The organism is Pseudomonas sp. S2_A10 (assembly GCF_054668465.1).
The window spans coordinates 4613458-4728468 of the sequence record NZ_CP162773.1; the positions used below are offsets into that span (position 1 = coordinate 4613458).

General features: G+C 57.9%; 109 protein-coding genes, 1 tRNA gene and 1 pseudogene (2 of these 111 cut by a window edge). 53 read left to right on the forward strand and 58 right to left on the reverse strand.

The window, feature by feature from the left end:
• The 3 genes in view from AB4N41_RS20775 to AB4N41_RS20785 are tightly spaced (each overlapping or abutting the next) and all read right to left on the reverse strand, a layout consistent with a single transcriptional unit that may run on beyond the window.
• Positions 1-288, reverse strand: the start of a protein-coding gene (locus AB4N41_RS20775; protein ID WP_460137945.1) for a TenA family transcriptional regulator. The gene continues 387 nt to the left of window position 1, outside the view; only the first 288 of its 675 coding nucleotides appear in the window; it begins with the start codon at positions 286-288; its stop codon lies beyond the left edge, outside the window.
• A complete protein-coding gene (locus tag AB4N41_RS20780) occupies positions 288-1766 on the reverse strand; it encodes an AMP-binding protein (protein ID WP_460137947.1) in 1479 nt (492 codons plus the stop codon). The genes AB4N41_RS20775 and AB4N41_RS20780 overlap by 1 nt, the downstream gene beginning before the upstream one ends.
• Positions 1756-2433, reverse strand: coding sequence for a thermostable hemolysin (locus tag AB4N41_RS20785; protein WP_460137949.1), 678 nt, complete (start codon positions 2431-2433; stop codon positions 1756-1758). The genes AB4N41_RS20780 and AB4N41_RS20785 overlap by 11 nt, the downstream gene beginning before the upstream one ends.
• Before the next feature lie 206 nt (positions 2434-2639).
• Between AB4N41_RS20785 and AB4N41_RS20790 the strand changes: the two genes are divergently transcribed.
• Both AB4N41_RS20790 and AB4N41_RS20795 read left to right on the forward strand, forming a co-directional pair.
• Complete coding sequence (locus AB4N41_RS20790; RefSeq protein WP_095179831.1) at positions 2640-3191, forward strand: cytochrome b; 552 nt, start codon at positions 2640-2642, stop codon at positions 3189-3191.
• Positions 3192-3323: 132 nt separating this feature from the next.
• Positions 3324-3452 (forward strand): hypothetical protein, encoded by a 129-nt coding sequence (locus tag AB4N41_RS20795; protein WP_290127647.1) that lies wholly within the window; start codon positions 3324-3326, stop codon positions 3450-3452.
• A gap of 7 nt (positions 3453-3459) precedes the next feature.
• Here the strand turns inward: AB4N41_RS20795 and AB4N41_RS20800 are convergent, their stop codons facing one another.
• From AB4N41_RS20800 to AB4N41_RS20820, 5 genes are all read right to left on the reverse strand, one after another.
• Positions 3460-4752, reverse strand: a complete 1293-nt coding sequence (locus AB4N41_RS20800; protein ID WP_024012798.1) for an MFS transporter — start codon at positions 4750-4752, stop codon at positions 3460-3462.
• A 253-nt stretch (positions 4753-5005) separates the two neighbouring features.
• The gene (locus tag AB4N41_RS20805; protein ID WP_252887857.1) at positions 5006-6157 is read right to left on the reverse strand and encodes an MFS transporter; all 1152 of its coding nucleotides are present in this window, start codon (positions 6155-6157) and stop codon (positions 5006-5008) included.
• A 16-nt stretch (positions 6158-6173) separates the two neighbouring features.
• Positions 6174-7409: an aromatic ring-hydroxylating oxygenase subunit alpha gene (locus AB4N41_RS20810; protein WP_305382992.1), complete on the reverse strand. Its 1236-nt coding sequence runs from the start codon at positions 7407-7409 to the stop codon at positions 6174-6176.
• Positions 7410-7564: 155 nt separating this feature from the next.
• Positions 7565-8911, reverse strand: a complete 1347-nt coding sequence (locus tag AB4N41_RS20815; protein WP_460137953.1) for an MmgE/PrpD family protein — start codon at positions 8909-8911, stop codon at positions 7565-7567.
• Positions 8912-9052: 141 nt separating this feature from the next.
• Complete coding sequence (locus tag AB4N41_RS20820) at positions 9053-10012, reverse strand: LysR family transcriptional regulator (RefSeq protein ID WP_122610472.1); 960 nt, start codon at positions 10010-10012, stop codon at positions 9053-9055.
• 368 nt (positions 10013-10380) lie between these two features.
• Here AB4N41_RS20820 and AB4N41_RS20825 point away from each other — a divergent pair, with 368 nt between their 5' ends.
• The 7 genes from AB4N41_RS20825 (at position 10381) to AB4N41_RS20855 (ending at position 18504) form a co-directional block, all read left to right on the forward strand.
• Positions 10381-11415, forward strand: a complete 1035-nt coding sequence (locus tag AB4N41_RS20825; RefSeq protein WP_252878082.1) for a quaternary amine ABC transporter ATP-binding protein — start codon at positions 10381-10383, stop codon at positions 11413-11415.
• A gap of 51 nt (positions 11416-11466) precedes the next feature.
• Positions 11467-12438: a glycine betaine/L-proline ABC transporter permease ProW gene (proW, locus tag AB4N41_RS20830; RefSeq protein ID WP_460137956.1), complete on the forward strand. Its 972-nt coding sequence runs from the start codon at positions 11467-11469 to the stop codon at positions 12436-12438.
• Between the two features lie 22 nt (positions 12439-12460).
• Positions 12461-13471: a glycine betaine/L-proline ABC transporter substrate-binding protein ProX gene (proX, locus tag AB4N41_RS20835; RefSeq protein ID WP_252878084.1), complete on the forward strand. Its 1011-nt coding sequence runs from the start codon at positions 12461-12463 to the stop codon at positions 13469-13471.
• A gap of 87 nt (positions 13472-13558) precedes the next feature.
• Positions 13559-14620 carry a GlxA family transcriptional regulator gene (locus AB4N41_RS20840; protein ID WP_252878085.1) on the forward strand — a complete coding sequence of 354 codons (1062 nt, stop codon included), beginning with the start codon at positions 13559-13561 and terminating at the stop codon, positions 14618-14620.
• Between the two features lie 124 nt (positions 14621-14744).
• The gene (locus AB4N41_RS20845; protein ID WP_252878086.1) at positions 14745-16061 is read left to right on the forward strand and encodes an NAD(P)/FAD-dependent oxidoreductase; all 1317 of its coding nucleotides are present in this window, start codon (positions 14745-14747) and stop codon (positions 16059-16061) included.
• Between the two features lie 48 nt (positions 16062-16109).
• Positions 16110-17012: a dihydrodipicolinate synthase family protein gene (locus AB4N41_RS20850; protein ID WP_252878087.1), complete on the forward strand. Its 903-nt coding sequence runs from the start codon at positions 16110-16112 to the stop codon at positions 17010-17012.
• Position 17013: 1 nt separating this feature from the next.
• Positions 17014-18504 (forward strand): aldehyde dehydrogenase, encoded by a 1491-nt coding sequence (locus AB4N41_RS20855; RefSeq protein ID WP_252878088.1) that lies wholly within the window; start codon positions 17014-17016, stop codon positions 18502-18504.
• A 66-nt stretch (positions 18505-18570) separates the two neighbouring features.
• Here AB4N41_RS20855 and AB4N41_RS20860 read toward each other — a convergent pair whose 3' ends face one another.
• The 16 genes from AB4N41_RS20860 to rfaH form a co-directional block, all read right to left on the reverse strand.
• A complete protein-coding gene (locus tag AB4N41_RS20860; RefSeq protein WP_252878089.1) occupies positions 18571-19245 on the reverse strand; it encodes a polysaccharide lyase family 7 protein in 675 nt (224 codons plus the stop codon).
• 27 nt (positions 19246-19272) lie between these two features.
• Positions 19273-20457 (reverse strand): MFS transporter, encoded by a 1185-nt coding sequence (locus AB4N41_RS20865; protein ID WP_252878090.1) that lies wholly within the window; start codon positions 20455-20457, stop codon positions 19273-19275.
• 409 nt (positions 20458-20866) lie between these two features.
• Positions 20867-22345 (reverse strand): family 16 glycosylhydrolase, encoded by a 1479-nt coding sequence (locus AB4N41_RS20870; protein ID WP_252878091.1) that lies wholly within the window; start codon positions 22343-22345, stop codon positions 20867-20869.
• Between the two features lie 30 nt (positions 22346-22375).
• The gene (galE, locus tag AB4N41_RS20875; RefSeq protein ID WP_252878092.1) at positions 22376-23431 is read right to left on the reverse strand and encodes a UDP-glucose 4-epimerase GalE; all 1056 of its coding nucleotides are present in this window, start codon (positions 23429-23431) and stop codon (positions 22376-22378) included.
• A gap of 31 nt (positions 23432-23462) precedes the next feature.
• A complete protein-coding gene (locus tag AB4N41_RS20880; RefSeq protein ID WP_252878093.1) occupies positions 23463-24881 on the reverse strand; it encodes an oligosaccharide flippase family protein in 1419 nt (472 codons plus the stop codon).
• A 17-nt stretch (positions 24882-24898) separates the two neighbouring features.
• Positions 24899-25828: a glycosyltransferase family 2 protein gene (locus tag AB4N41_RS20885; protein WP_150635433.1), complete on the reverse strand. Its 930-nt coding sequence runs from the start codon at positions 25826-25828 to the stop codon at positions 24899-24901.
• Positions 25822-27129, reverse strand: a complete 1308-nt coding sequence (locus AB4N41_RS20890; protein ID WP_095179847.1) for an O-antigen ligase family protein — start codon at positions 27127-27129, stop codon at positions 25822-25824. Before AB4N41_RS20890 ends, AB4N41_RS20885 begins: the two co-directional genes overlap by 7 nt.
• Position 27130: 1 nt before the next feature.
• Entirely contained in the window at positions 27131-28237 is a 1107-nt protein-coding gene (locus AB4N41_RS20895) for a glycosyltransferase (RefSeq protein WP_252878094.1), read from the reverse strand.
• The gene (locus AB4N41_RS20900) at positions 28234-29313 is read right to left on the reverse strand and encodes a glycosyltransferase (RefSeq protein ID WP_252878095.1); all 1080 of its coding nucleotides are present in this window, start codon (positions 29311-29313) and stop codon (positions 28234-28236) included. Before AB4N41_RS20900 ends, AB4N41_RS20895 begins: the two co-directional genes overlap by 4 nt.
• Before the next feature lie 11 nt (positions 29314-29324).
• The gene (locus AB4N41_RS20905; RefSeq protein ID WP_252878096.1) at positions 29325-30032 is read right to left on the reverse strand and encodes a WecB/TagA/CpsF family glycosyltransferase; all 708 of its coding nucleotides are present in this window, start codon (positions 30030-30032) and stop codon (positions 29325-29327) included.
• The gene (locus AB4N41_RS20910; RefSeq protein WP_252878097.1) at positions 30029-31387 is read right to left on the reverse strand and encodes a UDP-glucose dehydrogenase family protein; all 1359 of its coding nucleotides are present in this window, start codon (positions 31385-31387) and stop codon (positions 30029-30031) included. Before AB4N41_RS20910 ends, AB4N41_RS20905 begins: the two co-directional genes overlap by 4 nt.
• Before the next feature lie 46 nt (positions 31388-31433).
• Positions 31434-32825 (reverse strand): undecaprenyl-phosphate glucose phosphotransferase, encoded by a 1392-nt coding sequence (locus AB4N41_RS20915; RefSeq protein WP_252878098.1) that lies wholly within the window; start codon positions 32823-32825, stop codon positions 31434-31436.
• A 66-nt stretch (positions 32826-32891) separates the two neighbouring features.
• Complete coding sequence (locus AB4N41_RS20920; protein WP_252878099.1) at positions 32892-35201, reverse strand: GumC family protein; 2310 nt, start codon at positions 35199-35201, stop codon at positions 32892-32894.
• Between the two features lie 2 nt (positions 35202-35203).
• Positions 35204-35737, reverse strand: a complete 534-nt coding sequence (locus AB4N41_RS20925; RefSeq protein ID WP_236168959.1) for a polysaccharide biosynthesis/export family protein — start codon at positions 35735-35737, stop codon at positions 35204-35206.
• A gap of 12 nt (positions 35738-35749) precedes the next feature.
• Positions 35750-36910, reverse strand: coding sequence for an outer membrane beta-barrel protein (locus tag AB4N41_RS20930; RefSeq protein ID WP_252878100.1), 1161 nt, complete (start codon positions 36908-36910; stop codon positions 35750-35752).
• 51 nt (positions 36911-36961) lie between these two features.
• Entirely contained in the window at positions 36962-37546 is a 585-nt protein-coding gene (gene rfaH, locus AB4N41_RS20935) for a transcription/translation regulatory transformer protein RfaH (RefSeq protein WP_353956568.1), read from the reverse strand.
• A 619-nt stretch (positions 37547-38165) separates the two neighbouring features.
• On the opposite strand from rfaH, the gene AB4N41_RS20940 reads away from it, so the two are divergent.
• Positions 38166-39140 carry an NAD-dependent epimerase gene (locus AB4N41_RS20940; protein ID WP_095179861.1) on the forward strand — a complete coding sequence of 325 codons (975 nt, stop codon included), beginning with the start codon at positions 38166-38168 and terminating at the stop codon, positions 39138-39140.
• 1 nt (position 39141) lies between these two features.
• On the opposite strand, the gene AB4N41_RS20945 is transcribed toward AB4N41_RS20940, so the two are convergent.
• Together AB4N41_RS20945 and AB4N41_RS20950 are read right to left on the reverse strand one after the other, a co-directional pair.
• Entirely contained in the window at positions 39142-39351 is a 210-nt protein-coding gene (locus AB4N41_RS20945) for a hypothetical protein (RefSeq protein WP_150635422.1), read from the reverse strand.
• 94 nt (positions 39352-39445) lie between these two features.
• The gene (locus tag AB4N41_RS20950; protein WP_236168956.1) at positions 39446-40372 is read right to left on the reverse strand and encodes an alpha/beta hydrolase; all 927 of its coding nucleotides are present in this window, start codon (positions 40370-40372) and stop codon (positions 39446-39448) included.
• A gap of 118 nt (positions 40373-40490) precedes the next feature.
• Here AB4N41_RS20950 and AB4N41_RS20955 point away from each other — a divergent pair, with 118 nt between their 5' ends.
• From AB4N41_RS20955 to AB4N41_RS20995, 9 genes are all read left to right on the forward strand, one after another.
• Positions 40491-41396, forward strand: a complete 906-nt coding sequence (locus tag AB4N41_RS20955; RefSeq protein WP_236168955.1) for a LysR family transcriptional regulator — start codon at positions 40491-40493, stop codon at positions 41394-41396.
• Positions 41397-41598: 202 nt separating this feature from the next.
• Positions 41599-42846 (forward strand): ABC transporter substrate-binding protein, encoded by a 1248-nt coding sequence (locus tag AB4N41_RS20960; RefSeq protein WP_016774568.1) that lies wholly within the window; start codon positions 41599-41601, stop codon positions 42844-42846.
• A 77-nt stretch (positions 42847-42923) separates the two neighbouring features.
• Positions 42924-43799 (forward strand): branched-chain amino acid ABC transporter permease, encoded by an 876-nt coding sequence (locus AB4N41_RS20965; RefSeq protein WP_252878102.1) that lies wholly within the window; start codon positions 42924-42926, stop codon positions 43797-43799.
• An 11-nt stretch (positions 43800-43810) separates the two neighbouring features.
• Entirely contained in the window at positions 43811-45592 is a 1782-nt protein-coding gene (locus tag AB4N41_RS20970; RefSeq protein WP_252878103.1) for a branched-chain amino acid ABC transporter ATP-binding protein/permease, read from the forward strand.
• A complete protein-coding gene (locus AB4N41_RS20975) occupies positions 45585-46289 on the forward strand; it encodes an ABC transporter ATP-binding protein (RefSeq protein WP_073474647.1) in 705 nt (234 codons plus the stop codon). Before AB4N41_RS20970 ends, AB4N41_RS20975 begins: the two co-directional genes overlap by 8 nt.
• Before the next feature lie 33 nt (positions 46290-46322).
• Complete coding sequence (locus tag AB4N41_RS20980) at positions 46323-47093, forward strand: SDR family oxidoreductase (RefSeq protein WP_252878104.1); 771 nt, start codon at positions 46323-46325, stop codon at positions 47091-47093.
• Between the two features lie 24 nt (positions 47094-47117).
• The gene (locus AB4N41_RS20985; RefSeq protein WP_095179870.1) at positions 47118-48263 is read left to right on the forward strand and encodes a glycerol dehydrogenase; all 1146 of its coding nucleotides are present in this window, start codon (positions 47118-47120) and stop codon (positions 48261-48263) included.
• A gap of 108 nt (positions 48264-48371) precedes the next feature.
• Entirely contained in the window at positions 48372-48908 is a 537-nt protein-coding gene (locus tag AB4N41_RS20990; RefSeq protein WP_024012829.1) for a 2,4'-dihydroxyacetophenone dioxygenase family protein, read from the forward strand.
• 87 nt (positions 48909-48995) lie between these two features.
• Complete coding sequence (locus tag AB4N41_RS20995; protein WP_016774575.1) at positions 48996-49901, forward strand: LysR family transcriptional regulator; 906 nt, start codon at positions 48996-48998, stop codon at positions 49899-49901.
• A gap of 121 nt (positions 49902-50022) precedes the next feature.
• On the opposite strand, the gene AB4N41_RS21000 is transcribed toward AB4N41_RS20995, so the two are convergent.
• The 3 genes from AB4N41_RS21000 to AB4N41_RS21010 all read right to left on the reverse strand — a co-directional run bounded on the left by AB4N41_RS21000 (position 50023) and on the right by AB4N41_RS21010 (position 54103).
• Positions 50023-52482, reverse strand: a complete 2460-nt coding sequence (locus AB4N41_RS21000; protein ID WP_252878105.1) for a fimbria/pilus outer membrane usher protein — start codon at positions 52480-52482, stop codon at positions 50023-50025.
• Positions 52483-52679: 197 nt separating this feature from the next.
• On the reverse strand, positions 52680-53429 hold the full coding sequence (locus tag AB4N41_RS21005) for a fimbrial biogenesis chaperone (RefSeq protein WP_041478776.1): 750 nt from the start codon (positions 53427-53429) through the stop codon (positions 52680-52682).
• 68 nt (positions 53430-53497) lie between these two features.
• Positions 53498-54103: a fimbrial protein gene (locus AB4N41_RS21010; protein WP_056785673.1), complete on the reverse strand. Its 606-nt coding sequence runs from the start codon at positions 54101-54103 to the stop codon at positions 53498-53500.
• A 320-nt stretch (positions 54104-54423) separates the two neighbouring features.
• Here AB4N41_RS21010 and AB4N41_RS21015 point away from each other — a divergent pair, with 320 nt between their 5' ends.
• The 6 genes from AB4N41_RS21015 to AB4N41_RS21040 all read left to right on the forward strand — a co-directional run bounded on the left by AB4N41_RS21015 (position 54424) and on the right by AB4N41_RS21040 (position 63158).
• Entirely contained in the window at positions 54424-55644 is a 1221-nt protein-coding gene (locus AB4N41_RS21015; RefSeq protein WP_056785675.1) for an EAL domain-containing response regulator, read from the forward strand.
• 173 nt (positions 55645-55817) lie between these two features.
• Entirely contained in the window at positions 55818-56525 is a 708-nt protein-coding gene (locus tag AB4N41_RS21020; RefSeq protein WP_041478777.1) for a response regulator transcription factor, read from the forward strand.
• A 7-nt stretch (positions 56526-56532) separates the two neighbouring features.
• Positions 56533-60165, forward strand: a complete 3633-nt coding sequence (locus AB4N41_RS21025; protein ID WP_252878106.1) for a transporter substrate-binding domain-containing protein — start codon at positions 56533-56535, stop codon at positions 60163-60165.
• Positions 60166-60266: 101 nt separating this feature from the next.
• Positions 60267-60644, forward strand: a complete 378-nt coding sequence (locus AB4N41_RS21030) for a type 1 fimbrial protein (protein ID WP_016774580.1) — start codon at positions 60267-60269, stop codon at positions 60642-60644.
• 308 nt (positions 60645-60952) lie between these two features.
• Positions 60953-61414 (forward strand): hypothetical protein, encoded by a 462-nt coding sequence (locus AB4N41_RS21035; protein ID WP_056785680.1) that lies wholly within the window; start codon positions 60953-60955, stop codon positions 61412-61414.
• A 115-nt stretch (positions 61415-61529) separates the two neighbouring features.
• On the forward strand, positions 61530-63158 hold the full coding sequence (locus AB4N41_RS21040) for a methyl-accepting chemotaxis protein (RefSeq protein ID WP_056785681.1): 1629 nt from the start codon (positions 61530-61532) through the stop codon (positions 63156-63158).
• 74 nt (positions 63159-63232) lie between these two features.
• Here AB4N41_RS21040 and AB4N41_RS21045 read toward each other — a convergent pair whose 3' ends face one another.
• Entirely contained in the window at positions 63233-63772 is a 540-nt protein-coding gene (locus AB4N41_RS21045; RefSeq protein ID WP_095179878.1) for a hypothetical protein, read from the reverse strand.
• Positions 63773-64096: 324 nt separating this feature from the next.
• On the opposite strand from AB4N41_RS21045, the gene AB4N41_RS21050 reads away from it, so the two are divergent.
• A complete protein-coding gene (locus tag AB4N41_RS21050; protein ID WP_150635413.1) occupies positions 64097-65053 on the forward strand; it encodes a fimbrial protein in 957 nt (318 codons plus the stop codon).
• Here the strand turns inward: AB4N41_RS21050 and AB4N41_RS21055 are convergent.
• Positions 65048-65407, reverse strand: a complete 360-nt coding sequence (locus AB4N41_RS21055; RefSeq protein WP_016774585.1) for a response regulator — start codon at positions 65405-65407, stop codon at positions 65048-65050. The two genes, AB4N41_RS21050 and AB4N41_RS21055, sit on opposite strands and share 6 nt — an antisense overlap.
• A 23-nt stretch (positions 65408-65430) precedes the next feature.
• Entirely contained in the window at positions 65431-66870 is a 1440-nt protein-coding gene (locus tag AB4N41_RS21060) for an ATPase domain-containing protein (RefSeq protein ID WP_130899380.1), read from the reverse strand.
• Positions 66871-67183: 313 nt separating this feature from the next.
• Between AB4N41_RS21060 and pstS the strand changes: the two genes are divergently transcribed.
• The 6 genes from pstS (at position 67184) to AB4N41_RS21090 (ending at position 72436) form a co-directional block, all read left to right on the forward strand.
• Positions 67184-68215 (forward strand): phosphate ABC transporter substrate-binding protein PstS, encoded by a 1032-nt coding sequence (gene pstS, locus AB4N41_RS21065; protein ID WP_051600442.1) that lies wholly within the window; start codon positions 67184-67186, stop codon positions 68213-68215.
• 74 nt (positions 68216-68289) lie between these two features.
• Entirely contained in the window at positions 68290-69255 is a 966-nt protein-coding gene (gene pstC / locus AB4N41_RS21070) for a phosphate ABC transporter permease subunit PstC (RefSeq protein ID WP_024012838.1), read from the forward strand.
• Complete coding sequence (gene pstA / locus AB4N41_RS21075; RefSeq protein ID WP_016774590.1) at positions 69255-70166, forward strand: phosphate ABC transporter permease PstA; 912 nt, start codon at positions 69255-69257, stop codon at positions 70164-70166. Before pstC ends, pstA begins: the two co-directional genes overlap by 1 nt.
• A gap of 75 nt (positions 70167-70241) precedes the next feature.
• Positions 70242-71003, forward strand: a complete 762-nt coding sequence (gene pstB, locus AB4N41_RS21080; RefSeq protein ID WP_016774591.1) for a phosphate ABC transporter ATP-binding protein PstB — start codon at positions 70242-70244, stop codon at positions 71001-71003.
• A gap of 93 nt (positions 71004-71096) precedes the next feature.
• Positions 71097-71795: a hypothetical protein gene (locus AB4N41_RS21085; protein WP_252878108.1), complete on the forward strand. Its 699-nt coding sequence runs from the start codon at positions 71097-71099 to the stop codon at positions 71793-71795.
• The gene (locus AB4N41_RS21090) at positions 71795-72436 is read left to right on the forward strand and encodes a hypothetical protein (RefSeq protein WP_252878109.1); all 642 of its coding nucleotides are present in this window, start codon (positions 71795-71797) and stop codon (positions 72434-72436) included. The genes AB4N41_RS21085 and AB4N41_RS21090 overlap by 1 nt, the downstream gene beginning before the upstream one ends.
• A gap of 544 nt (positions 72437-72980) precedes the next feature.
• Here the strand turns inward: AB4N41_RS21090 and AB4N41_RS21095 are convergent.
• Entirely contained in the window at positions 72981-75833 is a 2853-nt protein-coding gene (locus AB4N41_RS21095) for an AAA family ATPase (RefSeq protein WP_460137967.1), read from the reverse strand.
• Positions 75834-76381: 548 nt separating this feature from the next.
• On the opposite strand from AB4N41_RS21095, the gene AB4N41_RS21100 reads away from it, so the two are divergent.
• Entirely contained in the window at positions 76382-80395 is a 4014-nt protein-coding gene (locus tag AB4N41_RS21100) for an NACHT domain-containing protein (RefSeq protein ID WP_460137969.1), read from the forward strand.
• A 236-nt stretch (positions 80396-80631) separates the two neighbouring features.
• Here the strand turns inward: AB4N41_RS21100 and AB4N41_RS21105 are convergent, their stop codons facing one another.
• From AB4N41_RS21105 to AB4N41_RS21135, 7 genes are all read right to left on the reverse strand, one after another.
• On the reverse strand, positions 80632-81699 hold the full coding sequence (locus AB4N41_RS21105; protein WP_460137971.1) for a tyrosine-type recombinase/integrase: 1068 nt from the start codon (positions 81697-81699) through the stop codon (positions 80632-80634).
• A gap of 2 nt (positions 81700-81701) precedes the next feature.
• Positions 81702-81938, reverse strand: a complete 237-nt coding sequence (locus tag AB4N41_RS21110) for a DUF4224 domain-containing protein (RefSeq protein WP_460137973.1) — start codon at positions 81936-81938, stop codon at positions 81702-81704.
• Positions 81928-82281, reverse strand: a complete 354-nt coding sequence (locus AB4N41_RS21115; RefSeq protein ID WP_460137975.1) for a pyocin activator PrtN family protein — start codon at positions 82279-82281, stop codon at positions 81928-81930. Before AB4N41_RS21115 ends, AB4N41_RS21110 begins: the two co-directional genes overlap by 11 nt.
• Positions 82282-82439: 158 nt before the next feature.
• Positions 82440-82721 carry a phage antirepressor KilAC domain-containing protein gene (locus AB4N41_RS21120; protein WP_460137977.1) on the reverse strand — a complete coding sequence of 94 codons (282 nt, stop codon included), beginning with the start codon at positions 82719-82721 and terminating at the stop codon, positions 82440-82442.
• 10 nt (positions 82722-82731) lie between these two features.
• Complete coding sequence (locus tag AB4N41_RS21125; RefSeq protein ID WP_460137979.1) at positions 82732-83322, reverse strand: hypothetical protein; 591 nt, start codon at positions 83320-83322, stop codon at positions 82732-82734.
• Positions 83319-83498, reverse strand: coding sequence for a hypothetical protein (locus AB4N41_RS21130; protein ID WP_460137981.1), 180 nt, complete (start codon positions 83496-83498; stop codon positions 83319-83321). Before AB4N41_RS21130 ends, AB4N41_RS21125 begins: the two co-directional genes overlap by 4 nt.
• 96 nt (positions 83499-83594) lie before the next feature.
• The gene (locus AB4N41_RS21135; RefSeq protein WP_258717592.1) at positions 83595-84317 is read right to left on the reverse strand and encodes a LexA family protein; all 723 of its coding nucleotides are present in this window, start codon (positions 84315-84317) and stop codon (positions 83595-83597) included.
• A gap of 76 nt (positions 84318-84393) precedes the next feature.
• Between AB4N41_RS21135 and AB4N41_RS21140 the strand changes: the two genes are divergently transcribed.
• From AB4N41_RS21140 to AB4N41_RS21165, 6 genes are all read left to right on the forward strand, one after another.
• Positions 84394-84651 (forward strand): hypothetical protein, encoded by a 258-nt coding sequence (locus AB4N41_RS21140; RefSeq protein ID WP_460137982.1) that lies wholly within the window; start codon positions 84394-84396, stop codon positions 84649-84651.
• A 319-nt stretch (positions 84652-84970) separates the two neighbouring features.
• Entirely contained in the window at positions 84971-85489 is a 519-nt protein-coding gene (locus AB4N41_RS21145; protein WP_009049401.1) for a phage regulatory CII family protein, read from the forward strand.
• A complete protein-coding gene (locus AB4N41_RS21150) occupies positions 85482-85706 on the forward strand; it encodes a TraR/DksA family transcriptional regulator (RefSeq protein WP_122707912.1) in 225 nt (74 codons plus the stop codon). The genes AB4N41_RS21145 and AB4N41_RS21150 overlap by 8 nt, the downstream gene beginning before the upstream one ends.
• On the forward strand, positions 85696-87921 hold the full coding sequence (locus AB4N41_RS21155) for a VapE domain-containing protein (protein WP_460137985.1): 2226 nt from the start codon (positions 85696-85698) through the stop codon (positions 87919-87921). The genes AB4N41_RS21150 and AB4N41_RS21155 overlap by 11 nt, the downstream gene beginning before the upstream one ends.
• Positions 87914-88273: a PA0613 family protein gene (locus tag AB4N41_RS21160; RefSeq protein WP_460137986.1), complete on the forward strand. Its 360-nt coding sequence runs from the start codon at positions 87914-87916 to the stop codon at positions 88271-88273. The genes AB4N41_RS21155 and AB4N41_RS21160 overlap by 8 nt, the downstream gene beginning before the upstream one ends.
• Positions 88274-88802: 529 nt before the next feature.
• Positions 88803-89135, forward strand: coding sequence for a phage holin family protein (locus AB4N41_RS21165; protein WP_460137987.1), 333 nt, complete (start codon positions 88803-88805; stop codon positions 89133-89135).
• A gap of 137 nt (positions 89136-89272) precedes the next feature.
• On the opposite strand, the gene AB4N41_RS21170 is transcribed toward AB4N41_RS21165, so the two are convergent.
• Entirely contained in the window at positions 89273-89473 is a 201-nt protein-coding gene (locus AB4N41_RS21170) for a KTSC domain-containing protein (RefSeq protein WP_460137988.1), read from the reverse strand.
• Between the two features lie 222 nt (positions 89474-89695).
• On the opposite strand from AB4N41_RS21170, the gene AB4N41_RS21175 reads away from it, so the two are divergent.
• Positions 89696-90298: a terminase small subunit gene (locus tag AB4N41_RS21175; RefSeq protein WP_460137990.1), complete on the forward strand. Its 603-nt coding sequence runs from the start codon at positions 89696-89698 to the stop codon at positions 90296-90298.
• Between the two features lie 191 nt (positions 90299-90489).
• Here AB4N41_RS21175 and AB4N41_RS21180 read toward each other — a convergent pair whose 3' ends face one another.
• The 4 genes from AB4N41_RS21180 to AB4N41_RS21195 form a co-directional block, all read right to left on the reverse strand.
• Positions 90490-90882 (reverse strand): RidA family protein, encoded by a 393-nt coding sequence (locus AB4N41_RS21180; RefSeq protein ID WP_460137991.1) that lies wholly within the window; start codon positions 90880-90882, stop codon positions 90490-90492.
• A gap of 232 nt (positions 90883-91114) precedes the next feature.
• Positions 91115-91768: a hypothetical protein gene (locus tag AB4N41_RS21185; RefSeq protein WP_110599395.1), complete on the reverse strand. Its 654-nt coding sequence runs from the start codon at positions 91766-91768 to the stop codon at positions 91115-91117.
• Positions 91769-91814: 46 nt separating this feature from the next.
• The gene (locus AB4N41_RS21190) at positions 91815-92147 is read right to left on the reverse strand and encodes a chorismate mutase (RefSeq protein ID WP_042609810.1); all 333 of its coding nucleotides are present in this window, start codon (positions 92145-92147) and stop codon (positions 91815-91817) included.
• Between the two features lie 34 nt (positions 92148-92181).
• Entirely contained in the window at positions 92182-93033 is an 852-nt protein-coding gene (locus tag AB4N41_RS21195; protein WP_042609811.1) for an NAD(P)-dependent oxidoreductase, read from the reverse strand.
• Positions 93034-93151: 118 nt separating this feature from the next.
• Between AB4N41_RS21195 and AB4N41_RS21200 the strand changes: the two genes are divergently transcribed.
• Positions 93152-94012, forward strand: a complete 861-nt coding sequence (locus AB4N41_RS21200; RefSeq protein ID WP_122704478.1) for a LysR family transcriptional regulator — start codon at positions 93152-93154, stop codon at positions 94010-94012.
• 1 nt (position 94013) lies between these two features.
• Here AB4N41_RS21200 and AB4N41_RS21205 read toward each other — a convergent pair whose 3' ends face one another.
• Positions 94014-95525 carry an MFS transporter gene (locus tag AB4N41_RS21205; protein WP_223631549.1) on the reverse strand — a complete coding sequence of 504 codons (1512 nt, stop codon included), beginning with the start codon at positions 95523-95525 and terminating at the stop codon, positions 94014-94016.
• A gap of 168 nt (positions 95526-95693) precedes the next feature.
• Here AB4N41_RS21205 and AB4N41_RS21210 point away from each other — a divergent pair, with 168 nt between their 5' ends.
• Positions 95694-96452, forward strand: a complete 759-nt coding sequence (locus tag AB4N41_RS21210) for an SDR family oxidoreductase (protein WP_039760604.1) — start codon at positions 95694-95696, stop codon at positions 96450-96452.
• 78 nt (positions 96453-96530) lie between these two features.
• Entirely contained in the window at positions 96531-97037 is a 507-nt protein-coding gene (locus tag AB4N41_RS21215; RefSeq protein ID WP_042609814.1) for a nuclear transport factor 2 family protein, read from the forward strand.
• On the opposite strand, the gene AB4N41_RS21220 is transcribed toward AB4N41_RS21215, so the two are convergent.
• Both AB4N41_RS21220 and AB4N41_RS21225 read right to left on the reverse strand, forming a co-directional pair.
• On the reverse strand, positions 97009-98397 hold the full coding sequence (locus AB4N41_RS21220; RefSeq protein ID WP_039760264.1) for a heavy metal sensor histidine kinase: 1389 nt from the start codon (positions 98395-98397) through the stop codon (positions 97009-97011). The two genes, AB4N41_RS21215 and AB4N41_RS21220, sit on opposite strands and share 29 nt — an antisense overlap.
• A complete protein-coding gene (locus AB4N41_RS21225) occupies positions 98370-99065 on the reverse strand; it encodes a heavy metal response regulator transcription factor (RefSeq protein ID WP_039760267.1) in 696 nt (231 codons plus the stop codon). Before AB4N41_RS21225 ends, AB4N41_RS21220 begins: the two co-directional genes overlap by 28 nt.
• Positions 99066-99280: 215 nt before the next feature.
• Between AB4N41_RS21225 and AB4N41_RS21230 the strand changes: the two genes are divergently transcribed.
• The 4 genes from AB4N41_RS21230 (at position 99281) to AB4N41_RS21245 (ending at position 102998) form a co-directional block, all read left to right on the forward strand.
• On the forward strand, positions 99281-99889 hold the full coding sequence (locus tag AB4N41_RS21230; protein ID WP_042609816.1) for a hypothetical protein: 609 nt from the start codon (positions 99281-99283) through the stop codon (positions 99887-99889).
• 134 nt (positions 99890-100023) lie between these two features.
• Entirely contained in the window at positions 100024-100581 is a 558-nt protein-coding gene (locus tag AB4N41_RS21235; protein WP_431078550.1) for a cytochrome b/b6 domain-containing protein, read from the forward strand.
• A complete protein-coding gene (locus AB4N41_RS21240; protein WP_039760272.1) occupies positions 100578-101348 on the forward strand; it encodes a molybdopterin-dependent oxidoreductase in 771 nt (256 codons plus the stop codon). Before AB4N41_RS21235 ends, AB4N41_RS21240 begins: the two co-directional genes overlap by 4 nt.
• Positions 101349-102404: 1056 nt before the next feature.
• Positions 102405-102998 carry a DinB family protein gene (locus tag AB4N41_RS21245; protein ID WP_064361695.1) on the forward strand — a complete coding sequence of 198 codons (594 nt, stop codon included), beginning with the start codon at positions 102405-102407 and terminating at the stop codon, positions 102996-102998.
• Here AB4N41_RS21245 and AB4N41_RS21250 read toward each other — a convergent pair.
• The 5 genes and pseudogenes from AB4N41_RS21250 to AB4N41_RS21270 all read right to left on the reverse strand — a co-directional run bounded on the left by AB4N41_RS21250 (position 102919) and on the right by AB4N41_RS21270 (position 106668).
• Positions 102919-103839 (reverse strand): LysR substrate-binding domain-containing protein, encoded by a 921-nt coding sequence (locus AB4N41_RS21250; protein ID WP_042609825.1) that lies wholly within the window; start codon positions 103837-103839, stop codon positions 102919-102921. The genes AB4N41_RS21245 and AB4N41_RS21250 overlap by 80 nt on opposite strands.
• 1138 nt (positions 103840-104977) lie before the next feature.
• Positions 104978-105151: pseudogene (locus tag AB4N41_RS21255) on the reverse strand (DUF2625 family protein); the annotation flags it as partial.
• 11 nt (positions 105152-105162) lie between these two features.
• A complete protein-coding gene (locus tag AB4N41_RS21260) occupies positions 105163-105330 on the reverse strand; it encodes a hypothetical protein (protein WP_460137996.1) in 168 nt (55 codons plus the stop codon).
• A 152-nt stretch (positions 105331-105482) separates the two neighbouring features.
• Positions 105483-106157, reverse strand: a complete 675-nt coding sequence (locus AB4N41_RS21265; RefSeq protein WP_042609824.1) for an FMN-dependent NADH-azoreductase — start codon at positions 106155-106157, stop codon at positions 105483-105485.
• A 28-nt stretch (positions 106158-106185) separates the two neighbouring features.
• Complete coding sequence (locus AB4N41_RS21270; protein ID WP_042609823.1) at positions 106186-106668, reverse strand: GNAT family N-acetyltransferase; 483 nt, start codon at positions 106666-106668, stop codon at positions 106186-106188.
• Positions 106669-106757: 89 nt separating this feature from the next.
• Between AB4N41_RS21270 and pdxR the strand changes: the two genes are divergently transcribed.
• On the forward strand, positions 106758-108194 hold the full coding sequence (gene pdxR / locus AB4N41_RS21275; protein ID WP_122704474.1) for a MocR-like pyridoxine biosynthesis transcription factor PdxR: 1437 nt from the start codon (positions 106758-106760) through the stop codon (positions 108192-108194).
• Here the strand turns inward: pdxR and AB4N41_RS21280 are convergent.
• Positions 108187-108666 (reverse strand): carboxymuconolactone decarboxylase family protein, encoded by a 480-nt coding sequence (locus tag AB4N41_RS21280; protein WP_064361697.1) that lies wholly within the window; start codon positions 108664-108666, stop codon positions 108187-108189. The genes pdxR and AB4N41_RS21280 overlap by 8 nt on opposite strands.
• Before the next feature lie 612 nt (positions 108667-109278).
• Here AB4N41_RS21280 and AB4N41_RS21285 point away from each other — a divergent pair.
• Complete coding sequence (locus tag AB4N41_RS21285) at positions 109279-110022, forward strand: SDR family NAD(P)-dependent oxidoreductase (RefSeq protein WP_064361698.1); 744 nt, start codon at positions 109279-109281, stop codon at positions 110020-110022.
• A gap of 529 nt (positions 110023-110551) precedes the next feature.
• A complete protein-coding gene (locus AB4N41_RS21290) occupies positions 110552-111559 on the forward strand; it encodes a LysR family transcriptional regulator (RefSeq protein WP_080902523.1) in 1008 nt (335 codons plus the stop codon).
• Here AB4N41_RS21290 and AB4N41_RS21295 read toward each other — a convergent pair.
• On the reverse strand, positions 111556-112017 hold the full coding sequence (locus AB4N41_RS21295) for a Rid family hydrolase (protein WP_042609819.1): 462 nt from the start codon (positions 112015-112017) through the stop codon (positions 111556-111558). The genes AB4N41_RS21290 and AB4N41_RS21295 overlap by 4 nt on opposite strands.
• A 215-nt stretch (positions 112018-112232) precedes the next feature.
• Between AB4N41_RS21295 and AB4N41_RS21300 the strand changes: the two genes are divergently transcribed.
• Positions 112233-112625: a helix-turn-helix domain-containing protein gene (locus AB4N41_RS21300; protein ID WP_042609818.1), complete on the forward strand. Its 393-nt coding sequence runs from the start codon at positions 112233-112235 to the stop codon at positions 112623-112625.
• Between the two features lie 260 nt (positions 112626-112885).
• On the opposite strand, the gene AB4N41_RS21305 is transcribed toward AB4N41_RS21300, so the two are convergent.
• A tRNA-Ser gene (locus tag AB4N41_RS21305) sits at positions 112886-112973 on the reverse strand.
• 123 nt (positions 112974-113096) lie between these two features.
• On the opposite strand from AB4N41_RS21305, the gene AB4N41_RS21310 reads away from it, so the two are divergent.
• The gene (locus AB4N41_RS21310; RefSeq protein WP_008006561.1) at positions 113097-113768 is read left to right on the forward strand and encodes a Bax inhibitor-1/YccA family protein; all 672 of its coding nucleotides are present in this window, start codon (positions 113097-113099) and stop codon (positions 113766-113768) included.
• A 65-nt stretch (positions 113769-113833) separates the two neighbouring features.
• On the opposite strand, the gene AB4N41_RS21315 is transcribed toward AB4N41_RS21310, so the two are convergent.
• Together AB4N41_RS21315 and AB4N41_RS21320 are read right to left on the reverse strand one after the other, a co-directional pair.
• A complete protein-coding gene (locus tag AB4N41_RS21315) occupies positions 113834-114163 on the reverse strand; it encodes a YceK/YidQ family lipoprotein (protein WP_130910296.1) in 330 nt (109 codons plus the stop codon).
• Positions 114164-114221: 58 nt separating this feature from the next.
• Positions 114222-114659 carry an Lrp/AsnC family transcriptional regulator gene (locus AB4N41_RS21320; RefSeq protein ID WP_056785725.1) on the reverse strand — a complete coding sequence of 146 codons (438 nt, stop codon included), beginning with the start codon at positions 114657-114659 and terminating at the stop codon, positions 114222-114224.
• Positions 114660-114806: 147 nt separating this feature from the next.
• Between AB4N41_RS21320 and AB4N41_RS21325 the strand changes: the two genes are divergently transcribed.
• Positions 114807-115011 carry the 5' portion of a DMT family transporter gene (locus AB4N41_RS21325; RefSeq protein ID WP_460138000.1) on the forward strand. The gene runs 689 nt beyond the window's last position, so only the first 205 of its 894 coding nucleotides appear in the window; the start codon lies at positions 114807-114809; its stop codon lies beyond the right edge, outside the window.

A 115011-nucleotide genomic window follows, 5' to 3' on the forward strand; every position in this document is an offset into this window, starting at 1 on the left:
ACCGCCACAGGCGGCAATGTCGTTGAGCACCCATTGTTCGTGGCCGTATTCATCTTCAATGTATTCGCACACCGCTTTGCGCAGCCATTCCAGGCGCGTCGGCAGGCGTGCACCGCAAGCCATCATCAGCGGCACGGTGTGGCGCACGTGGTAGTAAGCCTGGGCAAGAAAGGCCCGATAGCTGTCGAGGCTGACCTTGCCTTGCAATGCATCGACGATGATCGGCAGGTTGAACAGTTCGTGGCGTTCGCGTTGCGTGGCTTCTTGCAGGGTGTCGAAAAAACTCATTATGCGGATTCCTCGGAAGTGGCGGATTCGGTCAGTTGCGTGCGGTACTGCGCGATGATGGCGTCGCGGCGCGGCCGGCCATTGGCGGTGAGCAGGCCGTTGGCGGCGGTGAAGGGCTGCGCCAGGCGCGTCCACTGATGCACCTGGGCGTAATCGGGCAACGCCTCGTTCGCTTCGGCGACGGCAGCGGCCAGCTCGGCATCGGTGCAGTCCGGACGATGCGGCCAGAGCAGGGCGTGGTTGTGCGGCATCGCCTCGCCATAGACGAACGCTTGAGCGATGTGGCGGCGCTGGGTCAGTTCCGACTCGACCCATTCCGGGTTGACGTTTCGCCCGTAGCTGGTGACGAATTGGTGTTTTTTGCGGCCCTTGAGATAGAGAAAACCTTCCGGATCGAACTCACCGAGATCGCCACTCGGCCACCATTGATCGGTATACGCCGGCTCCCCCAGATAACCGAGCAACACCGAACCCTTGATCAGCACTTCACCGTCCTCGGCCAACCGCACCTCGAGGTGGGGCAGAGGGCGCCCGACGCTGCCCGGACGGCGCGCGCCGGGGCGATTGAGGCATACGACCGAGGCGCACTCGGACAAGCCGTATCCCTCGTAAACCGCTAACCCGACCCGTTGCGCGCGGTGCAGCAGATCCGCTGACACCCGCGCGCCACCGACCGCGGCGAAGAGCAGGGTTTGCGGATCGAAAGCCTTCTGTTCAGCGGCGCTGACCAGAACTTGCAGCAGCTGTGGCACGAGTATCAGACTCTCCGGCGCACGCTTGCCCAGATAACCGAGCAGGCGCGCAACATCGATGCCGCTGGCACCTTGAATGCCGAGGGTTGTCTGGCTTGGCAGGCTCAACACCGCACCGGCGTACAGCGCGGCATAACATCCCAGGTTCTCCAGCAGGATCGCCAAAGGCAACAGCGCCAGATGGTGCTCCGGTCCAGTGGCTGCGCTTGCCTGATCAAGCTCCCGGGCAACTCGCAGGAAGCTGTCGGCGCTCAGGCACACCCCTTTCGGCGTGCCGGTGGTCCCGGAGGTAAACGTGAGTTTCGCGGTGCCCGCCGGCATGCGACTCGGGCCATTGAACGAGCGACACCAGAATTCACCTCGTAATTCATAGCCCGCCGCCAGCAGCTCGGCTTGCAGTTCCGGCTCGGCGATCACCCGTTCGGCCTGGCTCTGCTCCAGACAATGGGCGCGCTGCGCGGCACTGAAAAACGGTGGCAGCGTTACGCAGGTCAAGCCTTCGAACAACACAGCCAGATCCCAAAGCATCGCGTCGACGCCGTTGTCCAGCGCCAGCGCAATCACCTGCACCTGCTCATCGCGCAGGCGCTCCTGGCGATACAACACCTCGGCATACAGCGTGGCGTAATCTATTCTCAGCGTGTCGCCCCACAGGGCTGAGGCGTTGTCATTGCGTCGGGCATGGTCGCGCAGGGTTTCCTGGAAGCGCTGCAATTCAAGCGACATGGCAGGCTCCTTCAACGGAAGTCGGCAAACCCAGGCGAGTGAACAGGCCAATATTGCGCAGGTGAACAAATCCCGCGCGAATGTTGCCGACGTGCACCCAGGGTTTGCTTTCGTAATAACTGCCCCAGTGTTGACGCTCGTCACCCAGTCGCTGTGGATCAGCGGCGCACAATGTCACGGGCTTCAGACCCAGGCGATGGAAGCTGTTGACCAGCCCGATGTTGCCGGTGAAGGTCACCCATTCCAGGCCACCCATGGCCAGCAGATAGGTGATGGCGATGATGCTCAGGCGCGCACTGCCGGTGTCGCTGGCGGCGAGGTTGCCGACTTCGACAATGACCTTGCGATCCACTGCACGACCGGCGGCGGCGCTGATCAACGGCTCGATTGGGTCATCCAGATAGCGCTCGAGAAACAGTGCCTGCAGATGCGCTCGACGGACCCCGGCCACAGCACACAACTGGCCATCGCTGTTGTGCATGCCGAACAGCTCGGGCATGAAATGGCGGATTTCGGCACCGTGAGCCGTGCGGAAACGCTGCTGGATAAAGGCTTCAAACGGCGTGCGCAGCTCGTCCTCCGGCAACGCGTTTCTCAGCGTCATCGGGAGGGACTCGGCCTGGCCGAAGTGCAGGGGCAGCGGGATGTTCCAGTCGAATTCGGGCATGGGCAGAGCGCCTCCCTCAATGGGTTTGGGCGCAGTATCCAAGCCATTTCTTAACGAAGTCTGAAGATGAAAAAACGTTAACCGCAGCGCCGATCTTCAGACTCCCTTAAGGCTGGGTAAGCATGGTTAGCCTTGATTCAGGGCAACCGGATCGATAATTTCGAGCGAGATGATCGTCGCTCCACAACAATCACGAGGCGTTTCCTATGATTCGCGACACCGCTGTAACCCGTTATGGAAAACTCTCAATCATCCTGCATTGGCTGATGCTGGCGTTGTTCGTCGGTGTGTATGCGTGCGTCGAAATCAAAGGCTATATGCCCAAAGGCAGCGAAGCACGCGGCCTGCTGATGGGTATGCATGGCCTGTTCGGCGCAAGCATCTTCGCGTTGGTGTGGATTCGCCTGATCGGCCGCCTGACCCCGCGTCCACCGATCACCCCCAAACCACCGGCGTGGCAGACCGCAGTTGCGCACCTGACGCACCTGGCGCTGTATGGATTGATGATTGTCACACCGCTACTCGCCTGGCTGATGCTCGCGGCGGGCGATAAACCGTTTCCGTACTTTGGTTTCCATGTGCCGGCGCCGGTGGCTATTGATCCGGACCTGGCCAAACAACTCAAGTACTGGCACGAATGGATTGGCAGTGCCGGCTACTGGCTGATCGGCCTGCACGCGCTGGCGGGGCTGTTCCATCATTACTGGGTGAAAGACAACACGTTGCAGAGAATGCTGATTGAGCGTACCCGCTCTTGAGGCAAGCATCTGGCGCTGTTCGCTGAAGGTAATGTTCGCCGCAATTTAAGCGCATGGCTGCGGTGGAGTTGAAAATCCGGAACTGCCAGCCCTCGCCGATGCCGAAACAGCATCGACAACGAGGGCAAAGCCATGACTGAAGAAAAACCCGAAGTGCCGCAAGAAGTACCGGATCAAACCACCCCGGCGCATTCCACCGAAGAAGAGCGCGAGCGCTTGAAGGACTTCAACAAGGACGGCATCCCGCCGGGCAGTTGCTGATCAGCGGTCACCTTGGCTGCGTCACCAGTTCCCCGCTGATCGCATCCATCATCGCCGGGTGCTCCTCAGCGGCCACGCGCAAATCCTCGGTGACCCGCAACTCCGCACCCGTCGGCGAATAGGTGGCTGCCGCCGTGAACGGTGCGGGGTTGGCCGGCACCGGGCGTTTGCCGCGGCGCCAGAAGAAAAAGCTGACCATGCTCAGATTGACCACAGCGAAGACCCAGAATAGACCGTTGGCGCCGAACGAGTTCATCACCGGCGAGATCATCATCGGGCTGATGGCCGAGCCCAGCGAGTTGATCAGCAGCAAACCCTGAATCATCGGCACCAGCGCTTCGGCCGGGGCGCGGTCGGCCGCGTGGCTGACGGCAACCGGGTACAGCGCGAAGACGCCGCCACCGAGCAGAAACAGCATCGCCGCGAGCATTGTCGAAGACAGCGGCAGCAGCACAATCACCAGTGATAACGCGGTGCACGCCACCGTTAACAGGGTCAGCACCTGCAAGCGATCGGTGCGGTCGGACCAGCGTCCGACCGGATACTGCAGCAACATCGCGCCGAGAATCGTCCAGGCCATCATGCTGCCGACTTCACCGACGTCCAGACCTCTGCGTTGCAGATACAGCGGCAACAAGGTGTAGATCGCCGCGATGGTCACCCCCGAACCGAAACAGCCGACCAGCCCGGTCGGCGTCACGCCCAGCAGTTGCCGGGGCTTGAGCGGCTCGACCTGATCGAGCAGCGGCGACACGCGCGGCAGGATCACGATCGGCAGCACCGACAACGCAGCAAGCATGCCGGCGACCATGAACGGCGCGCTGTCACTCATGCCAGTGATGGTTCCCAGCGTCGCCTGGCCCAGAACGCCGGCGCCATAAAGGACGATCATGTACAGCGCGAGCAAGCGCCCGCGAATCTTCTCGTCACCGGCCAGCAGCAGCCAGCTCTCGATCACCAGAAACACACCGACCGTGGCCCAGCCATTGATCAGCCGCAGGACGAGCCAGCCCCAGGTGTCATAGAACAGCCCCTGCAACAGGATCGTCACGGCAATCAGCGAGGCGAAGCTGCCGTAGGCACGAATATGGCCGATGCGCAGAATCAGCCGGTCGTTGAACACCGCGCCCAGCGTCAGGCCGATGAAGTAGGCCGACGAAACAATTCCGATCATCGTCGCCGAGGCGCCGGCGGCGTCCAGGCGAAGGGTGGTCAGGGAAGACAGAAATCCGTTGCCCAGAGCAATAATGAACAGCCCGAGCAGGGGCGCCAGCGCCATGGCCAGCAAACGCGGAGACATAAAAACCTCAAGAAAATCGAACAGCGCAACGTGCGCCTCTGCGCATGCGGTTGCCAGGCTGGAACAGGTGTTGTGCAAATGTCTGCCGATCGGGCAGGGCGGTGGCGTCGGACGACATGGCCAGCCCTGCAAGTTCGCGTCTGTGACCAGACGCGCGCTTGCAAGAGCGCGCGGGATTCTACGGCTTGCGCAGGATTTGCCAATAGCTGACGGCTGCGACGTTAGGACGCAGGCCCGTCAGAGTTCGCCGCGTTCAGGCCTTGAGCAACCTCGCGGCACAGCTGACAAACAACAACAGCACGGCCACGCCACCCAAGGCGATCGTCAACGAGCTGAAATGGGCGATCAGGCCAATGAACGCCGGCCCCATCAGAATCCCCGCATAACCCATGGAAATGATTGCCGGAATAGCGGTGCGCTGCGGCATGCGCTGTTGTCGACCTGCGGCGCTGAACAACACCGGAACGATGTTCGAGCATCCGGCGCCGACCAGCGCATAGCCCAGCAATGACGCCGGCCAGCCATCGAACACCAGCGAAATCAGCATGCCGACTGCCGCGCAGATACCGCCGAGCGTCACTACACGAATGCCGCCCAGTCGGCTGACAATCGCGTCGCCGGTCAGCCGTCCTAGCGTCATGGTTGCGGCGAAACAGGCGTAGCCCAATCCTGCGTAGCTCGATGGCATATCGCGTTGCGAGGCAAGAAACACCGCGCTCCAGTCGAGCATTGCGCCTTCGGTCAGGAACACGATGAAGCAGAGGACACCCAGCAACAGGACGATTGCGCGCGGAACCGCGAAGATCGGGCCGTCGCGCTCGGTACCGTAAGGCAGCAGGTTTGGTGCAGCCTTATATAGCGAGGCGAGAATGATCGCCACCAGGCACAGCACCGATGGCAGCGGATCCAGGCCAATACTGAGCATCGCCGTCATCGCCACGGCACCGGCGATTCCGCCCACGCTATAGAGCCCGTGAAAACCCGATTGCAGGGTTTCGCCGCTGTTCTTTTCGACGATGATCGACTGGATATTGATCGCACAGTCGAGCATGCCCATGCTCGCGCCGAACAACAGCACCGTGAGCGCCAGCCCCGGTAGCCACGTCAACTGGCTCAGCATCGGCAGCACCGCACACAGAGCCAGAGTTGAGGCGATGATCACCGGCCGACAGCCAAAACGCGCGGTCAGGTATCCGGCGAACGGCATGGCCACGATCGAGCCGATGCCAAAGCCCAGCAACAACAGGCCCAGGCCACCTTCGTCCAGCCCGGTGCGCGCTTTTACCAAAGGAACCAGCGGCGCCCAGGCCGACATGACAATGCCGGTGATCAGGAAAACGATCCGCGTGGACGCGCGCTCGCCGTAGTTTTCGCGTATTGCCAGGGATGATGTGCAACCGCTCATGGACGATAAGCGCCGATCAACCAACCGACTTCAACGGAATCGGTCCTTTGAGCCGATCCATCATCGTCACGCAGTACCAGTCATCGAACTGACAAACGCCAGTCTCGGCGGTTTCCGAATACGGGCCGGGTTCGTAGGAGGGCGAGGTCACCCCGCGTTGGGTGCCTTCAACCAGCGTGCGATCCTGATCGTTGGTGGCAATCCACACTTTGGTCAGGCGCTCGATATCGTAGTCAACGCCTTCCACCGCCGTGTCGGGCACCAGCCATTTGGTGGTGACCAATGTTTCAGTGGCGCTGATCGGCAGCACGCGGAAACTCAGCGCATGGTCGCCGAGGAAGTGGTTCCAGGTGGACGGGTAGTGGAAGTACAGCAGCGCGCCGATGTCGGCTTCGGAGGTCTTGTCGAGGCGGCCGTTGACGGCGGGCTTGCCATCCATGGTGTAGCTGACGGCGCCTGATGAAAGCGGGATACGCGTCATGCGGAACTGGCCATTGATGTCCATGACCAGACGGCTTGGCAATCCGGCCTTTTCGCACTTGGCCCAATATGCCGACAGCTCGGGATCGTCTTCGCCGCTGATGCCTCCGACTGAAAGGTTATCGACAAACGAATGCAGCAGTTCTGGGTGTGAGCCGTCGCAGTGGTAGCACTCGCGATTGTTTTCGAAGACCAGTTTCCAGTTGCCTTTCTCGACGATGTTCGACTCGAACGCGACTTTGCAGTTTTCAAGGAAATGCGGCGCGATGAAAGGGCTGACGGCTTTGCGGAAACCTTCAAAGTCGGGTGCCTTGGCGGCAACGCAGACGTAGATGTAGGTGTCGACGATTTCGCAGTGCACGCTTTTCAGGTTGTACTGCGCTTTGTCGAAGTCCTGGCCCATGTTGCCGGCGAACAACAGGTTGCCGTCCAGCTCGTAAGTCCACTTGTGATACGGGCAGACCATCTTCGCCACTTTGCCATGGTCAGCCTCGCAGATTTTCGCGCCACGGTGCCGGCACGCATTGTGGAAGGCCCGAACCTCACCATCCTTGCCGCGAACGACGGCCACCGGATAGTCGCCAATCTGCAACGTGAAATACTGCCCCGGTTTGGTGATTTCAAAGGTGTGGCCGGCGAAGATCCAGTCTCGGTGCCAGATCTGCTCAAGATCCTGACGGTATACGTCCTCACTGCGGTAAAGCGCGCCCGGCAGCGAATGCCACGGTTTGCGTTGTGCGATCAGGTCATAAACGCTTTGCTTGTTGTTCATTGTTATCCTCCCAGGACTTCGATCTTGAGCGGTCACCTTTAACCGTGACTTTCCAAATAAGCGAACGATAAGCCTCAGCCTATCCGGCACAGAACAAACGTCACAACCGACATTTGCTGCGGGCAATTAATGATTCGCGGTTATGAGTGACAGAGTCAGGGTGAAGTCGGCACCGCTTGAAAAACCGCTTGCAGTGCAGTGACGGCGCAGTCGGCTTTAGCGATGTTTCTGATTGCCATCTTCACAGCGGTACTGCGTTCAAGGCCGAGCCACTGAGCGAACAGATCAAACTTTTGCTCCAGCTCTTCAACGCTCAAAGGCGTCTGCGGATCGCCGCGCGCAGCGGTGATCGGGCTCACCAGCACCTCGCCATTCTTCAGAGTAATGCTCAACCGGGAGAGGATTTCCTCGGGGAATCTGGCCGAGATATCGGCGGCTTCGACGATTTCGATGCGGGCGCTGAGGGCCAGAATATCCGGCGCAGTAATCGCCAGACCGGTGACTTCCTCAGGCCCGACCTTGCCCCTGACAACCAGCGCTGCGAGTGGAAACGCCAAGGCGTATTGCGCTTGATCGGCGTTCTTCGGTGAATGTCCCTGCAGGCACATCGATTCATAGAACGTTTCCACACGTATGGTTTCGATCGAATCGGCAGCGAGCAAAGGATGTTGTCGTTGCAGCTCAAGCATTGCGGTCAGCGCTGGTTGCGCCCAGCGGCAGACGGGCCAGGGTTTGAAGTACTGACTGTCGATTTCCCAACGCTGACCGAGGTCGCGCCAATGCTCTGAAACGGCGATGTCTTCGACTGTTTCCGCTGGCGCACCGGTAATGCCTTCCAAGGCCATGAACAAAGCGTTCAGACCGGTGAATGCGCCCGCACCATGAGCATCACGCAGCATCGTCGGCGCTTGCACCACGCGCATCATCGGGCAGCGTGCGCTGAAGTATTCGGCAATGCCCAAGGCGTGGCGGAACGTTGTCTCATCCAGACGCAACAATCGCGCGCCAGCGCAGACCACGCCCAGGGCTGAAAAGCCACCGGAAGCGTGATACGTAGGTGAGGTCGCCATCAATGCCGAACCTGCGCGCAACGCGGTTTCGTAACCAATGCATAAAGCGCTCAGCAGCTCATGCCCGCTGATGGACTGGCCCTGCTGATGCAGTGCATCGGCGAGGGCGAGCAGAACGGGTACCAAGGTCGCCCCTGCGTGGCCCTTGGATTTGAAATGGCCCTCATGGGCGTCGAGGCTGTCGGCGCTGAAGCCGCCGGCCCACGCTGCGCCGAGCACGTTGACGCGCTGCCCGGAGAAAATCAGGCGACTGCTGTAGAGACCGGCCGGATAGTGCCGTTCGGCAAACCGGCGCATCGCGACACTGGTGTCGTTGCTCGCCGCGCCGGCCATGACTCCGATAATGTCGAGCAGACTGTTTTGTACGATCGCGCGGGTTTTCTGCGGAGCGTCGAGAAAATCAAAATCGCGAGTGAATTCGAAGAGTGACATGCAACAAGCCCTTCCTGTGTGTTGAGCGCGACCGTGCTTGGTCGGCGTCGCTCAACAATGGGTCAGGGACGGCAGGCTGCTCCAGCGACATTTTCGTCGCGCTATTGATAACCAAAACGACCGACGCTGGCGCAGAGCAGATCAACGGCGGGGAAACTTCCCCAGAATCCATTCACGGAAGCGCTGCAATTCGTCTTCATTGTCCGAATTTTCGCGGCAGCTCAAATAGTGCCAACTGTTGCGCAGCTGTACCTGCTGCTCAATCGGTCGCACCAGTAAGCCTCGCTGCACCAGCGACGTGACCAGGTGATTCCAGCCCAGAGCGATGCCTTGATGAGTCAGCACCATGCTGATCAGCAGGTTGTAGTCGTTGGCGTTGAAAATCTGTGGACTGTTGGCCGGGCGGTCGTCGATATCGATTGCCTGAAACGCCAGCCACACGCCCCAGTCGACGTGTTCGGCGACTTGCGAACGGCCGTAAGGGCTGAGGTTGAGCAGGGCCGAATCGCGCACGCCCTCGATGGTGGAAATCTCCGGATGCTGCTCCAGATACTGCGGCGTGCACACCGGGTAGATCACGTCGTGGCAAAGCGGATAGCTTCTATAGCCTTCGCGGATGCGCGAAATCTTGGTGATGAAGATGTCCGGCTGCACGCCGGGTTCCATCGTCAGAAAGTTCTGCGTGGTGATCAGGTTCAGTTCAATGTCAGGACACTGAGCGAAGAACTCCTGCAGGTGATCTGATAACCACAGCGCGGAAAAGGCCGGGGAGCAGCAGACGGTCAGCACTTTCTTGCTCGACTGGCTGTTGCGAATCCGTTCGGCGGCCTGGGCGATGTTGACGAACGACAGTTGCGCGGCATCAAAGAACACCGCACCGGCAGCGGTCAGTTCTACCGCACGACCCACCCGGGTAAACAGTTGCGCGCCCAGGTAGCTTTCCAGCTCGCGGATCTGCCGGCTGATCGCCGCTTGCGAAACGCACAACGCCTCGGCGGCACGGGTGAAGCTTTCGTATTTGGCGGCGGCGACAAATGCCTTCACAGCCCTCAAGGACGGCATTTTCAGCAGGATGGTGTCAGGGTCGACATGCTTGGTCATTCGTACACTCTCCTAACGATAAAGCTCCCCAACGAAGCGCGTGGAGGGTAACGGAACGCTCCTCGCAGGGCCACGCCAGCGTCGCTTTGGGAATAGACCCGGTCGCTCATGGTGCGGAGCCGAACGGACAGCCATGCCCGAGCCCGCAACCGATAACCCGACGTTATCAAATTGTCCCTGTAAATGTAGTTGGATTAAGCGCGGTGATGCTAATAGATTTGCAACATCCCTTCTTTCCTGGGCACCCAAAAATAATAAAAGGAAACCGTCGTGAAGACATTTATTCATTACCTCTGCCGTTTAAACACAGTTTCGCTTGATTACTTGCCGTTTAAAGTGATCGAAGTGCGACGCGAAGGAGGCATGGTATGACAAGTTCCGACGAGATCATCTGCGTAAAGAATGTTTTCAAAGTCTTCGGCAGCCAGCCAGTGCTGGCCATGAAGATGATTGAAGAGGGCGCCTCGAAAGCTGAAGTATTCAAAAAGACCGGTCAGGCCATTGGTGTATTCGATGCCAACTTTTCCGTTCGCCGAGGCGAAATCTTTGTGATCATGGGTTTGTCCGGCTCCGGCAAATCGACCATGGTCCGCTTGTTCAACCGGTTGATCGAACCGACCTCCGGCAAGATCTTTCTCAACGGCAAGGAAATTACCGGCCTGGGCGACAAGGATCTGCTGCAAGTGCGGCGCAAGGACATGGGCATGGTCTTCCAGTCGTTCGCCCTGATGCCGCACATGAGCGTCATTGATAACGTCAGTTTCGGTCTGGAAATCAGCGGTGTCAGCGAGAAAGAACGCTACTGCCGGGCCATGGGCGCCCTCGAGCAGGTCGGGCTGTCCGGCCAGGAATTCAGCTTTCCCCATCAACTCTCCGGCGGCATGCAGCAGCGTGTAGGCCTGGCCCGCGCCTTGGCCAACGACCCCGCCATTCTGCTGATGGACGAAGCTTTCTCCGCGCTCGACCCGATGATCCGCAGCGAGATGCAGGGCGAGCTGATCAAACTTCAGGCCGAGCAGGATCGCACGATCATTTTCATCTCCCACGACATTGAAGAAGCGGTGCGCATCGGCCATCGCATCGCGATCATGGAAGGCGGACGCGTGGTGCAGATCGGCACTCCGCGTGAACTGCTGTGCAACCCGGTGAATAAATATGTGCGCGACTTCTTCAATGGTTTCGACACCAGTCGAATATTGAAGGCCGGGGATATCGCCCAGCAGGATTCGAATGTTGTTTATCTGCCGGGCAGTCAAGTAACGATCAAGGCTGAGGCCTCGTTGCGAGACATCTTTCATATTGTTGCCGCGTCGGCAACTCCAATGCCGGTGGTCGATGAAGTTGGACTTTATAAAGGTTCGATTTCCCAAGGACACTTACTGAGCTGCCTAAGTAACAGCTGAACTCCGAACAGTCAGAATTGATAAAGCAGTTTCTGCGGGCGAGGTAGCACCATGTCAGATTTCAATATTCTGGATCCTTTCCAGAGCATCAACATTCCTTTGGGTTCGTGGGTCGAAACCGCGCTTAAATATCTGGTCAGCAACTTTCGTGAAGTGTTCCGCTCGATTCGCTGGCCGGTCGACCAGGTCCTGGACGGCGTGCAGTGGAGCCTGCTGTCGGTACCTCCCACCGTCTTCATCATCATTGCCGGACTGATCAGTTGGCAGATCGGCGGCAAACGAATCGCCATTTTCAGTGTCGCCACGCTCACCGGCCTCGGCCTGATCGGCGTGTGGAACGACGCGATGGTCACCCTGGCTCTGGTGCTGACATCGCTATTGTTCTGCGCGGTCATCGGCATCCCGCTGGGCATCTTATGTGCGCGCAGTGATCGCACCGAAATGATCATCCGCCCGGTTCTCGACGCCATGCAGACGCTGCCGGCATTCGTGTACCTGGTGCCGGTGGTCATGCTGTTCGGCATTGGCAACGTACCCGGGGTGATCGTCACCATCATCTTTTCCGTCGCGCCGCTGGTGCGGCTGACCAACCTCGGCATCCGGCAGGTGCCCGCCGACAAGGTCGAGGCGGCGCGGGCGTTCGGCTGCACGGCCACGCAGATGCTGCTGAAGGTGCAATTGCCGCTGGCGGCGCCAACGATGATGGCCGGGCTCAACCAGACTTTGATGTTGTCGCTGTCGATGGTGGTGGTTGCCTCGATGATCTCGGTGGGTGGTCTCGGTCTGATGGTGTTGAGCGGCATCGGCCGCCTCGACATGGGCCTGGCCAGTGTCGGCGGCGCCGGTCTGGTGTTGCTGGCGGTGTTTCTCGACCGATTGACCCAAGCCATGGGCGAACGCAGCAGCGATCTGGCTACCGGTCAGCGCTGGTACGACACCGGCCCGGTAGGGCTGCTGATGAAACTGAAAAAAGAAAACCGTTGCACTTCCCGTGACCAACTGAATTTGCCTGCTCACCCATAAACACTTTCAAGCGTGGTGAAACATGAAACTGACAACTTTCAAGAAAGGCCTGATGGCTTCGTTGTTCGGCACTCTGTTGTGCTCGGCAGTCTACGCAGCCGATGCCAACAAACCGGGCGCCGGTGTGTCGATCACGCCGATTTTCCCGAGCATCGCCGAAGAGCGTTTTCGCGGTGAAGTGGTGATCGCCGGCCTCAAGGAATTGGGCTACGAAGTGAAAGCGCCCAAAGAGGTCGACTACCCGGCGATGTTTCTCGCGCTGTCCTACGGCGATGCGGATTTCACCGTGCATGAATGGGAAATCCTGCACCAGGCATTTTATGAAAAGGCGGGCGGCGATGACGTGATGGTCAAGGTCGGGCAGGTCATGAAAGGCGTGCTGCAGGGCTACATGATCGACAAGAAAACCGCCGAGGCTTACCAGATCAAGGACCTGTCCGATCTGAAAAAGCCGGAGATCGCCAAACTGTTCGACAGCAACGGCGATGGCAAGGCCGACCTGACCGGCTGCAACCCGGGCTGGGGCTGCGAAATCATGATCGAACATCACATGAAGGCCTATGGTCTCGGTCCGACCGTGGTGGATAACCGCGGCTCGTATTTCGCCTTGATGGCCGACACCATCGCGCGCTTTCAACAGGGTAAACCAGTGCTGTTCTTCACTTGGGTACCCCAGTGGATTGCCGGCGTGCTGGTGGAAGGACGCGATGTGGTCTGGTTGCCAGTGCCGTTCACCTCGCTGCCAGACGGCAAGGAAAGCAAAGACACCTTCCATGACGGCAAGAACCTCGGTTTCCCGGTAGACACAGTCAATGCCGTGATGAACAAGGAATTCGCCGAGAAGAACCCGGTGGCGCGCAAATTCCTCTCCGAGGTCAGCATTCCGCCCAGCGCGGAAAGCGAACAGAACCTGCGCATGCAAAAGGGTGAAAAATCCCTCGCCGACATCAAGCGTCACGCCGCTGAATGGATCAAGGCCAATCAGCAGGCTTATGACGGTTGGTTGAGTGACGCACGCGCGGCGGCGAACTAATCGGTTCGACCGCGCTTGGCGGCGGCTCAGCCCGTCGCCAACGTTGCGATCGCAGGTGTCAGTGAACGGCGAGTGAGTGAGGCGAAGATGGAAACCTTTCAGAGTCCGTTGAAGCAGCAGAACATCGGCTTTCGCCAGTCCGCGTCGGTGGCCGGACAGGCCCGAGTGGTGCGAGTGGCCTTCGTATTACTTGAGAATTTCTCCCTGACGACCCTGTCCACGGCGATGGACGCGCTGGTTACCGGCAACCTCATCAATGGCGAAACGCTGTACACCGTCTCGACCTGGTCGCTCAAGGGCGGACGTGTCGAAAGCGATATTGGCGTGCCGGTCGATTCGCAACGACTGGTCGCAGAGGGCTTCAACCATGACGCGCTGATTGTGATCGGCGGTCAGCGCGTCCGCTTGGCGCCGCAACCGCTGCTGCGCCGAGTGCTGAAGAAAACCGCTGGCAAGGGCATTGTTGCCGGGTGCTGGAATGCAGCGTTCTACCTGGCTGATGCGGGATTGCTCGGCGCTGAGGAATTCGCCTGTCACCGCGACAGCTGCGGTTTGCTCAGCGAGTACTTCCCACAGTTGAAAGCCTCCAGCCGTGAATTCATCGTCGCTCAGCGCCGAGCCACTTGTGCCAACGCTCATGCGGCACTGGATATGACCCTGGCGATCATGCAAGGACTGGGTTCGCACAACGATGTGGCGCTGCTCGATGAAATCAGACGGGTCCATCAGCCGGCACAGGGCAAACCTGCGGGAGCTGCCGACGGTGTTCGGCCTGCAGCGATTCCCAAGCCGCTGAACATCGCCATCGACCTGATGGAAAACAACATCGAGGAACCGATGGAAATCGATGCCATCGCCAGTCACGTCGGAGTGTCGCGCCGACAATTGGAACGCCGGTTCGCGCGCTATTTGAACGCTGCGCCCAATCGCTATTACCTGGAGTTGCGCCTGACCCGCGCACGGCAATTGATCGTGCAAAGTGATCGCTCGATGACAGACGTGGCACTGGCGACCGGATTTGTCAGTTATCCGCACTTCTACAAGCGCTTCAAGGATCTGTTCGGCTTACCGCCGATGACGTTCAGGGATTACCACTACGCTAGCGACTCTGCCAGCCACGGGCGCTATGCCTTAGCCGCCAGCTACTGAATCAGCCGCGCGAACTGACGGTTTGCGCCAGTCACGGTTTTACCAGTTTCCGATCAACGCCACTGCGTGCGTTCGCTTTGTGCCGCGTGCGTTTTGCAACTTCAACGATTAACGGTTCAACACTATGAAAGTCAGTTCATTACCCGCCGATGATGACAGTTGTGGCTGGTTTCATCTGAGCAAACCGCGTAGCCCCGAGCCTGCGCACCGTGGGCAGCGCTCGGCGCGGTGGGTGATCATCGGCGCCGGTTTCACCGGACTCGCCTGTGCGCGGCAACTGGCGTTGAATTTTCCCGATGACGAAGTAGTACTGGTCGAAGCACAGGAAGTTGGATTAGGGCCATCGGGGCGCAATGCCGGTTTTGCCATTGACCTGCCGCACGATATCGGCGCCGATGATTACATCGGTGACATTGCACTGGCGCGCACCAGTCTGAAACTCAATCTGGCCGGGCAGTCGATCCTGCGTGATCTGGTCGATCAGTACCGCATCGACTGTCAGATGAAGGCGTGCGGCAAATATCAGGCTGCCGTGGAGAATCGCGGTATCGCCGTGCTCGATGCCTATCGTCGCGGTCTGGAGAAACTCGATCAGCCGTTTCAAATGATCGACGCCGATGAGTTGCCTGAACATCTGGGCACGCATTTCTACCGCAAGGCATTGTTCACGCCGGGCGCGGTGTTGCTGCAGCCATCCGGGCTGGTCAAGGGCCTGGCCGACAATCTGCCTGCCAACGTCACGCTGTATGAGCGCACGCCGATTCTCGAAGTCGAGTACGGCGCCAGGACGGTTCTTAAACATGCCCACGGCAGCATCACGGCCGACAAACTGATTCTGGCGAACAATTCCTTCGGAATGCGTTTCGGTTTCCTCCAAGGGCGCATGTTGCCGATCTACACCTACGCCAGCATCACCCGGCCGCTGACCGAGGAAGAGCAGACGCGCTTGGGTGGCAAACCGTTCTGGGGCGCCATTCCCGCTGATCCGTTCGGCACCACGGTGCGCCGCACGCCGGACAACCGCTTGCTGATCCGCAACAGCTTCACCTTTAACCCCGATGGCCGCAGCAACCGCAAATACAACGAGCGTTTCGTGCGCCGGCACAAGGCGTCGTTCGACCAGCGTTTCCCGATGCTGCCCAACGTCACGTTCGACTACACCTGGGGCGGCGCGCTGGCGATGTCGCGCAATCACAACGGCTTTTTCGGTGAGCTGGCGCCCAACGTCTACGGCGCGCTGGGCTGCAACGGCCTCGGTGTCACTCGCGGCACTGTCACTGGAAAGTTGCTGGCCGACTGGCTGGCAGGCCAACGCGACGGGCTGATCGATTTCCTCCTGCAAACCCCCGGTCCCAACAGCAACCCGCCAGAACCGTTCCTATCGCTGGGGGTGAACATGAACCTCAAGTGGGGGCAGTACCGCGCCGGCAGAGAAAGCTGAATTACCTGAAGCCCGAAATCCTGAATATTGAACCCTGGAGAAAACGCGATGAACTTTGATGGAATCTTTACCCCGGCCATTACCCCGTTGTCCGCCGATGGCCAGATCGACTATGCGGCGTTCTCCGAAGTAATCGAATACCTGATCGAGTCCGGGGTGCACGGCATCGTGATCGGCGGTTCGACCGGCGAGTATTACGCGCACACCGCGGAGGAGCGGGTCGCCGTGGCCCAGCGCGCGAAAGAGGTGATTCGCGGGCGCTTGCCACTGGTGGTTGGCACTGGCGGCATTCGTACCGAAGATTCGGTGTACTTCGCCGAGAAGGCCAAGGCACTGCAAGCAGACGCGATTCTGGTCGGCTCGCCGCCGTATGCCTTGCCGACGCAGAAAGAGATTGCCGCCCATGTGCTCGCAGTGGACAAGGCCGCCGGTCTGCCGATCATGCTTTACAACTATCCGTCGCGGATGGGCGTAGCGATGGGCGATGAATTCTTCGCTGCCATTGCCGATTGCAAGAACATCGCCGCGATCAAGGAAAGTTCGGGCGAGACCGCACGGCTGCATCGTCTGGCTCACTCGCACCCGCAGATCCAGTTGTCCTGCGGCTGGGATGATCAGGCGCTGGAGTTCTTTGCCTGGGGCGCACGCAGCTGGGTCTGCGCTGGTTCCAACTTCATCCCGCGTGAACACATTGCGCTGTACGAAGCCTGCGTACTGGAAAAGAACTTCGACAAGGGCCGGCGGATCATGTCGGCGATGTTGCCGCTCATGGACGTCCTCGAGAGCGGCAAGTTCGTGCAGTCGATCAAGCATGGCAGCGAACTCAGCGGCCTGCGTGCCGGCGGTGTACGCGCACCTTTGCAAGCGCTGGAGCCCGCCGAGAGAGAGCAACTGAAAAACGTCATCGAAACCCTGCAGAAGAACGTCGCGCGCATTGTCGAGGAGGCTTGAAATGGCAGATCTGCTGAGTAAAGAGCAATACCGTGAACTGGCGGGGCAGCTGGAATTTCGCCATCAGGCTTTTATCAATGGGCGTTTTTGTCCGGCAAAGTCCGGCAAGACGTTCACCACGACCAATCCCGCCACCGAGCAGGTGCTGACCGAGATTGCCGCGTGTGATGCCGACGATATCGACCAGGCCGTTGCAGCAGCGAAAGCAGCGTTTGATGACGGCCGCTGGCAGTCACTCGCACCGTCGGCGCGCAAGTCGCTGTTGCTGCGCTTTGCCCAATTGCTGGAAGACAACGCTCATGAACTGGCGGTGCTGGAAAGCCTGGACAGTGGCAAGCCAATTCGTGAGTGCCAGACCATCGACGTGCCGGAAACCATCCATACCCTGCGCTGGCACGCCGAGCTGATCGACAAGATTTACGACGCCACGGCGCCGGTCGGTTCCGGCGCGGTGACCATGGTCGTGCGCGAGCCGATCGGCGTGGTCGGGCTGGTGTTGCCATGGAATTTCCCGCTGCTGATGCTCGCCTGGAAGATCGGCCCGTCACTGGCCGCAGGCTGTTCGATCGTGGTCAAACCGGCCAAGGAAACCACCCTGAGCACCTTGCGTGTCGCCGAACTGGCGCATCAGGCGGGTATTCCTGCCGGTGTGTTCAACGTCGTGCCCGGCGGCGGCAAGGAGGCGGGCGAGCCGCTGGGGCGTCATCCCGATGTGGCAATGGTCAGCTTCACCGGCTCGACCGACACCGGCCGGCTGTTCCTCAAATACTCCAGCGAATCCAACCTGAAACACATCGTGCTCGAGTGCGGCGGCAAGAATCCGGCGGTGGTCATGAACGATGTCGAAGACATCGATGTGGTCGCGCAGCATGTGGTCAATGGCGCGTTCTGGAACATGGGCGAGAACTGCTCAGCCTCATCGCGCCTGATCGTCCACGCCGACATCAAGGACGAACTCTTGCAGCGCGTTCAGGCGCAGCTCGGCGACTGGAAAATGGGTGACCCGCTGGACCCGGAGAACCGTTTGGGCTCGATGATCAGCAAGGCGCATTTCGACAAGGTGCGTTTGTATCTCGATATCGCCCGCGACGAGCATCTCAGCTTTTTGGTGGGCGGCCAGACTCGCCACGATATCTTCGTCGAGCCGACCATCGTCGATGGCGTAAACCCCGACAGTCGCCTGTTCCAAGAGGAGATCTTCGGCCCGGTGCTGAGCGTCACCACCTTTCACACGGTCGATGAAGCCATCGCTCTGGCCAACGACACTGCCTATGGACTGGCCGCTTCGGCGTACACCGGCAACCTGCGCAATGCGCTGAAACTGTCACGCGGCATTCGCGCGGGGATCGTCACGGTCAACTGCTTCGGCGAGGGCGATGCCTCGACGCCATTCGGCGGTTACAAGGAGTCGGGATTCGGCGGGCGCGACAAGTCGATTTGGGCGCACGACCAATACACTGAACTGAAAACCATCTGGATCGACGCGTCGTAATTGGCGTCTGGACCTACACAAGGGCCAGCCAGCGAAAGCTACGCAGGCCCTTGTGCGTATGCGCCCCTAAGTATGCGAAATCAACAAGTCACTGATGATGCAGATCGAGCCATCCTCAGGCGGCGTGGCGTCGGTGTAGTCGATCTGGTTGTAGACCCCGCCGTGGAAATTGAACACCTGCGAATTCCAGGTTGAGTCGAGCTGCAAATCACCTGATGTTCCGACAACGCCGTTGTAGTCGACGGTGACGCGGGCCACGCCGGCAGAGTTGGCGCGAATGGTCACCTTGAATTTCGCGCCCAGCGGTACGCCCTTGAGCACCGTGGTGTTGACCGGGGTGGGCTGGTTGAAACTCTGGCGGAAGCCCATGGTGATGTTGCCTTTCTGCCAGAACACCTTGATGGCGGGGCTGTCGTCGTTTTTCACATGCATCTGCGAAATAACGACTTTCTGCGCCGAGTTGACCTTGGTCACGGCCATTTCTTGATAGTTGAGGTGGTCAGCGGCACTGGCCAGCGACCAGTAGAACGATTCCTTCCATTCACAGCGGGTGCGGTGCGTGCTCTTGCTTGAGGCGCCTTTGGTTGGCGCGGACAGCTGCAGCGATCCGTCCGGCAGCACGGTGACGATGCTGGGAAATTGCGCAATGGCTTCGGCGCCGTTGAGCTCCAGTGCGACCGGATTGGTCGCCGAGACGGGTACCGGGGTGGAGAGGGTGAGATTGCTGATGTTTACGGCCATGGTTTGTACTCCTGACGATAAAAATCATTAGCGACCCAAGCCTTCGGTGGATTGGCACATCTGTCTGCGCGGACTTTCACCATCTCTTGGGCACAACACCATGGCGGCGCAAGCGGCCGCCGCGAAAACACACAGGGCAAAGGTCACGCCCGTTGCCTCCAGCACTGCGCCGAAAACCGGCGTGCCAGCGGTCTGACCGAGCGCCAGAAGCAGAAACGGAATGCCCAGTCCCAGGTCCGGGCGGTCCGGCAACAAACGAATGCCTTGCAGCAGATAAACGCCTGAAGAAACGATGTAGGCCGCGCCAAACAGGCACATCGCGGCGAGGCCCGATCCGGCTGAAACTGATGCGCCAGTGAGGCCCAACGTCCCGAGGGCGATCCCGGCAAGCGCCAGATGCTGCATGCGTGCGACACCGAAGCGGCCGGTGAGCACACCGGTCATGCAGCCGCTGATTCCCGCAGCGCCCAATACGATCCACGCCCACGCAATGCCCTGATCGGAGAAACCAGCCTCACTGCGCAAAATATCGGCGCCGAATGTCCAGATCGCCGTGCTCGCCAGGCCCATCAGGAAAGCACTGGCGCACAAAGGCAGTACGCCGGGTCGACGCAGCATTGCCAGCGAGAAGCTCTGCGCGACGTCACGCTCGACCCGGCGCGGTACCGCAAACCAGAGCCAGATCGTGACGCCGATGCCGGTCAAGGCAAACAGGGCATACAGCTGGCGCCATTGCCCGGCCGCCAATATCGCCGCAAAACCGGAAAAAACGATTCCCGCCGCTGTCCCGGCATTGATAAAACCATTGGCCCGCGGGCGATCCGCATCATCAAGACGCGCTGCCACCGCGCTGGCCAATGGCGGCGAAGTCAGACCCGTGCTCAATCCCGCCAGCGCCACACCACAGCCCAACGTCAGCCCCGACGAGGCCACAACCACCAGGCCCATCCCCAGCGTGGCCGCTGCACCGGCCATCACCGTCAACCCGCGCGGACTGATTTTGCCATTGCAGACAAACGTCGCAACGATGCCCACACAGTAAGCGGCGAACGCACTGCCACCAATCCATCCCGCAGCGGTCACGCTGAGCGTCAGATCCTGACGAATCTGCGGCAGCAGCAATCCGTAAGCGAAGCGCGCGAGGCCATAGGACAACGCCGTCAGCGCGAACGCTGCCGTGACAAGATTGAGGCTGCGCCGGTCAAGGCTCACGGTGAAATCGGATCGCTGGCAGGACAGGTTGTCTCGACCGCATGCTCCGGCCTGGAACAGATGCGATCGGAGTTGGAGGGATCATTAGCCATGAGTGTCCTCGAGGATGTCTGTTGCTGGAGTGGTTATCGATTCTGATAACGGACTTGCACTTGGGTTTGATGATTTTCCAACACAGCCGATGGATGGTAGAGCAAAGGGCGAGGGCAGCCGCTCGGTTGGCTTGGCGCACGTCAACCTTTGCGAGCAGGATCGAGGGTTTTTTGCGGGTATCGAGGGGCGGCGGATGGCGCTTGGAGGGAGGCGAGATCGTGCAGAACGGCACGCCGGAAGAATTGCGCGTGGGTCAGGGAGTTTTCCGCACGCGGTGGCGGATGTAAGCGAGGGTACAAAACCGTTGAACACAGCACTACTGCGGCGAGCGGGTCCAGACCCTGACGTAATCGATGCGAAACACCGACGGCAGGTCAGCATCGTCGACCACCCCGAACCAGTCCCACATCGCTTCGCTGTCGAAAACGATTTGCATGGGGAAGTGCCAGTAGGTGTTCTTCGCCTCCCGGACCAATACGCCGTCGACGTACCAGCGCAAGGTCTCGGGTTGCCAGTCGAAACCGTAGACATGAAAGGTACTGGCCAGCCGCCAAGGGGCATTCCACGTGCTGCCGGAACTCAGGTGTTGATCATTCTGCGGTCTGGCCCAGACATGGGCGTTCATGTTGTACCGGCGGTCGAACGCTTCGTTGGGGGTTTTGCCGCCGATTTCGAAGATGTCGATTTCCGTGGCGTTTTCCGGCAGCCCGGTCCACGCCAGCCAGAACGCACTGGAGCCGGCAGAGTTCATCGGCTTCGCCCGGGCTTCGTAATAGCCGTACATCCCCCGTTCATGGGTACGCACCATCGCCGAACTGTAGTCCTTGTAGCCCAAGGCGACGTATTTCTCGGGGAGGGTCTGTTTGCGGAAGGTGATGTTCAGATTGCCGTTGCCGACCTTGGCGTTCTCCGGCAAAAACAGCGCCGGTTTGCGCCCGAGGGAATCGGTACCGGTGGCGTTGTTGACGTGCCAGCGTTCGGCATCGAGGGCGCTGCCGTTGAATTCGTCTGACAGCCGCGTATCGCGTGTCCAACCGCCGGCATTGGCCTGGTCCGATAACGGCAGATCGGGCGTAACGTGCGTCGGCGTCGGTCCTAGCGGACCGACGCGGGTCCAGGCATCGGCCTGCTGCGGAATGGCGACCGCCCACTTTTGCGCCAGATACTCGAACACATTGCGGCGTTCGTCCTGGCTGTTGAATGGGCGGTCATAAACCAACACCTCGGCGATGTCGCCTCGCAGAATCTCCGAGGTGCCCACCACATTGCGCGCCACCGCGAACGGGCCGATCGGCACGTCACTGGTTTCCAGCAAGGCCAGGGCTGGCTCGTAGGCGCTGGTCTGCTGCACACTGATGCCGAAATTCGGTGCGACGTTGTCGTTGTCCGCCAGTTGCGGCCGCGAGCTGAACAGGCGCTGCCAGGCCTTGCCGCCGGCCTGCTCGGGCAAGCGCCGCGAGACGACGAACACCGTCACCGGGCCTTTGCTCGTGCGAATCGCCTGGCCCATGAATGCCGCCGTGCCGCTGAAGCGCACCACGCCGTGGCCGTTGAGGGCGTTGTCGACGCGCGTAGGCAATGTCGTCGCCGCGCGATTGTCGACGGTGACGTCATTGCCCTTGCCGGATTTATCCAGCCAGCGCACGACCTGGTTTTGCCCCTCCAGAGTCATCGAGGCGGGATCATTGCCGTCCAGCCACAGCACCAGTCCGTCAGCCACCGGTTGGGGAATATTGGCGCGGGCGCCAGCGCTCAGCAGCAGCAAGACAAACAGCAAGCATCGTGATCTGTTCATGAGTCGTCCCTAACATGGATGTGCGCCGGTTCAGCTACCCACCGCCAGCAGCGGCGCCGGTTGCGGGCGGTAGCCCCACGGGTTGCTGGTCTGCCAGCGCCAGCTGTCGATGAGCATTTGCGTCAGCTCGCGTTGCGCCCGCCAGCCCAGCTCGCGCCCGGCCTTGCTCGCGTCGGCGCGGCACTCGGCGATATCTCCGGCGCGGCGTGGGGCGAAGCGGTAGGGAATGCGCAGGCCGGTGACGTCTTCGAAGGCGCTGATGATCTGCAATACGCTGTAGCCGGTGCCGCTGCCGAGATTCCATACGTGCAGGCCATGCTCGTCGCCCTGCAAAACCTGTAGCGCCTTGAGATGACCTTCAGCCAGGTCCAGCACATGGATGTAATCGCGAATACAGGTGCCGTCGACGGTCGGATAGTCGTTGCCATACACGGTCAACGCAGTGCGCTGGCCGCTGGCAACCTCGGTCAGGCACGGCAGCAGATTGTTCGGTCGACCGCTGGGTGCTTCGCCGATCAGCCCGCTCTGGTGCGCGCCGATCGGGTTGAAGTATCGCAGCACAGCGATGTTCCAGCGTGAATCGGCGAGGGCAAGGTCGCTGAGCAATTCTTCGATCATCAACTTCGAGCGCCCGTAGGGATTAACCGGTTTGCCGGTGCCGTGCTCTTCCACGATGGGCATGCGGGCCGGCTCGCCGTACACCGTCGCCGAGGAACTGAACACCAGATTGAACACGTGGGCGCGGGCCATCGCCTGACACAGGTTCAGTGTGCCGAACACATTGTTGGCGTAGTAATCCATCGGCCGGCGCACGCTCTGCGCAACGGCTTTGAGGCCGGCGAAATGCAGCACGGCGTCGATCGCGTAGGTGCTGAAAATCTCGTCCAGCAGTGCGGCGTCGCGGATATCGCCCTCGATGAAATCGACGTGCGAATGACTCAACAGCTCCAGCCGTGCGACTGCTTCGCGGCTGCTGTTGCACAGATTGTCGAGGATCAGCACCGAGTGTCCGGCTTCGATCAGTTGCAATGCCGTGTGCGAACCGAGGTAGCCGGCACCGCCCGTGATCAACGTGGTTTTGCGCATGACGACGTGCTCCATTGCGAGGAAATCCGGCTCAGCGGGCGGTGAACACCAACTTGAATTCTTGCGGCCAGCGCGGGTGCAGCAGGCTGTAGGCCAAGGCATAGGTCAGCGTGCCGATGGCAATGTCGCCGGCCAAGTGCGCGTAGCCGGACAGGCCGGTTTGCCGCGACGCCCACATCACCACGACGACCATCAGCAGCGAGGCGAACAGGCTGCGGTAACTGGACTGAAAGAAGCAGCGCCAGTCATAACCGATGGCGGCGTGCAGGCCGCGTACCTGCAGCGGCGTGATCAGCAGCATGCGCAGCAGCAATGCCAGCGCCGCCGCCATGCCGCCGTAGGTCGCTCCGAGCAGATACACCAGCGCCAGCGCGAGCAAGGTGGTGGCGACTTCCGCCTTGAGGGTCAAGTGCGTGCGATTGACCGCCACCAGCGCAGTGGTCGCATACAGCGCCAGATTGCCCAGCGCTGCCGTGCAGGCGAGCACTTGCAGCAAGGGAACCGCGTCGGCCCATTTCGCGCCGAAGATCAGCAGGATGATGTCTTTGGCGGTCAGGGCGATGCCGAAGAACAGCGGTGTCAGTACGAAACCGCTGATCGCCGTGGAATCGCCGATCACCCCGATCAGCCGCGCCGGTTCGGCACTGCGCCGGGCGAACACCGGCAGGGCGTAACTCATCAAGCCGTTGTAGATCGCCGAGCGCGGCAGGTCGATGATGCGCATGGCCAGATTGAACATGCCCACCGCGTGCGCCCCGGCAGTCAGGCCGAGAATCAGATTGACGCCGCGTTGCAGGGTTTGCGAACTCATGACATTGACGCAGACCGGCAGACCGGCGCGCAGCAGTTCGCTCAGCACCTGGCGGTCGATCAGCAAGGGAATGCGCCGACGTTCGCTGCGCATCAGTACCAGTGTGGAAACGCCGTCCATGATCAGCGCTTGGGCAACCACCGCCCACGGGCCGAAACCCAGCAGCGCAACAGCCACGCCGCCAACCCCGCCAGCCACTTTGCCGAGCAAGGTGCGCGAGGCCAGCAGCTTGAAATTGCCGCTGCGGCGCATCTGTGCCACATACACCCGCGCCATCAGGGTGAAAAGGATTTTCACCGAGGCCACAGCGGTCATCCAGCGCAGCGCGGTGGACGGCGTATAGAGCACCATCGCCAGCGAAATCAACGCGATCGATAGCAGGCTGACCAGCACCGCAAACCAGAACACGCTGCTGATGTGTTTGTCTTCCATCCGCTGCAGGCGCACCAGCGGGTCTTCTAGCATCGACGAGAACAGAATGCCGACCATTTCGACCACGGCGATGATCAGCGTGCCGATGCCCAGCTCCGTCGGCGTCAGCAAATGCGCGTAGACGACAAAGGTAATCATCGACAGGAAAATCAGGCCGAACTTCTCGGTGAAAATCCATGCGAGGGTCATCAGGCGACGGTTGGCCATGGCGCGATCCCTGAAATTCAGCGGCTGTTGCCCAGACTTTTCAAGCAGGCGTAGAGGTAGCGCAGGGTCGGTTTGCCCCGGGAGAACAACAGCGTCTGCCACGAATGCCCGAGCATCTGTCGGAACACCTCGATGACCCGGCGATGATCGCCGCGCCGGGAAAAGGCATTGAGAAATTCCGCGTGATTGGCGAGAACGAAATAGATCCGCTGCTGCTGGTTCAGCCGGGTGCCGTAACGCGCCAGGTACAGCTGGATGAAGCGCAGCTTGTGCGGGTAATACTTGTGCGGTTGCGCGGTGATGTTGGCGGCATTGACGGCGCGCCAGTGGAGGATCTGCGGCACGCTGTGGATCTCGCTGATTTCCGCGATGCGCGTCCACAACAGGCGATCTTCAGCGAAGCGCAGGCTTTGATCGAAGCCGCCAATGGCGACGATGATCTCGCGCAGGGCGAGTACGCCGGAGGTGCCGTTGATGATGTTCTCGCGCATGAAGTCGGCAAAGTGCTCGCCGTGTTTACAGCGATCCTCCAATTGGCGTTTGCCATCACTGAATTCGCTCATCTGAAAGCAATCGATCAAACCGACGTTGCGTCCCTGTCGGGTCAATTCCGCGTGCAGTGCCAGTTGTTTTTGCAGTTTTTCCGGATGCCAGCGGTCGTCGGCATCAAGGAAAGCGATAAAGGTTTCTTCGGCGCTGAACACGCCGCGATTGCGTGCACTGGCCGGGCCTTGGTTGGGCTGCTGCAACAGCACGATGGGCAAGGGCGCGGCGTACTGCCTGACGATCTCTGGCCCGGCATCGCTGGAACCGTCATCGACGACAATGACTTTGTCCGGCAGGCGGGTCTGAGCGCTCACCGAGTCCAGTGTGCGTTGAATGCTGGCGGCGGCGTTGTACAGCGGAATCACCACGCACACGGTGACTGCCGAGGGATCATTCAGCATGGGCGTTGCTCCCGAAAAGTGCCGCGCATTGGCCGAGCATTCGCCGCTGGCAGCGGCTGCGGACGGGCGACGAGGTGATGGCGGAAGGTCAGGCTGAGCACGCAGAAAATCAGGAACTCACCCGAGCGGTAGTTGGGAATCACATAGGCGACGTAATTGGTAACGACGAACAGGCCGATGATCACCAGCGCACAGGCCTGATAGCGCGCCGACTGATCCGCCGTGATTGCCCGATAGCGCTTGCTCAGGGTCTGGGCAAACATCAGCAGCAGGGCGATCAACTGGATCAAACCGCCGTTGAGCAGGGTTTCAACGTAGCCGCTGTGCGCATTGCCGATATAGCCCCAGCGCGTGATAAACGCATCGGCATCGGCACTGGCCCAGAACGCGCCGAAGCCATAGCCCTTGAGAAATTGCGCATCGATCAGCGGCTGCAACAGCTCCCAGATCAACGTGCGGTCAGTGAGTGACGGGTCGCGGCCGACCAGTTCCAGCAGCATGGCGTAATTGGCGTAAAGCACCCCACACAAGAGGAAGAACACCAGCGTGGCGGCGGTGAAGGCCAGCAGTGAGCGGTTGATGCGCAGCCGGATCAGCGTGATGAAGTAGGCGTAACTGGCGGTGCCGGCGACGATCAGCGCAATCGCCGTGGCTGACTGCGCCAGACCGATGGCGATCAGCGCGAACAGCCCATACAGCATGGCCAGCGGGTTGCGCTGGCGGATCATCGGCAGCAGCAACAGGATCGCAATCGCGTTCAGGCGTGCGCCAGCGTTCTTTTCCGCGAACACCCCGCGAAAGGCCCCGTCACGGATGCCGCCGGAAATAAAGGCGATGTCCGGGCGAATCACGGCGAAGATCAAGCCGACTAGCGCCGCTGCACCGATCACGCAGCCGAACAGAAAAGCGATCCGCTCGATGCTGTAGCGCCAAGCGATAAAACCGGCAAAAAACACCACGCTGAGCAGCGCAACGAAACGCTTGAAACTGAGCATCGGCTCGCTCGACCAACTGATCGACGCCGCCACGCAGCCGAGAAACAACAGCAAAAACAGGTTCTGCCGGTAGAAACTCTTGCTGAGGAACACTTTGTGGCGAATGAAGAAGAACAGCGGCACCAGCAACGTCAGCAAGCCGCAGACCTGATTGGCCAGATTGCCTTCCAGATCCTGCTGGGCATCGTCCAGCGTGCTCACATTCCCCAGGCGCAGAAAGAAGCCGATCACTTGCGTATAGAACAGCACGCCAAACAAGGTGAAGGCGTCGGCCAGTGTCGAATAACGCACTTGCAGGCGGTTCATCTCAGCGCCTCCCGAGTAACGCCTTGAGGTAGGTCTGCACCGCGCGGCCGCTGACGAAGCGCGCGGCGGCATCAATCCGCCGCTGGCGATGCAGGGCTCGCGGCGTGGCCAATTGTTGGCTGATCGCGACGGCGAGCGAGGCGGGGTCGTCGACCTCGACCAAGGGCGCGACGGCGCCATCGGCGAGAATTTCCTGCGGGCCATACGGGCAGCGTGTCGCCACTACCGGCGTGCCGGTCGACAGGGCTTCGACCAGGGCGTTGGGGCTGCCTTCGAAGCGTGACGACAAGACGAAGCAATCGGCCCGAGCGATTTCGGCGATGGGGTCGCTGGCGTAACCCGGCAGATCACAACGCTCCGCGACGCCGAGCGCTGTCGCTCGGGCCAGCAGTTCGCCGCGCAAGGCGCCTTCGCCGAAGATGATCAGCCGCGCATCGCGTTGCGGCAGACGGGAGAAGGCGTCGATCAGAGTGTCGAAGCCCTTTTGCTGCGCCAGTCGACCCACGGCGACGATCACCGGGGTGGTTTTGTCCTTCAACCAGGTATGGCTGGGCGCGGCGGCGGGTTTGTCACGAAAATCGTTGTCGAGCACCGGGTTGTCAGCGGTGGTCACATCGCGAGGGCGGGCGATGGTGGTGTCGACCAGATCCTCGGCGACGCCTTGTGACACGCAGATCACCGGGTTGGGAATCAGCCGGTACAGCCACGGCGCCAGCCAGTAGGCAAGCTTGACCGACAGCGCCGGGTTGACGTGTTTGTCCCGCGAAAAGGCATTGCGCTCGCTGACATGCAGCCGCGCCAGCGTCCCGGACAGCGCGGCGGCGGCAATCGCCACGACGTTGACGTGGGTGAGGGCGGCCAGTTGCGCGTCGTACTGATTGCTGCGTAAAAACCTTGTCAGTGCCGGCACAGCCGCCGCGCTGCGCGGACTGTCGAGCAGCACTTGCCTGACCCGCGGATCGAGCGCCGGCTGATTGATGCCGGCACCGGTGAGCATCAGCAGCGTGACTTCATTGCCGGCCTCAACCAAGGCGCCGGCGAGGCGCACCATCATTTTCTCCGCGCCGCCGGCGCCGAGGTCCTGGAGGATGATCAGCAGCTTTTTCATCGGTTCCACACCTGGTAATAAGCCTGCGCGGCGTACTGGCTGGTATAGGGCAGGATCGCGTCGCTGACTGAATGTCGGGGCGGCGGCTCGGGTTCGCGGCTGGCCAGACTGTCGAGCAGCGCCTCGGCCAGGGCTGGCACATCGTTGACCTTGACCAAACGCCCGAGGCGTCCATCGTCGAGCAACTCGCGCGGACCGCTGCCGCAATCGGTGGAGATCACCGGCGTACCCAGCGCCAGCGCCTCGACCAGTACCGTCGGCAAACCTTCGTGCAATGAGCTGAGCACCAACAACTGCGCATGGCGGATCAGCGGATAGGGATTGCGCAGATGCCCGGTGAAATGCACCAGACGTTCGATGCCCAGCCGTTGTGTCTGCGCTTCAAGCGCTGCGCGTAACGGCCCGTCGCCGGCAATTACCAGATAGGGCAGCGGGCGTTGTTGCGCCGCCAGCGCGTAGGCGTCGAGCAGCAGCGCGAAGCCCTTGGTTTCCACTAGCCGGCCGACACCCAGCCAATAATAATGGGGCACGCCACCGGGCAACGGCGCCTGAGCCGCACGCAACAGTTGCTCGCTGATCACCGCGTTCGGGCAATAACGGATGCGCGGCTGGCCCCACGGCATCAACCCGGCAAGCGACTGGCGCAGACCGTGGGACACCGCGACTACCTTGCCGCTGCCGCACAGGTACAGCGCGTACAACAGGCGCAGGCTGGCGCGCCCGGTGTTCTGCTCGGCGCAATCCAGCGCGGCGTGGCGGGTGTAGATGACTTTGCAGGCACTGCCCAGGGTGGCGAACCAGGTGCAGAGGTTGGCCTGCTCCTTGGCGCCAATCAGATGCGTCACGCCCTCACGGCGGATCAGCCGGCGCAGCAGCACGATCGATTTCAGCCAGCCCGCGAGCCCACTGCCGCCACCGGCCATGCTCGGCGCGCCGTCGACGTTGGGCGAGTCGCCGTTCATGACGAAAAAACTCACCCGCCGGCCGTCCGCCAGAAACTGCTCGGCGAGGCGTTGCTGCACGCACTCGACGCCGCCGCCAGTCTGGTAATCCTTGAGCGTGAACAGAATATGCATCGGCACAATCCTCATGGGGCAGTGACATTGATTGCCACTTGCTGGCGCAGAATCAGTTCGGTCAGGCGCAGGGCATTGCTCGGGTAGTCGAGCAGGTAGCGCTTGATCGTGTGCGGCTCGCGGTACATGCGGTAGAAGGCGCGCAGGTGCAGGCGGTTGATGGCGTCGGGGTAGTAACGCTCGCCGGCATCGGCTTCCTGACGAATGAAACCGCCGCAGGTGAACGCCACGCCGCTGAAACCGCCGCGCAGCGCTTCGAGGACAAAGCGCTCCTGCAGACCGGCACCGAGCCCGACCAGCAGCAGGTTGGCCCGCCGTCGACGGATATCAGCCTGAAGCGCGGCGCCTTGCTCGGCATCGAAGAAACCGTTGTGCGCGCCGACCAGTTGCAGGCGCGGGTACTGCGTGCCGAGCTTTTCCACGAAACGATCAAGCTCCGCCTGCCGCGCACCGACCACGTAGACGCGTTTGCCGCGCTGCTCGGATTGACGCAACACAGGATCGGCAATCGAGGTGAAATCGAAACTGACCCGCTGCACCGCGCGCCCGGTGATGCGCGACATGAACCCGGACATCAGCATGCCGTCGCAAAAATACGCCAGCGACGACGGCGGCTGGCGGATGAAACTGCCGATCGAGGCGAAGTTGAGAAAGGAGAAGGCCCGGTTGGATTCCAGCAGGGCCGGCGAATAACGGTCGAGCAATTCCAGGCGGATCATGACGCGAGATCCTGTGCTTCAGCGGCGCAGGTTGGCCGGCCGACGCTGATGTAGGTGAAACCGCGTGCGCTGAGGCGTTGCGGATCGAACAAATTGCGGCCATCGAAGATCAGCGGATTTTTAAGCTGGCGGGCGAGCAGTTCGAAGTCCGGCGCGCGAAACGCTTGCCACTCGGTGACGATCACCAGCGCGTCGGCATTTTTCAGCGCCGCCTCTTTGGTGCCGGCCAGCGTCAGGTCATCGCGCGGGCCGTAAAGCTGCTGCGCCTGTTCCATGGCTTTCGGGTCGAACGCCTGCACGCTGGCGCCGGCTCGCCACAACGCTTCCATCAACACGCGGCTGGGGGCCTCGCGCATGTCGTCGGTATTGGGCTTGAAGCTCAGGCCCCACAGCGCGAAGGTTTTGCCTTCCAGCGCGCCGTTGAAGTGCTCGGTGATCTTGTGGAACAGCGTGCTTTTCTGCTCGTTGTTGCGCGACTCCACCGCCCGAAGCAGGCGTGCATCGACATCGACGCCGTGGGCAGCATGGATCAGTGCACGCACATCCTTGGGGAAACACGAACCGCCATAACCGATGCCGGGGTAGATGAACTGGTAGCCGATGCGCGGATCCGAGCCGATGCCATGGCGAACCATTTCGATGTCGGCGCCAAGCTTTTCGGCAAGCCCGGCCATCTCGTTCATGAAACTGATCTTCGTCGCTAGCATGCAGTTGGCGGCGTACTTGGTCAGCTCGGCGCTGCGCACATCCATGACGATGATTTTTTCGCGGTTGCGATTGAACGGTTCGTAGAGCTCGCGCATCAGCGCTTCGGCGCGCGGGCTGTCGGTGCCGATGATGATCCGGTCGGGGCGCATGCAGTCGTCGACCGCGCAACCTTCCTTGAGAAATTCCGGGTTGGAAACCACATCGAAGGTCAGTGCACCACGCCCGCTTTCGCCGAGGATGGCGCTGATGCATTCGCGCACCCGGTCCGCCGTGCCCACCGGCACCGTGGATTTGTCGACGATGATCTGCTCGCCGCGCAGGTGTTCGCCGATGGTACGGGCGACGCTGAGGACATGTTTGAGATCCGCCGAGCCGTCCTCGTCCGGCGGCGTGCCGACCGCGATCAGCAACACATCGCCGTGCTTTACCGCAGCGGCCAGATCACTGCCGAATTGCAGACGGCCGCTGTGATGATTGTCCCGCACCAGGCTTTTCAGACCCGGCTCGTAGATGGGCAGAGTGCCGTCGTTCAAGGCCTGCACCTTGGCCGCGTCGACATCCACACACAGCACGTTGTGGCCGACCTCGGCCAGCGCGGCGCCCTGGACCAGTCCGACATAACCGATACCGAATACACTCACATTCATGGGAAAACCTCATGCGTGGCGGGGTGGGCCAGAGCGCTGGCCGCTGTCAGTAGATGTTTTTCGAGAACAGGGTGAAGGGCGTCTTCAGGAGGATCTTGATGTCCAGCCACAGCGACCATTGATTGATGTAATTGAGGTCTTGAGCGACCCGGCGCTGCATCTTTTCCACGGTCTCGGTTTCGCCGCGGTGCCCGGTGATCTGCGCCAGACCGGTGATGCCAGGCTTGAGCCGATGCCGTGCCATGTAGGCGCGCACCTTGCCGGTGTAATAGATGTTGTGGGTGACCGCGTGCGGACGCGGCCCGACCAGCGCCATGTGGCCGAACAGCACGTTGAACAGTTGCGGCAGCTCATCGATGGAGCTGCGCCGCAGAAAGCGTCCCAGCGGTGTGACGCGGTCGTCGTCGCGGGTGGCCTGACGCACTTGCTGATCGTTGTGCACGCGCATCGAACGAAACTTCCACACGCGGATCACTTCGCCGTCGCAGCCATGGCGGTTCTGCTTGAACAGCACCGGCCCCGGCGAGCTCAGCTTGACCGCGATGGCGACGCCGAGCAGCAGCGGGCTGAGCAGAATCAGCGCCACCGCAGCGACGCTGCGTTCAAACAGGTCCTTGCAGAACAGGCTGCCGGGGTGCGAGGTGAGCAGGCTTTCGTTGAGATAGATCGCCGGCATCCGCTCGATCTCGGAGATCGAATGATTGAGCAAGACCATGCTGCCCAGATCCGGAATCCACACCACGTCGACGTTCATGTCGAGCAGATTGATGTACAACGCTTCGATCGTCGCCGCCTCGGCCATCGGCAGCACGATGTACACCCGCCGCGCCTGCAAGCGCGTGATGATTTCGCGGATGTCCTCGACTTCACCGAGCAGCGGCAGAATGCTCGGCGCCGGGCCGCTGTCGGCTTTCGCCGCGACAAACCCGAGCAGTAACGCGCGATCCGGGTCGAGGAGTTTGCGCGCCAGTTCATGGGCGGTCGGGCAGGTGCCGATGATTACCGCGCGGCGCTCGTTGCAAATCATTTTGGTGTACATGCGCACGAACAGATGCAGCGGCAGAAACGTCGCCGCCTGGGCGAGAAACCCGACCACCGCCCAGACAATCACCACCTGCCGGGAGAACAACGCGCTGGTCTGGGTGACGAAGGCGATGCTCATCAGCAGTCCGAGCAGAATCAGCCAGCCGGCCAGCAAACGGCCGAGCCCGACCAGCAGGCCATGACGTTTGTGGTAGACCTGAACGAGGCTGTAGACCGGCATCGAGCCGAGCACCGTGAGGATGATCAGTAGCCGGTATTCACTGGGCAAGGCGCCGATGCGCCAGTGGACCAGAACAATCAGCAACAGATTGACCAGGGTCATTGCGCACAACCATTGCCCCCAGAAGGTGAGGCCGCGACGGTGTGCCATTTGCGCGGAATATTGCGAGGTCATCGGCGCGATCTCCGATTCATCGAACAGGGAAGGACAGGCTGCGGCCGGGCGGCACGGCCCGAAGGATCAGCGCGGGGCGAAGTCGTAGTCGTAGAAGGAACGGGAATGGCCATGGCCGTACTTGCGCGCCTTGCGCAGATCGACCTGATTGAGCACCACGCCGAACACCGGCGCCTGGCTCTGCTGCAACACGGCAATGCTCTTGCGCACCTGGCCGACCGGCGTGCTCTGCGCCTTGACCACGTAGATCACCGCATCGGAATGCTGCGCCAGCAACAGCGCGTCACTGACGATTTCCGCTGGCGGCGAATCGATGATGATGTGCCGGTAGCGCGACTTGAGAATCTGCAACAGCCGACCGAGGCGCGGTGAACTGAGCAAGTCCTGCGCGGGGGCCACGGCGTTGCTCGAACTGCTCGAGGCTTTCAAGCGTGGTGCCTCGAACGGGTCCAGCGCTGCGGGCGTCAGGCAGCCGGCCGGGAGCATGTCCAGATTACCGACACTGCGAATGCAGTCTTCCAGCCGTGCGCTGCCGGCCATGAGGTTGGCGAGGCCGGGGCTCTGCGGCGGGAAATCGAAGTTCAGCGACAGTGTCGGCTGACGCATGTCGGCATCGATCAGCAGCACCCGTTCCAGTGGCGCGAGTGACGAGGCAAGGTTGTTGGCGATGGTACTTTTGCCTTCGCCGGACACCGAGGAAGTGACGAGCACCACCTGCGCCGGGCGTTCGTTGTTCTGCAGCATCAGCCAGGTGCGCAGATTACGGATGGTTTCACAGAAGCGCGGGTGGTCGTTGTCTTCGAACAGCCGCGCCAACTGTCGCCGGCTCTTCTTCATCACCAGCGGCACGACGCTGAGCAACGGCACATTGAGCAGACTCTCGACGGTGTCGTCGGTCTTGAAGGTGTTGCTCAGCGTATCGAAGAGGAAGGCGAGGGCGACGCCAACCACCGCAGCGACCAGCGCAACAATCGCGAGAATCAGGTTCTTGCGCGGTTTGCTCGCTTCCAGCGGTGCGATCGCCGGGTCGACGATGCGCGCCTTGGCCGAATCCATGTCCGAAGTGGCGGCGGTTTCCTTGAGGCGGGTGACGAAGGTTTCATACAGCGCGCGGGTGCTGTCGACTTCACGCTGGAATTCGCGCAGCTGGAATTCCTTGCGCGAAATGTCCTGAATCTGCGCTTTGTTGCTGTTGAAGGATTTGCGCAGGGCGTCTTCGCTGGCCACTGCCAATTGGTATTGACGCTCGATGCCGGCGACCACTTGCTGCACTTGCAGGCGCAGACTGTTGGCGGCGGTGCGCTGTTCGGAACGGGCGGATATCAGCGCCGGGTGTTTCGGCCCGTAGCGGCCCGACAACTCTTCGACTTTGGCCTGAGCCTTGGCCAGGTCGGCCTGGAACTGCTGAATCAGCGGATTGCTCAGCACTGCCGGCACGCTGGACAAACGGCTGATGTCGCCGTTGCTCAAGGCTTGCGCCTGACGGAACTGGCTCTCCGCTTCGGCACGGTCGCGGCGCGCGTCGATCATGCGATTGCCGGTCATTTGCAGCTCGTTGGCACTGATGGTGGCGACGCCGTCGACATCGACCAGACCCTGTTCCTCGCGATAGGCCTGCAACTTGTTTTCGGCCACGCGCAGGTTGTCACGCAGTTCGACCAGGCGGGTGTTCATCCAGCTGGTGTTGTTTTGCGAAGACTTCAGGCTGGTGTCCTGCTGGCTGTCGATGAAGCCTTGGGCGAGGGCGTTGGCCACCGCCGCAGCGAGTGCCGGGTCGGGCAGTTCGACGTCGATCTCCAGCAATTGACTCTTGCCGACAAACTTGACGCTGGTGTGCAGCATCAGGTTTTGCGTGACGTCATTGAACACTTGCTCTTCGGTCGCTGGCGGCTTCGGCGGCGGCAGCAGATCCAGCCATGGCAGCCATTGGTCGCGATTTAGCTCCGCCAGCCATTGGCGCGGGGTGAACCAACTCTGCGCCTGCTGGCGTGGATCGGTGACCGGGTGGGTGGTGAGGCCCAGTTTGCGTACGGCGCGCTCGGCCAGCTCCCGCGATTGCAGCAGCGCTTGCTGGGTCTGCAAGTAATCGGTGGTGGTCGCGCCACCGGCTTCGGCGGCTTGCTGAAAACTCATCACGGGCGGCGTCTTGTCCTTGATCAGCAACGTCGCACTGCCGACGTATTGCGGCGTGATGAACGACAGCGCCACCACGGCCAGCGCGCAACTGAGCAGCACAAGCCAGGCGATGTTCCACTTCGCCGACCAGATCACCCGCCACAGATGCAGCAGATCAAGGGTGTCCGACTCGTCGGCGGCTTGCGTTGGCAAGTGGCCCTGGAGCGGACGTTCGAGGTAGGTGCTTGGGCTGTTGTCCATGATCAGAAAAAGCCTTGTGCAATGGAAATGGTGTCGCCGGGGGCGATGACAGTGGTGCGCGAGACGTTTTCAGTGACCGGCGGGCCGCCACTGCCGCGCAGGATCGTCACGCGTTTCATCGAGGCGCGTTCGGTCAGGCCGCCACCCAGGGCGATGGCTTTCTCCAGGGTCAGGCCGGGCTGAAACGGATAGCTGCCGGGCTTTTGCACCTCGCCGTTGATGTAGAACGGGCGGTACTCGATCTGGCTGAGGCTGACTTTCGGATCGACCAGATAGCCTTGCTTGAGGCCATCGACAATTTTCTGTTCGACCTGATTGGGCGTCAGGCCCTTGGCGACGATTTCGCCGAGAAACGGGTAGGAGAACGTGCCGGCATCATTGAGGCGAATCTTCTTGAAGCTCAGTTCCGGCTCGCCGAACACGATGATGCGCAAGACATCGCCAGCGGCCAGGCGGTAATGGGTGTCGGTGTCCGCCGCCTCGACCGTGGGCACTGTCCAGAGCAGCAACAACAGTAAAATCAGGCGCGTGTGCATGGCCCAACCCTCCTAAAGACTGACGTCGAACGTGATCTGGAAAACATTGCGGGTGAAGCTTTCGTTGTCGGCATCGGAGTCGTTGTCGCGGTGGCGGTAGGCGACTTCGACGTCCAGCCAGCGGCGCATTGCGTAATTCACGCCGAGTTTGTAGTCCTGCAAATCGTCGCTGCGGTCCTGGCCTTCGTAGACGTAATGACCCATGCCGGCTTCAGCAATCGTGGTGATGCGCTCGGTCCAGCCGTGGCGCCAACCGATCTGGGTGAAGGTGGCTTTCACCGCGTCGGAGCCGTCATCGCCTTCGGCCATGGCCTGGCGCGCGAGAAAGGTGAAGGTCGAGTAGGTGCGCGGTTTCCACGCCAGATCCACTTGCCAGGTGGGGTTGCTCAGGTCGTCGGAACCGCTCTGGTCGAAATTCTTTCGCTCGTAACCGACGCGCAGCTTGCCGGTGGTTTTCGCTGTCATGTCCCACTCGGCCCCAGCCAGCACCGCGTCGGAGCGACTGCTGCGCGGGCTGTTCGATTGCAGGTAATCGAAGCGGGTGTGGTCGTATTCGAGCAGGCCACGGGTCTTGCTGCCGAGGCGGTGATACCAAGTGCTGGTCAGGTTGCTGGTGTCGCGTTCCTTGTCATCGTTGATGCCGTCGGAGTTGTCGTAGCGCAGCCTTGCGTAACTGGCGCCGAGGTCGATCTGGTTCAGCGCACTGCGCGCGCCGAAGGTGTAGACGCCGCCGACGCGCTGGCTCTCGATCTTGTCGTTGATGCCGTCGACGGCGGTCGAAGTGGTGCGCTCGTATTTGCGCGCCTCGGCTTCGAGTTTCAGCCGATGCCGATCGGTGAATTCCATGATGCTGTCGGCGCGCAGACGCTGGGCGGTGTTCGAAGCGTCCGAGGCGCTGTGATAGATGTAGCGGGTCGGCTCCCAGATCACCCGCGTGGCACTGTTGCGGTCCTCGGCTTTGAGCTCGAAGGCCGGCGCCAGGCGGGTGACCATGGTCGATTCGACATCGTGTTCGACTTCACGAAAGTTGTCGTCGTAGCTTTCCGACAAGGCAAAGGTCGGGGTGAAATCGAAGCCGTACACATTGATCGCTTGCGGCTCAACGCTCCAGGCAGCTTCGGGGGCACAGCAGGCGACGACTAAAACCAGGGAACAGCGAGGCTTCAGAGCCATGGATCACGCTCCTGATTAAGGGGGTCGGGGTCAGGGCGAAGCGGATCCGGACTATTGTCGCTGGCGTTCGAGGTAACTCAGCGGGACGCTGACGTGCTGTTGGCGGTTGAGGAAATTGAGCAGGATCATCACCCGTTCATCACCCTGCATGGAGAGGAACACGCCTTCGAGCGGGGACAGTGGACCTTGGACGATTTGCAGAGGTTCGCCGGGCTTGAGTGTCGGTTCCGCAGGAAAGCCGATCGACTCCTGACTGCGCTCACGCAATTGCGCGATCACGTCTTCATCGACCCGGGCGGGGACATGGTTGAATTCGACGATGCGGCTGACACCACGGGTCGAGCGAATCGGTGCCCAGTTGTCGTCGCGGCTCAGTTGAATGAACACGTAGCCGGGAAACAGCGATTCCAGTGTTCGTTGGCGTTTGCCACGAACACTTCGCTCGCTCATCAGCTGCGGCCGGAAGGTTGAATAGTTCTGTTGCTGCAGATTGAGTTGTGCCCGTTCATCCTGGCGGGGCTTGCACTGCAATAAATACCAGTTAGAGCCGTTGCGGCAAACCGTTAGCATGCTGGAGTACTCCATACATAGCGATCGTGTAAGCAGGGCGGCCGACAACGTGGGACGAGCCGTCATGCTTGCTAGTAGGTAGTAGGCTGATCAAGGCAAAGTGCCGAGCCAGATGCATCAATGTTTATTGGCAGAAGAAGTGTTTCAAAAATGAATCAACTTGGTTGGTTATTGTTATATCCGTGGCCGTCTTGGCTATAACGAATCGGCGCGCTTTCATTCAGGCAAAGCTACCGCACGGTTCGCAGTTGCGACCTTCAGGATCCAATTACATAAGTAGCCGGAGAGCAGAAAAGTGCGCGGCGGCGCGAGCTCTTCGGGCAGTGCTAAGTTATCGGCCAGTCTTTGCAAGCTGTCAATTAATAACAGTCAAAAAGACTGCCTTTCATCCGCTGATAATGGCCGTGTTTCGTAAGTCATTGTTTGTGAACGGTGAAATTTATTCGTCGGATTTTTTAAACTTTTCGAAGTTATTGAAGTCGCGGGTGTTAGATGGCGTCCGTGATAGCAAATTAGTTTCAATCTTACATCTTTCGATTCATCGGCAGTTCGACTTTTAAATACCTCGCGTCGGATGCTGCTGGCCAGGGTAACTAGGGTCGTCTATCAATAGTTGCCGTTGTTGGCCGGTAAATGTTCGGTGCTGTGTATCTCCTTAAAGTCCAACCGGTGAGCCGAGGTGATCATGAGTGTTCTGGTGACAGGTGCCGCAGGTTTTATCGGTTATCACACGGTCATGCGTTTGTGTCGCGAGGGGCTCGAGGTTGTGGGTATCGACAATCTCAATCCTTATTACGATGTCAAACTCAAACAGGCGCGTTTGCACAGATTGCAGACGCTGGCCAATTTCACTTTCCATCGACTGGACATTGTTGATCAGGCGGCGTTGAACGCGCTGTTACAGCACGGACACTTCAAACAGGTCATTCACTTGGCCGCCCAGGCCGGTGTGCGCTACTCGCTGGACAATCCTGATGCATATGCGCAATCGAATCTGGTCGGGTTTCTCAACGTTCTGCAGGCATGCCGTCGTCATCCGCCGGAGCACTTTATCTACGCCTCGAGCAGCTCGGTGTATGGCGCCAATACCAAGATGCCGTTTGCAGAAGACGACCCGGTCGACCAACCGGTTTCGTTGTACGCCGCGACCAAGCGTGCCAACGAATTGCTCGCGCACAGTTACTGCCATCTCTACGGCTTGCAAGCCACCGGCCTGCGTTTTTTTACCGTCTACGGTCCCTGGGGTCGACCGGACATGGCGCTGTTCAAGTTCACCGAAGCGATGCTGCAGGGGCGCGCCATCGACCTTTACAACCAAGGCGAAATGGCGCGGGATTTCACCTACATCGATGACATCGTCGAAGGGATTTTGCGACTGCTCGACAAACCGCCCGCACTCAGCGCCGAGCGTGGTACTAACCGGCTGTTCAATATCGGTCGCGGCAGTCCAGTAGCGCTATTGAGCTTCGTCGAATGCCTGGAGCAGGCATTGGGCATGAAGGCCCAGCGCCGTTATCTGCCAATGCAGGAGGGCGATGTATTGAAGACCTGGGCCGACGTGTCGGCGCTGGCGCGCTGCATCGACTTCAGCCCGCACGTGCCGATCGAGCAGGGCGTGCAAGCATTCGTGCAGTGGTATCGCGAGTTCTATCAGGTCTGATTCAGTGCAGGGTGACGGCCCTGCGACTTTCCCCGATGCGGATCCGGTCGAGGGCGCGATTCAGCGCATCCAGTGCATCGAGCAACGCTTTGGCCTCGGCTTCACGCCCGTCACCCCACAGACGCTCGGCCATTTTGTTCAAGGCCAGAATGGCGCGTTCGATGTCGGCTGCACTGGCGCTGTTCTCAGGGGCTGGTGGTTTTTTCGGCATTCAGGGTTCCTCGGCGGTCGGCAAATCACCATACCGCCAAGGCGCCGAGCAATACAGCCAGAAGTGTCCCCGATCAGCAGCGGACGCAGTTTGGTCAGCGATTAGCCTCAGTCAATCCCGCCTCGATAAACCGCACCGAGCTCTCCAGCGCCTGCTGCCCCTCGGCCAGCATGCCCGCGTAGAAATGCCAGGCGTGAAACATGCCGGGCCACACTTCAAGATTGACCCGGACGCGGTTGTCCGCCAGGTGATTGGCCAGACGCATCGCGTCACTGAGCATCAGTTCGTTTTCGCCGATCTGCACCAGAATCGGTGGCAGTCCGGTGACGTCGGCGAACACCGGCGACGCCAGCGGATGGTTGGCCAAGGTGTCGCCGAGAAAGGCTCGCGCGAGGATGTCCAGCACGGGCTTGGAGTTCAGCGGATCAAGGCCTTCACGATTGCTCATGGAGGCGCCGGTGTGTTCGAGGTTGGCCCATGGCGAAATTGACGAGCCCACCGCAGGCAATGGCAAACCTTTGGATTTTGCCGCGACCATCACGCTGACCACCATCGCGCCACCCGCCGACTCGCCTGCGAAGGCAATCTTGCTGGCGACGATGCTCTGCTCAAGCAACCACTCATAGGCGCGCAAAGTGTCATTGATAGGGGTGGGGAACTGATGCTCGGGTGCGAGGCGGTAATCCGGCATGTACACCCGCGCGCCAAGCATTTTTGCGTAGTTGCCGCCGATGCCGTGGTAGCCGTCAGGTCGACCGACGATGTAGGCGCCACCGTGGATGTACATCAGCACCGCGTCGGTCTTGAGCTCATCCGGAGTCACCAGCGTAGCGGGCACGCCGCCCATGTCGACTGTTTCAAACCTCACGCCAGCCGGCGGCTGATTCTGCCCGAGCATTTTTGCGTAGGCATCGCGGATGTCGCTCATCTTTGTGGTGGTATCGGTGCCCTTGAGCACGGGTACCAGATCGCTGAGGCTGTTGGCCCAGGTTTGCACGGCTGCTTTTACTTCAGTGTTCATATGACCTCAATCAGGCGTTGGTGATGGATTAACTAATCGAGATGTTATGCTCATGATTGGGGAATAGGGTTCCCCATAACCGGTGCCAAGCCGCTTGAATGCCAAATCCGGAGGCCACATGGAACTGCATAACCTGAACGACATCGCCGCCTTCGTCGCCTCGGTGGATGCCGGAAGTTTTACGGCGGCGGCCAGGCAACTCGGGCTGACTCGCTCGGCCGTCGGTAAATCGATCGTGCGGCTCGAATCGCGTCTGCAGGTCCGTCTGCTCAACCGCACCACCCGCAGCCTGAGCCTGACCGACGATGGTCGGGTGCTGTATGAGCGATGCGTGGGCATCCTGCAGGATCTGGACGAGGTCGAAGAAGCTTTGGCGTTCCGCCGTTCGACGCCCAGCGGCCGCTTGCGCATGAGCCTGCCGGTAGCACTGGGCCGGCTGCACGTTGTGCAGCACATCGAGCGCTGCCTGAGAGACTGGCCGTCGCTCGCCATCGACGCGACGTTTTCCGATCGGCTGGTCGACCTGATCGACGAGGGTTTCGATCTGGCGATTCGCATCGGTCCGCCCAAGGAAGACTCCGGGCTACTCACGCGCACGGTGGCTTACCAGCAAATGATCACCTGTGCCTCGCCCAATTACCTGAATGAACATCCGGCACCGCAGAGACCTGATGATCTCGCCGGGCATGCGTGCCTGCACTTCGTCAGCGGTGGCCGATTGCTGCCGTGGAATTTTCGCGTCAATGGTCAGCCTGTGTCGGTCATTCATGCCGGGCGGCTGCAGATGGACAGCGCTGAGGCCTTGCATCAGGCGACTGCCGCCGGCCTCGGTATCGCGACGTTGCCATCCTATGTAGTCAACGATGACTTGCGCAGTGGCAAGCTCGTGCAGTTGCTCGCAGAGTACGCCGAGGCTGCCGAGCCGATCCGGGTGATTTATCCGAGCAAGCGACACCTGTCGCCGAAGATTCGGCTGTTCATCGACCGGCTGGTGGAAGCGTGGTCGCCGGCGCCTTGGGACTGATCAATCGGCGATAGAAGCTGTGCCGAAAATTCACAGCAGGTGTGCTTTTTCAGCTATATCCAGCCAATCTTGGCGAGCCGTACTCTTGCAAACAGTGGCGCAAAAACTTGCGTGTCATCGCCACTGTAATCCGACGATGTCTGTGCTCGGCACGGATCATTTGAAGGAACAATAAAAACAATATCTGCGGGAGATGAATCCAATGAGACTCGCTCAAGAGGAAGCCGTGGCCGTGGCGGCTACCGCGAAAAGCTGGCTGAAAGCTGCCGGCATCCTGCTTTGCCTGTCCACTCCGGTTGCCGCGCTCGCGGACATCAGGATCGGTGCGCTTTATCCCCTGAGTGGATCCCTGGCGTTGCTGGGCGACGAGAGCTTCCGTGGCCTCGAACTGGCCGTCGCCGAACGAAATGCCTCGGGCGGTTTGAAGGGCGAGCCGATCAAGTTGCTCAAGGCCGACGCAGTCGATGCGGGACAAGCGGTCGGTGCCGCGCGCCGGCTCACCTCTGTTGAAAACGTCACTGCTGTATTTGGCAGCTATTCCTCGGCGCTGTCATTTGCGGCTACGCAGGTGACGGAGATGGCGGGGGTGCCCTTTTTCGAATTGGGTGCGGTGTCCGACCACATCACTGAGCGTGATCTGAGCTACGTGATGCGCAGCAACCCGACCGCCAGGAATTTTGCCGAGGGCACCATCACCGCCATCACGGACATTGTCAGCCCATCGCTCAAGGTCGATCCGAAACAATTGAAGGTCGCGATCATCCACGAGGATGCGCTGTACGGTACGACCATCGCCGGGTTTCAGAAAAAAATCGCTCAGGAGCAAGGTCTGAACGTGGTCGAGGTACTACCGTATTCGGCCAAAGCGGTCGATCTCTCATCGCTGATCCTGCGTTTGAAAGGCGCCCAGGCGGATGTGGTATTGCAGACCAGTTATCAGAACGACACGACGCTGTTTTTCCGCCAGATCCGCGAAGCCGGTTTCAGGCCCAAAGCCGTTATCGGCGCCGGCGGCGGCTATTCCATGCAGGACACGGTCAAGGTCGTCGGCGCAGCCAATATGGAAGGCGTGCTCGATGTCGATTTCCCACAGTTCCAGACCAATGAAAACGGCGCTCCCGGTATCGGGGCGTTCGCCAAGGCATACAAGGATCGCTACGGCAGCGAACCGCGCTCGGGCCACAGCCTGATCAACTATGTCGGGGCGAAGATATTCCTCGATGCCATGGAAAACAGTACTTCGCTGGACGCCGATGCGATCCGTGCCTCGGTGGCAACCATCGATATTCCTCTCGGCGGCACGGCTGCCGGCATCGGTGCCAGGTTTGGCAAGAACGGCCAGAACCAGCGCGCCAATACGGCAATCATGCAGTGGCAGAACGGACTGCTGAAAACCGTTTACCCCCAGGCAGCCGCCGTTGCCCAAGCGCGTTTTTCCGACCAACCCTGATACCTGAACCCCGCAATCTGCTGAAGCTTGATCATTGAGCTTCACGGGTTCGTTCGCTCGCAAAGAGGGCGCCAACCGTGGAAATTTTCATCCAGCTCCTGTTAAACGGCTTATTGCTCGGTGGCACGCTGGCCATCATCAGCATCGGCCTGACTCTGATTTTCGGCATCGTGCGTGTGGTCAACTTCGCCCATGGCGAGTTTCTGATGATCGGCCTGTATGCCGTGTACTTGCTGAATTCGCACTTCGGCATCCACCCGTATATGGCGATCATTCCTGCGACGATCCTGTTGTTTGCCGCTGGTGCGGCAATGCAGCGTTTCATCATCCAGCCGTTGCTTGGCGCCGAGGGACATATCCAGATTTTCGCCACCGTCGGCGTCTCGATTGCCCTGATGAACGGCGCGTTGCTGATCTTCGGTGCCGACGTCATGACGGTGAAGAACATCAGCGTCGGTACCACGACCGTCAGCTTCGGCGCCTTTCGCGTCAGCAGCGGTCAGTTGATCACGTTTGTCGCGTCGCTCGCACTGGTCGCGGGGCTGCACTGGTTTTTGCAGAACACATTTCTCGGCCGGGCTGTCCGCGCTACTGCACAGCATCGCCACGCGGCGCAACTGATGGGCGTCAACGTCAAAAACATCTATGTGTTTGCCTTCGGCCTGGGTTGCGCCTGCCTGGGCGTCGCCTCGGGACTGATCGCCCCGCAATATCCGGTCTTTCCAACCGTTGGCACTTTCTTCGTGCTGACGGCGTTTGTGATTGTGGTGCTGGGCGGCCTGGGTAGCCTGTCCGGCGCACTGATCGGCTCAATGCTGATCGGCATCGTCGACAGTCTCGCCGGTTACTACATCGCGCCGGACCTCAAGGAGGTCGTCTACTTCACGATTTTCCTTGGCATCCTGGTGTTTCGTCCGACAGGTCTTTTCGGCGCCGGTCGCGGGTCTGAGTGAGGAAGATGTTCATGAATATTTTGCACCCGCGTGTCTATGTCAGTGCACTGGCCCTGGCGCTGTTACTGATCATTCCATTGAGCGTTGGCTCGCCGTTCGTTTATCACCTGTTCATCCTCATATGCAGTTATGCGGCACTGGCCAGTGCCTGGAACATCGTCGGCGGGTTTGCCGGCCAGCTGTCGTTGGGGCATGCCGTGTTCTATGGGGTGGGCGCTTACACGACGACGCTGCTGATGATGAAACTGGGCATCAGTCCATGGATCGGCATGTTCGCTGGCGCAATCCTGTCGTCGATCGTCGCGGTGCTGATCAGTTGGCCGTGCTTCAGATTGCGCGGGCCGTTTTTTGCCTTGGCGACCATTGCGGTGCTGGAGGTCGTGCGTCTGGTGGCGATCAATCAGCATGACGTGACCGGTGGTGCGGCAGGGCTGGGCGTACCGCTGAAGCTCGGTTTCGAGTGGATGTTGTTCCGCCCGCGCTGGCCATACCTGCTGATTGCCTTCGCGTTTCTGCTCATCACATTGGCAGTGTCGTGGAAGATCAAGAATTCCCGACTGGGTTATTACCTGATCGCCGTGCGTGAGCGTGAAGACGCCGCCCATGCGGTGGGCGTGAACTCGGTCAAGGTCAAGCTGATCGCCGTGGTGTTGTCCGCATTTATCACCAGCCTGGTCGGCAGCTTTCATGCGATGTACCTGACCTTCATCGAACCCGGCTCGATGTTTTCTCTCGAGATGTCGATTCAGATCGCCATGTTCGCGTTGATTGGTGGACTGGGCACGGTATCGGGACCGCTGATCGGCACTTTGCTGGTGCTGCCGCTGGCTGAACTGGCACGCGGCTGGCTTGGCGATCTGGGCAGCGGGGTGCACGGTCTGGTCTATGGCATCGTGCTGGTCGTGGTGGTGCTGACTATTCCGCAAGGCGTGGTGGGGCGTTTTGGGGCTCGGATATTTGCCTGGATCGACTCATTGCCCGGCGGCCGTCGTTCGATGGCAAATACAAAAGCACCGATCGGGCCGACCTTGGCGCAAGCCCACTCGGCCACGCACGGTGAGCCGGTTCTGGTCGCAGAAAACCTGCACAAGTTCTTTGGCGGACTGCACGCCACCAACGATGTTTCGCTGAGCTTGGCCGAGGGCGAAATCGTGGGTGTGATCGGCCCGAACGGCGCCGGCAAAACTACGGTGTTCAACCAGCTCTCCGGGTTTCTTCTGCCATCCAAAGGCCAGGTGAAAGTGCGCCTGCTCAATGGCGACTGGGTCACCCCGAACAGCCCGGCCGAGTTCGCCCGGGCAGGCATTGGCCGGACCTTTCAGATCGTCCAGCCATTCGCTGATTTGAGTGTCTGCGAGAACATCATGCTCGGTGCATTCATGCACACCGCTGACGCGAAGGAGGCGAGGGCGATCGCCGAGCAAGTCGCCGAGCTGACCGAACTCACCGCGCTGCTCGACACCCGGGCGCGCAACTTGACGGTCGGCGGCATGAAGCGCCTGGAAATGGCCCGCGCTCTGGCGACCCGCCCGCGCATCCTGCTGCTCGACGAGGTCATGGCCGGCCTCAACCCGACGGATGTTGCCAAGGCCATCGCAGTCATTCGCCGGGTGCGTGATTCGGGCGTCAGCGTGTTGATGATCGAGCACTTGATGCAAGCCACCATGAGCCTTTCTGACCGCATCGTCGTGATCAGTTCCGGCACGCTGCTGATGCAGGGCGCGCCTCACGATGTGATCAACGATCCTCAGGTTATCGAAGCCTACCTCGGTAAGGAGTACAGCCATGCTTAAACTCGACAACGTCCACAGCGGCTATGGCGGTACGGAGATCCTTCGTGGCGTGTCGTTCGAGGTCAATGCCGGTGAGGTGGTGACTATCGTCGGCGCCAACGGCGCCGGCAAAACCACGACCCTGCGCAGCTTGTGCGGCATCGTCACACCGTCCCAAGGCACGATCGAATTCGAAGGCCAGCGCATCGATGGCAATCGCCCCGATCAGATTGTCGACGCGGGCCTGACGCTGATACCGGAGGGGCGCCAGTTGTTTCCCTTCATCAGCGTGCGCGACAACCTCTTGATGGGCGCCTACAAACGCAGCGCACGAGCGGGCTACAGGCAGCGTCTGGACAATATTCTCGATCTGTTTCCGAGGGTGCGCGAACGCCTTGATCAGAACGCCGGGACACTGTCGGGCGGCGAACAACAAATGGTCGCCATCGCCCGGGGGCTGATGGCCGAGCCGAAATTGTTGATGTTTGATGAACCCTCGCTGGGCCTGTCGCCGCTGCTGGTGTCGCAGGTCTTCGAGATCATCAACAGGATTCTCCAGTTGGGCACCACCGTGTTGATCGTCGAGCAGAACATCGTTCATACGCTGCGCATTGCTCATCGCGGTTACGTGCTGGAGAACGGCGAAGTGGTGCTCAGCGGCACCGGCCAGGAACTGCTGGAAAACCCGCACGTCAAGCGTGCTTATCTGGGGCTCTGACCCAGTCCATTCATCTGCAAGTGAGAACAGCTCATGACTCATTCCAGACACGCCGGGCGCACCGTATTGGTCACCGGCGCCGGGGGCGGCATCGGTGCGGCGATCGCGCGGTTGTATTGCGAAGAAGGTGCAGCCGTGGCGCTGCTCGATGCTGATGCCGACAAGGTGCAACAGCAGGGCGTGGCGTTGCGTGATGCGGGTTTTGCGGTCGCGTGGGCGCAGGCTGATGTCGCGAGTTTTCAAGACTGCGCTGCTGCATGCGAGCGCGTGCAAGGTGAGCTCGGCCCCATCGATACCCTGATCAACAACGCCGGCGTTTCGCCCAAACACCACGGCGCACCCGCGCCGATCTGGACCATGGCGCCGGAGGAGTGGCTGCGGGTGGTCGATATCAACCTCAATGGCTCCTTCAACCTGGTGCGAGTGCTCGCGCCCGGCATGGTCGAGCGCCGGTTCGGGCGCATCGTCAATATGTCTTCGGTGGCGGGCAGCGCGTTCTTGCCGATTGTCGCAGCGCACTACAGTGCGACCAAAGCCGCAATCATCGGCTTTACCCGCCACCTGGCCGGCGAACTCGGGCCGTTCGGTGTCACCGCCAATGCGCTGGCACCTGGACGAATCGAAACGCCATTGCTCAAGACCGTATCGGCCCAGGCCAATCAAACCGTGGTCGACGAGACACCGCTGCGCAGGCTGGGCACACCGCTTGAGGTGGCGAGAGCGGCGTGTTTTCTCACGTCAAGCGAAAGCGACTTCATTACCGGCCAGGTGGTTGATGTCGCGGGCGGCTGGTTGATGCGCTGATGACTTCTTGCGAGGACGTTTGTCATGGTTAAAACGATGGGATTTCCCGGGCGCTACGAGCAGGGTCCGAATGCATTGCAACAATTGGGCAGAGTGCTGAACGACATGGGCCGATCACGGCCGCTGGTGCTTTGCGATGAGTTTGTCGCCCGGCATCTATGGCCGCAGGTTGGCGCCACGTTGCAGGACCAGGGATTGGAGCCATTGCACATCGAGTTTCCCGGCGAGTGCACGCGCGCTGCGATTGCGCAGTTATCCGAGCAGGCATTGCTGCACGCCCCCGACACGATCATTGCGCTGGGCGGTGGCAAGACCATCGATACGGCGAAGGGGCTGGCGGCCAATCTCGACGTACCGATCATTGTCTGCCCCACGATCGCTTCAAGTGACGCGCCAACGAGTCGGCTGATCGTGCTTTACGACGAAGAGCACAAAGTGGTGGGCGTGGAGTTCCTGAAGATGAATCCCGCTGCTGTGATTGTCGATACAGAGGTCATCGTTCAGGCGCCGGCACGGTTCTTCGCGGCCGGGATCGGCGATGCCATCAGCAAGAAATTCGAAGCCCGACAGTGCTACGCCGCCGGCGGCCACAACTCTTTCGGTACACCGCCGCTGCACACGGCATTGATGCTCACCAACCTGGTTTTCGACACGCTGATGCAGTACGGCGTCCCGGCTTATCAGGCGGTGTGTCGTCATGAACTCACCGATGATGTCGAGCGGGTAATCGAAGGCACCGTGCTGATTAGCGGTGTCGGTTTCGAGAGCGGTGGTTTGTCACTGTCCCATGCCCTGGTTCGGGGGCTGACCGCGATACCGGCGATGGCGTCGATGCTGCATGGCGAACTGGTGGCGTTCGGCACGCTGGTGCAGATGGCGGTGGAGGCGCGACCGGCCGAAGAGATTGAACAGGTCGCGCGTCTGCTGCACGCGGTGAAGCTGCCCGTGACGTTCGCTGAACTGGGTCAGCGCACGCCGTTGACGACGGCGCAGATCAATATTCTCGTGGACGCAACCTTATCGGCGGTTTACGCCAGAAACATGCAACCGCCCTTGAACTACCAGCGCCTGGTGGAAGGATTGGCGGCGGCTGACAGCCTTGGTTCACGGCTGGTCAGAGTCTGCGCGAACCCGCCCCGACACTGTGATCCTGCGTCACAACAGGTGTGACCAAGTAGCTGTTTTCTCCCGTACAGCGACGCCATAACCTTTCCCTCAAGCGAAATCCTGGCGCAATCAAGTGCTGTGAATTCGTCAAAAAAACCGAGAGGCCTGACTATGAATACTCCTGTTAAACCTGATGAACTCGCCATTGCGTATCAGTTGCCGCAAGTTCCATTCATGACGCCCGACATGGTGCATCCGGGCGTCATGACGCAGTGGCTCGAAGACGATGCGCTGTGGGTGCCGGTAACAAAATCTGTCTCCTTCAAGCCATTGCTGCTCAACACCAGCGGCGGCTATTACATCAACCTGTTGCGGGTGCGTCAGGCCGGCGTGCTGTCGCGTCACCGCCATACCGGCGGCGTGCATGCGATCGTGCTCAAGGGTCGCTGGTACTACCTGGAGCATGACTGGGTCGCGGAGGAGGGGTCTTTTGCCTATGAGCCGCCCGGTGAAACGCATACCCTGTTCGTCCCCGAGGATGTGAGTGAAATGATCACCTGGTTCCACGTGCAGGGTGGCTACACTTACGTCGATCCGCAGGGCGTTGCCGTGGGTTACGAAGATGTGTTCACCAAGCTTGAAGCCGCCCGAGCGCATTACAAGACGCTGGGTTTGCCGGACGACTACATCGAACAGTTCATTCGCTGACCCGGCCCCCAGGAAAAAGCGCGCTTCGGCGCGCTTTTTCATAAGCGTTGAGACAACATGCCTTCAAGCTTTTCGCCAGGACCGGCCATGGACAATTATTCGCAGCTGCTCGCTTTTATATGGTCTACCGAATGTGGAAGTTTTTCTGCTGCCGCGCGCGCCCATCACCTGACGCCATCAGCGGTCAGCAAACTGATCACCCGCCTGGAAGATCGCTTGCAGGTCCGGCTGTTCCAGCGCGGCTCACGCGTGCTGACGCTGACCGAGGAGGGCGCCGCTTACCTGCGCAGCGCCAAAGCCGTCGTTGAAGCCATGAACGAGGCGGACTCGCTGGCCGAGGCGTTGCCCTCCAGGGTCAGTGGCACCCTGCGCATCCACACCATGACCTCTTTCGCCAAACACCAGATCGTGCCGTGGCTACCGGAATTTCTGGATTTGTATCCCTCACTGGACGTTGAGATCCAACTCGGCGCGCAATTCGTCGATCACTTCGAGCAAGGGCTCGATATCGCCATCCACAGCGGCGTATTGCCCAGCTCATCACGCATTGCCAGACGCATCGGCGAATGTGAATGGCTGATCTGTGCCTCGCCGCAGTACCTGGCTGAACACGGCACACCAACCACACCCGCAGATTTGCTGAATCATCGTTGCTTCAATTTCAGCTTCGTCAGCCCGTGGAACAAATGGTCATTTTTGCAGGATGGAGACGGCGTCTCGGTACCGGTGACCGCCAGCGCGTCGTTTACTCAAGGCGATCTGTTGCGCGACATGGCGCTGTCAGGCGCTGGCGTGGTGAAGCTTGCGGACTTTCATATCGGGCTTGATGTAAAAGCGGGAACGCTAGTGCCGTTGCTTGAGGATTTCAAAACGGGTGTGGTCGAGCCGATCTACCTGCTTTATTCGGATCGCAAGCATTTGAGTCCACGGATACGAGTATTCATCGAGTTTTTTCAGAACAAGTGGCGTGAGCATCCGTGGAAGGTCTCCTGACGTTCAGCTCTGGGGGCAGCGTATTGATCAACGCGATGCTCAAACTGCGCATTAAAAAGCCCTGAATCATCAGGGCTGAGTTTTGGTTGAGGGGGCGTAGAGTGACAAGCTCGCGGTCGGTCTACTTCGCGCTCGAAGAGCAGGCCAACCGGTATTGCTCATAGTTCAAGCCTTCGACCTTTTCCGGCAGCTTGTACGGCACGGGGCAGCTTTTGCCCTGCCACTTGATGGTGATGACACCGTGATCTTTGGTCACCAGCGCCAGGGCCTTGCCCGTCGGATCTGACAATGCCAGTTGTTTGCCGTCGCTATCCAACAGCACCGCGCCGAATGGAATCGGCTGGCCGTTGGCATCGTACAGTTCAAACTGGACGCGTCTGCCTTTGCTGCCTTCGAAGCGTGCAAGAACTATCGAACCTCGTCTTGGCACCAGTTGCTGGGTGGCATTGTCCAGCTCGATCTCACCGCCCAGGTTACGCGTGTCCAGCGTTACCCAGTTCACGCGGTACGGTTGCGCGTTAGGCAGAACCGCATAGCCGTTCAGGCCGGTTTTCACACCCGAATAGCTGCTGACTTCGACGCCCGACATGCCGGGCACTTCCACCAGACCGAACGTTTCACCGACGGTCTGGCCCATATTGATGCCGCCTGCATGGGCCACCAGCGATCCGGCGGCACTCAGGTTCTGTGATTCATAACCGTTGCCTCGGTTGTAACCCAGGCTCAGGTCGCCCATCGATGTGCGGGTACTCAGGCTCAGCGAGCCAGATCGATCGCCTTGGACACTGCGCCCGGTCTGCACGGAATAGTAGGTGTCGCTGTCCTCGGTCAGATAACCGTTGATCCCGGCTTGGGTGCTGGTACCGGTGTTCTGATGGTTACTGGAAATGTAGGCGCGCGGTGCGCGGGGTGTCGATCCGAGCGGGAACGAAATTGAAACGCTTAATTGCGTGTCGTTGCTGGTTTCACCGCGTGCGCCGAATTCCTGGGTTTTGCTCAGACTGATGTTGTAGTTCAGGTCGCGCCAATTGTTGTTGTAGCCGGCGGAAAAGCTCCGCGAGCCACCGCGATCCCAATAGCGCTGGTCACTGGCGTTCAGGTACAGCGAGCCGAACTGGCGTGCTTCGCCCAAAGTCTGGTTGACCGTGAGGTCGGTGCGGGTTTTGGAATTACCCAGGCGCCGGGTGGCCCCGGAGCTGGTGTCCTGGACATGGTCGGTCAGCGTGCGATAACCCTCGGTCGAATAACGATAAGCGGCGAGGGTGAAGCTGGTATCGGTGCCGGTGAAGGTCTTTGCATAGAGCGCGCGTATGCTGCTGCCCTGGGTGGTTTTGCCGAATGCCTTGCTGGACGATTGCGTCACGTCCAGGGACATTGCGCCAATCGAGGTGTTCTTCGCCGCACCGACTGAAATCGCCTTGAAACCATTGCTGGCCTGAAGGCCGGCAATGCCTGTCAGGTTGCTGGTCAAGCCGTAGGCGAACGTGCCGCTGAGGAAGGCGGGCTTGTCATAGCCCTCGCTGTTGTTATTGAATTTGCCGCTCGACAGGCTGTACTTCAACTGTCCCTCACGCACCATCGTCGGCAGGGCGGAGAATGCCTGTCGGGTGACCTTGCGCCGTCCATCCGCTTCAACAATGGTGATCTCCAGATCGCCGTTGGAGCCCGATGGATAGATGTCACTGATCTCGAACGGACCCGGCGGCACGTTGGTGGTGTAGAGAATGTAGTTATCCTGGCGGACCTCGATCGTGGCGTTGGTTTCAGCAACGCCACGTATGATCGGCGCATAGCCGCGCTCGCTGTCTGCGCGCATGCCCTCATCAGAGGCCACCTTGACGCCTTGATAGCGCACGCTGTCGAACAGATCCGAGTCGGAAAAGATTTCACCCGCGCTCAGTTGCCCCTTGATCGCCGTGAGGTCGCGCTGGATGAACGTGCGGTTGCTGACAAAACGATTGGGCCGGCCGGTGGAGCTGCTCAGATTGGACTCGTTGCGCAGACGCCAGGCGCCAAAGTTGATGCCGTTGCGCAGCCCCAGGTTATTGGAGATTTGCGTGGTGTAATCGGTTTTGCTGCGGGTGCTGCTCAGCTGGTAGTTGATGAAACCGGCGGCCACACCTTGGTCCCAAAGCTCTGGATCTACATAGCCGCGCATGCCACGCGCCATGGCGACCTGCGGCACGCTGATATTGAGGCGCAGGCGGTTGGCATCGAAGCTGAGACTGGCTTGCTCGATCATTGCAGGCAGGTCGTAGTGATCGGCAGGGTGTTGCTCGTCAACCAGACCCTGCTCACGAAGTTTGCGCATGTCCACACCCAGCTGCTGCAACAGTTCCAGAGTGATGCGTGGCTCGACTTTGCCGTTGACCGGGTTGGCCGCGAAATCAACGTCGCGTCGACCGACCAGCGTGCCGTTGCTGAAAACGTCAACGCGGTATTGGCCCGGCAGTACGCTGTTGGCATTCAACAAGGGTTGTAGATCGACCGCTGATGAACCTTCAAGAAACAACGTATTGAAAGCTTCACTCGCCACTGCGGCCGGGGCTTCGGCGCCCACGGCGAATCCGCAAATGGCCATGTTGATAGCAAAGCACAATGGATGCAGGCAGCCCAACGCCGCTTTGTTTTTCTGGCGCGCAACATGATGCTTAACACAACTTTCAGATGTGTGGTGTTGGGAGGAAAACATGCAATTTGCCTTATCAGTCCGTGTTGCTTCAACCGGAGTCCGGAACTTGTGAATAGCTTGTAAGTTGGCAGGGTGGGGTGGGGGATTTACTGGGCGGAGGCATCTTTCACGCGCTCGGCATGGCTTTCGGCAACGCTTAGTGGTGCATCGAATCGTTGTTGTGCGCCGTAATCGTTAATTGCTGAAAAACTCAAATGCGAAGTACCAGCTGGCAGATCTTTCAGATTGAATGAGCGAACTTCCCCTGGAACGATCATTGTCGAATCAATTACCAATTCCGCTTTTTTTCCTGCAACGACTTTCAGATCGGCCAGCGACACGTGGTAGTTGCTTTGGTTTTTTACTTTCAGCACCGACTTGCCAGCCTGAGTGACCAATTGCCATGCAAGTTGCTCCGGTGCCTTTGCGGCATCACCGGTGAGTCCGTCCGGGCGGAAGAAGACCTTGATACGCTGACGTACCGCCAATTGCAGCGTGTTGACATCGGCAGCACTGGCCTGGGGGATTTCCTGCACGTTCAGCCATACCACCGACTCCTTGTCCGCAGGCATGCCGCGGCCTTCATAAAGAATCCTCAGTAATTGCTGTTGATTGGGCTCAAGTTTGGCCAGTGGTGGAGTAACTGCGAAAGGCGGTGCGCTGCCAGCGGTGTCGCCGGCATCCAGCCACGATTGCGCCAGAATGGTTTGTCCGCCGTTGCGCACGGTGACATTCGCCTCTTTGTGCGCGCCATCGAAGATAATCCGGGTGGAGCTCAAGGAGATGCTGGCGAATGCCGAGTGCGTCATCAACACCCCGGCAAGCCCCAGGCAAAGCGGAAAGTAGCGACTTAACATAGATTTCACCGATTAATCTGTTCGGGAAGGACGAGGCACAGCGGCCCCGTCCAGGTATTGCGGGCTGCTTATTCGTATTCGAGAACGAACGGCAGAGTGGCGTTACCGGTACCGGCAGTAGCGGTGGTCTTGTCGCCGGTGGTGACGTAAGCGGCTGCGAACGACAGGGTGCCATCACCACCTGTGGTTGCGTCGCCAGTCAGGTTGGTCTGCACTTTGGCAGTGGCTTCGGAGCTCAGGTCGATCAACTGGCCATTGCTGTCCAGCAGTGCGATACCAACGCCCTTGGCCGCGTCTGCACCCTGCAGCTTGAGAACTTTCTTGCCATCAACCAGGCCCGAACCGCCGTTTACGGTTGGTTTGAACAGCATCGAAACCTTGGTGCCAGCGTTGCAGTTCACTTTCAGGTTGAAATCGTTGGCGGCCACACGACCGGCGCCCGGAGCAGAGTCGGTGCCCATGTCTTTGATCGACACGCTGCCCATGTCCACGGCAATCATCTTGTCGTTACCCGAAGCGCCGTCTACCGAGCAGGCGTCGTTGTTGATAACGCCGGTGAAGCTGATTTGACCGCTGCCGCCCTTGACAGCTTTAGCGGCTTCTTCTTCAGCCACTGCGCCAGTGGAGGCAGCCAGTACGGAAAGAGTGAGTACTGCGAAAGCGAACTTTTTCATGTTTATATCCGAAGTTATTGTGAAGTGCTGCATTGAAATGCCAGGCCATATTAGGTGTGCGGTGGTGGCGGGTCTTTGGGATTTGTCTTAAAGCGATAAAGGTGCAAGCCGGTCAGTAATATGGCAGTGGCGTATTCATATTTGCGGTAATGGTGCAGCGAACCAAATGAGACAATTCTCAAAGTCGTGCGGTCTTTGTCTGGCTAGTATTCGCGGATGCAGAAATTCTCAGTCAACGCAAAGTTTGTGAGCGGGCGTCCTGCTTGAAAGATTATTCAAACTTTCGCTATTAACGACTGATAGAAAGAGGTTCCAGGTTTGTGAACACGCTTCGTATATTGGTCTTGGAAGATCACGCCTTTCAGCGCACGGCGGCAGTCAGTGCGCTTAATAGTCTGGGGTACAAAAATATCTTTCAGGCGGCTGACGGCAAGGATGCGCTGGCTGTGATATCCCAGGCTGGAGGCGTGGACGTTGCATTGTGTGACTTGAGCATGGCCGGGATGGATGGTTTGACGTTCTTGCGCCTAGCGAGAGAGGCCGGTTTGATTCGTGCAGTGATCATCTGCAGTTCACTGCCTGAAGACTTGTTGCGCACGGTTGACCGGATTGTCACGTTGCAGGGGCTGGAATTGCTTGGCAGTGTCGGCAAGCCTCTGATGATCGATGTGCTGGGGCCATTGTTGGCGCGTTATCGGCCGCACACTCCGGGCGATACCAAAGTGGTGGAAAGTCATCTCGATCAGCCTTCGGAGAACGAAGTGCTCGAAGCGATACGCCGTCAGGAATTTCGCGCCTATTTCCAGCCCAAGTTTCATCTGCGCAGTGGTGAGGTGGATGGCGCCGAGGTGCTGGTGCGATGGCAGAGCCCCAGTCGCGGCTTGCTCTCGCCAGGCATGTTCTTGCCGACGATCGAGCGCTGCGGGCTGCTCGATGAGATGTTTTTCAGCCTGCTCACGCAAGGCTTGAGTCTGCAGCGCTTCGTCCAGTCTCACGGCAAGCCGTTCAAGCTGGCGTTCAATCTCGACGTGACGCAGATGGCCAATCCGAATCTTGTCGACCGGATCAAGGCGCTGTTGCGCATCCATGGCGCCTCGCCAGCTGGGCTCATTTTCGAGCTCACGGAAACCGGCCTGCTGCAGATGCCCGAGATCAGCATGGAAAACATGGTGCGTCTGCGCATGCTCGGCTTCAGTCTGGCAATCGATGATTTCGGTGTCGGCTATTCTTCACTTGAGCGGCTGTGCCAGATGCCGTTCAACGAAATCAAACTCGACGCCGGCTTCGTGCAGAATTTCCATCAGGCGCGCTACAGCGCGGTCATCCACGGGGCGTTGGCCTTGGCGCGGGAATTGGACATGCGCGTGGTGGCAGAGGGTATTGAAACCGCAGATCAGGTTCAGCATCTGGCGCGGCTTGGTTGTCAGTGGGGGCAGGGCTTCTTCTATGCTCGCCCGATGAATTGGGCGCATTTGGTCGACTGGCGTTTCGAAGGCCAGAAGTCGTCCTGGCGCCGCGCAATAGGCACATCCGATCGTTGATGCAAGCGGCATTCTGACTTTTGGGACAAAGCCCTATTTCGTCACGCCTTCAAAACACTCATCATGTGCCGAGAAATCAATCAGATGCACCTGAATGCTTCGGTGATGCCCGGGATTTGCTGCGGTTGCCAAGTGCTGATGGTCCTCCAACACTCTTCATCATGGAGCTGTTCATGCATTGGTCAGTCGTGAATCCGTTACGCGTTGCCATCCTTGATGATCACTCGCTCATACGTCTGGCGATGAAGTCGCGGCTGACGCGCGAAGCCGAGTTCAGTGTCGTAGGTGTGTATGGCAGCAGCGCGCAGTTGCTCACCGGATTGCGCGAAATCGACATCGACCTGCTGATACTCGATTACAAACTGCACGATGGGGAGCTGGACGGGCTCAATCTGATCCGCCTGCTGCGCAAGCAATATCCGGGCATGCGCATCCTTGTCTCATCTTCCGAAGAGCGCCCGGCGGTAGTGAATATGGCGATCGGGGCGGGCGTCAGCGGATTCTTCGGCAAGTCGCAGTCGGTCGATGACCTGATCACCGCCATCCGCAGTGCTGCGTCCGGCCAGTTGTATCTTTCGCCGGAAATGGCCTTCGAACTCGATGTGCTGCCTGCGTCGGTCGACGAACCTGCTGGTGCCAATGACGATGGCGCGGCGCACGGCGACGACTTCCTCAGTAATCCTCTTCTGTCACCGAAAGAAAAAGAAGTATTGCGCTGCTGCCTCGAGGGGATGGGAGTGACGCAGATCGCTCTGAAGTTCTCGCGCAGTCGCAAAACCATCAGCGGGCAAAAACAGGCCGCTTTCAAAAAGCTTGGCATTCGTGGTGATGCGGAGCTGTTCAAGTTGCAGCACAGCCTGACGGCGGACAACCAGGGATAACTCGCTTATGTTTCATCTGTTGCGCGGTGTTTTGCTAGTCAGTGTGCTTGTCATGTTCGGTAGCGGGTCGTTGTGGGCAGCAGAGCCGCGCACTCTGCAGGTGTTCGGTCGGTCTGACTGCAAGGAGCTAAAGGTCGATCTGGCCAATGAAGACTGGAGTTGGCTGCGGCAGAAGCGCAGTCTGGTGCTGGGCTCGGCGCTTCCGGATTTCCCGCCTTATGTCATGACCGCCAGCGGTACGCGGTACGAGGGAATAGCCGCCGACATCGCCTGCATTATCGGTCAGGCCTTGCATGTCGAAGTTACCGTCAAGGCTTATCCCGACCGTCGCGACGCCATGGCGGCGCTCGAGCGTGGCGACATCGACATGCTGGGCAGTTCCAACAGTTTCGAGTTGATCGACGGCCTCGTCACGCTCAGTAAGCCTTATGTCGAAGACGTGCCGGCAATGTTCATGCGCGGTGATGATCGGCGCCCGATGCCGGCCAATCTGGCCGGTTTGCGTATTGCGGTTGCCGACGATTACCTGCCTTCCAGTCAATTACACGCGTTATACCCCAACGCCGAATTCGTGCTTTTTCCATCGAACGAGTTGGCACTGGCTGCGCTGGCTTTTGGCAAGGTCGACCTGTTTCTCGGCGATACGGTGTCGAGCAATTACCTGATCAACCTCAACTACTTCAACTATGTGCGGCTGCACTCTTTCGTCAAAACCCAAACCAGCGGTTTCAGCTTTGCCTTGCGCCGGGGCAACGACCAATTGCTGCGTCTGATCGATTCGACCCTCGAGTCGCTGGGTGATGCGAAGATTGCCGAAATTACCAAGCGCTGGTCGGGCGGCGGCGGGGCGCTGACGCCCAAACGCATTGACCTGACACCCGGCGAAGCACGTTGGCTTGAGCTGCATCCGGTCGCGCGGTTCGTGATCAATGACGATCAGGCACCGTTTGCATTCTTTGATGGTGACGGCAACTTTGGCGGGATCGGCGCTGATCTGCTCGAGCTCATCCAGCGGCGTACCGGCTTGCAAATCAATGTCGAGCGCACCGACAGTTTTTCCAGTCTGAGCACGCGTCTGCTGGATGGCAGCGCGGATATTTCTCTGCTGACACCAACGGTCTCGCGGGAAGTCGGCATGCGTTTCACTCATCCGTTCCTTGCCAGCCCCTTTGTGATCGTCACCACCAAGGACGCAGGCGCGCCTTCAAGCCTGCAGGAGCTGCGCGGCAAGCGCGTCGCAGTGCCCGAAAGTTCGGCTGAGCGTGAGCTGCTCAAGGACTACCCCGACATCGAGATCGTTGATAACGAAACAGTTCTGGGCGCCTTGGCTGACGTGAAGGACGGTCGAGCGGACGCGATGATTACCACGTTGCACAGTGCGCGCTACTACATCGCCCACATCTACAGCGACAGCTTGCGTATCTCCAACATCGTCGGCATGAACAAAGGCTTCCTCGCTTTCGCCGCGCGGCGTGCCGATACCGAACTGGTCAGCATTCTGAACAAGGCGCTGCTGAGCATTCCGCCGGATGAGCTGGACGTAATCCTCAACAGGTGGCGTCCCATTGCAGCGTTTTCGGGGTTGTCGTGGCGCGATTACAAGGCGCTGATCTACCAGATCAGCGCTGGCGCGTTCCTGATTATCCTGGGATCGCTGGCGTGGAATTTCTACATCCGTCGGCAGATTCGCGAACGCAGTCGTGCAGAGCGCTTGCTCGGCGATCAGCTGAAGTTCATGGGGGCGCTGATCAACGGCACGCCGCATCCCATTTACGTACGTGACCGGGAAGGTCGGCTGGTGACCTGCAATAATAATTATCTGCAAACATTTGGCCTGTCAGAAAAGGACGTGATCGGCAAGACCGTGCTCGAAAGCGGCAAGCGCAATCGTCAGGAGGCGTTGCAATTTCACGACGACTACCTGCGCGTCATCGAGCAGGACGAACCTTACGAGGTGGATCGCACGCTGCATGTGGGTGATACGCGGCTGATCATTTACCACTGGATCCAGCCGTATCACGACACGGCGGGTGAAGTCAGAGGCGTGATCTGCGGCTGGATCGATATCAGCGAACGCCGTGAACTGATCGAGGAGTTGCGTTCGGCGAAAGAGCTGGCTGACGAGTCGAGCCGCGCCAAAACCACGTTCCTGGCGACCATGAGCCACGAAATCCGTACGCCGATGAGCGCCGTGATCGGCATGCTCGAACTTACCCTCAAGCGTGCCGAGCAAGGTCACTTCGATCGGCCGGCGATTGAAGTGGCATACGACTCGGCAAAAGGTCTGCTGGAACTGATCGGCGATATCCTCGATGTGGTACGCATCGAATCGGGCCATGTCAGCCTTTCGCCGAAACGTGCCAACCTGCGCGAATTGGTCGAATCCGTGGCGCGGGTGTTCGACGGCTTGGCCAGGCAGAAGAGTCTGGTGCTGAAGCTCGACATCGACGCCACTGTCGGCTGTGACGTATTGGTTGATCCGATGCGCTTCCAGCAGGTGCTCTCGAACCTGGTGGGCAACGCGATCAAGTTTACCGACACCGGTCATGTCAGCGTCTCGATTCGCGGCCAACGTCTCGCTGACGAACGCTTACAGGTCGACCTCAAGGTCGAGGACACCGGCATCGGCATTTCCAGCGCCGATCTGCAGAATCTGTTCCAGCCGTTTTCCCAAGCCAACCATGGTCCCTCCAGCAGAGGCGGCACCGGTCTGGGACTGGCGATCTCCCGTTCATTGTGCGAATTGATGGGCGGGCGGCTGAACATTACCAGTACGCTTGGCAAAGGCACCTGCCTGGAAGTGTCGCTGTTCTTCAATATTCTCAGCCCGCTTGGCGGCAAAGTGCTGCCTGTTTCGGTTGTTCAGGACAAACCGGTACCGACACTCAGGATTCTCGTAGTCGATGACCAGAGCGCCAACCGCCTGCTGTTGACGCAGCAGCTGAGTTTCCTTGGCCAGGCGGTGCGTGATGCCGCCGACGGTGCCCAGGCATTGGCGCTGTGGCGCTCGGAGCCGTTCGACATTGTGATCACGGACTGCAACATGCCGGTCATGAACGGCTATGAGCTGGCCCGCACCATTCGCCAGGACGAACGCGAAAGTGGTGGATCGCCGTGCATCGTACTGGGCTTCACGGCCAACGCGCAGCCGGAAGAAAAAGTGAAATGCCGGGAGGCCGGGATGGATGATTGTCTGTTCAAACCGATCAGTCTCGGCACCTTGTCGATCATGCTTGCAGGCTGGGAAAAAAATGTTGAAACCCAGCCATTTGAAAGCCCGCCTGCGGCGACTATCAAGGAGCTGGGTTCGATTCGCGAGCGTCTTGACGAGCTCACCGGAGGCGATCTCGACATGATGAAAGAACTTCTGCGCGAGGCGCTGTCGAGTTGCGAAAAGGATCTGGAGGAGTTGCATTCGCTAATACCCGAAAGCGATCCCGGGCTGTTGGCTGACCTGGCGCACCGCATCAAGGGGGCGGCGCGCATTGTTGCCGAGCATCAGGTCATTGAGGCGTGTAACGAGCTTGAAGCCGAGTGCGAGGCGCCTGTTATCGATCCGCTGGACCTCAATCGCAGTGCATTGAAGCTGGAGCATGCACAGGCTGATCTGATCAAGAAAATCAAACGGATCGAGCTGTAAACGTATCGGCTCATGACCATCCGACTGGCCTTGCATTAAAGCTGACGTTAAAGATCATTTTGCAGCGGGCGATACCTTGGTAATAACCATGGAGTTTCGCGATGATCATTCGACGTCCTTTATTGATTGCCTGCCTTTGCCTGCTCGGTTTTGACACCGTCAGCGCAGCCCAGTCTGCGCCGGTCAGCGGAGTGATTCGCTTCAGCGGTCGAATTGTCGAGGCAAGTTGCATTGCCAGTGGCGCCAGCCATTCTTCTGTCGAGTTGCTTGATTGCCCCCAGGCAAGCACCGGGCAGATTTTTACCGTGAACAACGTCAGTGCGGCAGGGCGAGGTGAGTCGCGCCAGCAGGTGTTTGTGAAGGTGATTGCCGATACTCATGAGCAGGACGATTATTACGACCAGCGCTTGCTGCTCACGGACAACAAGGGTCACCAGATAACGAGCGGTAATTACGTAGTGACGATGACGCTGCCTTGATGGCTTGGAAAGAATGAGTCTGCGCCCCTTGTTTCAAGGTTACTGACAAAAAGGGGCGTTAATAATGAGAATTGTCTGGTTCGCACAGAACCGTCCCGCGCTTCTGGCTTGTCGCCACTCCCCTGCGTTGCAAAATCCCTCCTTCAACACTTTCTGAGCCAGACCATGCGCCGATCGCTTGGGCTGTCGTCAAGGTGTGGCTTTTTATCATCTATCCCTGCGTTCATTTTTGAGACAAGTCTCATATCAGGCAGGTTGGCCCTTGGTTATTTTCTTGAAAGGAAGAATGGAGCTGCCAAAGGTGTCCGATGTTTCTTGAAAATAACCGCAGTCGATCCTTGCGGATCCTGATCGCCGATAGCGATGTGCGCAGAGGTCTGTCAATCGAACAGCAGTTCAACAAGCTGGGCTGTCTCAGCGTCTTGAACGTTTGCACTTATCGTGACCTGAAAATACTGACGTATTACTGCCCTCAACGGTTGAGCCTGGTCGTCGTCAATGCTGAGTTGCTCAGCGAAATGGCGATGGATCCGCTCGACTTTTTCGGGGAAAACCCGCTGATTCGTCATCTGCTGATTTTCAATCCCAACGATGATCACCAGTGGTCGAAGACCTTCTTCAACCCGCATCCGCAACGCTGGATGCGCCTGGTCTCGAAAATCAATCTGCCGCGCCTGGCAGATTTTCTGATGCTGGCCGACCCGGCGCTCAAGGAACTTGCGGAGCCGGCCTCGACCGACTCCACACTCTCTTCGTGCGCAAACCGCTAGCTGCTTCACCTTCCCGCGATGATCCACGTAGACGCTGAGGTGCTATTGCCCAGCGCCTGCTGTGCCGCCCACTCGTTTGCCCCATTGTCTTGAATACACTCTAAGGTAAGGCATCATGCTGCTTCGTAAACTCAATCTCGCGCCTCGTTCGGCGCTGTGTTTCGGCTTGTTCTGTCTCATGATTATCGCGATCGGATTGATCGCTCTGCAGCAAGTCGACTTGCTCAACAAGGCAGAAACGTACGTCGAGACGACGATCGTGCCGAGTATCAAGCTGCTCGGCCAACTCGATCGAGAGTTCGTCGAAATCAAGGGCAACAACGCTCGCTTGCGCAATCCCATCGAAACCCCTGAGCGCAAGGCGCAAGCCCTGATGGACATTCAGCAGTCGCGTCAGCTGATCAAAAAACATCAGCAAGCGCTCATTGATCTGCTGGCCACTGACGCTGGGCGCGAGGCGTTCGAGGAGTTTGCCAAAGCACAGAAGGTCAACGATCAGGCGCAGGACCAATACCTTCAAACCGTGGCGAACGGGCAGCTTGAAGCGGCCATTGCGTTGTCAAAGAATCAGATGCGTGCTGCCTCGGATGGCGTACAAGTCGCGCTCAAGAAGCTGATTGCACTCAACGAAATAGAAGCTTATGAGGCGGGCAAGCAGGCCGACAATGTCTATGAGCACACGCTGTTGATCGTCAGTGTGTTCATTCTCATCGCGATCGGTGCTTCGTTGGCCCTGGCCGTGTTGTATACCCGCAGCCTGACGGTACCCATTGCAGGCTCGCTAAGGGTGGCGGAATGCATCGCCGCCAATGATCTGAGCGAAACCATTGCGCTGGATGGCTCTGATGAGGCGGCGCAAATGCTGTCGTCATTGGCGGCGATGCAAACCAGTCTGCGAGATGCCTTGATCATGATCCGTGATTCGTCCACGCAGTTGGCCGAGACCTCGGAGGTCATGCACGGCGTCACTGAAGATATCTCGCGTATCACTCAACGTCAGAGCCATGAAATCGAAATGGCCGCCACCGCCGTCACTGAAATGAGTGCAGCGGTGGAGCAGGTTGCAGACAACGCCGCATCGACCTCGCAGTTGACGTCGGAATCAAGTGCCGCAGCCGTCGCCGGTCGAAGCCAGGTCAGCGACACGGTAGCCGCAATCAACCTGATGGTGTCCAGCGTGCACAGCACCTCGGCTGAGGTGCAGGCGCTATCGACCATGGCGAGCGATATCAGCAGCGTGCTGGACGTTATCCGAGAGGTTGCCGAACAAACCAATCTGCTTGCCTTGAACGCAGCGATCGAAGCAGCGCGGGCGGGGGAGGCGGGTCGCGGTTTTGCCGTGGTTGCCGATGAGGTGAGAGGGCTGGCGCAGCGTACTCAGAAGTCGACCGAGGACATCGAGTCCATGGTCAGCTCCATTCAGTCGGGCACCAGCCGCGCAGTTTCCTCCATGAGCCACACCCGCGCTCAGGCCGAGAGAACGCTCGAAATGGCCAATATCGCCGGCGAAGTGCTGACCGACATCACTGGCTCGCTGAATCTCATCAACGAGCGAAACCTGCTGATGGCAACCGCTGCCGAGGAGCAGGCTCAGGTTGCGCGGGAAGTCGACCGCAGCCTGATCAGCATTCGTGACCTGTCATGTGAAACCGCAGAGGGGTCGAAACAGACGGCGGTTGCATCGGCGGAGCTGTCGCAACTGGCGGCATCGCTGAATAAATTGACCAAGGAATTCAAGCTTTAAGACGTTAACGGGAAGCCCTGATTGCCAGGGCTTTTTTGATCCGCGATCAAGCGCAGCGCGCAACGAGTGCTGACTCAACTCTGTGTTGGCGATTCGGTGTGTGCCGTCAGTTGTTCAATGCAGGTGGCGAGTTGTTTTTCATAGCTTTCAAGCACGGCTTCGGCTTCAGCTTCGCGCTCATCACGCAGACGAAAGAAGTCGTCGCGACTGAGTTGGTCCGCTACGAGTCGGATATTTTGCTCGATGATCGCGCAGAGTGAGTCTTCATCCTCTAACGCCGCGCTGGTTTGTGCTGCGCGTTGAGTGTTTTCGAGTTCGGTCTTTGCCGCCTCGGCGGCCTTCGCCTGTTCCTTCGCGGTAAGCAGGTCGGTTTCCAGGGCCTGCTTTTGTTCCGCCAGACGCTTGAGTTCAGCGGTCATTGACTGGATGGTATCGGAGCGCTGCTTGAGCTGGATCTCCTGCTGTTGCACCACGGCCTTCAGTGGAAAGAGATTGTTGAGCTCATAACCGGCGACGACAGTCATGGCGATCAGCGCCAGTGCCAGAATCGTCAGGCAGTAGAGGGCGGCGTTGCTGTGGGGTTTTGCGCTATTGAGGGTATCGAGGGCTCTCACGGAATCTGTTCTCCTATCAAGAACAGTCAGGGTACTGGCCGAGTTCCACTGTGCATTTAAGACGAGTCTTAAATTGGCTTTAGTTATTTGCGCTGAGTAAGTGTGATGCTAAATAGCGTGTCTGTTTGTAGATTTTTCAGGTCTGACTGGCTGGTTATAAATCTATGAGAATTGTCTTGTTATTGAATAAATAAATTTTTGCTCAAGTGTTCTTTTTTTATTATCTTCTCGTTCCGGTCGTGGTGATTTTGCTGCCAATTAAATAGGTGTGGCTACGTCAGCCATTCAGTTGTTTACACGCTAGATAGAGTCAGAGAGAGTGTTATGAAGTTGTGCCGTGTATTAATTGTCGGGCTCTTGTATATGCTGTCGTCAAACGCAATGGCGGCGGTCTGCGAATTTTATCCGGACAATTCCATGGGCAATATGCGGGTTATCCTGCCGGCCACTCTCTCGGTACCACGTGACGCGCCGAATGGCACGGTTATCTATGAAAGTCCGATCGTGACGCTGGGTTCCATTCCCAGTTCGTTCAGGTGCTCCGCAGTGCACAATGAAGGTGTGCGCAATAATGTCGGCGTTACTCAGCCGGGCGTGGAGATTTTTCCTATTGGGAATACCGGAATCGGCTGGCAATGGGTCCGACCGCCATCGGGGAAAGCGTGGAAGGGCTTTCCAGGAACTACCGACACTGCTGGCGGTTGGGGTTGGAATGGTTCGGAGCACATCTTGCGTTTTGTAAAGACGGGCACTATTTCCGGCAGTGCGACGATACCTTCAGGCCAACTGGGGACGTTTGTCGCTGCTGAAATCGAGCCTTTGGCAATGAATACCAGCGGCACGCGGGTAGTCTCACAGTCTTGCGAAACACCCGATGTGAAAGTCGATATGGGCAGCTATAACTTGAGCGATTTCCCCGAGAACGGCGCATCTGCCAAGGAGCAATACTTTTCTCTCAATATGAAAAACTGTCCCACAGGAATTAACAACTTCCGATTTTCCTTCTCACCCACTGCGGGCAGCCCTGTGTGGGACGCTGGTACTGGCATGGTAAATCTGAACAGTAATTCCACTGCCAAAGGTCTGGCATTGCAGATGCGCTTCAGTGACAAGTCGACACTCAAACTGAATCAGAACTACATAATGAAAGCGCCCACATCGCAAGGCGGCAATGCATATATTTCCTTGCAAGCCCGCTTCGTGCGCATCGAGCCTTCCAATGCGCAAATGCGAGCGGGCGATGCCAATGCCGAAATTGCCTTTGTCGTCGAGTATCTATGAGCCCAACAGCCTCTTCACCTCAGCCACAATCACCGCAATATCAAACGGCTTGGGCACCACCACATCAAACAGATCCGAACGCTGCATGCCGATGTGCGCTTGCGCGCCACTCATGAGAATGATCGGCAAGTGTTTGACGGACGGCTGGGCACGCACGGCTTCGGCGAATTCGAGGCCGTCCATGACCGGCATCATGAAGTCAGTGATGACCAAGGCTGGACGTTCTCTTTCCAGCACTTCGAGAGCCTTCTTGCCATTGCTCGCGGTCACAGTCATGAAGCCCTCATCCTCAAGCGCAAAGCCAAGAATGTCAGCAATCAGATACTCGTCGTCGACTACCAGGATGGTGGTCATGTTATTTCAACCCGCTTGCAGACTTACGAAATTGAACCAGGCAATGACTCAGCTGTGACTGAAGGTTCATTTTTCAAAGCCTTTTCCAGGAACACATCTTGATCACGGATAACCACCTCGAACCGCGACGGGTTGTAGGAGCTATCACGTATCTTGAGAATGGAAAGCGTCCTGTGAAGTTCAGCGTGATTCTCAAAGAAACGCATGAGCATCAGGTTGTCGACAATACTGGACAGGTCGGAGTTCGGTGCGCTGACCTCGGAGCCGAACAAATCGCGCATTTCCCATGAGGCGAACACCGTAACGCCTCTGGATCGCAGCTCATTCATCAGCGCGCTGAAAAAGTCGGTGATGCGTTCCGGTGTGGTTGAAACCCGAGTCATGCCGCTGAGGCTATCGATGAACAGGCGCTTGATGCCTTTTTCATCGACCAGGCTCAGCAGGCGTGCGCCGAGGCCGTCCAGCAAGCCTTCGGTAGTTGGCTGCCAGGCAATGCTCAGCGCACCGCTGTGTTCCATGTGTTCGATATCAATGCCCAGCGAACGGCCTTTCAGCCGCAGCCGCTGCGGGCTTTCATAGAAGCCGAAGTGCAGGCCCGGCGATTCGGCCGTCGACTGTGCGATGAACTTCAGACCCAGCGTGGTCTTGCCGATCCCGGAAGGCCCCATGACCAGCGTCACGCTGGAGCTGTGCAAGCCACCCCCGAGGATGTCATCCAGTGAAGCAATGCCGCTTGGAATGCGCGTCATGTCCGCGCTGTCAGGGGCGGAAGGGCGCTTGTAGAGGCTTTCGAGGCGCGGGTAGACGACCAGGCCGTTATCGGTGATCTCGCACTCGTGAAGACCGGTCAACGCGCCGCTGCCGCGAGTCTTGCGCAAATGAATGCGCCTTACCGAACGGGTACCGAAAAGTTCTTCGCCCATTTCGATGACGCCGTCGACCATCGTGTGCTCGGGGCTGCCGTCATCCAGGCGCGAGCTGGTCAGGAACAGCACGGTGCAACCGGCAAATGCGGCATGGCCTTGCAGTTCAGAGATGAATTTTTTCGTATCGATCGGCGAGTCGGCCTTGGAGCGTGCGTTGAGCAGGCCGTCGACGACCATGACGGTCGCCTTCTGCCGAGTGATTTCGCGTCGCAGCAGCTTCACGACTTCATCGAGGCCTTCGTTTTCCAGCGTATCGAATGCGCTGACAAACTGAATTTCGGCGCCGACTCGCGAGGCGTCGAAGAAACTCATCGTCGATAGAAACTGGAACAGCCGGTCGTGGGACTCGGCCAGCAACGTGGCGACCAGAACACGGCCGCCGTTGCGGGCATGGTGAAATCCGAGCTGATTGGCAAGGATGGTCTTGCCGGAGCCCGGACGCCCTTGAATGATGTACGAGGCGCCCGCGACAAAGCCCCCCTGAAGCAGCGCGTCGAGCCCTTCGATCCCGCTTTGAAGGCGTTTTAGCTTTTCCACAATGCAACCCTGATCTGAATAAACAGGCTTGTTCAGCCGAATGAGTGAAATGCTAACGCCATTTCCGGTTGAGGGCCATAAAGGCTGGGGAAAAGTAGCGTTTTTGCAATGTGAACCTGGCACGTGACTGCTCGGGATCAGGGGGTAGTGACAAGTCCGGCACAGGAAGATTCGATTTTTCGAAACCCGGAAGCCGATTACATCCATAGGCGCTGCTGCGGACCATGAGGGTAACGCTTGCCACTTTGCTTTCATGAAATCGTCACAAAACTGCTGCAGAGTTCGGGAGCCCGTAATCACTAGGTGTCATTTAATGAAAAGTTTGATGAAGTCTGCTGCGCTCGCCATTGCGGTATCTCTTTGTGCCACCTCGGCCTCATTTGCAGCAGAAAATGTTCGCCTGACGGGGTCCGGAGCAAGTTTCCCGGCGCCGATCTACCTGACCTGGTTCAAGGATTTCAGCAAGAAATCCGATGGCGTCACTGTCGATTACCAATCCAAGGGCAGTGGCGCGGGCGTACAGGACTTCTTGAACAAAACCGTGGATTTCGCTGCCAGTGACTCGGCAATGAAAGACGAAGATATCGCCAAGGTCGCCGAAGGCGTGCAGTTGCTGCCAATGACCGCCGGGGAAATCGTGCTGGCCTATAACCTGCCGGGCAATCCCAAGGGCCTGAAGCTGCCACGCGACGTCTATTCCAACATTTTCCTGGGCAAGATCACGCGCTGGAACGATCCGCAGATCGTCGCAGCCAACCCGGACCTGAAACTCTCCGATACGCCGATCACCGTTGTAGTGCGTGCAGATTCCAGCGGTACGACCGCGGTATTCACCAAGCACCTGGCAACAGTCAACGCCGAGTTCAAGCAGGCGTTGGGTGAGGGCAACACCGTCAACTGGCCGGCCAGTGACAAGTTCATCAAATCGCCGAAAAACGATGGCGTAACCGCTACCGTACGCCAGACCCCTGGTGCGATTGGTTACATCGAATATGGCTTCGCCAAGCTGGCCAAGGTCGACTTTGCCCAGTTGCAGAACAAGGCTGGCAATTACGTCGTGCCAAACGCCGAAAGCGGTGCCGAGGCCCTGGCGGCGGTGAAAATGCCGGAAAACCTGGTGGCCTGGCTGCCTGATCCGGACGGTGCCAAGTCCTATCCGATCACCTCTTATACCTGGATGATTTTCCGCAAGGACAATGGCAACCCGGCCAAGGCCAAGGCCATGCGTGAAATGGTCGAATACAGTCTGACCGAGGGGCAGAAGATTGCCGATTCGATGGGTTACATCCCGTTGCCGCAATCGGTCGTCGAACAGGTTCGCAAAGCGTCCGCCAACATTCAGTAACGCCGTGAGGTCTCTCTCGGCGTGTGCGTCTGCGCCACGCCGGGAAAGTTTTCCCCCTGTTCCGGACTTAGCCCATGAACAAACCTTTTGTCGTACCGGTTAATCCCGACTCTGCCTGCCAGCCACCTTCGACGAAGGATTTCCTGGTTGATCGCACCTTCCGCGCGCTCGCGCGCATCGGTGTGGTACTGATTCTGGCGCTGGTATTTGCACTGGTGTTCGAAGTCGGACGCAAGGCACTTCCCGGTATGGAGAAGCACGGCTTCGATGTGCTTCTGGGCAGTGTGTGGGACGTCAACCAGGGCAAATACGGCATCCTGCCGGCCATCTGGGGCACGCTTTACAGCGCCTTCATCGCGTTGCTGATCGCCGGTGTCTTTGGCGTGAGCATGGCGATTTTCCTGACCCAGGATTTCCTGCCGACCAAGCTCGCTGCGCTGTTTCGCACCATCGTCGAACTGCTCGCGGCCATCCCCAGTGTGGTCTATGGCCTGTGGGGGATCTATGTGGTGATCCCGGCGATTCGGCCGCTGACGACCTGGCTGAACAGCGAACTGGGCTGGATACCCTTTTTCGGCACGTCCCTGAGCGGTCCGGGCCTGCTGCCCGCAGCTCTGGTGCTCGCCATCATGATTCTGCCGACCATTGCCGCCGTTTCGCAGGACGCGCTGACGGCTGTGCCGATGAAAACCAAACAGGCCGCGTACGGCATGGGCACAACCCATTGGGAAGCGATTCTCAAAGTGATGGTGCCTTCGGCTGCCACCGGCATTTTCGGCTCTCTGGTGCTGGGTCTGGGGCGCGCGCTGGGTGAAACGATGGCGCTGGCCATGCTGGTCGGCAATGCCAACAACATTTCCCTCTCGTTGTTTGCACCGGCCAACACGCTTGCCGCTCTGCTGGCGCTGAACTTCCCCGAAGCCGGACCAAACGAGATCGAGGTGTTGATGTATGCCGCGCTCGTGCTGATGTTGATTACGCTGATCGTGAACATTTTCGGCTCGATGATCATGATGTACGCCCAACGGGGTAACAAGTGATGACTGATCTGACCGCAGCAACAGACCTGACGGCGCCAACCGGTGCGATGCCGAGTTTGCAACGCAGGTTCGAAGGCCGCGCGCTGCGCAGCCTGATCCTGACCACCCTGGTCTGGGCAGGTGCTTTGCTGGCCAGCGTGCCGCTGATTTCCGTGCTCTACATGCTGATCACTCGTGGTGGCGCGCGTCTGAACCTGGAAGTCTTCACTGAACTGCCGCCGACCGGCTTCGAGATGGGTGGCGGTTTCGGCAATGCGATGGCGGGTACTTTCGTGATGGTCGGTATCGCGGCAGCGATCGCGGTGCCGGTCGGGATCATGGCGGCCATTTTTCTGGCTGAACTGGGGCCGGATAGCAAGCTGGGGAACGCCGCGCGTTTTGCCGCCAAGATGCTTACGGGCCTGCCATCAATCCTGGCAGGTGTATTTGCCTACGCTTTGGTTGTAATGACGACTGGCACATATTCGGCACCGGCAGGTGGCGTGGCGCTCGCCGTCCTGATGCTGCCTATCGTGGTGCTGACCGCAGAAGAATCGATGCGGATGGTGCCCAAGATCATGAAAGATGCTGCTTATGGCATGGGCTGCACTCGCTCGCAGGTCATCTGGAAAATCATCTTGCCGACCGGCATGCCGGCGATCCTGACTGGCGTGATGCTCGCCGTGGCGCGTGCCGCAGGCGAGACGGCACCGCTGTTATTTACCGCGCTCTTCAGCAACTACTGGATCTACCACCAGGGCAATCTCGATGTCATGAATCCGACTGCCTCGCTGGCGGTGCTGATCTACAACTTCTCCGGCATGCCTTTCGATAACCAGCTCGAGCTCGCATGGGCGGCCTCGTTGGTGCTGGTGATGATCGTGCTGTTCGTGAACATCATCAGCCGGATTTTCGGCAAGCCCAAGTATTAAGAACGGGAGCATCTGATTTTGAACGTATCCACTGCGCAAATAGCCGCTCCGTTTGTCACCCAGGCGCCTGTAGTCATGGACTGCAAACTGGACAAGATTTTCTACGGCAACTTCATGGCAGTACGTGACAGCCACGTGCCCATCGAGAAAAACAAGATCACCGGATTCATCGGTCCCTCGGGCTGCGGCAAAAGCACCGTGCTGCGCAGTCTCAACCGGATGAACGATCTGGTGAAGGGCTTTCGTTTCGAGGGCCATGTGCATTTCCTCGGGCAGGACGTCTACGGCAAGGGTGTCGACCCGGTGGTCGTGCGCCGCTACATCGGCATGGTGTTTCAACAGCCTAACCCGTTCTCGATGAGCATCTTCGACAACGTCGCGTTTGGTCTTCGCCTCAATCGCTACAAGGGCGATATCGGCGACCGTGTCAAGCATGCGCTGCAAGGCGCCGCGCTGTGGGACGAAGTCAAGGACAAGCTCAAGGTCAGCGGCCTGTCGCTCTCCGGTGGCCAGCAGCAACGCCTGTGTATCGCCCGGGCAATCGCCACCGAGCCGGAAGTCCTGCTGCTGGATGAGCCTTGTTCGGCACTGGACCCGATCGCCACCCGACGCGTCGAAGAATTGATGGTCGAGTTGAAGAAGGACTACACCATCGCACTGGTCACTCACAACATGCAGCAAGCCATCCGTGTTGCTGACACCACAGCGTTTTTCTCGGTGGATATTTCCCAGGGCACGCGCACCGGTTATCTGGTCGAGATGGGCCCGACGGCGCAGATCTTCGACAACCCGCGTGAACAGATGACCGGCGATTACATCAGCGGCAAGTTCAGCTAAGTCACAGCACCGGTCACGGCCGCCTACCTGCACAAGCCAAATGGATTTGGCGGGCACCGGCGGACATTTACCAAGCGTTTCCAAGGAGCTCCAATGCCTGCCACGCATCGCCTTGATTTGCCTGCGATTGAACGCGCACTGCGTAACGTGCAGAGCCGTTTCGCCGAGCTCAGCCGGCACTTCACCGAGCCCCGAGACCCGTTCACTGACGAAGTCCTGAACAATGTGCTTGAAGGTTATGCGTTGGTTGACGAATATGTTGCCCGCGGCATCGACCTGTTCGATCTGCAGCAACTGAACCTGATGCTGGAGATCAATGCCACAGTGCTTTGTGGCCGGGATCCGGCGCGCCGGCTGGAATACGCCCAGCATCTGGCAGCCACTGAGGCGCACTTCTTCAACAATGTTGAGGGAGGCATCAAGGACTTGTACAACTGGTATTGCGCTTATCGCAGTGAGTCAGTCTGGAAGCGTGCAGCGGGAGTCTATGTGCGCATTCTGAGCAAGCCGCAGCTGTTTATCGAAGGCAATAACCGTAGTGGCTCGCTGATTGTCAGCTACCTGCTAATGCGCGCGGGGCTGCCTCCATTCGTGTTGACGCTGGAAAACGCCGAGGGCTACTTCAACCCGTCCTCGGTCATCCGCAACTCCGCCAAGCATGGCGTCAAGGCGTTGTACGAATTGCCCAAGATCAAGAAAAAATATGCAGCATTCTTAGAAGAACAGGCGCCCGATCCAATGAAGTTCTTTGTCAAAGGCAAGCCTTTGCCTCTCTCTCAAGGTGGCCATTGATGAACCGGGCACCAGCATTTGCCAGATTGAAAACCTTCGGCAGCTGGGCAGGGCAGGCTGTCCGCTGCGTTTTGCCGCAGTTGTTCGAACGTCAGCGCACACGAATTTCATTCGATATCGATGACACGCTCGCTTGCCAGCTCCACCACTGCGCAGTGGAGAACAGTCGACTACCGGCCTGTATTCATCGCTGGCTGGGCGAGCCGTTGCGGATGGGCACACGATCGCTGATCCGAGAGCTGCGTCGCCAGGATTGCAGTGTCTGGGTCTACACCTCATCCGGGCGCACGCCGTCCTATATCAGGCGCTGGTTGGCGCTGTACGGTATCCGCGTCGATGGCGTGGTCAACAGCGTGCTGCACAACCGTGCGCTGACGGCGCACGGGATGTCGAATGCGCCTTCCAAGTATCCGCCAGCGTTCGATATCGACTTGCATGTCGATGATTCGGAGGGCGTGCAGATTGAAGGCAAGGATCATGGCTTCCGGGTGGTCGTGGTGCATCCCGAGGATGATCGCTGGGCGCAGAAAGTGCTGGATTCGGTGGCCAAGGTCCAGGCGCAGCTCGCCTGGCAGCAAATGCTCAGACCTCAGGCGCCGGTGCAACAGCGTGCGGAGGCTGTCTTTGAGTCGCTTGGCTGAGCGGGTACGCATTGGCTATTCGGGCAGCAGCGCCTCAGGTGTACGAGGCACTGCTGTGAAATGACTCAACAGATGCGCAAACGATGCTGCGCAAACATATCTCGCAGAAACGACAAAGCCCTGAATAATCAGGGCTTTGTCGGTACAAATATGGCGGAGGCGATGGGATTCGAACTCATGGACCTGTTACAGTCGACGGTTTTCAAGTCCGAAGATTAATCCTTATATATCAATGCTTTAAATTGTATTCGTTTCCGCTAGGCACTATTCATTGATGCGCTGGAGGCCTCTGATATCAAGGGGTGGACACTTATTTGCGGAAACGAAGTTGGCCGGTTTTTTGGCGTTCTGGGTAGGCTCATGATCGCCCTAGACTTCAAGCTGCTATTGAGAGACTGCGCTTGAGGGAAAGCGACTTTCATCTGAAGTGAGATTTGCAGCCACCTGGTCAGCCTTAACAGGCAGGACACGGTCAAAAGCGGCCGTTGAGTCCTCGCAGAATATGAACCCAAAACAGCCAGATCTGCTCCAAGCGGAACAGAGGTCATGGCAATTCTTGAGCTTGCTCGCGCAGAGCGACGCTGGCGAGACATTGTTCGATGAACTGAAGCTCTTGGTCGAGTTCTACCGCGCGCTTTTCCAGAGCTTTCAACGCCGACTGGTGCTCCTTCTGAACTTCTTCTGGCGCCTTGGCGAGTCTTGCAAGCTTGCGCTGCCTCCACGCGATATCACCGTTCAGGTCGGCAAGACATTTGACGCCTGATTCTCTCTTCTTAGCTGCAAATAGCTGGCACTCCAAATAGCGGATGGCGTCGTAGATTTTAACGACCTCACTGCTAGTCTTTGAGTGCACGAAGTTCAGGCTGCCCTCGTCGAAGGCATGGTGCTCCTGGTTCTGCCCACCCCAGTTGACCAGGTCATTCTTGATGAAATTGAAGTATGACAGGTCATAGTCAATGAACGGTTCCACCAGCGAAAAGGTGTGTTCCAGGCTGACCTGCAGGTACATGCTCTTCTTGAGCTGTGATTTATTAAAGTGCGCGGTTACTTTGACTTCATTTTCTATGCAGAACTCAAGCACCATGGATTCGAACCAGATACGACAGTAGAGCAGCGCTTGACGAACATCGAACACGGAAAGCGCGGCAAGAATTTTTTCCTGGAAGCTGCCCACGTGATCAATGACTAGAATGCCTTTGTTCGTATAGCTGAGAACATTACTGGTGTACTGAACCTGTTGCGCGTGACGCTGGGCAATAATACAGAAACGCTCCCAGAAAAGACGGTCATGGGTGGTGACGACCATTTGGATCCGACGCAAGTAAGCATCGCTGAAGAACAGGTCGATGATGTTCGATCGGTGATCGGTGTCGATCGCATTGACGACGTCATCGAATACGATGAGCGGGAAGTTGTTCTTCTCAGCCATCGCCAAGAGGATGGACAAACCCAACGCTCGCAGATGCCCTTCGCTAAGCACTGCAAACGCATCAAGGAATGATCCGTCCACGCTGGTGATCTTTATCCGATAGCTATCCCCCTGGCGGTCGAAGGTCAACGACGCGATCTGCTCATGGTCATCGTCGTGGTTGTTGATCGCGCGGTAGTACTCCGCTGCCTTGGCTTCGATCCCGGTGATTCGCGCTTTCTCTAGCTCAAGCTTGTAATCCAGCAAGTCGCGGTACAGCGTTCGGTACTCAGCTTCCAGATCCTTGAGCAACTGGTTGAAGTGGCTATTGTCGACTGCATCGTTGAGCAATGCCGCTTTTTGCTTTATCAGGTCTGCCATCTGGTCGTTGGCGACCTTGAACTCGCTTATCGCCAGTTTTTTTCTGTCGAACTGATGCTTCAGCAAATCGTCAATTTCTTTCAACTGCGTCACCCGTTCTTCGAGGCGAGCTGCCTGGGCGTCTGCCTGGCCAACCTCCCCAAGCTTGCGCTCACAGGTGCGCAAGTAGTCCTCGAGCTGATCTGCACTCCGCGCACAGAGCTTCAGAAACGAGTCGAGAACGGACGGCGCCACTTCCGAGCGATCGGTAGCGGCATGGAACTTTGCAAGCTCCACCTCCAATTCGTCCATGTTCAGTGGACAGGGAACATCGGCGTGTTCATTGCCTTTCACCTCGCCGATTCCGGTCGCTACTCGTGAAGCCCAGAGCGCGATTCGGGCGTCATTTCTCTGCTTGGATTGCTTAAGGGACTCTAGTGCACCCAATGCCTTGATCTGCTCCCGCGCCCTCTTAAACGGGTTCATCACCACCTGGTTGAGGGGCGTCAGGCATGCGGGACAAGCTTCCCCGACCTGTAACTGTTCGATGGCCACCAATGCCTCATATACGGCGCGATAATTGACCTCGCTGGCTCTCTGCAGAAACACCTTCTCGATATCGGCTCTGCGTTGGAGCAAGCGCTGAGCGATGGCACAGATATGCCTGACTTGCTTTAGCGATATAGCGAACGGAGCCTTGGCAGCTCGCAGGCGCTCAGCGCCACGAATATGCATTTCAACCGTGTCGCGCAACCGCAAGACCTTTCGGCGCACATCGAAGTCTTGGTCGGCTCTTAGCCCCAGCAGCCTACAACTCTCGGAAATCGATGCATGAAGGTCTGCTCTGTGATTACGCCGCAGCTGGCCCAGGCTTACCCTGGCACGTTCCAGGATGTCCAGTGCGTCGGCTTGATCAGCACGCATGAAGGCTTTGAGCGAGAAACTTTCAGGCCGGACGAACCGAGAAATGACCTCCTGGAGTTCCTCCAAACCAAACAAGGTGGCCAAGACATCACTCTCGGCACTGCCAGTATCCTTGGAGCCCAGCAACGAAAACTCTTGAAGACGGTTCCGATCAATGAAACAGCCCGACCAACTGATGCTTCGCTTGACTGGCAACTTGTCTGTTCCCATCAGCATGAGCCTGGGCTTCACCTCTCCCCGGGCGATGTACTGATTGACCTTAGTCTTGCGCCTGGCGGCTTCTTTGATATCGCCAGTGGTGCCGATTTCCAACGCCTCGCACAACGATGATTTGCCTCCGCCATTGGGTGCGTAGAAGATGTTCTTCAGCTTACCGAAGCGAATAAAGGTGCCTGTGTCGTCAGGGCCAAATTCTCCGAAGCCTCGGAAGTTTTTTACGCGAAGGTAGTCCAACGTACCGAGTCCGGAGGGCGGTATGCGATCCAATTCGGGCTTACTGTCGAGCACCTTTTTGAAGCGTGCGGCGATCCGCTGATAGTTGCGCCCCAGCAACTGGTCAGCTGCCGCTGTAATGTGCGTTTTGATGTGGTCAGAATAGCGGCCCTTGCCTTGGTTCGCTTGGTACATGCACCAGAGCAGCACGAGGTAAGCGTCACTGCGTCCTTCAAGATTCTGCCTTGCAAAACTCAAAAGGTATTGGCTCATCGCGCCTCCTTCCTGATGCGCGTGAGCGTAGTCGGACTGAAGTCAGAAAGCCATTATCACCAAGCCAAGTGTCAGGGCCCTTTGCTATTTGTTGAGCTCTGCAGATCTGAATTTGATGAATCCATTCAAGCCACGGACACGAACTGTGGACGCGACCTACTGGGGGAATGGGGCGGAATCTGTGATGAACTATGCCGGGAGCCCTAAAGACTTGGCGTCTGAGTTCACACAGGCGATTGTCCTCTACGGGGCGACTGGCGCCCTTCGCAGCGGACAGCAATCGGCCAAAAGCGGTCATTACAGACGTGTCTAGTAAATTGTGTGCGATTTAGAGTGTTAACGCAATCAGCATCACGAACCTTTGCCCCGGCAGATAAGTCTCGCTGAGATTGACACCGTACCGAAAAACCGAGCGCTAGAATTTTTGCAACGCCCATTTGAGATTTAAATGACGTACTATCATTAGCAGGGAGCAGTCAGTACAACTGACCTGGCTGAAATGACATAGCACCGCAAATAAGGTGCAATTAAAATGCAGAATTTATCTTATGAATTCAACTTTCTATCTTCCGCGCAGCCTCTCCAACAACGATAGTGTTTACACTGAAGAAGCATTGCTGGCGGCTTCAAATCACATTGTTGTTTTAGCAGAGCCCGGAGGCGGAAAAACTGAACTTATGAAAAGTCTAGCTCGGCAGCTAGGAACTTCCACAGTTACCGCAAATAAGTTCAAGCAGTTAGGTGCTGATGTCGAAAATCACCCACTCGTGATCGATGCTTTTGATGAGCTGGCCAAACTCGATCAAACGGGGATTCATAGCCTTCTCGCTAACGCCAGAAAAGCAAAGCCAACTCGCGTCATCATTTCGAGCCGATCCAGCGAGTGGGGCACAGCTGCCACAAATGCCTTCGAAGAGTATTTAGGATGCGCACCGCTGGTGGTTAGGCTATGCGAGTTTGAAGAGGGCGAACAGCGAGAAATTTTTCATCATCATGTTCGGGGTGAGGAGTTTTCAAAATTCCAAACGGAAGTAGCTCGATTTGACTTAGGATCGTTACTCCCGAATCCCCAATTTCTCAAGATGTTCGCAGACGCCTATATCGAAAGTGGCAGACGCTTCACAGATAAAAGAAATATATTCTCGCAAGCGGTCGAACGGTTGGCGAAGGAAGCTAACGTCAATGTAGCGCAGACGCTATCCAGCACGCAAAGGGTTGCTCTGTCGTCTGAAGTGTTCGCAAAGCTTTTGTTGTCCGGAGCAGAAGGAATAGGGACGAGCGAGTTAACCGCAGATCGAATCTATCCATTGTTGGCATCACTCTTTGACAGACACACAGCAGCTGAAGGCATCTTGGCAACTCGGCTTTTCAAACCTGGAGAAAGTGCGGATCAGCATCGGCCCGTTCACAAGATCGTTGCTGAATACTGTGCGGCAGACTACCTTGCAAAGCGAATTGCTGATCCGGTTGATCCGCTGACATTATATAAATGCCTACCAATCATAGCTCCGAACAACGTAGTTCGAGATGAACTCCGCGGATTACTGGGTTGGCTCGCGGCACTAGGCGACAGATCCGTTCAAGAGGTTGCTATTAAGCTTGATCCCTACGCGGTGCTTGCTAACGGTGATCCCTCTCAACTTGAACACTCGTCAAAACGCCTACTTATACAGGGATTGAAAGAAGTTGAAACGAAGGACCCCTATTTTCGCCGAGGGGATGCATGGCGCAGGTTCAGTGCTTCAGGCCTCTTCACTCAAGAGGTAATGACAGAGATCAAACCCCTGCTAGCGAGCGGCAGTGAAGGGCATTTGCGTGATCTAATTCTTGAGCTATTGACGGGGTCACCAGCGATTACGCATCTGACACAAGAACTGCGTCAACTCGTATTGAACTCAAGCGAAAGCGAACATACTCGCTTGTTGGCTAGTAGATGTCTGCTCGACCTTTCGGACTACGACCATAGTGCTGATTTAGGAGTATTAGTCTCTGAAGCTAGTCATACTTCTCTGAAAATTGCGGTATCCATCCTTACGGCTATAGGCGCAGAATCATTGGGTTTAGCTTACCTCTCCAGCTTCTTTCGAGTCTGCTCAAACCTTTACCCTAATCAGAAAGAATCTTACAGATCCACAATCGGTACTCGCTATTTCATACGTCGTTTTATTGGCGGACTCGATTTGAAGTCAATTGAGTGGCTACTTGATGATCTAACTAATGACCTTGTTTGCACATGCAGAAAAAAATATTACGAATGTGATTGTCGAATTGGAGTCAGCAAGATTGTTGGTCTAATGCTGGATCGATACTTCGAGTTGGCAATGCCTCCTTTTGCGCCAAAAAAAGTTTGGCATTGGATCGGAAATCTGATTTTTCATGAGCAGAAATCAGCTGCTCAGAGCAAGGCAGTTCAAGTGCTTCAAAATGATGATGGATTGCGCCAGGGGATTATGGCACTAGCACTTGGAAATCTTACCAATGGCGACGATATTTTCGAAACTAAAATTCAGAAATTTGATTTCCATTCTCACTCTGGCCTTCGGTTTCAATCCACTGATTACAACTTTATGGTCGATCTTGCGTTTGAAGTTGATAATCCGGTCTTGTGGGCGAGTTACATCGCTATGCATAACGTTCATCAAAGTAAAGCACTGCGGGGCCCGAATAAACTGCGTCGGCACATGCGTGAACAGGCATTGGAGAAATCTTCTTTGATGCGCGAATGGGTAAAGTTCAACAGAGCTGCCGCGCAACTTTCACAATCTCAACAAAAAAGCATGTTTTCCCACAGGCGTAGGATGAAACGCCGCAATCGGGAACAAAATCACATCAATAATTTAAATGCCCAGTATTTGCGGGACAATCGAGAGCTTGTTGAAAGTGGTCGGCATTGGGGTTATCTTGCGCGCTTTGCAGATTTAGCACTTAACTCCCCCGATAAAATTGAGTTTGAGTTCGACGATGGAACAATTGTTAGTAAAGCTCTCAGGAACTGCCTAGATTTCATTGCTCCCGATGTCCCTAATTTACTCAGGCTTGCGGAATTACAATGTGCATCACAGGGCGCATGCACTGAGCCTGTTCTCTTTGCAGCTTGCTTGGAAATCATGCGCAGCGACGGAAACCTGCAAAATGTCGATCTACCGTTACTTAACGCACTGCGAACAAATCTCGACATGGGCTACAGTGCAGTATCCGATGAAGAACGCCAAGCGCTGAAAAATGAAGTCAACCGCCTGATTTTCGCAGCCGCGGGAAGTGCCGAAACCTTTCTCCGGCAGTACGTCGAGCCCCAACTCACACAAAAGGGTTGTCAACATCCCGATATTTGGTTGTTACGCGGTGATGAAGTTTTCAGCCACTTGAGGGCGACAATCTCAATAGAATGGCTTGACCGATTTCCCGATCTGAAGCTCGGATCGCTTGATACGCTCTTTGAAATTGCGGCTGAGTTCGGTGATCGCGATGCCCTTCAAAAGATCATCGCAGAGCGCTGCTCAGCTTTCATGTCCGCGTGGCCCAGCCCAACTGGCGATGAAGACCTCGAAAACAGGCGCGTGTTTTGGCTCGTGCGCGCTTTTTATTTTTTAGGGAACACTCCTGGAGCGTACTGGAATTGGCTTAAAACTGACAGGGACACCATATTTTTGCTTAAAGGGCGCTCTGCGCGATTTAACTATGGCGAACACTCGCATTGGCCCAATCTCACATTAAGCAAAGTGGTGGCTGTTCTAGAGGCATTTATTGACAAGTGGCCGAAGGTAGACCTCCCGGGCCACTGGGGTACGGGAAGCCCCAGCGGAGAAAACGCATACCGCTTTTTGACAGAAATCGTTTGGCTAATCGAATCAGATGTCTCCGATGACGCCGTCCCTGTCATTGATCGCCTCCTTGCCGATCCGAAGTTCACAGACTTTTACAACGATCTTAAGAGCATTCGTGCAGGTAAAATTAGTCAGAAAGCACGGAGGGATTTCGAACCGCCGACGCCACAAGAAATCGTCGATCGTCTGGATCGCGACATGGTGGTGAATGTTGAGGGCTTGCGCCAACTCGTTCTCCAGGAGCTTCAGGATTTTCAAAAAGCAATAAACGGTGGTGAATTTAACTCTGCAGATCGCTTTTACGACGATGGTAATCACTTGAACGAAGTACGAGCTACCGAGATCATTGCTGAACGTCTTAGCCTAATACTCAAGCCGCAGGGCATCGTAATTACGCCGGAGCACCAGCTGAAAAGTGCCAACCGCAGCGACTTCACGGCGACAAAATTGATTGGCGGTACAAGACGGCTGCTTGTGATTGAGGTAAAAGGTCAGTGGCATAGAGAGTTATATACTGCGGCGGCGGCGCAACTATATTCGCGCTACTCCATCCATCCCGACGCTGAAAACCAAGGCATTTATCTTGTGATCTGGTTTGGCCAAGATGTGAACGTCGCAGGAATAAAAAACCGAAATATCACCACCGCTCAGGAACTGAAATGCAGCATCGAGAAAACGATGCCGCCAGAGCTAGCTGGACTGATTGATGTGTTCGTTCTGGACGTTTCTAAATCCTAAAATGCGACGATAAAAGAACGAACCGTAAGCCGAGCGCAGCAGGTCTAGAATTGGCCAACTAACGCACTCCGCTCATCCCTAGTTTTAGGGGCGGGCGGAATTACCGCCTCTGGCCGGTTGCTGCCGGATACAACTGGCAGCTTATGGCCTAGAGCTCCATGTCGCGGAGAGCAGCTCTAAAGTTCGAGGTGAACGGTTAGGGCACCCCTGAGCGAATTTAACCAATTATGTTGGGTTCATCGTGTGGGTTTCACGATCTCGCCGACGCGTCGATAAACTGTTTCTGTTATGCGTTTATCGGTATGCCCAAGCAGTCGGCTGGCATGACCAAGGTCGTCAATCTCACTGGCTGCCTTCGGCCGGATATCCCTGAACTGAAACTGTCGAATGCTTGAAGCGAGTTGCGCATCTCCGTCCTCTAGAGCTTTCGCGATAGCAACATTGCGTGCATCGTCGAATCGTAGGCGAAGCATTGGCGCGGTCACGCGGCGACCATCCTCCGTAATGATCAAATACGGGTTTCGTACTGCGCGCGCCTTCCGCTGTACGAGCAGCTTTTCTATCAGCTCACCTAAACCGTTAATGATCTCGCCTGCATCGAGCCGGATGCGGAGCTTTTTCGAGGTCTTGCCCTGCGCAACCAGCAGAAAGCTGTTGGTGACATCCGTAGCGCGCATGGATAGGACATCAGCAGGGCGCTGGCCCGTAAGATAGGCCAGGTCCATGGCGTCTTTGAGTTCTGGCACGGCAACACCATAGACGGCATTCCAGATCGCGGCATCAGCATAAAAGTCACGTGGTGTCTCTTTGTTTTTGCGCACACCGGAGGCTGGATTTTCCTTGTCAGTGATACCCCATTCCCTGGCAATGTTATAGATGTGCGAGAGCAGTGAGATCTCGCGATTTGCCCGAACCTTCCCGGTCCGTTTGTCGCGGTACTGGGCTATCACCTGTGGTGTCACCGCATTGATCGGCGCTTCGCTGAATGCTTTCCTGAGTTGCGTGAGTGAAAGCAAGTTGTCCTTTTGGGTTCTAGGCTTTTTCGCCGGAATGATCTCGGCTTCGTATCGGTCGAAAACTTTTCCCAGAAGGGTGTTCTTTTGCGGAATTGGTTTGCAATCGAGTTTCGCCCATTCCGCCTTGGCGACATCCAAGTCGCCACCCAAAGGAATTTCCTTCCTCTTCCCCTGATCATCTCTCCCGTCGTAGTAATACCCGACCCACTCTGAGCCGTTTTTCATTGACCTGACCCGCCTGATCATTCGAGGTGGCAGATCCCGATTTGCAGCCTTTCTTGGTCGCATTTTTACCCCACGCGTGAAAGATCTAGCGACCAGGCTTCAGCCGCAATATTGTCAGATGAAGGCTTCACACCGGACAGTTTCATTCGGGCGTACACGCGACCAACAACGGGTCGTCTTGCACCTGTAAGTACGTATTTCCAGCCATTTCGATTGAGCCAGTCCAGCTGCAATGAAGGTCGTTGATATCCGGTGATTGCGACCAGTTCGTCCTCGGCAAGAGTTTCGCTATTAATTTCCATGTTTATCCCTTTCTAAATTCGCTTCTGCTTGTATGGGGTCGCCCTGTTGGCGTTGCATGCTCTCGTCGGCTTTGTAGGCGCGGATGTCGATCAGCGAGGCGACGTGCCGGATGTGGGCGTATTTGAGAGCCTTGCGGCTGGTGTCCAGCGTGGTGATCGGAAGCTGGATCCGGCCGCTGTTGATCTCCGTCACGAACGACTGCTCGTTGAGATTGCGAAAGTACTGCTCGCGGACTTTTTCTAGCGGGATCAGGACGTCACCGAAGATTCGATAGAGCAGTTCGACGGTGGCCGATTCGGGCGCCGGATGCAGACGAAGCGGATTCTGTGCAGCGTTACTCATGGACTTTTCGAGCCTCCTTGCGTTGTTGTCGTGCCGGGTGGTTCCAGGCGTTCAGGCAGTGGCGTCTGGTCAGCTCGCGCAGATGTTCGGGCACTTCGAGGAGCGCGGCGTTGCGCTCCTCGCGTGTGCGCATAGCAACGATCTGGCGGGCGTAGTCCCTAGGCCACGTCACGGCGATCTGCCGGGATGGCAGGAAGATCAATGTCCAACTGCTCGGCCAGCCAGCGGATGCCGCCTTGCATGACGCGGGTCGACTGGCTGTACTGCATTCCGCATTTTTCGTCATACCAGGGGCTGTCCTTGACCCGCAGATACGCTTTGTCGCGCTTCGGGTCCGCCGGCAGGTTTCCCTTGAGCAAACCTTTTTCTCGCATGAGAGCGATCAATTTGGGGCGAGTGAGGCCGAGTTGTGCGGCTGCTTGGGCGAGGGTGCGTTCCATATCGTCCTCCTCATGCCGCGTGTGCAGCAGGAGTGGCCGCTGCAGCAAGGTGGTTGATGGACTCAAGGAGCCTTGCGTAGATCTCGGCATCGGAGTCATACAAGGTGAAGCAGCGCGTATGCGGACTCTTGTTGCCGATGCTCAAGATCGCGGTGACGCCGCGGCGTGTATGAGTACGATGCAGCGCCACATGCAGGGGAAGTTGAAAGCCCATGTCGAGGCTCAGCACGCCGCCGGTGTGCACCAGTTCGAACAAGCGCTGCTTGTCCTGGGCTTCAAAGCGACCGTATTGACGATCCGCATGTGGGAGATGCACCAGATCGCTGGAGTTGCTCGCGTCGAACGGACCGTTGGCAATCTCTTCAATAAAGTCGGCCAGTTTGAGGTGCATCTTCTTGTCGTTTGGCAGGGTCAGCGTGTGGCGTTCGCTGCCCAGTTCCACGACAAAAGTGCTTTCCACTGCGCCGCGCTCAGCCTTGAGGCGGAATGCCAGGCATTCACGCTTCGGTGCTGTGCGCAGGACGTGGTTGAAGGTCTCGGTTAGGCTGACCTGGGCGTTAAGCAACTGCAGGGTGCGGTTGTCGATCTTGTACTTGATCATGCCGCATGCCCTCCACCGTTCGGATCGATAGGAGAGGGCTGGCAGGGCTTGGCGACAAGCTTGGGTTTGCTGTTACGAATGACGACCAGGCAGCCCGTGGTGAGCTGCAGCTGTTCAATCAGTTTGCGATTGCTGACGCATGCTGGATGGACATGCAAGGTTGCGGTGGTGCGCATAGGTATTGCCTCGCTCTGTGGTAAAGAGTGAGGCAAATATCAACCAGTGGTTAAATTATGTCAACAACCATCAGGTGAAAATATGGGGTTTACTATTCACTCGGGAGTGAATGAGCCAACGATTTTTCCGCAAATTTGCATTTCATCCGTCATTTCAATGATGGGGTATTGCGGGTTGATAGGTTTCAAGTAGTGCTTTCCGGCGTCCTTCACTAATACCTTGAACGTGGCTTCGTTGCTGCTCGGCAAAGAAGCGATCACTCGATCACCGTTGTTCACAGCGAGATCGGGATCGACAAAAATGATGCAGCCCTCTGGATAGCTGCGACCTGGGCCGGTATTTGTCATTGAGTCTCCGACAACGCGAAGCGCATACCCCGATCTGCTGATATTCACAGGGCAGGGCACCCACTGTTCGGCATGGAGTAGTTCGACGGTAGGGGCAATCTCGCACCAAGCTCCAGCTTGAACCCATGAAATCAGCGGCACTTTGTTCATGCTTGATGTCAAGGCGATAACGTTCTCGTCCTGCGCTACTTGCTGATTACCTGCTTCATGAGGAAAAACTGGCATGACCCCATGCTCAAGCCACTCCCTGCGCACGCCTAGCCAGGCGGATAGCGCCGTCAAACTATCGATTTCTGGAATAGCCGCCCCGTTTAGCCATTTACTGACGGCTTGGGCGGTCTTAACCACTCCCTTGGAGCTGAGCTGTTTGATGATGTCTGCCCCTCGGCCACGCTGACGAACGCCATTGGCGTCCAGTGCAGTATTAAGCCGCTCGGCAAACATAAGTCTTTCGGATTCTTTATCAATCATAGGTTGATAGTCACATAATGATTGCTAATCTGTCAGTTGAACATTATTATCAACCGACAGTTGAAAGGAGGCATTCATGCTTAACCCACAGAGCTTCCCAAATGCCATTGCCTTCGCCTTTGAGGCTGTAGGCGGTATTGGAGCAGCAGCACGTGTGTGTGGACGCAGTTATCAAGCACTCAACAAGTGGAGGCTAGCAGCTTCGTTACCACGCACCGATTACACAGGTGAGACGGAGTACGCGAAATTGCTTGCTGCAGCTGCACGAGAAAAAGGCAACCCATTCGAAGCCGATTGGCTGCTCGGAAAATCTGCACCACAGAAAGCTGCATAGAAAAAAGGCGACCCAAGGGTCGCCCAGTTTCTCCCGACAGCATCACCACAATGCGGTCGGGTCGCGATGTCGGAGGGTGAGCACACCACATGCCGCCGACCTTCATCGCGTTTCCAAGGCTTGGAAGCCTTGGTGTTGCTGCCGTTCTTACCACAGAGCTGGCAGCTGTTGCGCCAGGGGTGAACAACGGATTGTTCGCCCCGGCACGGTGCCGGTTGTCCCCTGCAAGGGTTACCGGCGTTTGGGCCTCTCCAGACCACGCGGCAAATGTATCACCAACTTCTGTCGCGTGGCACTGGCAACTTTTAGGATTAATGCCATGAGCCGTATCGCTCTCAGTTCTCTGGAACGGGCGCAGCGGGAAATCCTGCCGCTCGATTTAGCGCTGTACCACGCCGCTCGCGATTACCCAGGCGGCGCTGCTGCTATCGCTGCTACAACTGGTCGCAACCCGACCACGTTGCAGCACAAGCTGTCGCCAACCCATCCGAGCCACTCCATCAACATTCAGGAGTTTGGCGAGATCCTCGAACTGACCAAGGATCGCCGCATTCTCGATGCGGTGCATGCGCTGGTCGGCGACACGATCTGGCAGGAGCTGGCCGACACCTACACCAACGACATGCCCGAGACCCTCACCACCGGCATCGCCGAATACTTCCGCCAAGTCGCTGATCTGGCCGAGACCTGGGCCAAGAGCATCGGCGACGGTGTCGTCACCGATCAGGAACTCGCGGCGATTCGTCTGCAGGTGTTCCGGGGCATTCAAGGGCTGCTCGGGTTGTTCAACCGCGCCACCTACGTCAACCAGACGACGCGAGGTGCTGACCGTGGCTGACATCGCCGATCTCGCTAACGACCTGGTGCAGGAACGCATTGATCAGGCCATGGCGGCGCGCAGCGCTGCCAAGGCCGAAAGCGCTGCCCATTCCTTGCTGTTCTGTGAAGCCTGCGACGACCCGATCCCGGAAGCACGCCGCCTGGCTCAACCGGGTTGCTCGCAATGCATCAGCTGCCAGTCCCTCTCTGAGCGGGGTATTCAGCATGCTCGATGAGGTATTGGGCCAATTCGCCGATTACGGTCTGGAGCCAGCGCAACCGCTGGTGTTCGGCAAGCTGACCCGCTGCAAGACATCGCAGGACAAGGACAAGGGCAAGGAAAAGAACGGCTGGTACGTGGTCCACGAGCAGCGCACGGAGAAGGGCGACACGCTGATCTTCGGCGCTTTCGGTGACTGGCGTTCGGGCGAGACGCAGAAGATCAAGGTCAAGGCCGGGCGCATGTCGCCGGAAGAGCGCGAAGTGATGCGCGCCCGCCAAGAAGAAGCCAAGCGCCGTGCCGCCGAAATCGCGAGTAACGCTGCGCGGCGGGCCGCGAAAAGGGCGCAGGGTTTGTTCGAGCGTATGCCGACCACCGGGCGCAGCGACTACCTGGACCGCAAACAGATCGTCGGTATCAAGGTGCGTTACGCGACGCGCACCGGTGCGGTACTGGTCCCGATGAACAATGCTCGTGATCAGATCATGGGCCTGCAGGTGATCTTCCCGAACAAGCAGGAAGACACTGGCCGCGACAAATCCTACTGGCCTTACGGCATGGCGAAGGAGGGCACATTCCACCTGCTTGGTCCGCACCCGGTGCCGGGCGAACCGGTGCTGGTCTGTGAGGGTTACGCCACCGGCGCCAGCCTGCACATGGCGACCTCTCTCGCTGTGGCCGTAGCCTTCGATGCGGGCAACCTGTTGGCCGTGTGCAAGGTCATGCGCGAGCGCTTCGCCGGTTGCCCGCTGATCATCTGCCGCGATGACGACTGGAAGACCACCAAGCCCAACGGCGATGCATGGAACCCGGGTGAAGAGAAGGCTAGCAACGCCGCGCTGATCGTCGGTGCCCAGGTCGTTGCGCCGATCTTCTCGATTGAACGTCACGACAAGTGGACCGACTTCAACGATCTGCATGTCGCCGAAGGCCTCGACGCAGTGCGTCGACAAGTCCTCGCGGTGGTGCGCCCACCCGCAGCTGGTGGCTGGAAAGATCAACTCGCCCGCAGCGAGAGCGGCGCCCTGATCGCGCACATGCAGAACGTCGAATTGATCCTCGCTCACGACGAACGCTGGGCCGGGGTGATCAGCTACTGCGCCTTCAGCTCGAAGATCGTCAAGTTGCGTGCTGCTCCTTATGGCGGTGGTACCGGCGAGTGGGCAGACATTGATGATGTGCGCGTGATGAAGTGGCTCGCGCAGCAGTACAACCTGCGTGTGAAGTCCTCGCACGTGATCGAGGCTGTCAGCGTGGTTGCACACGACCACGCCTTTCACCCGGTGCGCGAGTACTTGAAGAAACTGGAATGGGATCGTGTGCCGCGCCTGGAGCGGTGGCTGACGGATGTCATGGGCGTGAAGACAACGGACTACACGTCCAAGGTCGGCAAGCGCTGGATGATCTCGGCCGTCGCGCGGGTGATGAAGCCCGGCTGCAAGGCGGACTCGGTGATGATCCTCGAAGGCGTGCAAGGCGCCGGTAAGTCGACCGCCATGAGCGTGCTCGGCGGTGAGTGGTTCATGGACACGCCGTTTGCCCTCGGCGACAAGGATGGCTTTCAGGCGATTCGCGGCAAGTGGATCGTTGAGCTCGGCGAGCTGGACAGCTTCAACAAGGCCGAGAGCACCAAGGCCAAGCAATTCTTCTCGGCCTCGACCGACACCTACCGCGAAAGCTATGGCCGCAGAACGCTGGACGTGCCACGCCAGTGTGTTTTCGTCGGCACGACTAACCAGGACGAATACCTCAAGGATGCCACCGGCAACCGACGCTATTGGCCGGTGGCCTGTACCAAGGTCGACGTGGCGTTGCTGCGCGAGATCCGCGATCAGCTGTGGGCCGAAGCGATGTTCTGCTTTGAGGCCGGCGACCTCTGGTGGGTAACACGAGAGGAAGCGCCGATGTTCAGCGAGGAACAGGACGAACGCTTTGTAGTGGACGAATGGGAAACGCCCATCCTGACATGGCTTGAAGAGTCGCAGATCGGCGAGACCACCACCGGCAGTGAGGTGATGAGTCAGGCGCTCAAGCTCGATCCCGGTCATTGGGGGAAACCGGAGCAGATGCGCGTGGGGGCGATCTTGCATCGACTGGGCTGGCGACGTTTCCGTTTGGGCGCCTTGAGCAAGAGCGGCCAGCGGCCATGGGCGTACAAGAAACCGGAGGGTTGGGGCAGGGCGCCTGCGCTGGAACAACCTGAGTTTGAGGAGCCGTGCTTCGATGATTAAAGCGATCGATATGGCCCTCAAGCAGTGGGCGCAGGAGCTGCACAGCGACGAAGTGGCCGCTGGATACTCAGGTGGCAACATGGTTGCGATGATGATGGAGAGTGGGGGGCAGCTCGTGCGCGGCAGGCGCGGGAGCAGGGTGCCGCTGGAGGTTTCTCTGGACATCGAGCGGATCGTCAAGAAACGCCTTGATCCCGAGCTGATGACGGTCGTCAAGGTGCATTACTTCCAGCCCGACGCACCTCTCGCTGCACGTCTGGCACGCAGTGGCTGCACACGCAACCTCTACTACCAGCGCCTGCATGACGCTCACATCGTGGTCGAGCACTTCCTCCTGGGGGAAGCGGCTTGATCGTGGGCAGTACTCTGGCTCACGCCGTCCCACCGGCCTGCCTCCGTCCCACCGCTTTTTGCGGTGGTGGGACGGGCGCAGGCCCCGTCGTTGTTGGGCTGTCCCACCGTCCTACCTTTTTCATGTCTCCCGCCCGTGTATGCGTAGCGGGCATCAATGCGCGTGTTCACGCGCACGCGTGTTTTTAAATATTCTCTCTATACACGAGAAAGGAGAGTTAAAAGTAGGACGGTGGGGCAAGGCCCCAATCTGCGGGGCTTTCAGACGTCCCACCTAGTTTTGGAGAGGTGGGACGCATGGGACGCCGGAAAAGCAAAAGACAGCCGGGATAGATATTCACCGACATTCGCCAGCCGTTCACCGGGCGTAACCCACACATTCACCGGATGGCATTAAAACGGTCTTGCTGCCACCAGAATCGACCTGTAAAAAGGGGCCATCTTCGATGGGTGCGACCGCAAAGCGCGGCAGGCCATCCACCACCTGACCCGGCCATTGCGCCGGGTCTTTTTGTTTAAGGGGCAGCGCAATGACGAACGAGCAACAGGCACTGGCAGAGATGCCGATCTGGTTGGTGATTGCCCTGTCCCTGGTTGGCGGTGTGTCCGGCGAGATGTGGCGCGCTGACAAGGATGGGGCACGAGGCTGGGCATTGTTGCGCCGCCTCGCACTTCGGTCCGGCGCCTGCATCGTCTGCGGCGTGTCAGCAATGATGTTGCTGTTCGGCGCGGGCTTATCGATCTGGACGGCGGGCGCCCTGGGTTGCCTGACCGCGATGGGAGGCGCGGATGTCGCCATCGGCTTGTACGAGCGCTGGGTGGCCAAGCGGCTGGACCTGAGCGAGGCCGAGCCGAAGGCATGAGCCGAGCAGGCCGGGTAGGGCGCCGAATTTACGGGTCCTCCCTGAGGGCCGCCCCCTACACGGGTTATCGAACTCGCGGAATCTCTCTAGCTGAAACCTTCGCAGGGATGTCCGTCTTTCCAAACGGCAGGGACTGCTCAGCGCTGATAACGATCACGTATGTGTTGGTTGTAGTAGGCGCCCTTGGATACAGCGGATATCAACCCGTTGTGTATGGACAGGGGGACATTGTAGAAATCGTAAGAGTGTCCCTGTTGAAAGCGGATCCTCATCTGTTTGGTGCCTGGATCATAACCAACAGCGGTCATTGCACTGGAGTACACGGCAATCATTTCCATGACATCTCTCCCCGCTGACGGATCATCAACAGAGACTAGTCGAAAGGGGTGAGCCTGCGGCCCCGCCCGACAAAAAAGCGCCGGGGACCCTGAGGACTTTCAAAGGACACGGGGTCGGAAACCCGCGGGATCGTGTTAGTGGGAGACCCGCCAGCTTACTGAAATTTCAATCCACTGAAATCTTGAAAGGATTCATTGAAAAGCCGCTGAAAAGGAGGGCTTATGAGCACAGCTACGTACCTGTCGAAGAGCGCCTTTGCTGCGCACATCGGACGGTCGCCGAGTTACATCACCTGGCTGAAGGAAAACGGTCGACTGGTCCTGTCTCCCAATGGCAAGCAGGTCGACGTTCTGGCCACCGAAGCATTGATCCGCGATACCGCTGACCCGAGCAAGGCTTCCGTCGCTGCTCGCCACCAACAGGAGCGGCTTCAACGTGATGTGTACAGCCACGTCGCTGCAAAATCCGAGTCGACTAACATGGCTGCGCCCCCGCCCGTTGATCTCGCGCAAGGGCAGTCCCCGGACTTTCAGAAAGCGCGTGCACATCGCGAGCACTACTTGGCGCGGATGGCTGAGATGGAGTTTCGCAAGGCGCAGGGGGAGCTGGTGGAAACCAGCTTTGTGCAGAAAGCCGCTTTTGAAACGGCGCGATCGCTTAATCATTCGCTAATGAGCCTGTCGCCGCAATTGGCGCCAAAACTCGCCGCGCTGTCGGATCCGTGGGAGGTGGAGAGGCAGCTAACGGCTGCGCTGCGCCAACGACTTAACGAAGCGGCACAAGTGTCAAGCGATGACTTTGGATTTGCGTTGAGCGAGTGCTAAGGATATCCGCTGATAGGCATTTTTCTGCTCGCATCGGAATTGATTGGCGCCTGCTTCCAGTCAGTATTAGCCGTCGGCGTAAAGTGTTATCACGCGCCTACCAATGCAGCAGGCGAGTGTAATTTTGAATCTACCACCGCATGCGTAGTCACCCATTTTAAGATCTGGATATGCAGGTGCTTGTCAGAAGGTTATCGCTCTACTGCGACGCACTTGATCTCCACGAGAAGGCCAGGTCGAGCTAATTCACTGACACCAATGCAGGTCCATGCACAAGTGCTTCTCGGAAAGACTTTATCCTTTACGCGTCTGAAAATTGGCATGTGACGGTGCATGTTGACGTGGTAAGTTGTCATTTCTACGACATCTTCAAATTTACAGCCACCTGCCTCCAAGACGATCCGGAGATTGTCCCATGCAGCAAAAAACTGCTGCTCAGGTTCTTCAATGACGGATAATTCCGGCGTCCTGCCTACCTGACCCGCGCAGTAGAGAGTTTTTCCTACCTTTACTGCTGGTGCATAACCCGCGCGCTCGTAGATCAATCTCATGCCATCTGGAACAATGATCTGACGGTCAGTCATGATTGCGGAGCCCCAAGTTAGAACGGTTACGAAAGCTAACTCAGGGGCCAGAGCCGCGTCCACTCAGTTCACTTCTCATCTATTAATCAACCCCACAGGTGCTTTTAGCCGCTGCTGAGTCTTTTTGAACTCATTACCTAATGTGGCTACCTCGATCGATGCAAAAGGCGCGAGCCGGTAGCGTTACTGATCAGAAGCATTTCGATGGTTGGTTCGCTGCTAGGCTGGCTCGTCAGTTCGTGTCGTCATCACCTTGAAATATATCTGCGTAAAGTCGCGCGACTGTAGGGGTAAGGTTATGACCGGCAGGAATGAGAAAGTCGGCGTGTGGTGCGAGCCGTTTTACGTAGATGACTTCGTAAACCCTGCGCACGATTCCAGGTGCTGTTTCTTCCCGGTCCAAGCCAGGCATTATCCCTACCGCTTTGTAACCGGCTTGCTCCAGTGCTTGTTGCATATACGGCGTGCGGGTTGTTGCCATGCCATAGATCAGCCCCGCGCCCATGAACGTGCCGATTTTTTCTCCCAGGTCCTGGGCCGCAACGGCCAGTCTGGCTTGTCTGTGCGGTTTGGCTACCGCGCCGACCCGCCCGAAAATAACGTCAGCACCGTCAATTTTTTCCCACGTGGCGATAGCGACAATCTCATCGTTCTGGCGGACGACGGTAGCGAATATGCCTCGATCCGGATCGTCTTCGAGCACCACGTTGTCTGCGTAGAACTGCTGGTCCAGAAACGGGCTTGCCAACCCCACCGAAATGGAGGGAAACCATGTCCGGAAAAAATCTGTCGCGACATTGATCTCCTCACGTTTCAGGTAATCCCAACTGTAGCCATAGGGTAAATCGGTGAAGCTGCGAATTTGCTCGATCGTTGGCCATTTCATGCGGTTCTGCTCGTTTGTCTGATTGCTTCGATAAGTGGCGCCGGGGTCAGGCCCGAGGGTCAGGGTTATTGGCGGGTGCCGGGGCATGCCTGGCGGCGATCTGCCTGTGGCGCTCGACCACTTCGCCAATGACCAACTGCATCAGCCTCTGCACGATGGCCGTATCCAGCTCGGCCTCCTGAGCAAGTGCTGCCAGACGCTGGTATTGCTGCTGCTCTCTGGCCTCGTCTACCGCAGGCAACTGATATCGGGCCTTGAGCAATCCGACCTCATCGGTACAGCGAAACCGTTCCGCGAGCAGGTGGATGAGGGCGGCGTCGATATTGTCGATGGTTTTCCTGAATGTTGAGAGTTGACGCGCGATGTCGGAGTTTTCCATGAATGACCTCGTGACAGGTGTTCGAAAGAGCTTCTCAATGATTCGTCTGCTGAGCAAAAACCGACCAGTCCTTGTCGCCATCTCCCCTGGCTACCGCCGACGTCATTTTCAATCGCACGGCATCCGCCGCTGGCAACTCCAGCCCCTTGAGACGACCCGCATCGATCGCCAGATTCATATCCTTGAGGCCAAGCGACAGTTTGAATCCCGGTTCAAAATTGCTGCTGACGATGTTCTGCCCATAACGTTGATAACTGGGGCAGGCGAACAGGGTCTGGGTCATGAGCTTGATGAAAATCGAAGGGCTCAGTCCGTGGCGTTGAACGAGTCCGCTGGCTTCGCCCAGCGACTGGATGGCTTGGGTGATCATCATGTTGCCGGCGATTTTCGCGATACAGGCCTGTTCAGGTTGGTCGCCCAGATACCAGGTTTTTTTCCCGAGCAGGTCGAACAGCGGTTGGACGGTCGAGACAGCGGCCTGCGATCCGGCCGCCAGGATATTCAACTCGCCCTTGGCCGCCACGGCGGGCACGCCGAAGACCGGCGCCGCGATCAATGGCATGCCGACGGCTTCATGTTCGCGCTGCAACTCCAACATCAGCGAAGGCGACAAGGTCGACATCACGACATGCACGCAAGCTTTGTCTGCAGTTTCCAGAACAGCGCTGGAGAGCAGCACTTGCCTGACGGCGGCATCATCGGCCAGAAGAGTGATGACTACCTCTTGCTGGAACGCCGAGGCCGGCGTTTCGATAACGCTGATGCCTTCGAGATCCTTGATCGCCGCCTGACTGCGGTTCCATGCCGAGACGTGATGGCCAGCGCGGACGAGCAGTGGAATGATGGCTCTGCCCATGCATCCCACTCCGATAAAACCAATCTTCATTTGCAGTCTCCGGTTGGTATTCGACGACGGTGAATGCAGACAAGTATGTCGGGCACGGGATTGCTACGGCACTGCCATTGCTGCACTCTCACTGTTCATTTTTGTACGGGGGCGGAGCATGGACTGGAGTGATGTGCGGGTCTTTCTCGCGATTGCCCGCAGCGGGTCATTAGGGGCTGCCGCCAAGCTGTTGGGGGTCAGCCATCCGACCGTGGGGCGGCGCTTGCAGGTGCTGGAACAGTTCAGTGGCCAACCCGTTTTCCTGCGTACCAACCAAGGTCTCGTGTTGACCGACAGCGGCGAGAAGCTCCTCAGCCTCGCGCAGGAAATGGAGCAAAGTGCGTTGGCCATCGAAAGGCGCCTCGCGGGGGACAGCGCACAGCCCGAAGGTGTGCTGCGCATTTCCTGCGCTGACTGGTTCGCCTGTTATGTGCTGGCCCCGGTGCTGAGTGAACTGGGCCGGCGTTATCCATTGATCGTGCCCGAGGTCATTGCCGGGCATCGATTGTTTGATCTGGCTCGCCGCGACGCCGACATCGCGTTTCGAATCGTTCCGTTCACCGAACCCGATATCGTGCACCGCAAGCTGATCTCCCTGACTTACGGGTTATACGCAGCCGTTGGATCTGCTGACCCTGAGCCACAGGGCGCCGGGCTGGGTCTGATCACCATGAGTGTTGCCCAGTCTCATTATCCCGATGTGCAGTGGCTGCAGCAGCGTTACCCTCTGGCGCGTACCGTGTTTACCAGTAGCAGCCGCACAGTCCAGGCGCAAATGTGTGCGCAGGGGCAGGGCGTCGCGGTATTGCCCCGCGCTTTGGGCGACCAGTTGACGGCGCTGCGTCTGATCGATTCAGATGAACCGCCACCAGGCCGCGACATTTGGATGGGCTACCACCAGGACATGCGCCAGATGGACAGTCTGCGCGCGCTTGCCGACCTGGCCTCCGTCATGATTGGCACTCAGGCAGGCGGTTGATTCACTCTGCCGGCTGCATGGCCGCCGTTTGCAGCTCTGCAGCAGATTGGCGCGCCAGACTCAGACTCAGTCCTGCGCCTACCACCAGACACGCAGCGATGCACAGTATGGCGACGGTGAAGGCGTGGGTGATGGCCGCCGCGTCCGTGTCCTTGCCCAGAAGCGTGTAAAAAATGCCACCGATGATCGCTACGCTCAGTGCCGTGCTGATTTGCAGTGTGGAACTGGTGATGCCCGCAATCATGCCGGAATACGCCGGTGCCACGCGTCCAGTGATCATGCGCATCAATGTCGGAAGGGCCAGTCCTTGTCCGAAACCGATCAGAAAGAGAATCACGGCAAGGGACAGCGCAGAGGGCGTGACGGCGGTTGGCGTGTGCGCCACGAGCCAGGCCAATAGCACGAACCCCAGCACTTCGAGTGCCATTCCGAAGGGATTCACATAAGACCCCAGCAAACGCCGGAATAGATGGGTGGCGAGCGGCCCCAGCAAGAAACCAGCGCCGAATGGCAGAAAGACCAGACCTGCACTGAGCGGGCTCGTATGCAGCGCTCCCTGTAAATAGATGGAAAACAGCAGGAAGAACACGCCGATCGCGTAAAAAGTCAGCGCCACCAGCAATGCCCGGCCCAGCCCGGGCGCACGCAGTGCAGCAGGGTTCAGCAACGGCGCGCCTTGCGCTTGATACAAGCGGGCTTCGTAGCGCCAGAACAGCCAGGCCAGCAGTGGCACCGCCGCCAGCGACAGCCAGGCCCACCACGGCCAGCCCGCTTCACGTCCCTCGATCAGTGGAACGATCAGCGCCGCAAGCGTCACCATCGACAACAGCGTTCCACCCAGATCCAGCTTGCTGGTCTGGGGTGCGCGGGTTTCCTTGACCACGGGGATGGCGATCAGAATGACCAGCAACGCAATCGGTAGATTCACCAGAAATATCGACCGCCAGCCCAGGTTCATCAGGTTGAGCGAGATCAGAATCCCGCCAAGTGCCTGGCCGACTACCGACGCCAAACCAAACACCGCACCGTACAGGCTCAACGCCAAGGGTTTTTCCGACTCAGGGAATATCGCCTGCACTGAAGCGAGTGCCTGCGGCGCCATGACAGCGGCCGTCACGCCTTGCAGCGAGCGTCCGGCGATCAACACCCAGGGTGACTCGGCGACACCGCAGATCAGTGAGGCGACGGCAAAGCCAATCAGGCCAACGAAGAACATTCTCATGCGGCCAAAGATGTCGCCAAGCCTTCCGCCGGTGATCAGTGTCACGGCATACAGCGCCGCGTAAGAAGAGATGATCAACTGTTCGGCAGAGGAGGCCGTGCCCAGCGATTGCTGAATCGAAGGCAGCGCTACGTTCACGATGAAGAAATCCAGCGGCGGCAAGAATGCACCGACCAACAGGATGGCGAACATCAGCCAGCGCCGCTGTTCCGGAAGGGCTACTATTTTCTCAGGCATAAGGTCTCCTTTCTGAAACCCTTCGGCTCCAGAATATTTTCGATTGCGAGTCATGCTTTGAATAAGCTGACTTCAATCTAAACGATCAAACCCTGGCTGACGCCTCACATAAATGAACGGCCAATGTTCATTTATGGCAGTGCCGCTGCGCCCCTGCCTCCTCGCAAAATGGCCGCACTGTGGTTCCAGTCGAGCCACACAACCGAAATCGAGGAGTCAGTTATGTCAGGTAAATTCGCTGATCAGGTCGCAGTCGTCACCGGCGCGTCCACCGGGATCGGATTTGCGATTGCACAGGGTTTGATTGCCGAGGGCGCCAGGCGCGTTTACATCACCGGGCGTTCTGCAGCCACGCTGGAGGCTGCGGTGGCCAAGCTTGGCGACAGGGCGGTCGCGGTCATTTCCGATGTCGCGCGCCAGGTTGATCTGGACGAGCTCAAGGCGACGATTGAGGCGCACGGCGATCAACTGGACTCAGTGTTTGCCAATGCGGGTATTTGTGAAAAGAACCCGCTGGGCGAGACCACCGAGGCCGCCTATTTCAACATGTTCGACATCAACGTAAAGGGAGTCTTTTTTACTGTACAGACGTTGATGCCATTGTTGAAAAATGGCGCTTCGATCGTGCTGACGGCCTCTATCTGTTCCAGCAATGGCATGGAAGGACTGAGCCTCTACAACGCCTCCAAAGCCGCGGTACGTTCCTTTGCCAGGACGTGGGCCAACGAACTCAAAGGTCGCAAGATCAGAGCGAATGTCCTGAGCCCTGGCTTCACCCGCACACCGCTGATGGATAACGGCTTGAAGATGAGCGAAACCGACGTCGCCGCGCTGCGTCAGCACGTCGAGCAGATCACGCCATTGGGGTACATGGCCGAGCCTGAGGAAATCGCCTCGTCGGCGCTGTTTCTTGCGTCTGCCGATGCGAAATATGTCAACGGTGTGGAGTTGATGGTCGACGGCGGCCTGTCGCAGATCTGACCACGTGCTCAACCTAGCGCAGCCCTCGCGCAGGGCTGCCTTCCTCGCTTATGCGCAGCCCCTGCAGGAAACCTCATCATGAACAATGAACAACTGACAGCCCGACTGGACGCCCTGGAAAGTCGCGCCGCCATCGAGTCGCTGATCAGCGCCTACGCCAATGCTTTCGACCGCATCGACGCCTCGCTTCTTAGCTCAATCTGGCACGAAGAGTCGACACTGGATCTACCGGGTTTTGGCCAGGCTGGAAACCGTGACGAAATCCTGGCGATGGCGCAAAACAGCTGGCGCCAGATGCCCCATATGCACCACTGGATGGCCAACCCGCTGATTGAAATCGAGGGTGACAGCGCAGTGGGCACGGTAGCTGCGGATTGCCTGTTTCATGACATTGAAAAAGGCCCGGTGCAAGTCAGCGGTCTTTACCACGACAGGTTTGAACGTCGGGACGGAAAGTGGGCGTTCCTGTCACGTCGTTTTGAAATGCATTTCCTGACGCCGTTAAAAGATTGGGTACCCGCAGCGGGCGAAGAACAGTTTGCACCGTTCGAGCAGCTCAAGGGAACGACAGCGAAAAACGAATAGTCCCGGCCCTTGGCTGTTCGACACCCACGTGGCCGTCATGCAGTTGCATGATGGCCACGACAATGGCGAGGCCAAGCCCGTAGGAGTCGGAATTCTGGTGCCGAGACGCATCGCCACGGTAAAAGCGGTCGAAGAGTTTGCCCAGGGTTTCGTCGCCCAGCACCGGCCCTTGGTTCTCCACCTCAATCCGGGCACCTCCGTGGGTTTCCAATACCCGTATCAGAATCTCGGTGCCCTCGTAAGCGTAGCGAACAGCGTTCGCCACCAGGTTGCTCAACGCTCTGCGCAGCAGCAAGGGGTCAGCGAGCACGATACCATCGCCCGTTATTTGGAAGCTCATTCGCCGCTCTTCAGCCAAACCCTCAAAATACTCAGCGATGCGCTGTGATTCGTCATGCAGCGACAGTTGCTGGCGCTCCACTACGGCTTGCGCTTCATCGGCGCGCGCCAGAAATAGAATGCTTTCGACGATGCGCGAGATCCGTTCGAGTTCTTCAAGGTTCGAAGCGATCAGCGCCTGATATTCGTCCTCGCTACGGCGTTGGCGAAGGGCAACCTGACAATGTCCCATCAACGACCCGACCGGCGTGCGGATTTCATGGGCAAGGTCGGCGGAAAATTGCGTCAGTCGCTGATAACCCTGAGCAAGACGATCAAGCATCGCGTTATAGGCGTCACTCAGCTGTTGCAATTCAACCGGCGTATCGGCGCTGTCCATACGGCTGTGCAGACGCTCAGGCGTTATGGCTGCGGCATGGGCGGCCATTTTGCGCAGCGGACGCAGCCCGCGACGCAATAACAGATAACCCAGCAACGCGGTTGCCAGAAAGGCAAGGGCCACGGCCAGGTAGATGCGCTCGCGATACGCTGCAAGCATCGCCATTTCCTTGCCCATAAGGTGGGCGGCCGTCAATCGGACTACACGGCCACCCGACGTCGTGACTACGGAGGCGGCGCGCAGCCTTGTTCCCGAGTCGGTCACGCCGCTGCGCAGATCACTGACGCTCAGCTTTGTGTCCTGGCCGATCACCGGCAGTTCAGGCAACGTGACGTTGAGTGGATTGACCTGGATGACCGGTGGCTGCCCCGGCTCTTCAATGATGAAGATGTCGTCTTCGCTGTCGAGCATGTTCTTGAAAATCTGCGGGCTGTCGCGCAGCTTTTCGATGGCGAGTTCGTAATGCAGGAGCTTGCGAAAATGCTCCAGACGGCCCATCACCGCGTGATCGCTGTAGACCAATACCGAGGCCTTCATCGTCTGATACAGATAGAAGCCCGCGCCGGCCACGGCCAGCATCGCGACCATGGCAAACGCCACGGTCGATCGCAGCGTCAGCGAGGGTTGGCGTCGGGACCGCATGGCCTCACCTCGCAGACATAGCCGATACCGCGAATGGTATGGATCAGCTTGATCGGGTAGGGCTGGTCGACCTTGTTGCGCAGGCGCTTGACAGCGACGTCCACCACGTTGGTATCGCTGTCGAAATTCATGTCCCAGACTTCCGAAGCGATTTGTGTCCTGGACAACACATCGCCGGCTCGACGGAGAAACAGATGGAGCAGGGCGAACTCCTTGTTGGTCAGCACGATCACCTGTTGTTGGCGGGTCACGCGGCGCCGGACCAGATCCAGTTCGAGATCGGCAAGGTGGAAATGGTCGGCTTCGCGCACGACACCGCGGCGCAGAATAGTGCGGATGCGCAACAGCAGTTCGGTAAACGAAAAAGGTTTGATCAGGTAATCATCGGCGCCCAGTTCCAGACCGCGAATGCGGTCTTGCAACTGGTCGCGCGCGGTAAGGAACAGCACGGGTACGTCTTGTCTGGCGCGCAACAGCTCGATGATCTGAAACCCGTCAATCCCGGGCAACATCACGTCCAGCACGATCAGGTCATAGGTCGTATGCAAGGCCATGTGCAGGCCGTCAGCGCCATGCTGGGTCCAGTCGACGTTGTAACCGGACTCACCGAGCCCCTTTTTCAGGTACTCACCTGTTTTGGTGTCATCTTCGATCAGCAGGATATGCATCGTCAGGCGCGCTCGGGTTTCTTCATGACGGGGTTAAGTCCGCGACATCGGTATCTCGGCTGTGCAGTGTAACGGGATGAGCGGGCGCAGTCGGTTACATTTCTGTCATACATGGTCAGGGTTGGCGAATGACAAAAATGTCATTCGACGGTCATCGTGACGTCCCGGTCTGCGGTCGAGGATGGCGACACATCAACCCATGAGGAATCGTCGCCATGCAACTCAAAAACGCCCTGTCTACCACGTTCGGTTTGGTGATGCTCAGCGCTGCCGTCATTGCCACCGCCGCCGACATGCCGGTCATCAAACCACTGCGCGGTACGGTGGAAAGCGTCAGCAACAACACGCTGACCTTCACTGTCCGCTCTGGCGCCCAGCAGACGATCGGACTGACTGACAAGACCGGTATCAGCCGGGTATCGAAGGCCAATATCGACTCGATCAAATCCGACAGCTTCATCGGCTCGGCGGCCATCCCGCAGGCCAACGGAACCTTGAAGGCGCTTGAGGTCACGGTATTCGACGCCAGGCTCAAGGGCAGCGGCGAAGGTCATTACGGTTGGCAGAACGCAGACGGCAGCACTGGCACCATGACCAACGGCACCGTTGGCAAACTGTCCAAAACCGACGGCCGCACGTTGACCGTCAACTACCAGGGCGGCGAGAAACAAATCGTCGTGCCGGATGACGTGCCTATCGCCTACGTCGAGCCAGGCAAAGCCGATGAGCTGGTCAAAGGAACGAAAATCGTCGTGTTCCCCGCTGCAGATGGCACCGCACGCGGCATTGCAGTCGGCAAGGATGGCTTCCAGCCACCGATGTAATCATCTGAGAAAGCTTGAGCGTTGCCGTCTGGCAACGCTCCGCTACACGGAAGGCTTGCAAGGGGAACCACGTGAGACAGAAGAAACTGCATCCCTGGCCGGTTCGCCTCACCCATTGGCTCAATGCGGCCTGCATGGTCTGCATGTTCATGAGCGGTTGGGCTATCTACAACGCCTCGCCACTGTTCAGTTTCAGGTTTCCGGTGTCATTGACCGTGGGCGGTTGGCTGGGCGGGGCACTTGCCTGGCATTTTGCGTTCATGTGGCTGCTGCTGATCAACGGCGCAATCTATGTGCTGTACGGGTTGGCCAGTCGTCATTTCAAACGTGAGCTGCTGCCCATCGGCATTGCCGCATTGAAGCATGATCTGACCGATGCCTTGCGCTTTCGGCTGGTGCATGAAAAGGGTGTCTATAACGCAGTACAGCGCCTGATGTACTGGATCGTGCTGGCGGCAGGTGTACTGATCGTGATCTCGGGTGTAGCGATCTGGAAACCGGTTCAACTTCAAGAGCTGGTCGCGTTACTGGGCAGCTACGACGTTGCTCGTTACGTACATTTTGCGGCCATGGCGATGATTGCAGCGTTTGTAGTGATTCACCTGGTCTTGGTGATTCTGGTACCAAAAACCCTGGTGCCAATGATCACGGGTGGAGTGCGGACGCCTAATAACGAGAAAAATGGGTCATGACTGAATTTAAAATAACAACGCGTCAGCGCGTCAGGATTGAACCTGCGCAACAGCTTGAACTGGAAAACATTCAGCGCCGGCATTTTCTTCGGGCCGGCCTGACGGTTGGCGCGATGTCGATGCTGACCGGTTGCAACCTGCAGGACGGCGATCAGGTCGACAAAGTGCTTTGGGCCATGTCGCGTTGGAACGACCGGGTCCAGGCGTGGCTGTTCAGTGGACGGAAACTGGCGCCGACCTTCGCCCGCGCGCAGATCACCAAGCCGTTTCCGTTCAACGCTTTCTATGGTCAGGACGATATCCCTGAAGTAGACCTGACCAGTTACTCGCTCGCCGTCTCCGGCCGGATCAGGGACAAGGCGCCGTGGACACTCGAAAGCTTGCGCAAGCTGCCGCAACGCAGCGATATCACTCGGCTGATCTGTGTTGAGGGCTGGAGCGCGATCGGTCAATGGGGAGGTGTACCGCTGAAAACCTTCCTGGAACACATCGGCGCCGACACCACAGCGAAATTTGTCGGTTTCAAATGTGCCGATCGTTACTACTCCAGTCTGGACATGCCGACTGCCTTGCACCCGCAGACGCTGTTGGCACTGGATTACGCTGACGTGGCGCTGCCGCCCGAGTACGGCTATCCGCTGAGGGTTCGGGTCCCCACCAAACTGGGATTCAAAAACCCCAAGCATGTTGTCGAGATTTTCGTCAGCAACGACAACCCGGGCGGGTATTGGGAAGACCAGGGCTACAACTGGTTCAGCGGGATCTGATGAAGCAAAGAACGGAACTGTCACGCCAGGAACACTGGCGAGATTCATGACACCAAGCGTGATATGAGGCATGCCGATGACCGGTATTTCTGCAGTACCGCCAGCACCATCCGACTGGCCAACATCAGAACCCAGGATGCGGGCAACGAGTGATGGAGCAGATTTCCAATCTCTCTTGCAGGCTCAGTCCAGGCCACCTTTACAACAGTCAGATAAAGCTCGCACTCGGATGCTCTTTGATAATCTTGCCGCATGTACCTTCAATGGCGAAAAAAGGGCTATCTGCTCTGATGTTATCGGCACAGGGGGACTGAATGCGTTCGCCATTGCAGTGGCTCTTTCGCCGCTAACCGTCACCTGGGTACCGACCGAGATTGTTCGAGCGCCACTGCGTTCGCCTGGGATACGGACTTTTCGCCGTCGCAATCCCTCTTCAGCCGAGAGCTCCTTCCTCAACCGGTCAAGCTCGGAGGATAGGGGTTATGATTAGACGTGTCTCGAGAGCTTGCTCGCCGTAGGCCAGTATTATTAAGGGAGAAGCACATACCGCCAATTCTCACCTGTAGCGTTGAATGGTCTTTCGTTCGCCTAAAATAGAAAGCCCGATGGCTTCTCTATCGTGGGTGGTGTTATGAGGCAGCGTCGACTTACAGCCTATTTTTCTACCCCGCTGTCATCCCCCGTTTATTCTGAGCATCAGAGAGTTATAGCCCTCCATCAGGGGTACTTTTGGCCGAAGGTAGTCGTTCGTGAACGGCTGCTTTCGGCCATAAGCAGCCGTTCAAGACGGCTCGTTTTTCAGGCGGCAGAGGCCCATCCCGTCGCCGCTACCTGGCGCTCACCCTCCACAACTGATCCAGCTTCGTCGTATAACTCTGGTAGGCTCCCTGATCAGCAAAGACTGAGGGGGGCAGGCAGCGCCTTTACGCTTTCCGGCTTCGAGTCTCCTAGCCCAATTGGCTCCCTGGCGCTTGCCGACCGATAATCAGCGTCTTCGATGCCGCTCGTTGTGAGGGCTATGCTTGGCATTACGCCCATTTAAATTGGGGAAATCTCATGATCAACGTACGCACAGCCCGCATGCTTGCCGATTACAAATGCTGGGCCGATCAGCGCCTCTTTGACAGCCTGGCCGCACTGCCTCCTGGCGAAGTCAGCAAAGAGCGAGTGTCGGTGTTCAAAAACGTAATCGGCACTTTGAATCACATTTACGTCGTGGACTGCATTTGGCAGGCTCACCTCGAAGGCCGGGGGCACGGCTTCGAAACTTCACATGATCTGCTGCATCCCGAACTCGCTGATTTGCGCTTGGCACAAAAGGAGATCGATCACTGGTACAGCGACTGGAGCGCCCGGCAGAGCGAGGCATCGCTGGATAGACTCGTCGAGTTCACGTTTGTGTCTGGGGAACGCGGCACCATGAGTGCCGGAGCAATGCTGATGCATGTGGTCAACCACGCCAGCTATCACCGTGGGTGGGTTATCCAGATGTATTTCGACATTCCGGCCATTCCGCCAATGACAGACATGCCGATATTCCTGCGCGAGACCGATCCAAATTTCAATTCGCTCAATACACCGGCAGAGGGGTCGCCATGTGTTGGGCAATTAATGAGCGCAACCAACGCTCTGCCGGATCGTTATCGTTGACCCCGCTCCAGACCATCGACAACTCCGACGGCACGATGTCAAAGGGCGGGTCATCAGCACGCAACTGGCTGCTGCCATCGATCAGCGCGCACGCCGCGTAGTCCGGCACTGCGGCTAGCATTTCCGTGCCCGCTAATAAGGCACGCAGTCCTGAGAACTGGGGTACCGCCAGCATCACTCGCCGCGAGCGGCCGATGCGTGCCAGGTCGGTATCGATGGCACCGGTCAAATCCCCGGAAAACGACACCAGGGCGTGAGGTCGTTCGCAATACTCATCCAAGGTCAGGGGGCCAGGACGATTATCGCCGCGCAGTATCTTGACGCGCAGATCCCGCAGCTTCTTGCGCTTGGCGTTGGCCGGCAACTCGGTGGTGTAACTGACTCCGACGGAAATCTCTCCGGAGGCAAGCATGGTCGACATCAGCAGAAAGTTAACCCGCCGTACCACTACGATAACCTTTTGCGCCTCTTCGCGAAGTTGATTGATCAATGGTGGAAATAGGCCGAATTCGGCATCGTCGGAAAGGCCGATTCGGAATACGTCCCGGCTGGTGGATGGGTCAAAATCCTTAGCTCGGCTGACAGCTCCGGAGATGGTGTCCATGGCTGGTTGCAACTCTTTAAGAATTGCCAGCGCTCGCTGGGTCGGCTCTAAGGTACGACCGTTGCGTACTAGCAAGGGATCGTCGAACAAGTCGCGCAACCGCGCTAAAGCGGCACTGACGGCGGGTTGGCCTAAGAACAGTTTCTCCCCAGCCCGAGTCAAGTTCCTTTCGAACATTAAGGTTTCGAAAATAACCAGAAGATTCATGTCCACGCGACGCAAGTCGTTTCGATTCATTCCTAGGCCCTCGCAGGCAGCATAATTTTCAAGTAAAGCAGCTACGCGGCAGAACACCGTGTTTCTGCTGCAACTAGACTTTGAATACGCCTTATTCAATCTCTTTACATTTGACCGGAAATGGATCGGGTGCGTGTAGCTCAAATTGGCGTGGGGAGTACGTCACGTATTTCCCTTAGCGAAGCATTAGGACTCAGAGAGCTCTCCCCTCCAAGCTATGTCCGATGTGCAAAGCGGCACGCCACTTCTTGTCGCTCTTTAACCTTCGCATCTAATGACAGGCTGAAGTCATCAGCAAAACGAGCTAAGTGCGATTCCCGTGCCCGCGAACCAAAATTTTTTGTTTCAATTTTGCAGCAAAATCCGAGGGGCAGTCTGTGTTAGACCAGTGCTCGCGACTTTATTGATAAAAACGAAATCCAGTGGTCCTTTTCCTCGCTTGTCCGCCTTCTCTCCCGAGTGGATCTTTGTACTAATCAACCCATGATCTGCGTTGCGGTGTTCCTAGGCAGGTAGAGCAATTTCGTAACAATTGCTGCCAACAAAATTACAAAAGGTCGGAGGACTTATGCGCCAAGATCAGCTTGATGGTCTTGGTTAAATTCTTAGAGGTAGCAAAGCAGCGCAGCTGCACTTGGGCATCCCACCATTGGGGGGGCTCCCCCTGCTGTAAGCTAGGTAGAGAGAAACCTCGAACGAAGGCTCGGTGTTGTATTGTTCAAACGTACTATCCGGAGTGTCAGTCTGACGTAAGCAGGTGGTCAGTGTCTCAGTAAGAGTCCAGTGAATGCTTCAACTTTGAAATGTCTGTGCGTAACCAGCGCACTTTGACTCGCTGCCGGCCTGCTTAATTTAATTAGGAGTGATGGCGGGGCGTACAACTGGCCGGCTAATGTGCAATTCAAATCATACTATTCAGCCATGCTGACAACCTGCGCGCTTATTGCCACTCAGCCCCTCGTGTCCATAGGAATGGGTAGAAAGACACGCATTGATCTCCGCCCACTCACTGAATGTCGTTGCGCCAGGATTACCAACGTAGGCCCTCTTAGTAGGCCGCCGTACGATTGCTCACAGCTCATTCCAAGAAGGCGGTATAATCGATGCCCAATGGCTCCCACTGCAGAATATCGGGCGCCTAGTAGTACACCGCTCCCACATCATCACCCAAGCCGCCGCCGTTGATGGAAAAGCATCCACCTGCTTCGTCATCTGCCACCAGCAGCTGCCCTTACGCCCGTCCCTCGCTCCATCCCGCCAGGCCCCGATCAATCAGTATCCCGCCAGTCTCAAATGCTATAGCCCCCAAAGTAGACTTGGTTGTTACCTGTAGCTGTAGAAGAACGCTGGTGTTTTGAGGTGAGGTGGAAGCAAGTCGTAGGGGCGGTCGGCATGCTCCAGCATCTTCCGTATGTAGATCATGGCGGGGTCATTAATTTCAAGCGACTTGGCTGCACCATGTGAAGTTTGAAACCAACTGAGGCGACTCATGATCAATTCCTCTCTGTAGGCGGTATTAAGAGGGGGACATGCGGCCCATGGCTGCCGACCCGGGCGAACAGCTCTCCCGAAAATCAAAAAGCTAGGCTCAGCTTCAGGCATCGCTGCCGACCTTTGTACTTCGGCCGTCTGGGGCACCGGCTTCAGGCAACTGTTTCATGAGTCCTAGTTTCGATTTCCTCATGAAAGAACGTATGCACATCGTCGTACCCTATTTTCTGCGCCGTTTTTAGCGCGTCCGTCCCTTTTGCTGTGCCTTCAACGGTGAAGTAATGCACCTGATTGAGACCGATGGTTTTCAGCACTGCGGATAGGTAGGGACGAAGAAAGTCGGGTTGCCGTGCCCTCTCACCGCTAATGTAGCCGCCGGTGGCTACGGCAACGTAGACGGGGCGATCCAATAACGTTCCAACCTTACCTTTTGATGTGCTGAGGAAAGTTTTTCCGACGCGTACGACGTGGTCAATCCAGGCCTTGAGCGGCGAGGGCACGCTGTAGTTGTGCATGGGAGTAGCGATAAGCAGCACATCGCAGGCATTCAACAGGATGATCATTTGGTCGGAGCGACTCAATGTACCTTTCTGATCCTCGGTAGCTATTTCGCTCGGATGGGCCAAGGCATGGGCATAAGTCGCATCGACTGGCGATAACGTGTTCAGGTCTATATCCGTCAGTTCAATCCCGCGTATGCCAGCGCGTACTGTCAGAGCGTGCAGAATCCGCTCAGACAGTTTCAAGCTTTCAGATGCATTACCGTTGGGACTGGCAATCAGGCGAAGGATTCGCAAAGGAGCGAGGGGCTTCTGAGACGGGTTCATGATATTGCCTCCTGTACGGGTGATGCGGTCATGGGGTATCGAACTGTTTTTGAAAACGCAGCGCGCCGGTATAAAGGCCTTCGCGGAAGTAGAAGCGTTGGGCGCGCGCGTTGGCCAAACCCGTGTCAAGCACAAGGCGAGCACAACCGCTGGCACGAGCCAGTCGTTCCAGAGCTCGCAATAACCGGGAGCCCCACTGGCCGCCGCGCTGGGCTTCATCGGTGATGAGGTCATCGACATACAAGAATGGGCCATAAATCAGATTCTCCTGAAGGCGGTAACCTGCAAGCGCCACGAGAGCCGATGACTCGAAGGCTCCAACCAGGCGATAGCCGCCGGCTCGCATTCGTTCGATACGACTCATAAAATCGGCCTCGCTTGTTAGGTGGGGGCGCAATTGCTGCATTACCGGGAAAGCGATTTTCAAGTCATGGCGGCTGTCTAGAGGACGCAGGGCAGTGTCGGCCAAGTCGAGCACGCTGGGCACGTAGTCTTGAAGATTGAACGTCATGGGAGAGGCCTTAGTGGGTTGTGATGGTCAAATCTTGAACTAACATTGCCTCAATTTATTGAACCAAGAAGTGAGATATGAACTAGGCCATGATGACTTCCTGTTCGCACCCTTTCGCCTCCTTGGATGGGCAACCCGGTTCGCCTCTGTACCGTCAGTTATATGACCGAGTACTCGCCGCCATCGCCGCTGGCACGCTTTCCCCTGGTGACCGATTGCCTTCGGTGCGAGCTCTCGCCAAGGATCTCGGCGTTGCTCGTGGCACCATCGAACTGGCCTATTCGCTGCTCACGAGCGAGGGCTACCTCTTGGCCCTGGGGCAGAAGGGCACCGTGGTCAATCCCGAATTGCAGAAGCCGCTACTGTCTGCCCCCGCTTTATCCGTCAGCAGCGAGGTGATTGAAAACTCCCCAGACGCACTATGGCGTCCACCGCAACTTTTGCCGTTTCAGATGGGAGTGCCTGCAATGGATGAGTTCCCACGCAAGATCTGGGCGCGCTTGGGTGCCCGTTATCTGCGAGGCATGCGTTCAGGCGATCTGGACTATCCGCCGCCGCACGGCCTGCCTGCCTTACGCAGCGCCATCGCCTCATATCTGCAGGTGTCTCGAGGTATCGATTGCGGCGCCCATCAGGTGTTTATCACCAGCGGCTGGCGCAGTAGCCTGTCGCTGATCGCACATACTTTGCTGCGCGCAGGGGAGCGAGCCTGGGTCGAAGATCCTGGCTACCCAACCACGCGCCAAGTGCTTCGTCAATTCGGTATTGAGCTTGAGGCAGTGCCAGTTGATGCCGAAGGTATGGATGTGGAGCAGGCCATTGCCAGGCATCAGGCTGCACAGGTCGTCATGGTGACGCCGGGGCATCAAAGCCCACTGTGTATGGCGCTGTCTTTGCCTCGGAGACAGTTGTTACTCGATTGGGTGGCCCGGAGCGATGCCTGGGTTGTCGAGGATGATTACGACGGCGAGTATCGCTATGTCAGTCGCCCCTTCCCGGCGTTGGCGAGCCTGGATCGCAACGGGCGCGTGCTGTACGCCGGGACTTTCAGCAAGGTGCTTTTCCCCGGTATCCGCCTTGCCTACCTAGTGGTGCCTCAGGGGCAAGTGGCAGCGTTTGAGCGTGTAAGTCGGGCGTTATTCTCCGCAGGCTCGCCAGCGATTACTCAAGCGCTGGTCGCAGAGTTCATTGTCGAGGGGCATTTCACTCGGCACATTCAGCGCATGCGAAGGCTCTACAGCGAACGACGCGCTTTGACTATTGAAGCGTTGGAGCGGAGTTTACCCAATGGACTGTTGGTGGAGCGCTCGCCAGGGGGGATGCACTTGGTACTCCGTTTGCCGGAGGGAGTAGTCGACACTGCCCTGACTGAGCAACTGCTGGCCAAAGGCATCGCCGTGCAACCCTTGTCGCGATGGAGTGTTTCGTCGCGGCGTCAATCTGGGCTGCTGCTGAGCTTCACCAACTGCGCCTGCGCTGCTCAGGGCGAGCAGCTTGGCGCGTTGATAAACCGTGCGCTCAGTTGAGGTTGGCTTTGGTCAGGCCGAACACCTCATCCGACGAACCAGGGACTGCCTGAAAGGCCACATTGAGGCGATTCCAACCGTTGATGGCGACAATCAGGAACGACAAATCCGACAGATCCTGTTCGGAAAACTGCTCACGCACATCCGCGTAGAGGCTTTCAGGTACACCATGGGATGGCAGTTGGGTCAGGGCTTCTGTCCAGGCGAGCGCCGCGCGCTCTATTGGCGAGAACAGTTGCGATTCACGCCAGACCGCAATGTGATGGAGGCGCAATTCGCGCTCGCCATGGATCTTGGCTTCCTTCACGTGCATATCCACGCAGAACGCGCAGCCATTCAATTGAGACGCCCGCAGCATTATGAGGTGGGCCAGGTCAGCCAGTAGCGGCTTCTTACTCAGTTGCATCGTCAGCTCCACCAGCTTATTGGAAGCCTGAGGCGACTGTTTGAAGTAATCAATACGGTTGTTCATGGCGGTCACTCGCAGCGGGTTTAGGGTTGTTGGAGCCCACTGTAGCCACGCGTGGTCTAGTCAGACAGGGCCAAGAAAAGACCTTTCAACTAAGCCATGCTGTTCTGATTCGCGATTTGCCGTTCGCCGATGTTGCCAAGCCGGTTGTCCGTGAACCCGGCGGAAGGCGACCCAAAGCCGGTGTATAAACTGGCACAGTAAGCGGCAACTGAGTTGCGATGCGCGATAGTTCTGGGGTGGATAACAGGTGCAGCGCCTTTGTGAAGACTGATTCCTCTCGCCGGTCGACAAAGCCGAAACAGATCGCAAGAGAGTGGGGCGGTGGGCGGTCAATCCGCAGTTCGCGGAGCAACTCGGGCGTGTTTACGAAGAGTGGAGTGGTATTTTCCTCTCAAAGAAATTCGATGCGACCGGATTTTCAGTCCTATAACGCACTTGAGAACACAGCCATTGGTGCGTGTCAAAAAAACCTATTTGTCGTCATTTCGACTAAAACGAATAATGGTCAAATTGACTCGGTATAGCTTCTGCACCCTGATTTTTATGACGTTTTAGGTTGGCATGAAATGTGTCAGTGATGGGTAAATGGTTTAATACCCAAGGAGCTGAAACATGAAAAGTGAGTTCGACAATCGTGTCGCTGTGGTAACCGGAGCAAGTTCAGGCATCGGACTGGCAGTCGTTCAACGATTACTAAGCTATGAAGCGACGGTAGTGGCGATGTCCCGTGGCCGGGGCGGCCTGGCTGCACTCAAAGACGTTCATGGTGATCGCCTCCATATTGTCAGTGGCGATGTTACGGTAAGTTCGGATCTTGAGAAGCTTGCACACTGCGTCTCTAGAATCGGGCCTGTAGATTTTCTAGTACCGAATGCAGGAGTCGCTGTACTTGAAGACAGCTTGGCGAGTAAGGGATTCGAGCGAAATTGGGCCATCAACGGAGCAGGTGCGCTTAACACGCTTTCAGCTTTGCGAGCCCAATTGGCGAGACCCGCTTCGGTAGTATTTGTGGGGACTTTTCTTTCCGCTTTGGCCTTCCCAGGCTTGGCTGGCTACATTGCGTCGAAAACAGCACTGACAGCGCATGCTCGAACCTTAGCCGTCGAACAGGCTGAGGCCGGAATTAGAGTGAACGTCGTATCGCCAGGGCCAACAGCTACGCCGATCTGGCGATCACTAGGGTTGGATAATGCGACGTTGTCCTCAGTCGCGGAAACGGTCAATCAGCGCTTACTAGAGGGTAAGTTCCTTGAGCCGGAAGCGGTGGCAGATGTGATTCTGTTCCTTCTATCAGAGCGAGCACGTGGCATTTACGGCCAAGATATTGTGGTAGATGGTGGGTATACCTTGCGGTAGGGCATAGAAACGCGAAGAGGTCGTGTAGACATGTATTCGGTGCGGATCGTGCGCTCGGCCTCTTATTTTTTCTTGCGCTAACTTTACCTCGATTGACGCGATCAACTCGGGCCCTTGATTACGTACATTCCCCCCATGGTTGCCCACCTTGTATCTATGAATCCTCAGCTGGCCGGTGCCGACACGCCCAGCACGCCTTGAACGAAAGACCCACATGGGCAAGCCCGCAGCGGTGACCACCTTTGCTATATGCATGCCTCATTTATGTCCGCTTTTGGCCGAAAGCGGTCATTCATAAGCGTCTGCTTCCGGCCAAAAGCGGACGTTCGACTGATTAGAATGAAGTGATTAAAGCTGCACGACTAAGTTGGTCAGGGGAAATGGTAAAGGCTTAATACTCGCCCGAACGACTGACGCCACCCTATCTAACCCGAACATCCTGGCCGGTTGCTCGGGTCGAGTCCGCTTGTGCACTTGACTCCTTGGTTCGCCTCCAGCCATTTCGTATGATGAGCAACCTTAGTTTGGGATGCTTGGCGTGAAACCAACATCAAAAAAAGCTTCAATCAATCCGCCCGTACCAATCGGCGTCACCCAGAATTTAAGCGATGCTGTAAGTCAGCTTTCTTGGGACGACTTGCGAATCATCAAAACGCTAAGCGAATGCGGTAATAGAGCAACGACTGCAAAGAGGTTGGGGATTAATGTATCCACCGTATCGCGTCGTGTGGCTCAAGTGGAAAAGACACTTGGGGTCGCTTTATTTGACCACCGCCGCTCTGGGTACATGCTGACGCCCGAAGGTATTGAATTAAGAGCGCTCGCCGAACGCGTCGAGCTTGATATCGTCAGCGTTACACGTCGGGTTTCTCGGGCAGGTCAAGGGCTGCTTGGAAAGCTTAGGATCACTACCAGCGACTCGCTGCTGCTGTATTTTCTCACGCCGATCATCGCCGACTTCAAGGCACTTAATGAAGGAATTGCCATCGAGGTTCTGGTTGGCAACGAGACGTTAAGTCTGGCTCGCGATGAATCTGACGTAGCGGTGAGAGCGACCAAAAAACCTGCCGAAAGTCTAGTCGGGCGCAAGCTCGCTTCGATCGCATGGGCGCCTTATGGCAGCATAAAACAAGCGACTAGTGCCCCGTTCGCAGAAGGCCAACCGTGGGTGTCCTATTCCGCAGGATTATGTGGACTGAAGGCCAAAAGCTACGTCGAAGACAGAGTCAGCGCCGACTGTATTTCTTATCGTACGGACTCAGTCGCGGCCGCGAGCGTCGCCATTGCGGCAGGACTTGGTTATGGGTTTCTTCCGTGCATGCTGGGTGACATTACGCCTGGGTTAACACGCGTAGGGCCAGTTGTGCGCGAGCTACAGGACGAGCTCTGGCTGCTTACGCATCAGGACATTCGAAAGTCATGGAGAGTCAAAGCATTCATGACTTTTTGTGCAGCAGCCGTAGCGCATCAAAAGCCTTTGATCGAAGGGCAGCTGAATCTCCCGGTTGCGCAGGGCGAAACCGGGAGCGTCTCTTAGTCGGCGCTAGATCCGATGACAGCCTTGCAGACAATTTCAATCAGCTGTGAACGTTGAGCCAACCTGGATACACCGATGATATTGCTCGCGCACTGGGGCCGCTCAGTGCGATATGCGGCTTTGCGCACATCACCTACCACGGCGAATGCCGCGTCCATATCCAAGACGTAGAGCGTTTCTTCGACGACATCATTAAGGGTTGCTCCATAGAGCGCGAGCAACTTGGCGATGTTGTCGTAGGAGACGCGCATCTGCTCTCCTATCGATGAGAAATCGCTCGGTTTGCCCTCGCTATTCAGGGGCGCGGGAGCAACGAGATTACCCGCCTCATCGTGGTTGAACTGACCCGAGATATAGATCTCGTTTCCAACTTTTCTGGCCTGGGGGTAGCCGTAGCCCTCCTCCCATGAGACTCCCCAGTAAGCGGTGTTTTTGCCGTGCGGTTGTGAAGCAGCCATTGCTTTCTCCTTGCAGATGACGGATCGAATGACGTCGATTCGAGTTGTCGGGAAGCAGAGGCTAGCACTGGAAACACTATTGAAAATGCGCAATTTTGCGCCTCCAGCAGCGCAAAAATGCGCCCCCATCTCGACGCGACTTCCGTTAAATTTTTCCCAATCGACTGACCGCTGGATTGAGCTAATCAACCGGCTACTGGGAAAAAGGAATCAGGATGAAAAAGGAAACATGCGCGTCCTCACTTAAGGATTTGACTAAACAAACCGGACATTTGAAACCTTGGCAGATCCAGCGCGCCAAGCAGGTGATGCTCGATAACTTGGACGCAGGTATCTCCGTGGCAGCTATCTCACAAGCGTGTGCGCTATCGCGCAGCCATTTCACCCGTCAGTTTAAAAGAAGCACTCTCGTCTCACCCAAAGAATGGATGCGAGAGCAGCGGATTTTGAGGGGCAAGCAGCTACTTCAGACGTCGAGATTGCTAATTGCGGACATTGCACTGGAGTGTGGCTTCTCTGACCAGTCACACTTCTGTCGAACATTCGTGCGAACCGAAGGTGTAACTCCGCGGGCTTGGAAACAGAACAATCAATCGCCTGCGCTGTGACTTGATGAGCTGGATAGCGGAGCTAAGTCGTACCTGGAGGCTTAACCCTAGGAGGCGACGCAGGCCGAAAGCGGTCTACTGAGCATTCAATGCTGCCGTCGCGCTGTGCTTAGTTTTGTTGAGCACTTAACGGTGTCAGAAGGGTAGGGTTGCGGAAATGCCCGAAAAGATGCGGAAACGATCCGTAGACAGAGGAGCCAATTTCCTGAATGCCAGAAACGACAAAGCCCTGCATAATCAGGGCTTTGTCGTACATAAGATGGCGGAGGCGATGGGATTCGAACTCATGGACCTGTTACAGTCGACGGTTTTCAAGACCGTTGCCTTAAACCACTCGGCCACACCTCCGTTTGCGTTGCGGGCGCCATAATACCTGAATGAAACACACTGTCAAACTCTCTGCATGGCTTGTTACAGAGCGTCTGTTATGATCTTTGCGACTGAACGTTTCAAACCAACAGGAGTGTCGCCATGCGCGAACAGGATTACGCAGTTAATAACAGCGTGCAGGCTGAGCAGCTAGAGGTTAGCCGCGTCCTGCGCAACACTTATGGTCTCTTGGCTCTGACTCTCGCATTCAGCGGCGTGATGGCCTTCGTAGCCCAGCAGATGCGTGTCGGCTACCCGAACATTTTCGTGGTGCTGATCGGCTTCTACGGGCTGTTCTTCCTCACCAACAAACTCCGTGATTCCGCGTGGGGCCTGGTATCCGCCTTCGCGTTGACCGGTTTCATGGGTTTCCTGCTCGGCCCGATCCTGAACCGTTACCTGGGCATGCAGGGCGGCGCTGAAGTGGTCAGCTCGGCTTTCGCCATGACCGCACTGGTGTTCGGTGGTCTGTCGGCCTACGTGCTGATCACCCGCAAGGACATGAGCTTCCTTGGCGGCTTCATCACCGCAGGTTTCTTTGTCCTGCTGGGCGCTACGCTGGCGAGCTTCTTCTTCCAGATCAGCGGCCTGCAACTGGCGATCAGCGCCGGCTTTGTGCTGTTCTCGTCGGTCTGCATTCTGTTCCAGACCAGCGCGATCATCCACGGCGGCGAGCGCAACTACATCATGGCGACCATCAGCCTGTATGTATCGATCTACAACCTGTTCGTCAGCCTGCTGCAACTGTTCGGCATCATGAGCCGCGACGACTGATCGTAATGGCTGCAATAAAAAACCCGCTTCGGCGGGTTTTTTATCGTCTGGACAAAGGTGTCTGCTCAGTTGATGACGATGCTGCCGTCCACTTGCTGACGGTAGATCGTGTAGGGCAGCAGCAAGGTATCTAGGGCGCCGGAGACCACGGCGTCCACCAGCACCACCGGAATCGCCGCGTTGCGGTGATCATCGGGATCGATGCCTGAGGCCAGCGGAGCGTTCAGCGTGCAGAAGTCATAAGCGAGGCCGCTGTAGATTCTCGGTACCGCGCCGCAATAACTTTTCTGCTGCTTGAGTCCGTCAACGGCAGCCTGATCGTTGCGCGCTACTGTTTGAATCGTGCCACAGCCGCCGAGCAGCATGCCGGCCAGCAGTATTGCCTGAATTTTCATAGCGCCATTCCTTAGCCGCAAAAAAACCCAATCTACCCTGATCATTGGTAAAAGACACCTACGCCATCGGTGGCAGTCGCCGCTTGACCGGGGTCTTCTTGACGATCGCGGTGTTGGTTTCGGCCAACGTATTCAGTCGGTCGAGCAGGGTATCGAGCTGCTCCATCGAGCGCACGTGCAGGCGGGCAATAAAGCAGTCGTCGCCGGTGACCTTGTCGCACTCGGTGAACTCCGGGATCGACATGATCTGCCGCTCAACCTCCTGCAGTTGCCCTGGCAGCGGCCGCACACGGACGATCGCCTGCAACTGATAGCCGAAGCATTTCGGATCGATCTCTACCGTGTAGCCCTTGAGCACGCCACGTTCTTCCAGACGCCGCAACCGCTCGGCCACGCTGGGCGATGACAGGCCGCTGATCTGCGCCAGCGCTTTGAGCGAGCGACGCGAGTCTTCCATCAGCGCGCTGATAAGGATCTGATCGATATCGTCAGTCACATTCAAACTCCGGATTAGGCAAGGGGCGCAAATCACCCTCGATAAAAAAGGCAAAAACCAAGTTTAGCCTGCTTTATGCGCTGGAGCAGCCCGAGGTGCGCTTGGCATACTTTTGCCATGCTTCGCTCACAGCCTCAGGAGAAGATGATGGACAACGCAATCCGCCGCGGCTCGCTGGAAATGACCGCCGCCATGCTCATATCCGGGACGATCGGCTGGTTTGTGCTGGTGTCCGGGCAACCGGTGCTCGACGTGGTGTTCTGGCGCTGCGTGTTCGGCGCCGGCACCTTGCTGTTGGTCTGCGCCGCGTTCGGATTCCTGCGTCCGGGGATTCTGACCCGCACAACGTTTC

Coding starts and splice junctions, on each gene's coding strand:
- AB4N41_RS20780 (WP_460137947.1), bottom strand. CDS start 1,766: ATGTCGCTTGAATTGCAGCGCTTCCAGGAAACCCTGCGCGACCATGCC.
- AB4N41_RS20785 (WP_460137949.1), bottom strand. CDS start 2,433: ATGCCCGAATTCGACTGGAACATCCCGCTGCCCCTGCACTTCGGCCAG.
- AB4N41_RS20790 (WP_095179831.1), top strand. CDS start 2,640: ATGATTCGCGACACCGCTGTAACCCGTTATGGAAAACTCTCAATCATC.
- AB4N41_RS20795 (WP_290127647.1), top strand. CDS start 3,324: ATGACTGAAGAAAAACCCGAAGTGCCGCAAGAAGTACCGGATCAAACC.
- AB4N41_RS20800 (WP_024012798.1), bottom strand. CDS start 4,752: ATGTCTCCGCGTTTGCTGGCCATGGCGCTGGCGCCCCTGCTCGGGCTG.
- AB4N41_RS20805 (WP_252887857.1), bottom strand. CDS start 6,157: ATGAGCGGTTGCACATCATCCCTGGCAATACGCGAAAACTACGGCGAG.
- AB4N41_RS20810 (WP_305382992.1), bottom strand. CDS start 7,409: ATGAACAACAAGCAAAGCGTTTATGACCTGATCGCACAACGCAAACCG.
- AB4N41_RS20815 (WP_460137953.1), bottom strand. CDS start 8,911: ATGTCACTCTTCGAATTCACTCGCGATTTTGATTTTCTCGACGCTCCG.
- AB4N41_RS20820 (WP_122610472.1), bottom strand. CDS start 10,012: ATGACCAAGCATGTCGACCCTGACACCATCCTGCTGAAAATGCCGTCC.
- AB4N41_RS20825 (WP_252878082.1), top strand. CDS start 10,381: ATGACAAGTTCCGACGAGATCATCTGCGTAAAGAATGTTTTCAAAGTC.
- proW (WP_460137956.1), top strand. CDS start 11,467: ATGTCAGATTTCAATATTCTGGATCCTTTCCAGAGCATCAACATTCCT.
- proX (WP_252878084.1), top strand. CDS start 12,461: ATGAAACTGACAACTTTCAAGAAAGGCCTGATGGCTTCGTTGTTCGGC.
- AB4N41_RS20840 (WP_252878085.1), top strand. CDS start 13,559: ATGGAAACCTTTCAGAGTCCGTTGAAGCAGCAGAACATCGGCTTTCGC.
- AB4N41_RS20845 (WP_252878086.1), top strand. CDS start 14,745: ATGAAAGTCAGTTCATTACCCGCCGATGATGACAGTTGTGGCTGGTTT.
- AB4N41_RS20850 (WP_252878087.1), top strand. CDS start 16,110: ATGAACTTTGATGGAATCTTTACCCCGGCCATTACCCCGTTGTCCGCC.
- AB4N41_RS20855 (WP_252878088.1), top strand. CDS start 17,014: ATGGCAGATCTGCTGAGTAAAGAGCAATACCGTGAACTGGCGGGGCAG.
- AB4N41_RS20860 (WP_252878089.1), bottom strand. CDS start 19,245: ATGGCCGTAAACATCAGCAATCTCACCCTCTCCACCCCGGTACCCGTC.
- AB4N41_RS20870 (WP_252878091.1), bottom strand. CDS start 22,345: ATGAACAGATCACGATGCTTGCTGTTTGTCTTGCTGCTGCTGAGCGCT.
- galE (WP_252878092.1), bottom strand. CDS start 23,431: ATGCGCAAAACCACGTTGATCACGGGCGGTGCCGGCTACCTCGGTTCG.
- AB4N41_RS20880 (WP_252878093.1), bottom strand. CDS start 24,881: ATGGCCAACCGTCGCCTGATGACCCTCGCATGGATTTTCACCGAGAAG.
- AB4N41_RS20885 (WP_150635433.1), bottom strand. CDS start 25,828: ATGCTGAATGATCCCTCGGCAGTCACCGTGTGCGTGGTGATTCCGCTG.
- AB4N41_RS20890 (WP_095179847.1), bottom strand. CDS start 27,129: ATGAACCGCCTGCAAGTGCGTTATTCGACACTGGCCGACGCCTTCACC.
- AB4N41_RS20895 (WP_252878094.1), bottom strand. CDS start 28,237: ATGAAAAAGCTGCTGATCATCCTCCAGGACCTCGGCGCCGGCGGCGCG.
- AB4N41_RS20900 (WP_252878095.1), bottom strand. CDS start 29,313: ATGCATATTCTGTTCACGCTCAAGGATTACCAGACTGGCGGCGGCGTC.
- AB4N41_RS20905 (WP_252878096.1), bottom strand. CDS start 30,032: ATGATCCGCCTGGAATTGCTCGACCGTTATTCGCCGGCCCTGCTGGAA.
- AB4N41_RS20910 (WP_252878097.1), bottom strand. CDS start 31,387: ATGAATGTGAGTGTATTCGGTATCGGTTATGTCGGACTGGTCCAGGGC.
- AB4N41_RS20915 (WP_252878098.1), bottom strand. CDS start 32,825: ATGACCTCGCAATATTCCGCGCAAATGGCACACCGTCGCGGCCTCACC.
- AB4N41_RS20920 (WP_252878099.1), bottom strand. CDS start 35,201: ATGGACAACAGCCCAAGCACCTACCTCGAACGTCCGCTCCAGGGCCAC.
- AB4N41_RS20925 (WP_236168959.1), bottom strand. CDS start 35,737: ATGCACACGCGCCTGATTTTACTGTTGTTGCTGCTCTGGACAGTGCCC.
- AB4N41_RS20930 (WP_252878100.1), bottom strand. CDS start 36,910: ATGGCTCTGAAGCCTCGCTGTTCCCTGGTTTTAGTCGTCGCCTGCTGT.
- rfaH (WP_353956568.1), bottom strand. CDS start 37,546: ATGACGGCTCGTCCCACGTTGTCGGCCGCCCTGCTTACACGATCGCTA.
- AB4N41_RS20940 (WP_095179861.1), top strand. CDS start 38,166: ATGAGTGTTCTGGTGACAGGTGCCGCAGGTTTTATCGGTTATCACACG.
- AB4N41_RS20945 (WP_150635422.1), bottom strand. CDS start 39,351: ATGCCGAAAAAACCACCAGCCCCTGAGAACAGCGCCAGTGCAGCCGAC.
- AB4N41_RS20950 (WP_236168956.1), bottom strand. CDS start 40,372: ATGAACACTGAAGTAAAAGCAGCCGTGCAAACCTGGGCCAACAGCCTC.
- AB4N41_RS20955 (WP_236168955.1), top strand. CDS start 40,491: ATGGAACTGCATAACCTGAACGACATCGCCGCCTTCGTCGCCTCGGTG.
- AB4N41_RS20960 (WP_016774568.1), top strand. CDS start 41,599: ATGAGACTCGCTCAAGAGGAAGCCGTGGCCGTGGCGGCTACCGCGAAA.
- AB4N41_RS20970 (WP_252878103.1), top strand. CDS start 43,811: ATGAATATTTTGCACCCGCGTGTCTATGTCAGTGCACTGGCCCTGGCG.
- AB4N41_RS20975 (WP_073474647.1), top strand. CDS start 45,585: ATGCTTAAACTCGACAACGTCCACAGCGGCTATGGCGGTACGGAGATC.
- AB4N41_RS20980 (WP_252878104.1), top strand. CDS start 46,323: ATGACTCATTCCAGACACGCCGGGCGCACCGTATTGGTCACCGGCGCC.
- AB4N41_RS20985 (WP_095179870.1), top strand. CDS start 47,118: ATGGTTAAAACGATGGGATTTCCCGGGCGCTACGAGCAGGGTCCGAAT.
- AB4N41_RS20990 (WP_024012829.1), top strand. CDS start 48,372: ATGAATACTCCTGTTAAACCTGATGAACTCGCCATTGCGTATCAGTTG.
- AB4N41_RS20995 (WP_016774575.1), top strand. CDS start 48,996: ATGGACAATTATTCGCAGCTGCTCGCTTTTATATGGTCTACCGAATGT.
- AB4N41_RS21000 (WP_252878105.1), bottom strand. CDS start 52,482: ATGGCCATTTGCGGATTCGCCGTGGGCGCCGAAGCCCCGGCCGCAGTG.
- AB4N41_RS21005 (WP_041478776.1), bottom strand. CDS start 53,429: ATGTTAAGTCGCTACTTTCCGCTTTGCCTGGGGCTTGCCGGGGTGTTG.
- AB4N41_RS21010 (WP_056785673.1), bottom strand. CDS start 54,103: ATGAAAAAGTTCGCTTTCGCAGTACTCACTCTTTCCGTACTGGCTGCC.
- AB4N41_RS21020 (WP_041478777.1), top strand. CDS start 55,818: ATGCATTGGTCAGTCGTGAATCCGTTACGCGTTGCCATCCTTGATGAT.
- AB4N41_RS21025 (WP_252878106.1), top strand. CDS start 56,533: ATGTTTCATCTGTTGCGCGGTGTTTTGCTAGTCAGTGTGCTTGTCATG.
- AB4N41_RS21030 (WP_016774580.1), top strand. CDS start 60,267: ATGATCATTCGACGTCCTTTATTGATTGCCTGCCTTTGCCTGCTCGGT.
- AB4N41_RS21035 (WP_056785680.1), top strand. CDS start 60,953: ATGTTTCTTGAAAATAACCGCAGTCGATCCTTGCGGATCCTGATCGCC.
- AB4N41_RS21040 (WP_056785681.1), top strand. CDS start 61,530: ATGCTGCTTCGTAAACTCAATCTCGCGCCTCGTTCGGCGCTGTGTTTC.
- AB4N41_RS21050 (WP_150635413.1), top strand. CDS start 64,097: ATGAAGTTGTGCCGTGTATTAATTGTCGGGCTCTTGTATATGCTGTCG.
- AB4N41_RS21055 (WP_016774585.1), bottom strand. CDS start 65,407: ATGACCACCATCCTGGTAGTCGACGACGAGTATCTGATTGCTGACATT.
- pstS (WP_051600442.1), top strand. CDS start 67,184: ATGAAAAGTTTGATGAAGTCTGCTGCGCTCGCCATTGCGGTATCTCTT.
- pstC (WP_024012838.1), top strand. CDS start 68,290: ATGAACAAACCTTTTGTCGTACCGGTTAATCCCGACTCTGCCTGCCAG.
- pstA (WP_016774590.1), top strand. CDS start 69,255: ATGACTGATCTGACCGCAGCAACAGACCTGACGGCGCCAACCGGTGCG.
- pstB (WP_016774591.1), top strand. CDS start 70,242: ATGGACTGCAAACTGGACAAGATTTTCTACGGCAACTTCATGGCAGTA.
- AB4N41_RS21085 (WP_252878108.1), top strand. CDS start 71,097: ATGCCTGCCACGCATCGCCTTGATTTGCCTGCGATTGAACGCGCACTG.
- AB4N41_RS21090 (WP_252878109.1), top strand. CDS start 71,795: ATGAACCGGGCACCAGCATTTGCCAGATTGAAAACCTTCGGCAGCTGG.
- AB4N41_RS21095 (WP_460137967.1), bottom strand. CDS start 75,833: ATGAGCCAATACCTTTTGAGTTTTGCAAGGCAGAATCTTGAAGGACGC.
- AB4N41_RS21100 (WP_460137969.1), top strand. CDS start 76,382: ATGAATTCAACTTTCTATCTTCCGCGCAGCCTCTCCAACAACGATAGT.
- AB4N41_RS21105 (WP_460137971.1), bottom strand. CDS start 81,699: ATGCGACCAAGAAAGGCTGCAAATCGGGATCTGCCACCTCGAATGATC.
- AB4N41_RS21110 (WP_460137973.1), bottom strand. CDS start 81,938: ATGGAAATTAATAGCGAAACTCTTGCCGAGGACGAACTGGTCGCAATC.
- AB4N41_RS21115 (WP_460137975.1), bottom strand. CDS start 82,281: ATGAGTAACGCTGCACAGAATCCGCTTCGTCTGCATCCGGCGCCCGAA.
- AB4N41_RS21120 (WP_460137977.1), bottom strand. CDS start 82,721: ATGGAACGCACCCTCGCCCAAGCAGCCGCACAACTCGGCCTCACTCGC.
- AB4N41_RS21125 (WP_460137979.1), bottom strand. CDS start 83,322: ATGATCAAGTACAAGATCGACAACCGCACCCTGCAGTTGCTTAACGCC.
- AB4N41_RS21130 (WP_460137981.1), bottom strand. CDS start 83,498: ATGCGCACCACCGCAACCTTGCATGTCCATCCAGCATGCGTCAGCAAT.
- AB4N41_RS21135 (WP_258717592.1), bottom strand. CDS start 84,317: ATGATTGATAAAGAATCCGAAAGACTTATGTTTGCCGAGCGGCTTAAT.
- AB4N41_RS21140 (WP_460137982.1), top strand. CDS start 84,394: ATGCTTAACCCACAGAGCTTCCCAAATGCCATTGCCTTCGCCTTTGAG.
- AB4N41_RS21145 (WP_009049401.1), top strand. CDS start 84,971: ATGAGCCGTATCGCTCTCAGTTCTCTGGAACGGGCGCAGCGGGAAATC.
- AB4N41_RS21155 (WP_460137985.1), top strand. CDS start 85,696: ATGCTCGATGAGGTATTGGGCCAATTCGCCGATTACGGTCTGGAGCCA.
- AB4N41_RS21160 (WP_460137986.1), top strand. CDS start 87,914: ATGATTAAAGCGATCGATATGGCCCTCAAGCAGTGGGCGCAGGAGCTG.
- AB4N41_RS21165 (WP_460137987.1), top strand. CDS start 88,803: ATGACGAACGAGCAACAGGCACTGGCAGAGATGCCGATCTGGTTGGTG.
- AB4N41_RS21170 (WP_460137988.1), bottom strand. CDS start 89,473: ATGGAAATGATTGCCGTGTACTCCAGTGCAATGACCGCTGTTGGTTAT.
- AB4N41_RS21175 (WP_460137990.1), top strand. CDS start 89,696: ATGAGCACAGCTACGTACCTGTCGAAGAGCGCCTTTGCTGCGCACATC.
- AB4N41_RS21180 (WP_460137991.1), bottom strand. CDS start 90,882: ATGACTGACCGTCAGATCATTGTTCCAGATGGCATGAGATTGATCTAC.
- AB4N41_RS21185 (WP_110599395.1), bottom strand. CDS start 91,768: ATGAAATGGCCAACGATCGAGCAAATTCGCAGCTTCACCGATTTACCC.
- AB4N41_RS21190 (WP_042609810.1), bottom strand. CDS start 92,147: ATGGAAAACTCCGACATCGCGCGTCAACTCTCAACATTCAGGAAAACC.
- AB4N41_RS21195 (WP_042609811.1), bottom strand. CDS start 93,033: ATGAAGATTGGTTTTATCGGAGTGGGATGCATGGGCAGAGCCATCATT.
- AB4N41_RS21200 (WP_122704478.1), top strand. CDS start 93,152: ATGGACTGGAGTGATGTGCGGGTCTTTCTCGCGATTGCCCGCAGCGGG.
- AB4N41_RS21205 (WP_223631549.1), bottom strand. CDS start 95,525: ATGACTCGCAATCGAAAATATTCTGGAGCCGAAGGGTTTCAGAAAGGA.
- AB4N41_RS21210 (WP_039760604.1), top strand. CDS start 95,694: ATGTCAGGTAAATTCGCTGATCAGGTCGCAGTCGTCACCGGCGCGTCC.
- AB4N41_RS21215 (WP_042609814.1), top strand. CDS start 96,531: ATGAACAATGAACAACTGACAGCCCGACTGGACGCCCTGGAAAGTCGC.
- AB4N41_RS21220 (WP_039760264.1), bottom strand. CDS start 98,397: ATGCGGTCCCGACGCCAACCCTCGCTGACGCTGCGATCGACCGTGGCG.
- AB4N41_RS21225 (WP_039760267.1), bottom strand. CDS start 99,065: ATGCATATCCTGCTGATCGAAGATGACACCAAAACAGGTGAGTACCTG.
- AB4N41_RS21230 (WP_042609816.1), top strand. CDS start 99,281: ATGCAACTCAAAAACGCCCTGTCTACCACGTTCGGTTTGGTGATGCTC.
- AB4N41_RS21235 (WP_431078550.1), top strand. CDS start 100,024: ATGGTCTGCATGTTCATGAGCGGTTGGGCTATCTACAACGCCTCGCCA.
- AB4N41_RS21240 (WP_039760272.1), top strand. CDS start 100,578: ATGACTGAATTTAAAATAACAACGCGTCAGCGCGTCAGGATTGAACCT.
- AB4N41_RS21245 (WP_064361695.1), top strand. CDS start 102,405: ATGATCAACGTACGCACAGCCCGCATGCTTGCCGATTACAAATGCTGG.
- AB4N41_RS21250 (WP_042609825.1), bottom strand. CDS start 103,839: ATGAATCGAAACGACTTGCGTCGCGTGGACATGAATCTTCTGGTTATT.
- AB4N41_RS21260 (WP_460137996.1), bottom strand. CDS start 105,330: ATGAGTCGCCTCAGTTGGTTTCAAACTTCACATGGTGCAGCCAAGTCG.
- AB4N41_RS21265 (WP_042609824.1), bottom strand. CDS start 106,157: ATGAACCCGTCTCAGAAGCCCCTCGCTCCTTTGCGAATCCTTCGCCTG.
- AB4N41_RS21270 (WP_042609823.1), bottom strand. CDS start 106,668: ATGACGTTCAATCTTCAAGACTACGTGCCCAGCGTGCTCGACTTGGCC.
- pdxR (WP_122704474.1), top strand. CDS start 106,758: ATGATGACTTCCTGTTCGCACCCTTTCGCCTCCTTGGATGGGCAACCC.
- AB4N41_RS21280 (WP_064361697.1), bottom strand. CDS start 108,666: ATGAACAACCGTATTGATTACTTCAAACAGTCGCCTCAGGCTTCCAAT.
- AB4N41_RS21285 (WP_064361698.1), top strand. CDS start 109,279: ATGAAAAGTGAGTTCGACAATCGTGTCGCTGTGGTAACCGGAGCAAGT.
- AB4N41_RS21290 (WP_080902523.1), top strand. CDS start 110,552: ATGCTTGGCGTGAAACCAACATCAAAAAAAGCTTCAATCAATCCGCCC.
- AB4N41_RS21295 (WP_042609819.1), bottom strand. CDS start 112,017: ATGGCTGCTTCACAACCGCACGGCAAAAACACCGCTTACTGGGGAGTC.
- AB4N41_RS21300 (WP_042609818.1), top strand. CDS start 112,233: ATGAAAAAGGAAACATGCGCGTCCTCACTTAAGGATTTGACTAAACAA.
- AB4N41_RS21310 (WP_008006561.1), top strand. CDS start 113,097: ATGCGCGAACAGGATTACGCAGTTAATAACAGCGTGCAGGCTGAGCAG.
- AB4N41_RS21315 (WP_130910296.1), bottom strand. CDS start 114,163: ATGAAAATTCAGGCAATACTGCTGGCCGGCATGCTGCTCGGCGGCTGT.